Below are 115,343 nucleotides of genomic sequence, written 5' to 3' on the forward strand. Positions count from 1 at the left end.
TCGGAAAGGGCTTGGCGCCCCAGCTCGGCTGGCCGCCGCGACAGCGGGGCGTGACCCAGATCTGAAAGAGCGTCGTCGTCTCTTCTTCCAGATTATATTCGGCATGGCGGATGCCGGTGCCCGCGCTCATCACCTGGACGTCGCCGGCCTCGGTCCGGCCCCTGTTCCCCAGGCTGTCCTGATGGGTGATCGCGCCCTTGCGGACATAGGTGATGATCTCCATGTCCGCATGCGGATGCGGCGGAAAGCCGGAGCGGGGGCCGATCTCATCATCGTTCCAGACCCGGATCGCGCCCCAGTTCATGCGGGCGGGATCATGATAGTCCGCAAAGGAAAAATGGTGCCGCGCGTTCAGCCAGCCATGGTCGGCATGACCGAGGGACGCGAAGGGGCGGCGTTCGATGCGGCTCCCGACTGTCGTGCTCATATTCAGGCCTTTCGATTGCGTTGCCGGAAGGTTCCGGCTTGCTTTCCGCCAATCTAGCGATCAGGATCGTTTCTTGAATAAGCAGCATTGAAACGGATTGTTTCCTTATGCGTCTTCCCGATTTCGAGGCATGGGCGATGTTCGCCGCCGTGGTCGAGCATCGCAGCTTCACCGACGCGGCCAAGGCGCTGAGCGTTTCCAAGGCCACCGTGTCCAAGGCGGTGACGCGGCTGGAGCAGCATCTGGATACCAGCCTGTTCAGCCGCACCAGCCGCCGCCTGGCCCTTACCGAAAGCGGCAAGCGGCTGGCCGAGCATGCGGCGCGCATCCTGTCGGAAGGGCAGGCGGCGGAGGAAGCGGCGAGGGACGAAACGGCCGAACTTTCCGGCACGGTCCGGCTGGGCGCGCCGATGACCTTCGGCCTGCTTCGCGTCGCGCCGCTGGTCGCCGAATTCACGAAGCAGAACCCGCAGGTGGACATCGACCTCCACCTGTCCGATGCGCGCATCGACCTGGTGGAAATGGGCCTGGATGCGACCATCCGCATTGCCGACATGCCGGACAGCTCGCTCCGCGCCCGGCGCCTGGCCGACGTCAAGCTGCATGTCGTGGCGTCGCCCGCCTATCTGGCGGAAAGGGGACGCCCCACCCATCCGTCCGACCTCGGCAGCCATGATTGCCTCTGCTATTCCAATACCCCGACGCCCGACGTCTGGCGCTTTTCCGGCCCCGGCCAGCAGAATGTCGTGGTGCAGGTGCGCGCCCGGCTGACGGTCAACAGCGGAGAGGCGATGCTGCCCGCGCTGCGCACCGGCGTCGGCATTGCCCGGCTGCCCGATTTCATTGTCGGGGACGCGCTTGCATCGGGCGAACTGGAGGAGATTCTGGTCGATTGGCGGCCGCCGCCATTCGGCATCCACCTGGTCACGCCGCCATCGCGTCTGCGGCCGGCCCGGGTGGACGCCGTGCTCGATTTCCTTACCCGCCATCATGGCTGTTGAGGACTCGTTCCACAGGTGAATCCATCTTGACTCCATCTGAATCATTTCGGCTGCAAAATGTTGAAAACAGATTCAAAATCCCACGACTCGCGGATTCCTGCCGGTTAGCGAAAAATTAACCTTTGTCCTTCAGAAGTTTTTTGGTTAATGAATTGGAGCGGCCGTCGTTCTCTGGGGGTGAACGGGACTGCTACGCAAAGGGGCTTCACATGCGCGTGCTGCTAATCGAAGACGAACCGACAACCGCGAAGGCGATCGAGCTGATGCTCACGACGGAGGGGTTCAACGTCTATACGACCGACCTTGGCGAAGAGGGTCTCGACCTCGGCAAGCTCTATGACTACGACATCATCTGCCTGGACCTGAACCTGCCGGACATGCATGGCTATGACGTGCTCAAGAAGCTCCGCGCGGCGAAGGTGCAGACGCCGGTGCTGATCCTGTCCGGCGTGGCGGAAATGGACAGCAAGGTCCGCTCCTTCGGCTTCGGCGCCGACGATTATGTGACCAAGCCGTTCCACCGCGAGGAACTGATCGCCCGCATCCATGCGGTCGTGCGCCGGTCCAAGGGCCATTCGCAGTCGGTCATCCGCACTGGAAAGCTGGCGGTCAACCTGGACGCCAAGACGGTGGAGGTGGACGGCAACCGCGTCCACCTGACCGGCAAGGAATATGCGATGCTGGAGCTGCTTTCGCTCCGCAAGGGCACGACGCTGACCAAGGAAATGTTCCTGAACCACCTTTATGGCGGCATGGACGAGCCCGAACTCAAGATCATCGACGTCTTCATCTGCAAGCTGCGCAAGAAGCTGGCGCTGGCCTGCGGCGGGGAGAATTACATCGAAACCGTCTGGGGCCGCGGCTATGTGCTGCGCGATCCGGACGAGGCGGAGGAATTCGCGACCAAAGTCGCCTGATCCGAGCCATTGCGACAGGAAGAAAAGGCTGGCGATCCCGACAGGATCGGCGGCCTTTTTCATTTTTGCGCCTCTACGGGACGGGCTCCTGGAGCGTTTCCCAGGCAGATGGAATCATCTGCTGACTCGGAAAACGCGACAAAACAAAAACTTAGATCAGTCGGGCCGATGCAATCGGATAGGAATCCGCTCTGGAGCGCGCTGCGTTAAATTGGACGCAGCAAATGAACGTCGCGCAATCCAAACGGCCGAATGCGGATCGCCTGCTCAGGGCAGAAGCGAAATCACCGCCATTCATTGTTGGTGTCCGGCCCCTGTAACCGCGTCCGGAATCCGGGCCGCTTCGTCTCCGCCGATGGCCGGAACGCCTCGGGCACCTGATACCCCTCAGCCGGGCGATCGGCGGGGGCGCGACTTTTCACCACCTCCGGATTGATCTGCGCCTCCAGATGCACGCCGAAGCTCTGTCCCTTCCGCCATGCGATCTTTCCCTGCGCCGGTCGGCAGTCGGGCAGGAGGATGACGACGCTTTCCCCCACGGCAAGGTCGAACTCGCACCGCCCGCCAAGACCCATTTCCGACACGTCGCGAACGAGGATGTCGATCTCGCCATAATCCGGATGACGCATGCGCGCCTTCAGCAGCCGACGCTGGCGGTCATGCAGCCGCTTGGAGGCGAAATCGGAATCCGAAACGGACATTCAGTCCCGTATCTCTTCAATATCTGGTGCCGCGACGCACCTATGGCGACCCTTGGCTCCATTCGGCACTGCCGGCCGGACCCATATGAAATGACGGTGTAGACATTCAGGCGCGCCATGAAAAGCGCCATCATCTTAAACCATTTATATCAAAGGCTTTTAGCGTTTCGTTCAGAAAGAGGGAAGGCCGGCGGCCCGATAAGGGTCGCCGGCCTTCGATCAGGCGGTGAGGCGGCAATGCGGCTGAAAGCCGGTCGGGGATATGTCGCCTCCGGGCGAGGTCAGTTGGCCGCCTGATCCGAAGCGGCCGAGCTGGCCGAACCCGAAGCCTGTCCGCTGCCCGAAAGCTGTCCGGAAGCATCGACGGACCCCAGGCCGCTCGCGCCGTTCGCCGCACCGTTGGCCGCGCCCGCGGCGCTGCCGGCGGCATTGCCTGCTGCCGAATGTGTCCGGCTCACGGCGTTGGCGGCGCGGTCCCGCGCTGCTCCTGCGGTGGCGCTGGCGCGGTCCTTGGTTTCGGCGACGGTTCCAGCGGCCCGGTCCCGCGCCGCGCCGGCCGTGTTGCCGGCCTGGTCGCGCAGGCCGCCCACGGCATTGCGCACATCGCCTGTCCCCAGCGTGTCGGCCGTCAGGCTGCCGCCTGCCGATCCGCTGGCGGAGCCCGAAGCGCTGCCGCTGCGGCTCTTGCCATGGCGGCTGACCGATCCGGAGGCGGAACCGCTGCCGCTGCCATGGCCCGAACCGCTGGCGCCGACACGGCCATTCTCCAGGTCGATGCTGCGGTCGAGGCCGACGCCGCCCGATCCGCCGAGCGTGCCGCCCAACGATCCGCCCGCGCCACCCAGCGCGCCGCCCAGGCCACCGCCCAGCATGCCGCCGCCACCGCCGCCCAGCAACTGGGCAGAGGCGGGCGCGGCCGTCAGGGCGGCAAGAGCGGCGGTTGCAATCAGGAACTTGACTTTCATCGATCGTCTCCTTGTTCGTTGTCGATCCGATGACAGGACAACGCGACGGCGATCGGATTTAATCCCAAAATGTCGGAAAAAACTTCAAATCATTGAAAATCAATCATTATTTCTGCAAGTACCGCAAATGATGCTAAGGCCGGAGCCCCGCTTCGCCTCCGCCCGCAGGGCCGCCACGCTGCCCTTGGCGAACAGCCGTCCCGCCACCAGCGGCGCAGCGAAGGATGTACCGCGGACCTTACCCTTGCCGCCGTCGGCCCGGGCCGCATTCATGTCCGCCCCCGGTGCGGCGAAATCCACATGACGGGCCCGCCCCGCCTCGGGCAGGACGCGGCCCCGCCCGTCAATGCCGGTGACGGCGATCACCCCGGCATAGGATGCCGGATAGGCCGGCGGCGCGGCCGGCCCGTCATTGCCGACCGCCGCGACCACGGACACGCCACGTTCCCGCGCCAGTCGGATGGCGCCGGCCAGCAGGGGATTGTCCGGGCCCACCAGGCTCACCGTCACGACATCGGCCCCGCGCGCCGCCATCCAGCCAAGCGCACGCGCCATGGCGAAGGCGCTGCCGCCCGCCGGGTCGTCGCCATAGACATCGGCCACCAGCAGGGGCGCGCCGGGCGCTGCGCCCCTTATACTGCCCGTCCCGCTGATGAGGGAGGCGACCGCCGTCCCGTGCGCGCTGGCGCGGGGAGCCCCTCGGGCGAAACCCCGCTGTTCGATCGGGCCGGTCAGGCTGGGGTGCCGGGCCACCCCGCCGTCGATCAGCCCCGCCGCCTTGCCCCCAACCGACGCGGTTTCCACAAGCGCGGCGGCGGCAAGACCCATGGAAGCGCCGCTGGGGAAATAGAGATTGTCGGCACTGGCCTGCGCTTCCGGGGCGAGGGACCGGACCTGCTTCAACGCACGCGACAGGCTGCGGCCCTGCGGCACGGTCAGGCGGGTCACGGCAAGGTCCAGCCCCTCTATGGCGGCATCTTCCACGCCATAGCCGGCGGAACGCAGCGCGGCGATGCTTTCCGGCCGCGCCCCGGTCAGCAATATGACGCCGCGCCGCGCCGGTTCGCGCCGGTCGTCCAGTTCCACCGAATCGGCATGCCGCCGCACCAGATCGTCGATCCGCGCCGCCCGCGCCGCCAACAGCCGGTCGGCCAGCCGGGCAGGCGGCAGCCGGTCAAGCCCGGCCTGGTCGAGCGTTCCTTCCACCCGATCCATCACATGCGGCACGATGCCGCCTGCCTGGCCGCTCACCTGACCCAGGGTGCTGCCCGGCGAAGGCAGCAACTGCGCCTGCGCGCCCGGTGCGGTCAGAAGCAGGCCGGCAACGATCCATCGACGCGCGAATTTCATCTCGACCTCTCCACCGCCGGCACTTCCACCATCAGACTGCCTTCCGGTCCTTTCGCTCTCAAAATGATTCATTGCGAAAAAATTTCCGATACAAGATCCATGCTCAGGGATGAAACGTGCGGCGGCAGCCGTTTCATCCTTCAGGAAGCTGAATGGAGACCGGATGTCGTTCGAAAGCGATCTGTTGGCGATCCTGCCCCGGCTGCGGCGCTTCGCCGCCAGCCTGTCGCGGGATCGCGCCGATGCGGACGATCTCTGCCAGGCGGCGTTGGAAAAGGCGCTCCGGGCACGCGATCAATGGCAGCCGGGGACGAGACTGGATAGCTGGATGTATCGGATCATGCGCAATCTGTGGATCGACGAGGGCCGCTCCCGGCAGCGCGCCGCCCGCACCTTCGCGCCGGAGGAGGCGGGCGAGCATGTCGGCCATGCGGGCGACCGCGATGTGGAGGCGCATGTCATGCTGTCCGATGTCGACCGCGCGATGCAAAGCCTGCCCGACGAGCAGCGGGAGGCTATCGCGCTCGTGCTGGTGGAGGGGCTGTCCTACCGGGAAGCGGCGGAGGTGCTGGACATTCCGATGGGCACGCTGACCTCGCGGCTGGTGCGCGGGCGCGGCGCTTTGATCGAACTGCTGGGGGAAGCGGCATGACGGACATGGACGAAGCCATGCTGATCGCCTTTGTCGACGGCGAACTGGACGAGGTGAACCGGCGGCGCGTCGAACGTGCCGTGGCGGAAGACCCGGCGCTGGCTGCGCGGCTCGACATGCATGTTCGCCTGCGGGAGCGGTTGGCCGGCCATTATGCGCCCATCGAAGCCGAGCCTGTGCCGGCCGCGATGCGGACCTTGTTGCAGGAGGATGCGAAGGTCGTCCCGTTCCCCCGTCCGGTCCAGGCGCGCCGGCGCGCCTGGGTCATGGGCGGCGCCATCGCCGCGAGCCTGCTGCTGGGGCTTGGCGTCGGGCATTTTTCCGGCGGGAGCGACGGTCCGATTTCAATAGAGCGGGGCACGATGGTCGCACAGGGCGAGTTGGCGTCGGCGCTCGAAACCCAGCTCGCTTCCGCGCAGGAGGAAGCGCCGATCCGCATCGGCCTCAGCTTCCGGCGCAAGGGCGGCGGATGGTGCCGCAGCTTCGAAGGGCAGGCCCTGTCGGGCGTCGCCTGCCGCGAGGGGCAAGGCTGGCAGGTGCAGCAGCTCGTGCCGGGCGCGGGACGGGAAGGGGCTTATCGGCAGGCATCCTCGGGCGATGCGCGTCTTATGGCGACTGTCGATGCCTTGATGGACGGCTCTCCCCTCGATGCCGCGCAGGAGAAGGCGGCGAAGGACAGGCGGTGGCAATAGGATAGCGGCTGAAGGAAGGGTGGTATCGGACACCCGCTTTATCCCTCTCCCTTGAGGGAGAGGGCTGCGCAGACTTGGCAGCTTGCTGCCTTAGTCGTAGCTGGGTGAGGGGGTCGCGATCCAGGGGATCGCGCGGGCAGCAGGCCCGCTTTCCCCTTACCAATCAACCCAGCCCCCTTCGCCCCCAAAGCTTCCTGTCCTTCTTCCTCAAGGGAGGAGGAAGGTCTTAAAATGGCCAAAGCCAGCCCAATGGCACAGCAGGAACAGGCTAACGCATCCCCATGGCCGCTTCGCTCAGAACTCGAAATTCAACCGCCCATAATAAAATCCGCCGCTGGTCCCATAGGGCGAATATTGGTTGTAAAGGGAAAAGCCGTTGCCCTGTAGCGAAGTGGGCAGCTTGTCGGGATAGCTGTTGAACAGATTGTTCGCCCCGGCCGTCAGTTTGATGCCCTTGCGCAGTTCCATCCCCAGTTCCAGGTCGAAGATGACCTTGGGATCGATTTCCGCATCCAGGGAAGGCGTGGTCGGATGGACCATCGTCACCTTGCCGTAGCGCGTGGCGCGCAGGTTCAGGCTGGCAGGCCCCTTGGTCCAGAGGATGTTGGCGATGAACTTGTCGCGCGGCGTGCCCTTGGTGAAGTCGCCCTGTTTCGACCGGCCGATCAGCACCAGCTGGGAATTGGCCAGTACCGGCGGCACGGCATCGACATGGGTGAAGACGGTCTTGTTGAAATTGGCCGACAGGCTGAACAGCGCATTGCCCCAGTCGCCCAGGGCCGCCCGCCAGGTGCTGACCACGTCCAGCCCCCGCGTCCGGGTGTCGGCGGCGTTGGAGAAGTAGAAGCCGCCCGCCGAGGATGTGATGCCCGCCGCCGCCAGTACGCTGCGCACGAGCGGGCCCTGCAGGGTTTCGGACAGCAGGATGCGGTCCCTGATCTTGATCTGATAGGCGTCGACCGTGATGTTGAGGCGCGGTGTCGGCGTGAGGACGATGCCGGCCGAAAGGTTTCTGGACTTTTCCGGCTTCAGGGCCGTGGCGCCAAGCGCGACGGCCGCGGCGGAATCGACCGGCAGTGCGGATACGGGCAGCAACACGCCGCCGACATTGATCGTGCTGGCGGAGGAATAATGCTGCTGTTGCAGGGTCGGCGCGCGGAAGCCGGTGCTGGCCGTGCCGCGCAGCGCCAGGCCGCGCACCGGCTCGATCCGCACCGACGCCTTGCCGGTGTCGGTGGTGCCGAAGTCGGAATAATCCTCATGCCGCCCGGCCAGCGCGACCTCGAACCCCTCCACGACCTGCTGTTCCAGGTTCAGATAGGCGCTCCAATTGTCGCGGCTCCATTTCCCGGCGGAGGAGAGGGGGAAACCCGTAACCCCCTGCGACCCGGATGTCCGCAGCACACCGGCATTGGGGCCGGTGGTCGACCGGTATCCGCCGTCGATATAGGAAACGGGGTCGCCCGCACCGATGGCATAGCCGTTCCAGCGATATTCCGCGCCCAGCGCCACCAGCAACGGTTCGGCCAGCCCCAGATCGACCGTCTTCTGAAGGTCGAGATTGGTGGTCCACTCCTTCGACGTGACGGCGCCGATATACATGTCGGTCGGGCTGGCCGGACCGAGCGAGGCGTTGATGACCGAGCTTTCCCGATATTTCACCCAGTTGCGGGAAAAGCTGCTGGACAGATCGTAATGGAATGTGTCGGACAGGTCGCCGCGCAGCCCCGCCGCAGTCTGGAAGTCCTCGTCATAGATGTGGAGATGCGGGCTGTAGCCATTGGGGAACAGTTCGGGGATGTTGTTCGGCGCGTCGGGGAAGCGATAGGTCAGCCAGGCGTCGCTATGCCGGCGCGACGCCGTGCCGAACAGGTAAAGTTCGACCTGATCGCTCACCGGCAGCGACAGGTCATAGGCGAAGTTGATGCCCGACACCTGCGGCTGCCCGCCCCGGTTCACGTCGCGATCGACGGTCGCCTCACGCGGGTCGAGCACACCCGTGGCCGATGAATAGAGCTGTCCCACCCGCGCATAGAACTGGCCCGGATTGGGCGCGCTGCGATAGGTGCGGCCCTGAAGGAAGGCGTCCAGCGTGAAATGGACATGGCCACCGTCCCCGATGCCGAAGCCCTTGCTGATCTGGAACCGGCCCTGTTCGCCGCCGCCGTCCGCCGTGGCCCCGCCCAGGAAGGACGCGCTGCCGCTGGCATCGTTCTTCAGCAGGATGTTGACCACGCCTGCGATCGCGTCGGACCCATATTGCGCCGACGCCCCGTCGCGCAGCACCTCGATCCGCTCGATGGCGGAGGAGGGGATAAGGTCCAGGTCGGGCGGCGACTGGCCGTTCTGGGTCGTGCCGTTGATGAACAGGGTCGCCGTATTGTGGCGCCGCTTGCCGTTCACCAGCACCAGCAACTGGTCGCCCGCAAGGCCGCGCAGCGACAGCGTCTTGACGGCGAAGCTGGCGCCCGCGCCGCTGTTCGACACGTTGATCGACGGCACCAGCGTGCCCAGCAGGTCGCGCACCGATTGCTTGCCGCTCGCCTCCAGGTCCTTGGCGCTCAGCACGTCGATGGGCGCCAGGCTCTCCGCGACGGTGCGCGTGGTCTGGCGGGTTCCCGTGACGATGATCGGGGCCGAGGCATCGTCCCCATCGGCGGGCGCCATGGCGACCGGGGCCGCCGACGCCCCCGCCACGCCGACCTGCGCAAGCTGGACCGCCAGCGGACTGCGATGGGCGACGGTGCGGTTGGCCGGCACGGCGAGGGCGACGACGCCGACGCCCGCTTCGCTATGCTTGAGCGCGGTTCCGGCCAGCAGCCGTTCCAGCGCGTCTTCGGTCGACAGCCAGCCCTGCACGCGCCGGCTGCGGATCGACGCGACCTCGTCATAGGGGAAGAGGATGCGCACGCCCGACTGGGTCGAAAGCTGGCGCAGGGCGCTGCTCAGCGGCTGCGGGGCGATGTCGAACTTGTGCCGCTGCGACAGGGTGGCGTCCATTTTCGAGGAGGCCATCAGCTCCGTGGGCAAAACAAGGCATGTGGCGAGGGCGAACCCCGCCAGTGCATGGCGAATGCGCATCGATTGTTCCCCTGTTGCAGACGGCTTTTGCCGTTCCGACATCTTCCAACGAAGAAAAGGTCCCGACCCGCCATCCATTCCGGAGCGGCGGACAGGAACGATCGGATGCGACCGATAAAGGATCAGGAAATCAGCGGGAAATGAGATTATCTTATCATAATATTACAAATGGCGCTCAGCCCGGATCAGGCGCTGGTCCGCAGAAACCAGCGCCGGTCCTTTTCCAACCCGATCGCGGTCAATCGGCCGCTGCGGAAAGCGCCGGTGTCGATGCCGATCCTGTTGGGCTGCACATCCACATCCTCGCTGATGCTGTGGCCATGGACGATCATCTTGCCGAAATGTCGCCCATGGTTCAGGAAATCGCCCCTGATCCACCGCAGATCGGCAGGAATCTGGGCATCAAGCGCAACGCGAGGCCGCACCCCCGCATGGACGAAGAGATAGTCGCCAAGCGGCAGCATATCGGCAAAGTCGTCCAGGAAATCGACATGATCGCGGGGCACATGGGCCAGCATCCACTGCGCCATCGCCTCGTCGCTCATAAGCGCGCTGTCCTCCGCCCGCAGGCCGTAGCTGGCCAGCGTCTCCACCCCCCCATATCGGCGGAAGAGGCGCGCCGCCTGCGCCTTTCCGCGGGCGGCTGCGATGAACATCTCCTCATGGTTGCCCTTGAGGAAGCGGATGTCGCCGGTCGAGCGCGCCAGGCCCATCGCCCTTTCCACCACCTGCCGCGACTGCGGGCCCCGGTCGACCAGATCGCCCAGCAGGACCAGCAGCCGGGGCAGGGGATCGCGCTCCGCCTCGTCCAGAGCGATCCGGTCCAGCAATTGGGCGAAAAGGTCGTCGCGGCCGTGAATGTCGCCTATGGCATAGACGCGCCTGTCGCCGCCCACGCTGGGGGAGGGCGCATCGTCCCGCGCCTTCCGCCTGCGGAACGGCATCAGCATGGCGGGCTTGCCTCACACATCATGCCGCCACTGTCGCACAGCGTTACAGGCGCGGCAATGTGACGCCCTGCTGCCCCATATATTTGCCCGCGCGGTCGGCATAGCTGGTCTCGCACGGCTCGTTGCCCTTAAGGAACAGGAACTGGCACGCGCCCTCATTGGCGTAGATCTTGGCGGGCAGCGGCGTGGTGTTGGAAAATTCCAGCGTCACATGCCCTTCCCAGCCCGGCTCCAGCGGCGTCACGTTCACGATGATGCCGCAACGCGCATAGGTGGACTTGCCAAGGCAGATCACCAGCACGTCGCGGGGCACCCGGAAATATTCGACCGTCCGCGCCAGCGCGAAGCTGTTGGGCGGGATGATGCAGACATCGGTCTTGCGGTCGACGAAGCTGTTGGCGGCGAAATCCTTGGGGTCGACCACGGCGCTGTCGACATTGGTGAAGATCTTGAATTCGTCCGCCACCCGCGCGTCATAGCCGTAGGAGGAGAGGCCATAGCTGATGCAGCCGTCGCGCCGCTGGCTTTCCACGAACGGCTCGATCATGCCGCTGGTCCGGGCCTGTTCGCGAATCCACTTATCCGACAATATCGACATGGCTGTTCAGCTCTTTCTGGGGGTGATGCCCAAATCGGCGGGGCCGAAGGCATGGGGCAGGAGTTCGGCGACGCGATGTTCGGCCAGCGCGTCTCCTTCCGGCGCCGCGCAGTAAATGGCAAGCGTGCGCCCGGCCATCTGCTCGGCTTCGTTCATGATCTGGCGACACCGGCCGCAGGGGGTGACGATGGCGTCTCCCGATACGGAGCCGTCCGGCCCCATGGCGCCGCCCACGACCGCGATCGCTTCCACATCGGCAAGGCGGCCCTGCGCGTTGGCCGCCGCCAGCGCCACCGTTTCGGCGCAGAGCGACAGGCCGTAGCTCGCATTCTCGAAATTGCAGCCGGTCACGATCTGCCCGTCGGTCAGCCGCACCGCCGCGCCCACGGCGAAGCGGCTGTAGGGCGCGTGCGCATGGCGCATCGCCGTCCGCGCCGCCCCGATCAGCTTTTCCGTCGCATTCATCGCGCCATCACATCCCATCGCACCGGTCCGTCGATGCCGTCGATATGCCGCATATCATTGGCTGTCCACATCACCCATTTGCGCTTCTCGCGATCGGGCGCGAAGAAATTGCGGTCCAGCCATAAGGTCCGGTTGATCCCCGATGCAATGGCATATTGCGCGTCGAAATCGTCGCTGACGTTGAGCAGGACCGGCGTGCCCGCATGACTCTCGATCAGGTTGATCAGCGTATTCAGTTCCGACAGCACCGCGTCCTGCCCCGGCCGCGCCCGGCAGCCCGGCTCGAACGCCAGCCTGATCACCGGCGGCAGCGCGGCATTGTCCCGCGGAACCATGGTCATGAAGCCTGTCGCCTGTTCCGAAGCCCTGGCGCACAGGCTGAAATCCAGCGCCGCGCCATAGCGCAGCCCCGCCGCCCGCGCGCCTGCCCAGTTCGCCTCGAAGGCCGGATCGCGCAAGCGCCCGCCGCGCGAGGCGCGGATATAGGCGAAATCCGCCCCCTGCGCCGCCAGCGTGCCCCAGTCGATGGAGCCATTGTCCGACGATACCGACACGCCCTGGGTCGGAAACGCCTCCCGATCCGGCGCCCATTCGCGCGCATAGAGCCATCCGCCCAGGGCCATCAGGCCCAGGACGGCAAGAAACAAGCAAAAACGGGCCATGAAATGGCCGGCACTGATGATACGGATGCCCCTTACCCCTTGATGTGCAGGACGCAGATCAGCGTGAACAGGCGACGGGCCGTATCGAAATCGACCTTGATCTTGCCGTCCAGCCGCTCGATCAGCGTCTCGGCGGCGGCATTGTGGATGCCCCGGCGTGCCATGTCCACCGTTTCGATCTGCTGTGGCGATGCGTTGCTGATCGCCTGGTAATAGCTGTCGCAGATCGCGAAATAGTCCCGGATCGGGCGGCGGAACCGGCCCAGGCTCAGGATGATCGCCTCCAGCGGATCGCCATTTTCCCGACGTATCTCTATGACCAGCCGGCCTTCCTCGACACGCAGGTGCACCTTGTAGGGGCCGGCATAGCCGTCCTCATGGCTGCGCTGCGGCTCGAAATAATTGTCCTCCAGCAGGTCGAAGATGGCGATGCGCCGTTCCTGCTCCACATCGGCATTGCGCCAGAGGATCGTCCGCTCGTCGAGCGTGATATCGATGATGCGCGGATCGGCCATGGACGCTATGGTCAGTGCGGCGACACGCGCCGAAAAGCAAGGGGGACTCTTGTCCACAGCTTTTCCGAATGCTTTCAACGTTCCGCCTTGCAAGGGCGGTTGCTCGGCGCGATGAGGGGGCAATGGTCGAACTCGTGCAAATCACCCCCGCCGCAGAAGCCGGCATCACCGAACTCCCCCGCAATGTGGAGGCGGAGGCCGCCCTGCTGGGCGCGCTGATGATCGACAACCGCATTGCCGAGGATGTGCAGCTCAAGCTCAAGCCGGAGCATTTCTTCGAGCCCCTGCACGGCCGCATCTACGAATCCGTGATGAAGCTGGTCGAGCGCGACATGGTCGCCAACCCGGTGACGCTGAAACCGATGCTGGAGCAGGACCCGGCGCTCAAGGAACTGGGCGGCGTCGGCTATCTGGCGCAACTGACGGGCAATGGCGCGGCGCTGCTGGGCGCCCGCGACTTCGCCACGCAGATCTACGACCTTGCCTTGCTGCGGCAGCTTGTCCATGTCGGCCGCGAACTCGTTGAAAACGCTCTGGATACCAGCGAGGACGTAAACCCTCGCGAACAGATCGAGCAGGCCGAGGTCGCGCTTTACAAGGTGTCGGAGGGGGAGGGGGAGACCGGGTCGGTCAAGAGCTTCGCCACGGCCACCACCATGGCGGTCCAGATCGCGGAGCGCGCGCTCAACAGCGGCGGGCATGTTTCGGGCATCACCACCGGCATCAACAGCCTGAACGAAAAGATCGGCGGCATGCACAATTCGGACCTCATGATCCTCGCGGGTCGTCCGGGCATGGGCAAGACGTCGCTGGCGACCAACATCGCCTATAATGCCGCCTCGCGCTGGCTGCGCGACAATGCCGACGGCATTCCGCCGGAAAAGAATATGGGCGCGAAGACCGCCTTCTTCAGCCTGGAAATGTCCGCCGACCAGCTCGCCACCCGCGTTCTGGCCGAACAGTCGGGCATCAGCGGCGAAGCGCTGCGCATGGGCAAGATCAGCCGCGCCGATTTCCAGAACCTCTCCCGTGCGGCGCGGGAATTGCAGGAACTGCCGCTGTTCATCGACGACACGCCGGGCCTGACCATCGCCGCGCTGCGCACCCGCGCCCGCCGGTTGAAGCGGCGGCATGACATCGGCTTCGTCGTGGTCGACTATCTCCAACTGCTCCAGGGCACCGGAAAGGGCGACAATCGCGTCAACGAGATTTCGGAAATTTCCCGTGGTCTGAAGACCTTGGCGAAGGAACTTAACTGCCCGGTTCTGGCCTTGTCCCAGCTCAGCCGCGCCGTCGAACAGCGCGAGGACAAGCGGCCCCAGCTATCGGACCTTCGTGAATCGGGCTCTATCGAACAGGACGCGGACATGGTCTGGTTCGTCTTCCGCGAGGATTATTATGTCGCCGCGAAGGAGCCGGGGAACAAGGAAAGCCCCGAACATCTGGAATGGGCGCAGGAAATGGAGCGCATCTACGGCTTGGCCGAGGTGATCGTGGCCAAGCAGCGCCATGGTTCGACCGGGCGCATCCGCATGAAGTTCGACGCGAAGATCACCCGCTTCTCCGACCTGGCGGAGGGCAGCTATCTGGAGGATTACGAATAGAGCCAGGGGCCTTTCACAAGCCGCAGCGTGCTAAAAATATGTGACCGCCGGAAGTTCGGAAAACCGCCATTTGCAGCCCGCCATTGGCTGCATCCCCACACATACTAGCCCGAAACAAAAGCCTGGAACACCAGCGCCAGCCCCACCAGGCTGACGAGATAGGCAATGGTCCGCACCATGGGAATGCCCATGCCGTACAGCGGCAGGTAAACCGCCCGCGCCCCCAGCCAGAGCCACCCGCCAAGGGCTGTCGTTCCGCTGGTTTTCCCCGCGATCACCACGCCCAGAAGCACGATGATCGCGATCGGATAGGTTTCGAGGAAATTCGCCTGCGCCCGCACCAGCCGCCCGCCGACGGGATCGAGCGGCGGCAATTCCTCATCCCGCGCGCCCATGTTCCATTTGGTGCCATATTGCCGCGTCTTGATATGCGCCGCCGCGAAGATGTGGACCAGCAGCAGCACGCAACTCCACGCCAATATCTTCAGCTCGACGGCCATATCTCGTCCTCCGCTCAGTCTGTCATGACCGCCGACCATATCGCGCCCGCATGGTCCGCGCCATAAGTCTCGATTGCAGTAGGCGGCGGATTGGCCGCCCGCGCCCATCATCGGGGCCATAGGCCCTCTTTTCGCAACGGGAGGATTCGGAAGAGCGCAATATTCCCACGAGTCGGGATATTCTCGACGCAACCGCCTTTTCGGTCAGAACACCGGCTGGTTGGCCGGATCGTCCGGATCGGCCGCGGGGGAGGGGATCGGCGTCACCGGCGAGTGAATGCCGCACTCGACCTTGTCCCACCCGCGCCAGCGCCCGGCGCGGGGATCTTCGCCCGGCAGCACCTTGGACGTGCACGGTTCGCAACCGATGGACAGATAGCCCTGCGCCTCCAGCGGATGGCGCGGCAACTTCTCCGCCTCGAACCAGGCTTCCAGATCGTCCTTCGTCCAGTCGCCCAGCGGGTTGATCTTCAGCCGGCCGTCCTCGACCTCGAAACGGGGCAGGTTCTGCCGCGTCACCGACTGGAACGCCTTGCGTCCGGAAATCCACGCATCCAGTCCATCCTTGGCGCGGTTCATCGGCTCGACCTTGCGGATTTCGCAGCAGCCGTCGGGGTCGTAGGACCAGCGCAGCCCCGTCTCGTCCTTCTTCGCCAGCACCTCCGCATCGGGCACGACCGCCCGGCTGTCGGTAAAGCCCAGCGTGCTGATCAGCGTTTCGCGATAATCCAGCGTCTCGCGGAACATCTTGAGCGTGTCGACGAAGATCACTGGCACGGTCCTGTCCGCCTTGGCCACCAGCGACAGCAGCACCGCGCTTTCCGTACCGAAGGAGGAGACGACGGCGACATTGCCCGCCAGCCCCTCGGCAAAGACGGTCTTGAGCATCGACAGCGTGTCGACGCCCTCGAAGCGCGCGTTGAGCGCATCCGCATCCGCCTGGGTAAAGGCGGGGCGGGCGTCGATCACGTCGAGCTGGCGGGCAGGTTCAGCCATTTATAGTCTCCGGGTGCCGTTTCGCCCAGATGGGGCGGCGGCCATCGATCGTCTTCTGATAGACGTCGTCATAACGATGGAGCGCGCGCTCCACGGCGGCATCGTCCAGCGCCTTGTCGGGCCGGAAGCTGTCGAAGCCGCAGCGGCGCATCGCGACGATCTGGTCCACCAGCACATCGCCCACGGCGCGCAGTTCGCCCTGATAGCCGGCCTCGCGCAATATCCGCGCCGCCGAATAGCCGCGTCCGTCGCCGAAAGCCGGGAAGTTCACCTCCACCAGCGACAGCCTTTCCAGATGGGGCAGCAACTCGCGGGCATCCTCGCCCGCTTCGATCCGGACGGCGGTCGAATTGGACTGGCCGGTGAAGGATTCGACCGTGACCGCCGGTTCCTGGCCGGTTTCGCCTTCGCGGAAGGACAGGAACTCAACCATAGATCGCCTCCTTGAAGGGCTTCATGCCAAGACGGCGATAGGTGTCGAGGAAGCGTTCGCCCTCCTCCCGCTGTTCGAGATAGAGGTTGGTGACCTTCTCGATCGCGTCGACCACGCCGTCCTCCGAAAAGCCGGGGCCGGTGATCTGTCCGACGCTCGCATCCTCCGCGCCCGACCCGCCGAGCGAAAGCTGGAAATTCTCCACGCCCTTCCGGTCCACGCCCAGCACGCCGATATGGCCGGCATGATGATGGCCGCAGGCATTGATGCAGCCGGAAATCTTGACCTTCAGCTCGCCCAGTTCCTTCTGCCGGTCGGCCGCGGCGAACCGTTCCGACAGCTTCTGCGCCAGCGGGATGGAGCGGGCATTGGCGAGGCTGCAATAATCCAGGCCCGGACAGGCGATGATGTCGGTGATCAGGTCCAGATTGGCCTCGGCAAGGCCAGCCTCGTCCAGCTTCTGCCAGATGGCATGGAGGTCCGCCTTCTTCACATGCGGCAGGACCAGATTCTGCGCATGGGTGACGCGCAGCTCGTCGAGCGAATATTGTTCGGCCAGGTCCGCAACCAGCGCGATCTGCTCCGCCGAGGCATCGCCCGGAATGCCGCCGCGCGGCTTCAGGCTGATGTTGACGATGGCATAGCCCGGCTGCTTGTGCGCCGCGACCTGACGGTCCACCCAAAGGGCGAAGGCCGGATCGCTGCGGTCGATGCTGTCCTCAAGGCCCGTTTCATAGGCGGGGCCGGCGAAATAGGCGCGGATTCGGTCCAGTTCCTCGGTCGGCGGGTTGAGGCCCAGCGTCCGCATATGGGCGAACTCCTCCTCGACCTGCCGCTTATATTCCTCGACGCCCAGTTCATGGACCAGGATCTTGATCCGCGCCTTGTACTTGTTGTCGCGCCGGCCATAGCGATTATAGACGCGCAGGCACGCCTCCAGATAAGAGATGATCTCATCTTCGGGCACGAAGTCCCTGATAAGCGGCGCAACCATGGGCGTGCGACCCATGCCGCCGCCGGCATAGACTTCCGCGCCTGTCCGGCCGTCGCGCGACACCAGCTTCAGGCCGATGTCGTGCAGGCGCATGGCGGAACGGTCATCCTCGCTCGCGATCACCGCGATCTTGAACTTGCGCGGCAGATAGGTGAATTCGGGATGGAAGGTCGACCATTGGCGCAACAGTTCCGCCCAGGGACGCGGGTCGGCCACTTCGTCCGCCGAAACCCCGGCATATTGGTCGGACGAGATATTGCGGATGCAATTGCCGCTGGTCTGGATGGCATGCATCTCGACCGTCGCCAGTTCGGCAAGGATGTCCGGCGCATCGGCCAGCTTGATCCAGTTATATTGCAGGTTCTGGCGCGTGGTGAAGTGGCCATAGCCCCTGTCATATTTCGCCGCGATCTCGCCCAGCTTGCGCATCTGCCGGCCGCTCAGCGTGCCATAGGGAATGGCGACGCGCAGCATATAGGCGTGCAACTGGAGATAGAGGCCGTTCATCAGCCGCAGCGGCTTGAACTGGTCCTCCGTCAGTTGTCCGGCCAAGCGGCGCTGGGTCTGGTCGCGAAACTCCTCGACGCGGGCGTCGACGATGGACTGGTCGTAGCTGTCGTAACGATACATGGTTCAGATCACCCAGTTGCCGGCATCGGCGTCATTCGGTTTCAGCGTCAGGTCGGGGCGCACCGTCGGTCCCAGGGCGCGGATGCGGTCCTTGATATGCGCGGGGCGCACGCCTTCTTCGGTCACGGTCGCATCGATCACATAGGCGCCCACGACCCGCAGTGCGGCTTCCTCCGCCCGGGCCAGATCCTCGCCCTTGTCGCCCACGTCGACGGAATCGCCGACCTGCCGCGACCAGCCGTCGCCCGCCCACCAGATCACGTCCCCGGTGCCGAGGTCATTGCCGGTCAAAATCTTCACTTGTCAGTCTCCGCCCCAAATGTCTCCTGCGCGGCCCAGCCGGCCAGCACATCCTGCGCCAGCGCATAGGCCGCAACCTCCCCGACCACAATCAGGGCAGGGCTTTTCACCTTCTCCCGCGCGACCATCTCGCCCAGATCGGCAAGCAGGGTGCGCAGCGTCCGCATGTCGGCGCGCGTGCCGTTTTCCAGCACGGCCACGGGAATGGCCGGCGACACGCCGTCGGCCATCAGCTTGTCGGCAATGTCCGTCGCCGTCGCCACGCCCATATAGATGACGAGCGTGCGTCCCGCGCCCGCCAGCCCGGACCAGTCCTGATCGGTCAGCCCCTTGCATTGCCCGGCCACGAAGCTGACCGCGCTTGCCGCGTCGCGATGGGTGAGGGGCAGTTGCGCCTGCGCGGCGCAGCCGATGGCGGCGCTGATCCCCGGCACGACCTCCACCGGCACCCCGGCGGCGCGGCAGGCTTCCATTTCTTCGCCGCCACGGCCGAAGATGAAGGGATCGCCGCCCTTCAGCCGCACGACCCTGCGCCCGGCGAGCGCCAGTTCGACCAGCAGGGCATTGATCCCGTCCTGCGGCACCGAATGACGGCTGCGCTGCTTGGCGACAGAGATCAGTTCGGCCCGTGGGGAGGCGAGCGCCAGGATCTCGCCGGAAACCAGCCCGTCATGCACGATCACCTCGGCCTCGCCGATCAGCCGCGCGGCGCGCAGCGTCAGGAGTTCCGGGTCGCCCGGACCGGCGCCGACAAGGGTGACAGTGGCAATGGGAGTTTCAGCCATGTTGGGCAGATGGCGAAAACAGCCCGCGGTTTCAATTCAGAATGCGTTGGCCAGGGCGAAGGAAAATTTGGGGAGGATCGATTTGATCCTGTCGCCCCGTCGCTCTGCTGCCAGACCACCCGGCCGCTCAATCGCCCATCAGGCTGGTGTCGACGTCCTTCAGGCCAATGCCGATGGATGCGCGCGGCTGCTCGATCTCCACCGACACGACCGGATAGGCGCAATAATCAGCCGCATAATAGGCGCTGGGCCGATGATTGCCGGAAATGCCCACCCCGCCGAAGGGCGCGGAGGAGGATGCCCCATTGGTCGGCCGGTTCCAGTTGACGATGCCCGCCCGGATATTGGCCCAGAACTGGTTATATTGTTCCGGCGATCCCCCGATCAGCGCGGCGGAAAGGCCATAGCGCGTATTGTTCGCCTCCCGGATCGCGGATTCGAAATCCGGCACCCGGACAACCTGCAACAGGGGGCCGAACAGCTCGACGTCGGGCCGCTCCGCCATGGCGGTCACGTCGATGATCGCCGGCGTCACGAAGGGCAGCCCCTTGGTCGTGCGGACCATGTGCTTGATGGGCTTGCCGCCGTTGCTCATCAGATAGAGGAAGCTCTCCGTCAGATGATCCGCCGCCTGATTGTCGATCACCGGCCCCATGAAAGGCGCGGGGTCCGCATGGGGATGGTCGACGATCAGCCGGTCCGCCAGCCTCTTGACCTCTCCGACCAGCGTGTCGGCCAGCTCCTCCCTGACGATCAGCCGGCTCGCGGCCGTGCAGCGCTGCCCGCTCGACAGGAAGGCCGACTGGACGATCAGCGTCGCGGCGCTGGCGATGTCGGCCGTATCCCAGGCGACGATCGGGTTGTTCCCGCCCATTTCCAGCGCCAGTATCTTGCCGGGATTGGCCGCGAACTGCCGGTTGATCGCGATGCCCGTCTGCGCCGACCCGGTGAAGAGAATGCCCCCCACATCGGGATGGGCGGCCAGCGCCTTGCCCTCGTCGGGTCCGCCCAGCACCAGCCGGACGGCATCCTCCGGTACGCCCGCCTCATGGTAGAAACGCACCAGCATCTCGCCCACGGCCGGCGTCTTTTCCGACGGCTTGAAGACGACGGCATTGCCGGCCAGCAACGCGGGAACGATATGCCCATTCGGCAGATGCGCCGGGAAATTATACGGCCCCAGCACCGCCATGACGCCATGCGGCTTGTGCCGCACGGACTGACGCGCGCCCATCGCCGCTTCAAGCCGTCTCTGCCCGGTGCGTTCGGAAAAGGCGGCGACGGAAATGTCGACCTTGTTCATCACCGCCGTCACTTCGGTCCGCGCATCCCACAGGGGCTTGCCGGTTTCGCGGGCGATCAGGTCGGCCAGCGCTTCCTCATTGGCGCGCACGACATTGACGAAGCGGCGCAGCGTTTCGATGCGGTAGGCGATGGGCTGGGCGGCCCATTTCGGCCAGGCGGCACAGGCGCGGGCGACCTCCGCCTCCACGTCGCTGGCAGTCCCCTGCCACAAAAGAGCACCAGTGGCGGGTTCGAACGAAGTCAGCGCGGCGGACATGGCACCGATATGGAGGATAATGGGGCGTTAGGGAAGGGGCGGCAAACGGCTCCCTCCTCCCTCGGGGAGGGGGAAGCGGGCGTGGCGAGCGGAAGGGCAAGCCGACGTAACGGAAAGCCCGTCCGCCCCGCCAGCGGAGGAGAATTCAGGGCACATCAGGGGCGCCGCCCAATGCATCGCCCATGCGCCGGATCGCCGCCACCTTCGCATGCAGCGGCGTCCAATCGTCCCGCTCGGCAATCCCGCTCCAGATCGCCTCCACCTCATCGATATGCATGGAGCAGGGCGCCGGATCGGCCCAATAGGCATGATCCTGGGGCCCGCTCGCCTCGAACCCGGCGATGGCCTCGCGAAATCCCGCCCATTCCTCCCCGGCATAAGGCCCGCCGTCGCGGGGATCGCCGCCGCGCCAGTCCTGGAAGAAGCGATCGATCGGCCTTTGCGTCGCGATCATGCCGCGCACCGCCGCTTCGATCATGGTGGAGGCGTCGTCCGTCGGCGCGACGCCCAACCGCCAGCAGAAGCGCCGCGCCATCGCCTCGGCATAGAGCGCCGGAAAGCGCTCCAGCTGCTCGATCAGCGGTTCGGCCTCCACCAGGGGACGCAGCGACACGGCGAGCTGCGCCACGTCCCAGTGGATCGCTTCCGCCTGCCGTCCGAAGGCATAGAGCCCGGCATGGTCGAAATAGGCGGCGGTGAACCCCTCTTCCCAAAGCGGCGTGAACCGCCAGGGTCCATAGTCGAAGCTCTCGCCCGTCACATTGATGTTGTCGCTGTTGAGCACGCCATGGACGAAGCCCGCCACCATGTAGCTCGCGGCCAGATCGGCCGTTCGCTCCACCACCCGGCCCAGCAGTTGCGCGGGAGGATTGTCGCCCGGCTCCTCGCCGTAGAGCTTCGTCAGCGCATAGTCGACGAGCCGCTCCAGCAGCGCCTTGTCGTCGAAATAGGCCGCCCGCTGGAAAGACCCGATGCGGATATGCGAGTGGCTGAGCCGCACCATCACCGCCGCGCGGGTGGGGGAAGGTTCGTCGTTGCGCTCCAGCGCCTCGCCCGTCTCGATGATGGAAAAGGTCCTGGAGGTGTTGACGCCCAGCGCCTCGAGCATCTCCGTCGCCAATATCTCCCGCACGCCGCCCTTCAGCGTCAGCCTGCCGTCCCCGAAGCGGCTATAGGGCGTCCGGCCGGAACCCTTGGTGCCCAGGTCGAGCAACCGGCCGGCCCCGTCCCGAAGCTGCGCGAACAGGAAACCGCGGCCGTCCCCGATGTCGGGATTGTACACGCGGAACTGATGCCCATGATAGCTTAGCGCCAGTGGCTGGGGCAGCGATCCCTCCAGCGGCTCGAACCGGCCGAAATGCGCCAGCCATTCCTCATCGCTCAGGTCGCCCAGGCCCACGGCCTTCGCCCAACGGTCATTGCGGAAACGCAGGATGGTCCGGGGAAAGTCGGCCGCCGCGACGGGATCGGCAAAATCGGGCTGCAGCGCGGCGATTTCGTTCGCGGGGCTGAATTTGGCGGGTTGCAGGGCAGGGCGCATGCGGCGATATGGGGGATGCAGGGTGGAAGGATCAAGCAGCTTGAGCAGCTATAGCGACGGATACTGGTGGTCCCCCGATGGGCTGAGGCTCCATTATCGCGATTATGCTGGCGGCGAAGATGGCCGCCCTCCCTTGCTCTGCCTGCCGGGCCTGACCCGCAACGCCCGCGATTTCGAACCGTTGGCGGCGCGCCTCGCCGGGCCATGGCGCCTCATCTGTCCCGACTTGCGCGGCCGCGCCGAAAGCGCGCAGGCGAAGGACCCGATGACCTATGTCCCGCTCACCTATCTGCAGGACATCAGCCGCCTGCTGGCGGATCTGGCCATCACCCGCTTCGTCGCCATCGGCACGTCGCTGGGCGGCATCATCACCATGCTGATCGCGGCGACCCATCGCGAATGGCTGGCCGGAGCGCTGCTCAACGATGTCGGGCCGACGCTGGAGGAGGCGGGGCTGGCGCGCATCCGCACCTATGTCGGCATCGGCCAGTCGCATCCAAGCTGGGTGCACGCCGCCCGCGCGCTGGAGGAATCCAATGGCGACGTCTATCCCGGCTATGGCCTCGACCAATGGCTGGCCATGGCCAAGCGCCTCTACCGCCTCAACAGCGCGGGGCGCGTCGTGCTCGACTATGACATGCGCATAGCGGAGCCGCTGCGGGTCGCGGGCAGCGAGGCGAGCGTCGACATGTGGCCGGTCATGCAGGCCTTTCGCGGAATTCCGACGCTGGTGCTGCGCGGCGAGCGCTCCGACCTGCTCTCCGCGGCCACCGCCGCCCGCATGGTGGAGGACATCGGTCCCGGCGCGGAGTGCGCGGTCATCTCCAATGTCGGTCACGCTCCCGTGCTCGACGAGCCTGAATCCGCCGCCGCCATCGATCGGCTGCTGGCGCGGGTCCTGAATGGCTGAAGCGGCTTGAGCGGCATGGAGCGTTTCGCCGCGGGCCGGCCTCGGCAGATCGACGGGCCGCCCCGGCTGCTGCATGTCCACGGCAGCTTCTCGCTTGGCGGGAAGGAGGCGCGGGCCGTGCGCCTGATGAACCTTTGGGGCGACCGCGCCCGTCACAGCATCGTTAGCGCCGCGCCCCAACTGATGAGCGCGCGGGACGCCATCGACCCCGCCACGCCGGTCGATTTCCCCCAGCCTCCTCCACTCGCCGGCAGGCCGGGCCTCGGGCGTTTCCGGGCGATTGCGGCCTTCCTGTCGGACTACGACCTCATCCTCAGCTATAATTGGGGAGCGATGGATGCGGTGATGGCGCGGCGCATCCATGGCGGTCCGCCGCTGATCCATCATGAGGACGGCTTCAACGCGGATGAGGCGGGCGGCCTCAAGCCGCAGCGCAACCTCTATCGCCGCCTGGCGCTTCAGCGCGCCCATGCGCTGGTCGTCCCGTCCGTCCGGCTCGACGGCATCGCCCGCGAGGTGTGGCGTCAGCCGCCGCGAAAGGTCCACCTGATCCGCAACGGCATAGACACGGCGCGCTATGCCCTGCCGCCTGTGCCGGATGCCATTCCAGCCCTCGACCGCACGGCCGGCAAGCTGATGGTGGGGACGGTGGCGGGCCTGCGCCCGGTCAAGAACATCCGCCGCCTCGTCCGCGCCGTCGCGCCGCATCGCGACCGGCTGCAACTGGTGGTGGTGGGGGAGGGGCCGGAACGCGACGCCATAGCGGCGGAAGCCAGGGACCACGGACTGGCCGACATCTGCATGGCCGGATTCCTGCCTGAACCCTGGCGCTTCATGGGCCTGCTCGACATCTTCGCTTTGTCTTCCGACAGCGAGCAGTTCCCGATCTCGCTGGTGGAAGCGATGGCGGCGGGCCTGCCCGTCGCATCGACCGATGTGGGGGACGTCGCTGCCATGGTCGCGCCCGAAAACCGGCCGTTCGTCGTCCCGGGCGAAGCAGCCCTGTCCTCGGCGCTGGGCGCGCTCGCCGGCGATCCCGGTCTGCGGCAAAGGCTTGGCGAGGCGAACCGCCAACGCGCCTGCCGCGATTTCACCGAAGCCGCCATGGTGGACGCCTATGCCGGCCTTTACGGTCAGGCACTATCCAGCCCCCATATTTTGCGGTAGGGCGCGCCCAAATATTCGTCATCCGACCGTAAAGCTGCTATAGGGCGGCGTTCAGGTGGTCGGGGGCCACGGGATTTTTGCGCGGGAGATTGCGTTGTTCAAGGGGTTGAAGCCCATCGTTTACGGCGGCCGGGAAGTCTGGCCATTGGTCGAAGGCGGCAAGGGGGTAGCCGTTTCCAACCATGCCAGTTCCGGCGCCTGGGCGGCGGCCGGCGGCATCGGCACGGTGTCGGCGGTCAATGCGGACAGCTATGACAGCTTCGGCAACGTCATTCCCCAGATTTATCATGGCCGCACCCGCCGCGACCGCCATGAGGAACTGATCGCCTATGCGATAGACGGCGCGGTCGAACAGGTGAAGCGGGCCTTCGAAATCGCCGGTGGCAAGGGCGCGATCAACATCAACGTGCTCTGGGAAATGGGCGGTGCGCAGCGCGTCCTCCACGGTGTCCTGGAAAAGACGAAGGGAATGGTCGCGGGCGTGACCTGCGGCGCGGGCATGCCCTACAAGCTGTCGGAGATCGCCGCCTCCTACGGCGTCAACTATCTGCCCATCGTCAGTTCCGGCCGCGCCTTCCGGGCCCTGTGGAAGCGCGCCTATTCCAAGGCATCGGAATGGCTGGCGGCAGTGGTCTATGAGGACCCGTGGCTGGCGGGCGGCCATAACGGCCTGTCCAACGCCGAAGATCCCAAGGTGCCGCAGGACCCCTATCCCCGCGTCCGCGACCTGCGCGCCACCATGCGGGAGGGGGGCATTTCCGACGATGTGCCCATCGTCATGGCAGGCGGCGTCTGGGCGCTCAAGGACTGGAACGATTGGATCGACAATCCGGAACTGGGCGCGATCATGTTCCAGTTCGGCACCCGTCCGCTGCTGACGCAGGAAAGCCCGATCCCGCAGGCGTGGAAGGAACGGCTGATGCAACTGGAGCCGGGCGACGTGCTGCTCCACCGCTTCTCGCCGACCGGCTTCTACAGTTCGGCCGTCCGCAATCCCTTCCTGCGCTCCCTGGAAGCCCGATCGGAACGGCAGATTCCGTTCAGCACCGAACAGGCCGGCGACCATACGCATCAACTCGACGCCGGCGTGAAGGGCAAGAATTTCTGGGTGACGCGCGGCGACCTTCTGCGCGCCCGCGAATGGGTGGGGCAGGGCTTCACCTCCGCGCTCAAGACGCCGGACAATACGCTCGTCTTCGTGACGGAGGAGGAAAAGGCCGAAATCCGCAAGGACCAGACCGATTGCATGGGCTGCCTCAGCCAGTGCGCCTTTTCAAGCTGGATGGACAGCGAGACCAATTCGACCGGCCGCCTGGCCGATCCGCGCAGCTTCTGCATCCAGAAATCGCTGCAGGAGGCCGTTCATGGCGGCGACCTCGACAAGAATCTGCTCTTCGCGGGCCATGGCGCCTACAAGTTCAAGCAGGACCCCTTCTATTCGAACGGGTTCGTGCCGACCGTGAAGCAACTTGTCGACCGCATCCTGACCGGCGACTGATGGCGGACATTCAGGGATTGGCGGTGCTGCACTACGACACGCCGCATTTTGAGGTCGTGCGTCCGGGACAGTTCGTCCTTTGCGCGGTTTCCGGCGCACGCATCGATCTGGAAGACCTCAAATATTGGAGCGCGGAGTTTCAGGAGGCCTATAGGGGACCGGAGGAAGCGACCCGTTCCTTCCTGAAGCATCGCGGCGCGGATTTTCGGTAAAGTCCTGAATTCAGGCGGATTGCTGGAATTTTATCGGGACTGGCCACGGCCCGGGCCTTTTGCATGACGCCGGTTCAAGCCTCTGCTTTTTCCATCCGGCGCTTTTATGTCTCCGCCTGCCGCACTTATCCTATTCCTTTGTCCCCGCTGATGGTTTATCCTTCATGAACGAAGCGACGGAGATCGCTCGACCAAGGAAGGATGTAAGCGATGTCGCGGATCGACATTTTTGGTGATCGCCTCTGTGTTGTGACGAGCCTGCTGATCGTGGGCTGGTTCCTTTATAATGTGGCGTTCTGACGGGCGTCCCACCTCGTTCCGGACGGCTCGCTTCCACCCGCAGGACGGATTCTGCGTCCCCCATATCGTGAAACCTGTGGTCTCGCCGTCTTAAGCAAAGCTTTCTTCCATCTCTCTACAAATTGAGTAGATATATTGCCGAGCGCAACGCTCCGCGGCTTTTGAAGGATGTCAGCTTGCTCCGCGTCACCAACGGCTAAAGCGCACGGTACTGAAGCGACGACGCAAGGTTTCGTGTTCCTCCTCGACAGGAGAAGACGATGACCCAGAATGCCACTCGTGCCCGCCGGCAACGCCGTTTCGGCTCCAGCCCGCAAATCCACATCCCCCACTCCTCCTGGACGCGTCCCGAACGCGCGTCCGAAACCGCGACGCCGGTCAAACCCGACGAGTTCTGGAGCCGCCTGGGGCTTTAAACCCAGGCGCTCGCGAAAAGGGGGGTGGGCCGCCGGGACCGTGGTTTAGGGGCCCCCGCCGCCTTTCGCCATGAGCCGCCTTCTCAATTCCCGCCGTCCAGCAGCCGCCGTGCGATCACCTGCGCCTGGATTTCCCCGGCGCCCTCGAAGATGTTCAGGATGCGCGCATCCGCGAGCAGGCGGCTCACCTGATATTCGGTCGCAAAGCCGTTGCCGCCATGGATCTGCAACGCATTGTCCGCCGCCGCCCAGGCGACGCGGGCGCCGATCAGCTTGGCCATGCCGGCCTCCAGGTCGCAGCGCTTCCCCTCATCCTTGCGGCGCGCGGCGAAATAGGTGAGCTGGCGCGCGCCCATGATCTCCGCCGCCATCATCGCCAGCTTGTTGGCGACACGGGGGAAGTCGAAGATCGGGCGGCCGAACTGCTTGCGGTCGAGCGCATAGGAAAGGCCGATGTCGAGCGCGGCCTGCGCCACGCCGATGGCGCGGGCGGCCGTCTGGATTCGCGCGGATTCGAATGTCGCCATGAGCTGCTTGAAGCCCTGCCCCTCAATGCCCCCCAGCAGGTTCTGGGCGGGCACGCGGAAATCGTCGAAGCCGATCTCATATTCCTTCATGCCGCGATAGCCGATCACCTCGATCTCGCCGCCGCTCATGCCCGGCGTGGGGAAGGGATCGGCCACCGTGCCGCGCTGCTTGGGCGCGATCAGCATGGAAAGGCCGCTGTAATTCTTCGTGCCGGGATCGGTGCGGACCAGCAGCGTCATCACGTCCGCGCGGGCGGCGTGGGTGATCCAGGTCTTGTTGCCGTTCACCCGATATTCGCCATCGGCCAGCGCCGCGCGAGTGCGCAGCGAACCCAGGTCCGAGCCGGTGTCGGGCTCCGTGAAGACGGCGGTCGGTAGGATCGATGCATTGGCGATCTGCGGCAGCCAATGGGCCTTCTGCCCGTCGGTGCCGCCGGTCAGGATCAGTTCCGCCGCGATTTCGGATCGGGTGGCGAGCGACCCCACGCCGATCCATCCGCGCGACAGTTCCTCCGACACGACGCACATGGCGGTCTTGCCCATGCCCAGCCCGCCGAACGCTTCCGGAATGGTCATGCCGAACACGCCCATTGCGCCCAGTTCCTCGACCAGGGGCAGGGGGATCAACTCGTCCTTCAGATGCCAGTCATGGGCGAAGGGCGCGACCTTCTCGTTCGAAAAGGCGAAGAACTGCTCGCGCACCATGTCGAACATTTCGTCCAGCCCGCAATTTTCCAGCGTGGCATGACCCCGCCGGGCAATGAGGTGGCGGGCGATGGCCGATTTCACCGCCTGCCCGCCGCCCTCACGGACAAGGGTGCGGAAAGCAGGCGCGTCGAGCGTCGACAGGTCGTCGGTCAGGTCGGTGGCGCGGATCACCTCGCCCTGGTTCATGGAAATGCCGCCCAGCATCTGCGCGCCATATTCCGCGAAGAGGAGTTGGGCGAGCAGCGCCTCGACCTCCCCGAACGCGCCCTGCGCGTCGAGATGGGCGGCCCAGTTGGCGACCTCCCGCATCATCTCCGCATAGGAGGCGAACCAGCCGAAGCCGTGGACGACATGCTGCTCCACATCGGCCAGCACGCGGTCGACCTGTCCCTTGTCGTTGGCGATGCGCGCCTTCACCTGCGGTTGGACGGCGGCGACGAAGGCCTGTGCGGCATCCGCCGCGCCCGAAAGCAGCGCGGGGAGGTCGGGAAGGACCAGCACCGTCTTTTCCAGTTCCACCGCCGCGCTCATCCTTCGCCGGCCTGCTTCTTGTTGGCCGTCGCCATCGCCTTGGCGTCCAGCCCGCCGACGAGATTGCCGGTCATCAGCTGGTTATGCGCATGGGCCAGGTGGTGCATGTGGAACACGCCGTCCATCGCCTGCCGCTTGCCGCGCAGGTCTTCCACGAAGTTGAACGCCTGCTTGGTAAGCGCCATTCCGAAGCGGTCATGCTGGGCGATTTCGGCGGCGATCTTCGCGACTTCCTCACGCAGCGTCTCGCGCGGGAAAATCTCGTTCACCATGCCGAACTGATAGGCGCGCTGGGCCGGCATGCGGCGGCCGAGCAGCAGCAGTTCGCGGGCGACGCGCGGCGGCAGTTCGAAGGCATGGGCGAAATATTCGACCCCCGGCTGGGCCATGCGCTGCACCGGGTCTTGGAAGAAGGCGTCCTCCGACGCGACGATCAGGTCGCAGACCCACGCCAGCATCAGCCCGCCCGCGATGCAGGCGCCCTGCACCATGGCGATCATCGGCTTGGGAATTTCCTGCCAGCGGCGGCAGAGGCCGAGATAGCCGTCCTGCTCCAGCACATATTGCCGCTCCGCGCCGCCCTTGTTGAGGTGATCCCACCAAAGGGTCGCGCGGAACCGGGGCATGTTGCTGTCCTTCTCCGGCGTGCCGATGTCGTGGCCGGCGGAAAAATGCTTGCCTTCGCCGCCCAGCACGATGACCTTCACTTCGTCATCCTCGACCGCGCGCTTGAACGCATTGTCGAGCTGCCCAAGCAGCCGGTAATTCTGCGCATTGCTATATTGCGGGCGGTTCAGCATCACCCATGCGACGCCGTCCTCGACCCTGTAGGTCACATATTCAGGCTGCACTTCCTCGGACATGGTCGCTCTCCTCAGCGCGGCGGCATGCGCAGGCCGCCGTCCAGCCGCACATATTCGCCGTTCCAATAGTCATTCTCGATCATCGCCAACGCCATGGCGGCAAATTCTTCCGGCTTGCCGAAGCGCTTGGGGAAGGGGACCGTGGCCGACAGCGCGTCGCGCACCTTGTCGCTCGCCCGCGCCATCAGCGGCGTGTCGAAAATGCCGGGCAGGATCGCGTTGACGCGGATGCCCTCGCCCATCAGGTCGCGGGCCATCGGCAGGGTGAGGCTGACGATGCCGCCCTTCGACGCGCTATAGGCCGCCTGGCCGATCTGGCCGTCCACCGCCGCCGCGCTGGATGTGTTGATGATCACGCCCCGCGCATTGTCCTCCAGCGGCTCCAGCGTCAGCATCCCCGCCGCCGACTTGGCGCAGCAGCGGAAGGTGCCGATCAGGTTGATCTGGACGATCCGTTCGAATTGGTCGGTGGGGAAGGCCTTGATCGCGCCGGTTTCGCGGTCGCGCGAGGCGGTCTTGACGACATTGCCGGTGCCCGCGCAATTGACGATGATCCGTTCCTGCCCATGGGCGGCGCGGGCCTGTTCGAATCCCGCATCGACCGATGCTTCGTCGGTGACGTCGACCTTGCAGAAGGTGCCGCCGATTTCGGCCGCGACCCTGTTCCCCGTCTCCTCGTTGAAGTCGAACAGGGCGACCTTCACCCCCCTGGCGGTGAGCGCGCGGGCGGTCGCTTCGCCCAGCCCGGATGCGCCGCCCGTCACGATGGCGGCAACGCTGTTGTCGAGTTTCATGCTTCTGTTCCCTCCTGGGCAGGGCGCTGGGCGATCGCACCTTCGGCGGCCAGCGAATCGAGCGCCGCATCGTCGAGGCCGAGCCACTGGCCCAATATCTCGCGGCTATGTTCGCCCACGCGGGGCGGGCAATATCGGTAGTCGGCGGGCGTGGCGGACAGCTTGCCCGGATAGGCGACGGTCGGAATCTCCACCCCATCCTCTTCCCGGCGGAAGCGGTGGACGGTCTGCCGCGCCGCAATGAAAGGGTCTTCGAACACGTCCCTGATCGTATTGACCGGCCCGGCGGGCACGCCCGCCGCGACGAAGCGCGCCATCAGCGCGTCGCGGGGGAAGGGGCGGACGATCTCCTGCACCTTCGCCTCGATTTCCTCGCGGTTGATCAGCCGCTGGGCGCTGGTGGCGAAGCGCGGATCGGTGCCGAGTTCCGAATGGCCCATTTCCGTGCAGAAGGCGCGGAACTGCCGGTCGTTGCCGATGGCGATGATCATCACCCCGTCCGCCACCTCGAACGTCTTGTAGGGCACGACGGTCGGATGGCGGTTGCCCAGACGCCCGGGCACCACATTGCCGACGAGCCAGTTCATGCCCTGATTGGCGAGCATCGCGATCTGGGTGTCGAGCAGCGACACGTCGATCTGCTGCCCTTCGCCGGTTCGTTCGGCATGGCGCAACGCCATCAGGATGGAGACGGTGGCGAACATGCCGGTCGACAGGTCCGCCATGGCGACGCCGGCGCGCAGCGGGCCGCCATCCTCTTCCCCCGTGATGCTCATGAAGCCGCCCATGCCCTGCGCCACGAAGTCGTAGCCGCCACGATCGGCATAGGGGCCGGTCTGACCGAAGCCGGTGATGGAGCAATAGACGAGGCGAGGGTTCACGCCACGAAGGCTCTCATAATCGAGGCCGTATTTCTTCAGGCCGCCGACCTTGAAATTCTCGACCACTATGTCGGCCTGCGCGGCGAGCTTGCGGATGAGGTCCGCGCCCTGCGGCGTCGCAAGGTTGATCGCGGCGGAACGCTTGTTGCGGTTGCAGGACAGATAATAGGCGCTGGTGCCGATCTCCGGCTCGCCATCCGCGCCGGTCAGATAGGGCGGCCCCCAGGCGCGGGTGTCGTCGCCATGGCCGGGCAGCTCGATCTTGATCACATCCGCGCCGAAATCGGCCAGGATCTGCGTCGACCAGGGGCCGGCGAGGACCCGCGAAAGGTCCAGCACCTTCACCCCTTCGAGAGCGCGGGCGTTCATGCCTGCGCTCCCGTCATCATCCTGTCGTCGGAAAATCGCATCCGCTCCTGTCCCTGAAGTTCTGCTGCATCGCTTGACTCAACAGATAGCGGGACAGGGCGGCTAGCGCAATGATTTTTGCACTATAGGATAGTTTTCAGATCATTTCTTGCCCGCCGTGGCGAGATAGGCGATCAGATTGGCGCGATCCGCGGGGTTGGGCAGGCCCGCGAAGATCATCTTGCTGCCCGGCACCTTCGCCGTCGGCTTGGCCAGGAAGGCGTCGAGCGACTTTGCGTCCCAACGGATCTTGGCGTTCTTCATCGCCGCCGAATAGGCGAAACCCGGAACCGTGCCGGACGTCCGGCCCACCACGCCGGCCAGCGAAGGGCCCAGCCGGTTGACCCCCGGATCGACCGTGTGGCACGCCATGCAGCGGGCGAAAACCGCCTTGCCCTTGGCGGCGTCGCCCGCCTGGGCGAGTGCGGGGCTCGCAATCAGCGTGGCAGCGGCAAGCGCGACGAATTTCGAAATCATCAGTTATCCTCTTCCCTTCATGACCGGCTGGAATCTATACCAGTGTGCACAAATAACAAATAGCAGCCTGAGTCTGAACAGGAATTGAAGATCGGGCCGGAAGAAGGACATGCGATGGAGGGTGGTGGAGAGGCCATGCGGCGCTTCGGGCCGCTGGGAATGGTCCTGGCCCTGCTGGTGAACCTGATGTTCGCGCTCAACGTGATCGCGATGAAGGTGGTGGTGGACGCCACCGCGCCGCTGCTGTCGGTGGCGCTGCGCATGGGGGTGGTGTTCCTGCTGTGCGCGCCCGCGATCCGGTCGCTGCCCGGGCGGACGGGCTGGCTGGCGCTCTACGGGTTCCTGAACGGCGGCCTGTTCCTGCTGCTGCTGAACATCGCGCTGTTCATGGCCACCAATGTCGGCGCCCTGGCCATTGCGGGGCAGCTCAGCGTGCCTTTCTCCCTGCTGCTGGGCGCGCTGCTGCTGGGGGAGAAGCTCAACGCGCGCAAGGTCGCGGGGGTCATGCTGGCCTTTGCCGGAGTCGCGGCGCTGGTTTTCGATCCGCACATCCTGACCGAAGTGCCTGCCGTGCTGGTGATGGCGAGCGCGGCGATGACCTGGGGCGGCGCCACGCTGGTGCAGCGCAGACTGGCGGGCGTCAGCGTGATGAACGGCCAGGCCTGGAATGGCCTGATGGGCGCCCTGACCCTCGCTCCCTTCGCGCTGATGTTCGAACGGCCGGCCATCGCCGGCCTGGCGCACGTCGGATGGGTGCCGGCGGCCTGGTTCGCCTTCAGCTGCCTTGGGTCGACGATCATCGGGCAGGGAACGCTGGCCTGGCTGCTCCAGCGCTATCCGATCTCGACGATCATGCCGTTGATGCTGGCGGCGCCGGTGATGTCGACGGTGTTCGCCTCGCTTTATTTCGGAACCCCCATCACCGCCGTGATGATCGGCGGCGGGACGCTGGCGCTGGCCGGCGTGACGATCATCGCCCTGTCGCCGGACCGCAAGGCGAGGGGCTGAGCTTCACGTCGCGGATCGGGTTGGAAAGCGATGTTTCCACGGACCTTACAACCCACCGGAAAGTCTCTCACCCATTCGAGGCATATGCCGGCAACAACAAAAAGCCGCCCGGTGAGGGGCGGCTTTCCTGTTTCGTCCGGAAAGGAAAACTCAGGCTTCTTCGGCCGGAGCTTCTTCGGCTTCCACGGCGATTTCGCCGGGTTCCGCATTCGGATCGTAGTCTTCGGTGAAGCCGCTTTCGTCCTTTTCGAACAGATCGGCCATCACATCGACGCCCTGCGACTGAAGTTCGGCTTCTTCCGGCGAGCGGGCGACGTTCACCGTGACGGTGACGGCCACTTCCGGGTGCAGCGCGACCTTGACGTCGAAAACGCCGAGCGTCTTGATCGGGCGCTCCAGAACCACCATCGCCTTGGTGACGTTGGTGACGCCATCGGCGTGCAGCGCTTCGACGACGTCACGGACGGCGACCGAACCATAGAGGTGGCCGGCGTTCGACGACTGGCGGATCAGGACGATCTGCTTGCCGTTCACGCCTTCGGCAGCCTTTTCGGCGTCCGAGCGGCGAGCGGCGTTGTCGGCCTCGATCTTCGCGCGGTTCGCTTCGAAGACCTTCTTGTTGGCGGCGTTCGAACGCAGCGCCTTCTTGTTGGGCAGCAGGTAGTTACGCGCGTAACCGTCCTTCACGGTGACGACGTCGCCGATGGCGCCCAGCTTCTCGATGCGTTCAAGGAGAATGATTTCCATGGGTCTTTCTCCCTTACTTCACGATATAGGGCAGCAGGCCCAGATGACGGGCGCGCTTGATGGCCTGGGCCAGCTCGCGCTGCTTCTTGGCGGACACCGCGGTGATGCGGCTGGGGACGATCTTGCCGCGTTCGGACACGAAGCCCTGCAGCAGACGGACGTCCTTGTAATCGATCTTCGGCGCATCCTTGGCGGCGAAGGGGCAGCTCTTGCGGCGGCGGAAAAACGGGCGTGCCATGGTTCAGATCTCCTTATTCGCCGGCGGCTTCTTCGCGCTCGCGGCGCGGGCCGCGATCGCCCCCACGATCATTGCGGTCGCCACGATCGCCGCGCGGACCGCGCTCGGCGCGTTCCTGCTTGCGCATCATGACCGACGGGCCGGTCTCCAGCTCATCGACCTTGATGGTCATGTAGCGGATGATGTCTTCGTTGATCTGGGTCTGGCGCTCCAGTTCCGCGACGACGCCGGCCGGGGCGTCGATGTTCAGCATCACATAATGCGCCTTGCGGTTCTTGGCGATCTTGTAGGCCAGCGAGCGCAGGCCCCAGGTCTCGACCTTGGTCACCTTGCCCTGCATATCCTCGACGATCTTGGTGGCGGTTTCCGCCAGAGCGTCCACCTGCGCCTGTGCCAGATCCTGGCGCGCAAGGAACACATGCTCGTAAAGAGCCATGGGTATTGCCTCATCTGTTGGCCGATCGCTGACGCCCACCCCATGTGGAACGCCCCTCCGGCTGTCGTCTCAAGCATTGATTCGCGCGACCGCGAGTCACCCCGGGTCGTGCGAAGCGGCGCCTATGACGGAAATGCGCGGGAAAGGCAAGGGCGGATCGGCGCAGCAGGGGCACGCAATTTTACCGTTCGGGATGAGCTTGTCGAAGCCCTTTTCTTCTTTAATCTCGGTTGCAAGGATTGACGGGCGGGGCTTCGGCAGGTTCAGCCCGAACGGAGGGGGGTATCTTATGGCGGTCGGAATAGCGGCCCTGTCGCTGATATTGCTGATGGTCGCGGCCTATCGGGGGATGAGCGTCATCGTGATGGCGCCGCTGCTGGCGATGCTGGCCGTGTTCCTGACCGATCCCGCCGCCGTGCCAGCGGTCTTTTCCGGCGTTTTCATGGAAAGGGTGGGAAGCTTCCTGAAGCTTTATTTCCCGGTGTTCCTGCTCGGCGCGCTGTTCGGCAAGCTGATAGAGGTTTCCGGCTTCTCGCGCGCGATCGTGACCGCCGTGATCGGGCTGGTGGGGGCAGGCCAGGCGATCCCCGCGATCATGCTGGTGTCGGCGCTGCTGACCTATGGCGGCGTTTCGGTGTTCGTGGCGGTGTTCGCCGTCTATCCCTTCGCCGCGGAGATGTTCCGGCAGGGCGACATTCCCAAGCGGCTGATACCCGCGACCATCGGTCTTGGCGCCATCACCTTCACCATGGATGCGATGCCGGGAACGCCGCAGATCCAGAACATCATCCCGACCAGCTTCTTCGGCACGACCGCCTGGGCGGCCCCGGTGCTGGGGCTGGCAGGATCGGTCTGCATCATGGGGCTGGGCCTCACCTATCTGGGCTGGCGCAGGCGCGCGATGCAGGCGGCGGGGGAGGGCTATGGCGCGCCGGAGAACCTGGTGAACGAGCCGGAAGCCGCGGACCGGGGCGATCGGACCGTGCATCCGCTGATCGCCCTGCTGCCGCTGCTGGTGGTGGGATTGGGCAATCTGGCGCTGACCATGCTGATCCCGCGCCTTGTGGCGGGGGAGGAAGTGGCCGTGTCGCTGGCCGGCCTGACCGATCCCGTCGTGGTGAAGGTGGCTCAGGTCGCCGCGCTCTGGGCGGTGGAGGGCGCCTTGCTGCTGGGCATAGGGACGATCCTGCTCTTCGCCTTCCCGCAAGTGGCGCGGCGCTTTGCCGATGGGTCGAAGGCGGCCGTGGGCGGCGCGCTGCTGGCGGGGATGAATACGGCGGTCGAATATGGCTTCGGCGCGGTGATCGCCGCGCTGCCGGGTTTCCTGGCGGTGAAGGAAGCGCTGAAGGCCGTGCCCGATCCACTGATCAATGAGGCGATTACCGTGACGTCGCTTGCCGGGATCACCGGCTCGGCTTCGGGTGGGCTGTCGATCGCCCTTGCCGCCATGGCGGAACAGTTCGCGGCGACGGGCGATGCGGCGGGCATCCCGCGCGAGGTGCTGCACCGGGTGGCCTCCATGGCGAGCGGGGGGATGGACAGCCTGCCGCACAATGGCGCGATCATCACCTTGCTGGCGGTGACGGGCCTGACGCACCGGCAGGCCTATAGGGATATTTTCGCCCTGACGCTGATCAAGACCTTCACCGTCTTCGTGGTGATCGCGGTCTATTATCTGACGGGGCTGGTATAGGACGCCCCGGAGCGCGGCTCCGGGGCGTCTCGGCCTTAGCGGATCGCGCCGGTGACGACCGATGCGATGATGCCGCTGGCGATGGCGACCAACAGCGCGTCATTGCCCGAACGAACCCAATGATAGCCGCGCGGCGGGGTGCGCAGGCGATAGCCGCGATAATTGTCGATCACGCGATAGTTGCTCGCATGGCGGCGATCGAAACGCTGGCCCTTGGCCCAGCGGCGATGATTGTCCTTGCGGATCACCGTGGTCTTGGTGACGGTGCGGCCATGGGGGCCATGCTTCACCACCTGATGCACTTCCCGCTGCGGCGCGGCCTGGGCCTGGCTGACGACCATGGGGCTTGCGATCATGGTGGTGGCGGTCAGCGCCGCGAGAAACTTCCTGAACATGGACTTGCTCCTTCTTCTTCGATCTTGCCGCCGGCTGTCCGGCGTTGAAGCAGAAGTAGGACGCATTTGTCGCAGGCTTGTGCCATCGGTCAGCAAAGAATGTCGGAAATTGTAACAGATGCGGAATTAGTCTGAATATCGGTTCATAATTCCTGTTTTTCCAGTGATTTGCATGAATGTCCGTTCAGCTTTTCGAAGAAGGCGTATTTCCATTTTCCGCCTGAGCCATGGCATGGAAGGCTTCGGGGCTTCGTTCCGGAGCGCGCTGCGTCAGGTGGATCGGACGCAGGCCGCACGCTCCAGGTTTCTGTCGCCACATCTGCTTTATCGCCAGCCGGCGCCCCCTTTCGCGCACAATAGTCGATAGAAGGCGCGGATGAGGTCAGTCGGAAAGCGGCGTTGCCGTCACGACCATGCGCTGGAGCAGGATCGGACGGTCCTTGCCCTCCAGCACGGGTGCGGGCTGGGGACCGGGGACGCCGCCCCAAGGGCCGACGCCCAGGCCGAACAGCAGGGCGCAGGCCGACAGGCCCAGAATGGCGGTCTTGATCATGATCTCCCTTTCGCAATGCCCCGCGGGCGTCATGGGGGAGCGATAGGCGGCGCTTGTCGCAGGACTGTGCCGGCAGCCGGAGAAATTGTGAGAAAATGTAACGGGCAGGGGGAATTGAATGTTTCCCGCGAAGGCGGGAGCCCGGTCCAAGACCCGGAACCGGCGCCCTGCCTGCGCCATGAACAAGCCATGGCCTATTCGTGGCGCAGGGCGTCTATCGGGTTGAGCGCGGCGGCGCGGCGGGCCGGAAAATAGCCGAAGACGACACCGATCGCGGCCGAGAAGAGGAAGGCGATCAGATTCACCTTCACATCGAAGATGAAGGGCACCTGCATCAGCGGAGCGATCGCGACCGAGGCGATCAGCGCCAGGAACAGGCCGATCAGCCCGCCCAGGCAGGACAGCACGATGGCTTCGACCAGAAACTGCATCAGCACTTCGCGGGCGACCGCGCCGATGGCGAGGCGGATGCCGATCTCGCGGGTGCGCTCCGTCACCGACACCAGCATGATGTTCATGATGCCGATGCCCCCTACCAGCAGGGAAATCGCCGCCACCGCCGCCACGATCTGCGTCAATATGGTGGTGGTGCCGGTCAGCGTGTCGCTGATCTGCTTGGTGTCGAAGACGTTGAAATTATCTTCCGCGCCCGGCTTCACCTTGCGGCGTTCGCGCATCAGCTCCTCCAGGCTGGTCTGGACCGTGCTGGTGTCATAGGCGTCGTCCACCGCGACCATGATCTGGCTGATGTCGCGGTCGCCGGTGAAGCGGCGCTGGACGAACTTGATCGGCATGACCACCACATCGTCCTGATCCCCGAAGCCGCCCTGGCCCCGCGTCGCGAGCGCGCCGATCACCTGGCAGGATACGCCCTTGATGCGTATGCGCTTGCCGATGGGGTCATTGCTCTGGAACAGGTTGGTGCGCACCGTATTGCCGATGATGCAGACGGGTTTTCCCGCTTCCTCCTCCTCCGGCATGAAAAGGCGGCCGGTGTCGGCCTTCCAGCTTTGCACCTCGAAATAGGCGGCGGTGGTGCCATAGACGGTGGTGGACCAGTTGCTGCCTTCATAGATGGCGGTGCCGCTCGACTGCACCATCGGCGCGACCGCGCGGACGCCGGTAAGCTGGTTCTCGATGGCGGTCAGGTCGGCGGGCTTGAAGTCGGGCGGGCGCGGTCCGCCACCGCCCCGGCCGAACCCCTGGCCGGGACGAAGTTGCAGCACATTGGCGCCCAGCGAGCTGATCTGTTCGCGCACGGCGGCGGTCGCGCCATTGCCCAGCGTGACCATGGTGACGACCGCCGCCACGCCGATGATGATGCCCAGCGTGGTGAGGAAGCTGCGCAGCTTGTGCCGGTTGATCGCGCGAAAGGCGAGGATGACGGTGGTGCCCAGCATCTTCAGCGCGCGCCTTCGTTCATTTCCGTCATCCCCGCGGAGGAGGGAATGACGGGGTAAAATATCGCCATCACGCCGTCACTCCCTGCTCGACCCGCTCCGCCAACCCATCCTTGAAATGCACGATGGTCCGCGCGAAGGCCGCCATGTCCGGCTCATGCGTCACCATCAGCACGGTGATGCCGCCATTGCGGTTGAGGTCGGTCAGCAGTTCCATGATCTCCACCGATCTTTCGGAATCGAGGTTGCCGGTCGGCTCGTCCGCCAGCAGCACGTCGGGCTGGGTCACGATGGCGCGGGCGATGGCGACGCGCTGCTGCTGCCCGCCGGACAGTTCGGCGGGCGTATGATCCCACCAGTCCTTCAGGCCCACCTTGTCGAGCGCCGCCATGCCCGCCTCATATCGGGTCTTCTTGTCCTCGCCGCGATAGAGCAGGGGCAGTTCGACATTCTCCAGCGCCGTGGTGCGGGACAGCAGGTTGAACCCCTGGAACACGAAGCCCAGATAGCGGCGGCGCAGCAGGGCGCGCTGGTCGCGGTCGAGCGTTTCGACATGACGGCCCTTGAACAGGAACTCCCCGCCGGAGGGCACGTCGAGGCAGCCCAATATGTTCATCGTCGTCGACTTGCCGGAGCCCGAAGGCCCCATGACCGCCACGAAATCGCCTTGCGCAATGTCGAGGTCGATGCCCTTCAGCGCCTGAAAGGCTGTCGGGCCGGAGCCATAGACCTTGGTGACGCCGCGAAGGGAGATGATCGGATCGGCGGCCATGCGCGTCAGGTTCCGCTCTGCCGGCCGGTGCCGCGCGGCTCGCCGCCCTGGCCCTTCGGCGCCGATGGCGCGACCGGCGCGGTTTCGGCCTTCCCGTCGCCCGAATTGCCGAGCTTGCCGACAGTGGCCGGGCTGCCGTCGGTGGACCGGCCGCCTTCCGTCCGGCGGTTGCGGTCGCGCGGCCCGCCGCCCTGCGAACCGCCATCGGCCTGATCCTCCGCCGGCGCCTGCTGGCCCGCCGCAAGCTGCCCGGTGATGACGCGCATGCCCGGTTTCAGGTCGCCGCCCGTGATGACCGTGCGCGCGCCGTCGCTGGCGCCGACGGTCACCTGCACGGCCTTGGGATTGCCGTCCTCGCCCACGACATAGACGGTCTGGCTGCTGCCGATGCCGAAACTGACCTGGCGGCTCGCGCCGCCGCGCCGGAACCTGCGGGGGCCGGGGACGATCTGGCTGGTGATGCCGCCGCCCTGGTTGCCCGCGCTGGGCTTGAAGCGAAGCGCGCTGTTGGGGACCAGCAGCACGTCATGCAGTTCCTGCGTCACGATGTCGGCGGTCGCGGTCATGCCGGGGCGCAATATCTCGTCCTTGTTGTCCACCGACAGCACCGCCGTATAGGCGACGACGGTGCCCGTCGTGCTGCTGGCCGCGCTGCCGCCCGACGAGGAGGAGGAGCTGCTGCTGCTGGCGCTGTTGGAGCCCACATTGACCCGCGTCACCCGCGCCGGAAAGGTGCGGCCGGGGAAGGCGTCGACGGAGAAATTGGCGCTCTGGCCCTCCTTCACCTGTCCCACATCCGCCTCGTCGACGGAAACCTCGACCTCCATCTGGGTCAGGTCTTCCGCAATGGTGAAGAGCACCGGCGCGTTGAGCGAGGCGGCGACGGTCTGGCCCGGCTCTATGTCGCGGGACAGGACGACGCCGGTCACGGGCGAGACGATCTGGGCGATGGAAAGATTGGTCTGCGCCGTGGAAAGCTGCGCCTGGGAAACGCGAACCTGCGCCTGTGCGGAGCGGAGGTTGGCGAGGGCGGAACTATAGTCGGCCCGGGCGGCGTCCAGTTCCGTCCTGGCGGGAACGCGCCCGCCGGAAAGCTTGAACACGTTGAGCTGGCGGTCGAGCGTCGCCCTGGCCAGCGCCGCCTGCGCTTCCGCCTGCGCCACGCTGGCCTGCGAGGAGGAAAGCTGCGCGCGGTTCTGGTTGATCGTATCCACCAGCCGCCGGGTGTCGAGTTCGGCCAGCTTCTGCCCCCTGGTCACGCGGTCGTTCACATCGACATAGACCGCCGTGATCTTGCCCGACTGTTCGGAACCGACATCGACCTGATTGATGGGCTTCAGATTGCCGGTGGCGGACACGGAGACGGTAAGGTCGCCCTTGCGCACTTCCCGCGTCGCATAAGTGGGCTTGTCGTCGCCCGAAAAGCAGCGCGCAAGCAGCAGGATGAGGATCAGCAGGGCGACGCCCACCGCGCCCCGGACCACCCATTTGCGCCACGGTTTTTCCGGCCGCGCGCCAAGAAAGTCGTTGATGTCCTGATCGCTGGTCACATCATTGCTCGTCTTTTTGCTCATGAGGGGGGACGGCCTTCCATATTCTGCCAGCCGCCGCCCAGCGCATTGTAAAGCTGGGCCAAGCCAAGGACCTCGTCGGATTGCGCGCCGGCAAGGCTGTTGCGCGCGTTCAAAAGCGAATTCTCGCTCTGGGAAAGCGTCTGGAAATCGATCAGGCCCGCCTGATACTGGCTGCGCGCCAGTATCGCGGCATTGTTCGACGCTTCATAGGCGGTCGCGAACTCCGTCTTGCGGGCGCGGGCGCTCGACAGCGACGCCATGGCATTCTCCACATCCTCCAGCGCGGACAGCACCGCCTGCTTGTAGGCGGCGAAGGCGGCGTCGGTGGCCGCCCGTTGCGAACGGACCTGCGAGGCGAGGCGTCCGCCGTCGAAGATGACCTGCGCCACATTGGCGAATAAGCCGCCGGTGACCAGGCTGAACAGGTCTTTGAAACTGTTGGACGTGGTGCCGATATTGCCGCTGATGCCAAGGGAAGGATAAAGCTGCGCCTGCGCCACGCCGATGCGCGCCGTCGCGGCGGCCAGCGCCCGTTCGGCCGAGCGCACGTCCGGCCGCTGGCGCAGCGTGTCGGCGGGAATGCCGGTGGCGATCTGCGCGGGCGCGGCGGGAATCGGCGCCGGCGTTTCAAGGCTCCGGGTCGCTTCGCCGGGCGCCTGCCCCGTCAGCACGGCGATACGGTTGAGGCTGCCCCGAAGGCTCGCCTCAAGCTGCGGGACGGTGGCGTTGGTCTGCGCCAGTTGCGCCCGCGCCTGCTCCGCGTCGATCGAGGAGACGAGGCCTGCCTGAAGCCGCCAGTTGGCGATGTTGTAATTGTCCTGCTGGATCGCCTGCGTCTCCCGCGCGACGCGCAACTGCTCCTGCGCCAGACGCGCCTGCACATAGTTGGTGACGAGTTCGGAGACGATCGTCGCCCGCACATTGGCCAGGTCATAGCCGGATGCGGCAAGATCGGCCCGCGCGGCCTCCGCCGAACGGGACAGTTCACCGAACAGGTCGACCTGCCAGCTTGCATTGGCGCCGACGGAATAGCTGCTCGACCAGTTGGAGCCGCCGCCGCCGATCGGATTGCCGCTGGGGTCCAGCCGGCCGCCCGCATCCCGGCTGCTGTAGTTGCGCCCGCCGCTGGCCGATCCGTTCACCTGCGGCAGGAAGGCGGCCCTTGCCTGCCGCAGCGACTCCCGCGCCTGGCGCAGACGCGCCTGCGCCTGAACGATGTCCAGATTATGGGCGATCGCCCGGTCGATCAGGCCGCTCAGCGCCGGATCGTCGAGCCGCGTCCACCAGGTGCCAAGCTCCGCTTCGTCGAGCGGAGCGCCGCCGCCCTGGCTATAGGCCGCCGGCACGCCGAGCGCTGCGGGGGCAGGGGCGCGATAATCGGGACCGGCTGCGCAGCCCGACAGGACCAGCGCGGTTCCCGTGATCCATCCAAAGCGATATCGCACCTTTTCCTTATACTCCGTCATCGTTAAAGGCGGTCCTCCAACGAGAACTGCCGAAATGGGCCGGGCGCCTCAACGGCATTTGTGTCTCAAAGTGTAACGACTTTGAAAAATTGCGCTTTTGCAGGGGCGCGCATGTCAGAAGGTGGATGATGAGGGCATTTCTTTTTCCAGGGCAGGGCAGCCAGTCGGTCGGCATGGGCAAGGCGCTGGCCGATGCGAGCCCGGCCGCGAGGGAGCTGTTTCAGGAGGTCGATGACGCCCTGTCGCAGCATTTGTTCCGCATCATGGTGGAGGGGCCGGAAAGCGACCTGACGCTGACGGAAAACGCCCAGCCCGCGATCATGGCCAATGCGCTGGCGACCCTGCGCGTGATGCAGAAGGAAGGCGGCTTTTCGCTGGCGGAGAAGGGCGATTATGTCGCCGGTCACTCGCTGGGCGAATATAGCGCGCTGTGCGCGGCGGAGGCATTCGACATCGGCACGACGGCGAAGCTGCTGAAGCTGCGCGGCCAGGCGATGCAGGCGGCGGTGCCGGTGGGCGAGGGCGCGATGGCTGCCCTGCTCGGGGCCGACATCGAAAAGGCGCAGGCATTGGCGGAGGCGGCTGCCGAGGGTGAGGTCTGCACCGTCGCCAATGACAATGATCCGACGCAGGTGGTGATTTCCGGCCATCGCGGCGCGATCGAGCGCGCCGTCGCGCTGGTGAAGGACCATGGCATCAAGCGCGGCGTCCTGCTGCCGGTTTCCGCGCCCTTCCACTGCCCGCTGATGCAGCCCGCGGCGGAGGCGATGGAGGATGCCCTGGGCAAGGCGGCGATCAACACGCCGCTGCTGCCGGTCTATGCCAATGTGCTGGCAAGCGCGATCGCCGATCCGGACGAGATCAGGCTGCGGCTGGTCGAGCAGGTGACGGGCCGCGTGCGCTGGCGCGAATCCGTCGCCGCCATGTGGGATGCGGGCGTCACCGAATTCGTCGAACTGGGCGGCAAGGTGCTGGGTCCGATGGTGAAGCGCATCGCTCCCGACGCCACCGTGCGCAGCGTCGTGACGATGGACGATATCGAGGCCGCGCTGGGCGCGCTGTGAGCGGCGGCATGAGCAGCGCTCCCGTCCTGACCAGCCGTGACGGAGCCGTCCTGACGGTCACGCTCGACATGCCGGACCGGCGCAACCCGATCTCCGATCCGGCGATGGTCGACGCCCTATGCGCGGTGTTCGAGCAGGCGGATCGCGACCTGTCGGTGCGGGTGGCGATCCTGACCGGGGCGGGCAGCGCCTTTTCATCGGGGGGCGACCTCAATGCGATGCGCCCCGATGCGGGCGGCCTGCGCGCGGGACTGCCGGCGCAGACGCGGCGCAACTACCGGGCGGGAATCCAGCGGCTGCCGCTGCTGTTCCAGGCGCTCGAACTGCCGGTGATCGCGGCGGTCAACGGCCCGGCCATCGGCGCGGGCTGCGACCTGACGCTGATGTGCGATGTCAGGATCGCGGCGCAATCCGCAAAATTCGCGGAATCCTTCGTCAAGCTGGGCATCGTTTCCGGCGATGGCGGCGCGTGGCTGCTGCCGCGCATCGTCGGCTTCTCCAAGGCGACCGAACTGGCGCTGACCGGTGAGACCATCGACGCGGAAGAGGCGCTGCGGATCGGGCTGGTGAGCGAGGTGGTGCCGGACGCCGACCTGCTGGCGGCGGCGCGCAGGGTGGCGGACAGGATCGCCGCCAATCCGCCCCATGCCACGCGGATGACCAAGCGGCTGCTGCGCGCGGCGCAGACGGCGGAATTGAACCAGATCATGGAAATGGCGGGCGCGATGCAGGCGCTGGCCCATGCGACGGGGGATCATGACGAGGCGATCGACGCCTTTTTCGAGCGCCGGACGCCGAACTTCAAGGGAGATTAGAATGTTCGATCTGACAGGCATGACCGCGCTGGTGACGGGCGCTTCGGGGGGCATCGGCTCCGCCATTGCGAAGGCCCTCGCCGCGCAGGGCGCCACGCTCGCCCTTTCGGGCAGCAATGAGGAGAAGCTGAAGGCCTTCGCCGCGGAACTGGGCGGTGATCACAAGACGCTCGTCTGCAACCTCGGCGACCCGGCGGCGGTCGACGCGCTGGTGGGCCAAGCGGTGGAAGCGCTGGGCGGCAAGCTCGACATCCTCGTCAACAATGCCGGCATCACCCGCGACAACCTGATCCTGCGCATGAAGGACGAGGAATGGTCGGACGTGATCGCCGTCAATCTGGAGGCCGCCTTCCGCCTGGCCCGCGCAGCCGCCAAGCCGATGATGAAGGCGCGTTTCGGCCGCATCGTGTCCATCACCTCGGTCGTGGGCGTCACCGGCAATCCGGGACAGGCCAATTATGCCGCGTCCAAGGCCGGCATCATCGGCATGTCCAAGTCGCTGGGACAGGAACTGGCGAGCCGGGGCATCACCGTGAACTGCGTCGCGCCGGGCTTCATCCGTTCGGCCATGACCGACGCGCTGAACGATGCGCAGAAAGGCGCGATCCTCGCCAGGATTCCGGCGGGCGATCTGGGCGCGGGGGAGGACATCGGCGCGGCCGTGGTCTATCTCGCCAGCAAGGAAGCGGGTTACGTCACCGGCCAGACGCTGCACGTCAATGGCGGCATGGCGATGATCTGAGGGGGAAGGATCGGTCGGTCCCAAAGTCCCACGCTGCGGCTTTATTCCATCGCGCCCGAAAATTTTGGGCATTTGCAAAAGGGCAACCTTGTGCCATCGGGGCTGAGGAGTCGAATGCAGGTGGGGCGATGCCATCCGATTGTTTCTTGCCTCTTGCCTCTCGTTGGGCTTGCCTCTAGGGCATGCCTTAACAAATATTCAGAACCATCAACGATACCCAGTAAGAAGGACCACTCATGAGTGAGACCGCGGATCGCGTAAAGAAAATCGTCGTCGAGCATCTGGGCGTCGAAGCCGAAAAGGTGACCGAGGATGCGAGCTTCATCGACGATCTGGGCGCTGACAGCCTGGACATCGTTGAGCTCGTGATGGCGTTCGAGGAAGAATTCGGCGTCGAAATCCCCGACGATGCGGCCGAGAAGATCGCCACCGTCAAGGATGCCATCGATTATATCGACAGCAAGCAGTAAGAGCGTTCGGCGGCCTGCCCGGCATCGGGTGGCCGCTGCGTTTACAAAAGGGAATGGCTCCTCCTGTCCGGCAAAACCGGGTCTTGGGGAGCCTTTTCGTATCTGGTCCCGTTCACAATCGCCTTTCCAATGGCTAGATGGGCGGCGTTGAGCCAAAGACTATTTTTCGGAGCAAGCATATGCGTCGTGTTGTCGTCACCGGCCTTGGCATGGTCAGCCCGCTTGGCGGGGATGTGGAAACGACCTGGAAGAACATCATCGCGTCGAAGTCCGGCGCGGCGACGATCACGCGCTTCGACGCCAGCGAATATAAGTGCCGCATCGCCTGCGAAGTGAAGCCGGCGGATCATGAATATGGCTATGATGCCGGGCTGGACGTGGATCACAAGATCCAGCGGCAGGTCGACCCGTTCATCGTCTACGGCATTTCCGCCGCCAGCCAGGCGCTGCGCGACGCGGGCCTGGACAATATGAGCGAGGAGGAGCGGCTGCGCGCCGGTTGTTCCATCGGTTCGGGCATTGGCGGCCTGCCGGGTATCGAAAGCGAATCGCTGGTGCTGGCGAACCGGGGGCCGGGCCGGGTCAGCCCGCACTTCGTCCACGGCCGCCTCATCAACCTGATCTCGGGCCAGGTGTCGATCAAATATGGCCTGATGGGCCCCAATCATGCCGTCGTCACGGCCTGCTCGACCGGTGCGCATTCGATCGGCGACGCTGCCCGCATGATCGCGCTGGACGATGCCGACGTGATGCTGGCGGGCGGCGCGGAAAGCGCGATCTGCCCGATCGGCATCGCCGGTTTCGCCCAGGCCCGCGCGCTTTCCACCGCCTTCAACGACACGCCGGAAAAGGCTTCGCGGCCCTATGACGTCAACCGCGACGGCTTCGTCATGGGCGAAGGCGCGGGCGTGGTCGTGCTGGAGGAATATGAGCGGGCCAAGGCGCGCGGCGCGAAAATCTACGCCGAAGTCGTCGGCTATGGCCTGTCGGGCGACGCCTATCACGTCACCGCCCCCCATCCGGAGGGCAATGGTGCCTATCGTTCCATGGAAATGGCGCTCAGGAAATCCGGCCTCGGCCTTGGCGATATCGACTATGTGAACGCGCACGGCACGTCGACGCCTTTGGGCGACGAGCTGGAACTGGGCGCGGTGAAGCGGCTGTTCGGGGAACATCTGGGCACCATGTCGATGAGCTCGACCAAGTCGGCCATCGGCCATCTGCTGGGCGGCGCGGGCGCGGTGGAGAGCATCTTCTGCATCCTGGCGCTACGCGACCAGATCGTGCCGCCGACGCTGAACCTCGACGAGCCGAGCGAAAGCTGCAAGGGCGTCGACCTCGTCCCGCATGTTGCCAAGGAACGCAAGGTGCGCGCGGTGCTGAACAATTCGTTCGGCTTCGGCGGCACCAACGCCTCGCTCATCATGAAGGCGGTCTGAGACATCGGCGATGCGACGGCTTGGCTTGGGCATAGTGCTGATCGGCCTGGCCGTCGCGGCGTTCGTCGCTTTCCGCTTCGTCTATGGCTGGACCGAGGCAGGCCCGGCGACGAAGGACATCGCCATCGTCGTGCCCGAAGGCTCGACCATCGCGGACACCGCCATTCTCCTGAAGCAGAAGGGGGCGGTGCGCTCCGCCGACGCCTTCCTGACGCGGGCCAAGGTCTTCGGCCGCGGCAAGTCGATCAAGGCGGGCGAATTCCTGATTCCCAAGGGCGCCAGCAATTCCGATATTTTCCGCATCCTCCAGGGCGGCAGGACGCTGACCCGGCTGATCACCATACCGGAGGGCATGCCCTCTATCCTGGTCCATGAACGGCTGATGGCGAATGAGGAACTGACGGGCGAGATTCCGGTGCCGGAGGAAGGCAGCGTTCTGCCCGACAGCTATGCCTTCGACAAGGGCGAGAGCCGGGCGGCGGTGCTGAAGCGCATGCAGGGTGCGATGAGCAAGGCGCTGGCGAAGATGTGGGCGGAACGGGCGCCCAACACGGTCGCAAAAACGCCCGGGGAAGCCGTCATCCTCGCCAGCATCGTCGAAAAGGAAACGGCCGTGCCTGCCGAGCGGCCGACCGTCGCCGGGGTTTACGGCAATCGCCTGAAGGCGCGCATGATGCTCCAGGCCGATCCGACGATCATCTATCCGATCACCCGGGGCAAGCCCTTGGGCCGGCGGATCAGGAAGTCCGAAATCGCCGCGGTCAACGACTATAACACCTATGCGATGACCGGTCTGCCCAAGGGGCCGATCGCCAATCCGGGACGCCTGTCGATCCTCGCGGTGCTGCACCCGGCGGAGACGAAGGCGCTCTACTTCGTCGCGGACGGGAAGGGCGGCCATATCTTCGCGGACACGCTGCAAGAGCATAATGACAATGTGCGCAAATGGTTCGAAATCCGGCGCGCCAGGGGTGAGCTTTGAAGTAAGCTGACCGATGGCGCGCTTGGGTGGGGAGCGGATGTTCCCCCTCCCGCAAGCCGGAGGGGGTTAAGGGGTGGGCTGGCGCAACATCCGCGTTGTTTTGCAACGGCCAAGTCAGAAGCTCGCTCCGCTCGCGCCCACCCCTAACCCCTTCCGTTTACGGGAGGGGAATGTCTTGGGATGGCCATAGCCCGCCGCCACTCACCGCAACAACCCTACTGCCCAAACCCCGACTCGCGCGCCAGCGCCACCGCTTCCCGCGCAGCGGCGAGCAACGCGCCGCTCTTCGCCTCGCACTCCCGCTGCTCATATTCCGCCGTCGAATCCGCGACGATGCCCGCGCCCGCCTGCACATGCATAACGCCGTCCTTGAGCACGGCGGTGCGCAGCACGATGCAGCTATCCATATTGCCGTCCGGCCCAAAATAGCCGACGCCCCCGGCATAGGCCCCGCGCGTTTCCGGCTCCAGTTCCGCGATGATCTCGCAGGCGCGCACCTTGGGCGCTCCCGACACGGTCCCCGCGGGAAAGCCCGCGAACAAGGCGTCCAGCGCGTCCCGGTCCGGCGCCAGCCGTCCCACCACGTTCGACACGATATGCATCACATGGCTGTAGAATTCGACGCTGTAGCTGTCCGTCACGGTGACGGTGCCGGCCGCCGCGACCCGCCCCACATCGTTGCGCCCCAGGTCCAGAAGCATCAGATGCTCCGCCCGCTCCTTGGGGTCGGCCAGCAGGCTTTCGCGGTTGGCGGCGTCCTCGACGGCATTCCTGCCGCGGGGCCGGGTGCCGGCGATGGGCCTGATCGTGACCTCGCCGTCCCGCGCCCGGACCAGGATTTCCGGACTCGACCCGATCAGCGCAAAGCCGGGCAGGTCGAGATAATAAAGGAAGGGCGAAGGATTGATCCGCCGCAATGCCCGGTAAAGCGCAATCGGCGGCAGCGTGAACGGGCTGGTGAAGCGCTGCGCCAGCACCACCTGAAAAATGTCGCCCGCAACGATATAGTCCTTCGCCTTTTCGACCATCGCGGCATAGCGGCCCGGCTCCAGCACCGGCGTCACGGCGACTTCGGCAATCCCGGCGGGAGCGGCCTGCGCGGGGAGGGGAGCCGCCAGCCGGGCGGCAACGGCGTCGATCCGTTCCAGCGCCTGCTCGACGGCGCGGTCGGCATCGGCAAAGCTTCCCTTCCACACCGGCGCGACCAGGAACAGTGCATCGGCCAGCCGGTCGAACACCAATATCACCGTCGGCCGCACGAACAGCATGTCCGGCAGCGCAATCGCATTTTCGGGCGGACGCGGCAGCTTCTCGACCAGCCCGACCGTCTCATAACCGAAATAGCCGACCAGGCAGGCCAGCGCAGCGGGCAGCGCCGGATCAAGCTCAGCCCGGCATTCCGCCACCAGCGCCCGCAACGCGTCCAGCGCGTCGGCGCCTTCCGGCACGAAGGCCTCCCGATCGGTCGCCCATTGCCGGTTGATCTCCGCCGCATGGCCCTGCGCCCGGAAGACGAGGTCGGGGGCGAGCCCGATCAGGCTGTGGCGGCCTCGCACCGCGCCGCCCTCGACCGATTCCAGCAGGAAATCGCCGCGATCGGGCTCGAACAATTTCAGCGCGGCGGAAATCGGCGTGTCCGTGTCGGCGATCTGACGCCGCCACACCAGCGCGGATTGCCCCGCCGCCAATGCCTTGCGCGCGCTCTCGATGCCGTCCATCCCCGCCGGTCTCCCCGCAACCACCTTACTGACCGCCACTATTGGCGTTGGCGAGCGCGCGCTGCACGCCGGCCACCGCATTGGCGTTCCGCCTGACGCCCAGCTCCTTCTCGACCGCCCGCTCGAACTGCTGGCCATATTCCTGGCCGACCACTTCGCTCAGCTGGTCGCGGACCTGATTCACCAGCGCCTTGTCGCTGCCTGCGTCGCCGCGCTTGATGCCGTTCAACTGCACCACGAAATAGCCGCGATCCTGCCCGGCGGGCAGCGTCTTCACGCTGTTGGTCGCCATGGTGAACAGCATCGCCACCTCGGCGGGCGGACGCTGGCCGTCGCGCATGATGTCGGCGCGGCGGCCGCCCACCACCTGCGGCTTGGGCAGGGCGACGCCGGCGGCGGCGACCGCCTCGTCCAGCTTCATGCCCTTGGCGACCTTGGCGCGGATCTGCTCGGCCAATGCCTTGGCCTTCTCATTGCCCTGCGCCAGCTTGTACTGCATCGCGACCAGCGGCTTCACCTTGGCGAGCGGCGGCGGCGCGGCGGCCTGTATGTCGCCGGGCGCGGTCAGGGCATAGCGCTTGTCGGCAACGATCGGGACCAGTTGCGCATCGTCGTCCTGGCTCATGCCGAAGACAGGGGCGAGCAGCGGCTTCACATCCGCCGGCACCTGATAGGCCACATCCTCCACCTGCTTGCCGGAGGAGACGAGGAACGGCGTCGTTTCCAGCTTCAGGCCATTGTCCTTCACCACTTCCTCGAAGCTGCCGCCATTGGCGATCTGATCCTCGATCTTGCCGGTGAAGTCATTGAGCAGCCGCTTCTCCTTCTGCGCGCGCAGCGTGGTGACGATCTCGTCCCGCACCGCCGCCAGCGCGCGGGCCGGGGTCGTGCTGACCGCCGTGACCCGCAGCAGCACCCAGCCCAGCGATCCACGCAGCGGCCCCACCAGCTCGCCCTGTTTCGCGGCAAAACCGGCCTTGGCGACGGCGGCGGACGCGGCGGAGGCCAGCGCCTCCCGGCTCTGGTCCTTCAGTTCGGAGACGGAGAGGCCGGCCGATTGCGCTGCGCCGGCGAGCGACTTGCCGCCCTTCACCTGATCCGCGATCGCCTTGGCGCCCGCCTCGGTCGGCAGGATCAACTGCTCGAAGCTGCGGCTCTCCTTCGCGGCGTAGGCGGCCTTGTTCTGGTTATAATAGCCGGCGATCTCCGCATCGGTCGGCTGCGCGGCCTGGGCGAAGCGTTCGGCGTCGATCACGGCATAGCGGATGCGGCGCTGTTCCGGAATCGTATAGCGCGCGGCATTCTTCCTGTAGAAATCGCCGAGTTGCGCGTCGGTCGGGTCGGCAATGTCCTTGAACGCGGTCGCGGGAACGAGGGCGATGGTGCCCTGGCGCGCCTCCAGCAGCAGCGAGGCATAGGGCAGCACCATGGAGTCGGTCAGCTTCACGCCCAGCCCCAGCGGGGCCAGCATCTGCCGCTCCAGTATCTCACGGCTGATGTCGTCGCGCAGCGCCTGTTCGGTGATCCGCTCGCGCAGCAGCAACTGCCGGAAATTCTCCTGGCTGAAATTGCCGGCCGCATCCTGGAAGGCGGGGATCTGCGCGATCTGGGCATCGACCAGCCGCTTGGAGATGTGGACCTTCTGGTCGCTCGCATATTCCTTCAGCGTCATCGACGCGACAAGCTGGTCATAGACCTGCGCCGCGCCGCCCTGCGCCAGGAAGTCGCCGATCTGCAATCCCGGATTGGACCTGCGCGCATTTTCGAACACGCGCTGCACCCGGTCCTGCAATTCGGTCATGGTGAGGCGCGATCCGCCCGCCTTGGCGGCGGTCTCGCCGCCGCCAAGGGACGATCCGAACTTGCCGCTCGTAATGTCCCCCATGATGAAGGCGGCCGCGATGATCCCCAGGAAGATCAGGGCCGCAAAGGCGCCGAATTTGGAGCGGATGAAACGGCGAAAGACTGAAAGCATGGAGGAAAGTCCGTAAAAGCGGCTTTGATGGCGGCCCGCTTTAAGGGCGGATCGTCGCGCGGGCAAGGGGCGCTGGGGTGCCAAGGCTGGACAAATGGCCGCACGCCGTTCATCGGCTCGGCCAACCCGGCGGCGCGGATTGGAGAGCCGTGCCGCAGGGGACCGTGCAGCAATAACCATAAGGGGAAAGATCGATGAGCAGGCGAAAGCTGGTTGTCGGCAACTGGAAGATGAACGGCCTGCGCGCCCAGCTGGGCGAGGTGGAGGCGATCGGCGGCCTGGCCCGCGACTATCCGGCGGTGGAAGTCGGGCTGTGCCTGCCCGCGACGCTGATTTCGCCGGCGGACGGCGTGAAGGGCGCGATCTTCATCGGCGCGCAGGACTGCCATATGAAGGAAAGCGGCGCGCATACCGGCTGTCTGTCCGCGGCCATGCTGGCGGAAGCCGGGGCGAGCTGGACCATCGTCGGCCATAGCGAGCGGCGGCAGGACCAGGGCGAAACCGACGCGGACGTCGCGGCGAAGGCGCTGGCGGCGCGGGCGGCGGGGCTGAAGGTCATCCTCTGCGTGGGCGAAAGCCTCGACGTGCGCGATGCCGGCAATGCGGAAGCGGTGGTCGCGGCCCAGTTGCTGGCGTCCCTGCCGGACGGGGCGGCGGCGGACTGGCTGGCCATCGCCTATGAACCGATCTGGGCCATCGGCACGGGCCGGATCCCCACCATGGAAGCGGTCGCCGCGATGCACGCCGCCCTGCGCGCCGCGCTGGCGAGCCGGATCGGGGTCGAGGCGGAGGGGATGCGAATACTCTACGGCGGATCGATGAACGGCGACAATGCGGCGGAGCTTCTGGCACTGGCCGATGTCGACGGCGGCCTGATCGGCGGCGCGAGCCTCACGGCGGCGAAATTCGGCCCGGTGATCGCGGCAGCGGCCTGATCGCCAATAAACAAGCCCCTCCCGCTTGCGGGAGGGGGAGAGAGGACAGGGGCGGTTGCCCCCGCGCCCCATCATCGCTATGTGCGCGGCAACCCACCCTTTACCGGACAGATATTCGTCTCATGTTCACCTTCATCCTCGTCGTGCAGGCCATCGTCGCTGCCCTGCTGGTCACCGTCATCCTGATGCAGAAGTCGGAAGGCGGCGGCCTGGGCGTCGGCGGCAGCCCGGCGGGGTTCATGTCGGCGCGCGGCGCGGCGGATTTCCTGACCCGGTCGACCACGGTCCTCGCCGGCATCTTCGTGACGCTGTCGGTCGTGCTTGCGGTGATCGCCTCGGTCCAGCACCGGCCGAGCGACATCGACACCTCGCTGGTGAAGCAGGCGCCCCCCCAGGCTCCCGCATCCGCTCCGGCCCCGGCGACCGGCAACGATCCGCTGGCCGGCGCTGCGGGCGCGGCGGGCGGCAACGCCGCCAACGGCGCGGTCCCGCTCGCCAACTAGGCGGCCTGACCTCCCCATTTCGCTTTTTTCGCACGCGCGATGATTCGCGCGCTTGCCCAACTCGTTTGTAAAAGGCTAAGCCTCTCCTCCCATGGCGCGGTATATTTTCATCACCGGCGGCGTGGTCTCCTCGCTTGGCAAGGGCCTGATGGCCGCTTCGCTCGCAGCACTGCTGCAGGCGCGAGGTTTCCGTGTGCGTATCCGGAAATTCGATCCCTATCTCAACGTCGATCCGGGCACGATGAGCCCGTATCAGCATGGCGAGGTCTATGTGACCGACGACGGGGCGGAAACCGACCTCGACCTCGGTCATTATGAGCGCTTCACCGGCGTTTCGGCGCGGCAGTCGGACAATGTGACGCAGGGCCGGGTCTATCAGACCATCATCCAGCGGGAACGGCGCGGCGACTATCTGGGCGCGACGGTGCAGGTGATCCCGCACGTCACCGACGAGATCAAGGCCTTCGCCCTCGCCGAATCCGACGACCTCGATTTCGTGCTGTGCGAGATCGGCGGCACGGTGGGCGACATCGAATCGCTCCCCTTCATGGAGGCGATCCGCCAGCTCCACAACGATCTGGGGCGCAACCGCTCCATCTTCGTCCATGTGACGCTGGTCCCCTATATCGCGGCGGCGGGCGAGCTGAAGACCAAGCCGACCCAGCATAGCGTGCGCGAACTGACCTCGCTGGGCATCCAGCCCGACATATTGCTCTGCCGCTGCGAACATCCGCTGCCGGAAAGCGAGCGGCGCAAGATCGCCCTGTTCTGCAACGTCCGCCCCGAAGCGGTCATCCCGGCCCTCGACGCCAGCAGCATCTATGCCGTCCCGACGCAATATCATGCGGAGGGGCTGGACGACGAAGTGCTGCGCGCCTTCGGCATCGAAAACGCGCCCGCGCCCACGCTCGACCGCTGGCACGACATCATGGACCGCCAGCAGAATCCGGAAGGCGAAGTCACCATCGGCGTGGTCGGCAAATATGTCGGCCTGCCCGATGCCTATAAGTCGCTCTATGAAGCGCTGACCCATGGCGGCTTCGCCAACCGGGTGAAGGTCAACATCAAATGGCTGGACGCCGAACTGTTCGAGGAAGAGGGCGCGGACATCGCCGCCCGCCTTGAACCGATGCACGGCATCCTCGTTCCGGGCGGCTTCGGCGTGCGCGGGTCCGAAGGCAAGATCGCCTCGGTCAAATTCGCCCGCGAACGCAATGTGCCGTTTTTCGGCATCTGCCTCGGTATGCAGATGGCCTGCATAGAAGGCGCGCGGAACACGGCGGGCATCGCCAACGCCTCCACCACCGAATTCGGCGAAACCAGCGAGCCGGTGGTCGGCCTCATCACCGAATGGATGAGCAAGGAAGGCCTGCAGAAGCGCACCGCCGAAACCGACCTTGGCGGCACCATGCGGCTGGGCGCCTATCCGGCGAAGCTCACCGGCAACAGCGTCGTCGCGGGCATCTACAACGCCACCGACATCAGCGAACGGCACCGCCACCGCTATGAGGTCAATGCCGGCTATCGCGAACCGCTGGAAAAGGGCGGCCTGATCTTCTCGGGCATGTCGCCGGACGGCACGCTGCCGGAAATCGTCGAGCGGCCCGACCACCCCTGGTTCGTCGGCGTGCAGTTCCATCCGGAACTCAAGTCCAAACCCTTCGACCCGCACCCGCTCTTCGCCAGCTTCATCGAAGCGGCGGTGAAGCAGAGCCGGCTGGTGTAAGAGGAACGGGGCCGCAAGGCCCCGTTTTTCGTTCAGGCGGCAGGCGTCAGCTTCAGCAACCGCCCCTGCAACCCTTGCCCGCCGTCCTCCAGCAGCCAGAGCGCCCCGTCCGGCCCTTGCTCGACCTCCCGGATGCGCGCGCCCATGTCCCACTGGTCGGCCTTGGAGGCCTTCTCCCCCTCCAGCTTCACCCGCACCAGCGCCTCGCTCGACAGCCCGCCGATGAACAGCGAATCCTTCCATTGCGGAAACAGGTCGCCCGAATAATAGACAAGCCCGGCCGGGGAGATCACCGGATTCCACCAGACTTTAGGCGCCTCAAACCCGTCGCCCGCCTTGTGATCGGGAATGTCCCGCCCGTCATAATGGCTGCCGTTGGAGGCGAGGGGATAACCATAATTCAATCCCGGCTTGATCAGATTGACCTCATCCCCGCCCTTGGGGCCCATTTCCTGCTCCCACAGCCGCCCGTCCTTGTCGAAGGCGATCCCCAGCAGATTGCGATGCCCATAGGACCAGACCGCCGGATGGAACCCCTTCGCCGCCAGCGGATTGCCCGCGGCCGGCGTGCCGTCCAGATTAAGCCGCAACACTTTCCCCAAAGTCGACTTCGGGTCCTGCGCCGGATCGAATTTCTGCCGCTCGCCATTGGTGAAGAACAGATGTTTCCCGTCCGGCGAGAAGGCGATTCGCCCCGAATAATGGCCATTGCCATCCACATATTGGCTGGCGCGGAAGATCACCTTCACGCCGTCCAGCTTCGTCGTCCCGTCGCTCGCCTGATTGAAAACCCCCGTGGCCAGCGCCACGCCCTTGCCGCCCGGGCCCGCCTCTGAGAAACTGAAATAGACCGTTCCGCTCCGTGCAAAGTCCGGTGCCGGCACCACGTCCATCAGCGCGCCCTGGCCCGCGCTGTCGACCGGCGGAATGCCCGCGACCGGGATTTTCGTCCCGTTCTTCGGATCGAACAGGATCATCTCGCCCGCCTTCTCCGTCACCAGCATCCGGCCATCGGGCAGGAAGGTCATGGCCCAGGGCGCATCGAAATCAGCGATCACGGAAGTCCTGAACGGCTTCGCCGCCGACGCGGCGCTGTTCTGCCCCACGGCATCGTCCGCCGAACAGGCGATCAGGGCCAGCGGCAGGGCGGTGAGGGCAAGATGGCGCATATCGTCTCCTCTCGGCTGAATCGCGGAATTGATGACGCTACCAGAATGCGCATCAAATGCCTCGCGACAAATGAGTTGCAGCTTTGCGGCATCCCGCCTATATCGCCCCTGCTTCCTTACATCGTCAAACATGTCGGGGTCGCGGGCGGATCGCCTGCGGCGAGGGGAAGCCGCAATTTTGTTTTTTTGGAGATCCCATGGCGGACATCGCCGAACTGACGGCCCTGATCGAACCGGAGGTGAAGGCCCTGGGCTTCGACCTCGTGCGCATCAGGCTGTTCGGCTCGGGTGACGAGCATACGCTTCAGATCATGGCCGAGCGCCCTGAAACGAAGCAGCTTGTCATAGAGGATTGCGCCACCATCTCGCGCCGCCTCTCGGACGTGCTGGATGAAGCTGACCCGATAGAGGAGGCCTATCGCCTGGAGGTCAGCTCTCCGGGCATCGACCGTCCGCTGACCCGCCTCGCCGATTTCCTGGAATGGGCCGGGCATGAGGCGAAAATCCAGGCTACGGAGGCCGTGGCCGGGCGCAAGAGCTTCCGGGGCGTGCTCAAGGGCATTGAGGGCGACGACATCCTGTTCCAGGATGCCAAGGCCGGCGATGTCGTCATCCCTTTCGCGCTGGTCGGGGATGCCAAGCTGATACTGACCGACGCGCTGATTGCTGCTAGTATGCCGCTCTCCTCCGATGGGGCGGACGAGTTCGAAACCGAGGAATAAGGGTTTACGTCCATGGCCAACGCCATTTCCGCCAACAAGGCCGAACTGCTCGCCATCGCGAACAGCGTCGCCAGCGAAAAGATGATCGACAAGGCGATCGTCATCGAGGCGATGGAAGACGCGATCCAGCGCGCCGCACGCGCTCGCTACGGCGCCGAAAACGACATCCGCGCCAAGCTGGACCCGGACACCGGCGACCTTCGCCTCTGGAGAGTCGTCGAGGTGGTCGAGCAGGTCGACGACTATTTCAAGCAGGTGGACCTGAAGCAGGCGGCCAAGCTCAAGAAGGACGCCGTGATCGGCGACTTCATCGTCGATCCGCTGCCGCCCATCGACCTCGGCCGCATCGACGCCCAGTCGGCCAAGCAGGTGATCTTCCAGAAGGTCCGCGATGCCGAGCGCGAGCGCCAGCATGAGGAATTCAAGGACCGCGTGGGTGAGATCATCACCGGCGTCGTCAAGTCGGTCGAATTCGGCCATGTCGTGGTGAACCTGGGCCGCGCCGAGGGCGTCATCCGCCGCGACCAGCAGATTCCCCGCGAAGTCGTCCGCGTCGGCGACCGCATCCGTTCGGTCATCCTGAACGTGCGCCGCGAAAATCGCGGGCCGCAGATTTTCCTCAGCCGCGCGCACCCCGAATTCATGAAGAAGCTGTTCGCGCAGGAAGTGCCCGAAATCTACGATGGCGTGATCGAGATCAAGGCCGCCGCCCGCGATCCGGGCTCCCGCGCCAAGATCGGCGTCATCAGCCGCGATTCGAGCATCGACCCGGTCGGCGCCTGCGTCGGCATGAAGGGCAGCCGCGTGCAGGCCGTCGTGCAGGAAATGCAGGGCGAGAAGATCGACATCATCCCCTGGTCGGAAGATACCGCGACCTTCGTCGTCAACGCGCTCCAGCCCGCGCAGGTCGCCCGCGTCGTCATCGATGAAGAGGAAGAGCGGATCGAAGTCGTCGTTCCCGACGATCAGCTTTCGCTCGCCATCGGCCGCCGCGGCCAGAATGTCCGTCTCGCCAGCCAGTTGACCGGCAAGGCCATCGACATCATGACCGAAGCGGACGCGTCGGAGAAGCGCCAGAAGGAATTCGTCGCCCGCTCCGAAATGTTCCAGAACGAACTGGACGTGGACGAAACCCTCTCGCAGCTTCTGGTGGCCGAAGGCTTTGGCGAGCTGGAGGAAGTGGCCTATGTCGGCATCGACGAACTGGCCGCGATCGAGGGCTTCGACGAGGAACTGGCGCAGGAACTGCAAAGCCGCGCCCAGGAAGCGCTGGATCGCCGCGAAGCCGCCGCGCGTGAAGAGCGCCAGGCGCTGGGCGTCGAGGATGCGCTGGCCGACATGCCGCACCTCACCGAAGCCATGCTGGTGACTTTGGGCAAGGCGGGCATCAAGACGCTCGACGATCTGGCCGACCTCGCCACCGACGAACTGGTCGCCCGGAAGCGCGTCGACCAGCGCCGCCGCCGCGAGAACAAGGAAGAGGACAAGGGCGGGATTCTCGCCGAATACGGCCTCAGCGAAGAGCAGGGCAATGAGATCATCATGGCCGCCCGCGCCCACTGGTTCGAAGGCGAGGAAGCGTAAGAACAGATGCCCTTCGTCGACATCCGTCTGGCCGGAAACGCCACCCGCGAGCAGAAGGCGGCCATCGTCGCCGACGTCACCCGGTCGCTCGTCGAGCGGCTGGGCAAGGCGCCTGCCGCCGTGCAGGTGGTGATTTCCGAAATCCCGACGGAAAATTACGGCGCAGGCGGCCAGCTCATCGCCGACCGCGACGCGCCCAAGCCCATAGGGGAGGACGCCCATGCCGCGGTCACTTCCCGATGAGAGGCTGAGTCCCAACATCGCAGCGTCAGGGATGTGCTCCTGCGAAAGCAGGAGCCCAGTTCTGCCCTGGCATGCTCCCGACAGCGTGGAACTGGATTCCTGCCTGCGCAGGAATGCGGCCCATTATTGGGAGGCGCGCCCATGACCGAACGCAAATGCATATTGTCGGGCGACCGCGCCGACCCGGACATGCTGGTCCGGCTCGCCTGCGGCCCGAATGGCGAAATCCTGCCCGACATCCGCGCCAAGGCGCCCGGCCGGGGCGCGTGGATCGGTGTGCCACGCGCCGAACTCGAACAGGCGCTGGCAAAGGGCAAGCTCAAGGGCGCGCTCGCCCGCGCCTTCAAGACCGGCGACCTGCAAATCCCCGACGCGCTGCCCGCCCTGATCGAGGAGGGCTTGCGCAAGGCCCTGCTCGACCGTCTGGGGCTGGAGGCGAGGGCGTCGATGGTCCTCACCGGCTCGGAAAAGATCGACGTCGCCTGCCGCAAGGGTCAGGTGAAGCTGCTGCTCCACGCCGCCGACGCGGCGGCCGACGGCAACCGCAAGCTCGACCAGGCCTTCCGCGTCGGGCAGGATGCCGAAGGCACGGATTTGGCGGGCATCGTCTTGCCTGTGGACCGACACGCCCTATCTATGGCAATGGGGCGGGACAATGTCGTCCATATCGCGGTGACCGACTCGCGTGCGGCGTCACGTCTGCGCGGCGCCATAGGCCGCTTGGAAAGCTATCTGGGTTGCGCTAACGGAGCGCCGGTGCATGGGGAGCAGGACTCCGCAGGGGCACTGGGCGCCTGAGGTAGCATTGGAATGAAGGCGCCGACGGGCCTTGCCGGTCGGGTTGATGTGAAGGGTATAGTTCAGTCGTATGAGTGACAGCAAGGAAGACAAGCCGGTTCTGGGCCGCAAGCCGCTGGGGATCAAGCGCACGGTCGAGTCCGGTCAGGTGCAGCAGCAGTTCAGCCATGGCCGCAAGAATACGGTCGTGGTCGAGGTGAAGCGGCGCCGCATCCTGGGCAAGCCGGGTGAAGCCGGACACGCTGCGCCTGAACCGCAGGCCGATCCCACGCCCGTGGCCGCCGCTCCGCAGGCCCCCGCGCCCCAGCAGCCGCAGGCCCGCGCGCCGCAGCCGGCTCCCGCGCGTCCGGCCCCGCCGCAGAGCCTGATGTCGCGTCAGGAATTGCAAGCGAAGCTGCTGCGCGAGGCGGAGGAAGCGCGCATGACCGCGCTGGAGGAAGCGCGCCGCCGCGAAGACGCCCAGCGCCTCGCCGCGAGCGAGGAGGAAAAGCGCCGCGCCGAGGAAAACCGCCTGGCTGCCGAGGCTGCCGAGGCCGAAGCCGCGCGCCGGACCGAAGTCGAGGCCGGGCCGGCGGAGGAAACCGCCAGGGCGCCCGTCGAGGAGCCTGCGCCGGCCGCCGCCGATGCCCCGGCCGAAGCTGCGCCCGCGGCCGCCGAGCCGAAGCCCGCCACCTCCGCCACCGTGCCGCCGCCGCGCCGCTTTACGCCGGTTGCGCCGGTCAAGCGCCCGGAACCGGCCAAGCCCGACCGCGCCAAGCGCGGCGACGACAATCGCCGCCAGGCCGGCAAGCTTACCGTCACCCGCGCCTTGTCGGATGACGACAGCGCCCGCGCCCGCAGCCTCGCCGCGCTCAAGCGCGCCCGCGAGAAGGAACGGCGCGCCCATTATTCGGGCGGCGCCCAGCAGCGGGAAAAGCAGTCGCGCGACGTGGTGGTGCCCGAAAGCATCACCGTTCAGGAACTTGCCAACCGCATGGCCGAAAAGGGCGCGGACCTGGTGAAGGCCCTGTTCAAGATGGGCACCGCCGTCACGCTCAACCAGGCAATCGACCAGGATACGGCCGAACTGCTGGTCGAGGAATTCGGCCACCGCATCCAGCGCGTGTCCGACGCCGACGTCGAGATCGGCATGGAAGGCGAGGTCGACGCGCCCGAAACGCTCAAGGCCCGTCCGCCGGTCGTGACCATCATGGGCCATGTCGATCACGGCAAGACCTCGCTGCTCGACGCGCTGCGCGGCACCAATGTCGTATCGGGCGAAAGCGGCGGCATCACCCAGCATATCGGCGCCTATCAGATCAGGACCAAGGGCGGCGACCTCGTCACCTTCCTTGACACGCCGGGTCACGAGGCCTTCTCGGAAATGCGCGCGCGCGGCGCCAATGTCACCGACATCGTCATCCTGGTGGTGGCGGCGGACGACGGCCTGATGCCGCAGACCATCGAGGCCATCAACCATACCAAGGCCGCCGGCGTGCCGATGATCGTCGCGATCAACAAGGTCGATAAGCCCGAAGCCAATCCCCAGCGCGTGCGTGAGCGCCTGCTGGAGCATGAGGTGATCGTCGAGGACATGGGCGGCGAAACCCAGGATGTCGAAGTCTCCGCGCTCAAGAAGACGGGCCTCGACGAACTGCTCGACAAGATCATGCTTCAGGCCGAACTGCTCGAACTCACCGCCAATCCCGATCGCGCCGCCGAAGGCAATGTGATCGAGGCGCAGCTCGACAAGGGCCGTGGCGCGGTCGCCACCGTGCTGGTGCGCAAGGGCACGCTGAAGATCGGCGACACCTTCGTCATCGGTTCGGAAAGCGGCAAGGTCCGCGCGATGATCAACGACAAGGGCCAGCAGGTGAAGACCGCCGGCCCCTCGACCCCGGTCGAGGTGCTGGGCCTGTCCGGCGTGCCGATGGCGGGCGACCAGCTCACCGTCGTCGAGAACGAGGCCCGCGCCCGCGAAGTCGCCGCCTATCGTCAGGAACAGGCGACCAAGAAGCGCACCACCGCCGCGCCCACCAGCTTCGAACATATGTTCTCGGCGCTCAACACCAAGGTCATCGAATATCCGGTGGTGGTGAAGGGCGACGTGCAGGGTTCGGTGGAAGCGATCGTCTCGTCGCTGAACCGCATTTCGACCGACGAGATCAAGGTCCGCATCCTGCATTCGGGCGTCGGCGCGATCACCGAAAGCGACGTCACGCTGGCCGCCGCCAGCCGCGCGCCGCTGATCGGCTTCAACGTCCGCCCCAATGCCAAGGCGCGCCAGTTGGCGGAGCGCGAGAAGATCTCGCTGCGCTATTATGACGTGATCTACGACCTGCTGGAGGAAGTTCGCGGCGAAATGGCCGGCCAGCTCGCGCCGGAACGCATCGAAACCATCGTCGGCCGGGCCGAGGTGCTTCAGGTCTTCCCGGCGGGCAAGAAGGACAAGGCGGCCGGTCTGCTCGTCCTCGACGGCATCATCCGCAAGGGTCTGGCCGCGCGCCTCACCCGCGACGATGTCATCGTATCGCGCACCCATATCGCCTCGCTCCGCCGCTTCAAGGACGACGTCTCCGAAGTCCGCGCAGGCATGGAATGCGGCGCGGTGCTCCAGGACACCAACGACATCAAGCCCGGCGACACGCTGGAACTGTTCGAGGTCGAGGAACGCGCCCGCACGCTGTGATCCATGTCCCCCCTCCCGCAGGCGGGAGGGGGCTAGGGGGTGGGCTCGCCCTCTCCTGAACTGCAATGGCCGATGGGGAGAGCCCACCCCCGGCCCCTCCCGCTTGCGGGAGGGGAGGATATAATGCCCGCTCCCAATGAAGGCTCCTCTGTCCGCCTCCTCCGCGTGGGCGAACAGGTGCGCCATGTCCTGTCCGACATTCTCCAGCGCGGCGACGTGCATGACGACGTCCTCGCCAGCCATGTGGTGAGCGTCACCGAAGTCCGCATGTCTCCCGACCTGCGCCATGCGACCGTCTTCATCAAGTCGCTGCTCGGCCAGGATGAGGAAGCCGTGCTGAAGGCGCTGCGCACCAACACCGCCTATCTCCAGCGGGAGGTCGCGACCCGTATCCGCCTCAAATATGCGGCGAAGCTCAAATTCCTCGCGGACGAGAGCTTCGATGAGGGCACCCATATCGACAGGCTGCTCCGCGATCCCAAGGTCGCCCGCGATCTGGAGCAGCCCGAGGGCGAGGACGAATAGGCAATATGCTCCGGCCTTGGCAGGAGCACGCTGTACTCGGCCAGGCATCGTCCCCCATCGACGCGACGGCGCAGCCCGGCTAACAGCGTCTCTCCCGCAGGCAAGGCAAGGGGCAGGGCAGATGAAAAGAACCGGCATAGTCGCGATCGCGCTTTTGGCCCTGGCCATACCCGCCGCAGCCAGGGAAGCGCCGGTCCACCCCGCCGTCGTCAGCGACCCCGCGCCCGACGCGGCCTACCCCGCCGGCATGAGCGCCTTCACCATCCCCTCGGAGGACGGCCTGCTCAACGCCGTCCTTTACACCGCCGCCGGTCCGGGTCTTCACCCGACGCTGCTCCTCCTCCACGGCTTCCCCGGCAATGAGCAAAATCTCGACCTGGCCCAGGCCGCCCGCCGCGCCGGGTGGCATGTCCTCACGCTCCACTATCGCGGCTCCTGGGGCAGCCCCGGCAGCTTCTCCTTCACCCACGCCTCGGAAGACGCCTGGAACGCCCTGCAATATCTCCAGCAATCCGCGACCGTCGCCAGATATCGCATCGACACCAGCGCCCTCGTCGTCGCGGGCCACAGCATGGGCGGTTTCATGGCCGCCGATGTCGCCGCCGCCGAACCCCATGTCGCCGGCCTGTTCCTGATCGACCCCTGGGACCCGGCCGAAACCGTCACGACCCTCTCCACCCCCCAGGGCGAGGTCGCCTGGAGGGCCGAAGTCGCCAGCGACCTGCCACCCCTGCAAGGCGCCACCTATGACAGCCTCACCGCCGAAATCCGCACCAACAGCGAGAAATTCGACCTTGGCCGCAAGCTGGTGGGCTATGGTCGCCGCCCGCTCACCATCATCGGCGCGGAACGCGGCATCGGCGCCATGGCGCGCAAGGTGACGGCAGACGCGCAATCGGCCAATCCCGACACGCGCCTGGCGGTCTGGCCGACCGACCACAGCTTTTCCGACAGGCGCATCGCCCTGGCCGACGCGCTCGTCCGCTTCCTCAAGCAGATCGCCCCCATGGCGCGCTGACCGATGGCCAAGCTCTATTTCTACTACAGCTCGATGAACGCAGGCAAATCGACGACCCTGCTCCAATCCAGCTTCAACTATCGCGAACGCGGCATGGAAACCATGTTGTGGACCGCCGCCGTGGATGACCGCTACGGGAAGGGGCGCCACGGAAAGGGACGCATCGTCTCCCGCATCGGGCTGGACGCGCAGGCCGATCTGTTCGACCCCGCCACCGATCTCTTCGCCGCCATCGCTGCCCGACAGGCACGGACGCCGCTCTCCTGCGTGCTGATCGACGAGGCGCAATTTCTGAACGAGGAACAGGTCTGGCAGGTCGCCGCCGTCTGCGACCGGCTGAACATTCCAGTGCTGTGCTACGGCATCCGCACCGACTTCCAGGGCAAGTTGTTCGAGGGCAGCGCCGCGCTGCTCGGCCTGGCCGACACGCTGACGGAGATCAAGACGATCTGCGAATGCGGGCGGAAGGCGACCATGAACCTGCGCGTCGATGCGGAGGGGCGCCCCATCCGTGAGGGCGAGCAGACGGAAATCGGCGGCAATGACCGCTATGTCGCGCTTTGCCGCCGCCATTTCGTGGAACGCCGCTCCGGCTGCTGACCGCCGCACATGCCGCGACGGCCCGGAAAGGGCTGACAACAGGCGACAGGAGGGCTAGAGCGCCGCCATGCACGGCTGGATCATCCTCGACAAGCCCTTGGGGCTAGGCTCCACCCAGGCGGTGAGCGCGGTGAAGCGCGCCCTGCGCCAGAGTGGCGCGGGCAAGTGGAAGGTGGGCCATGGCGGCACGCTCGACCCGCTGGCGACCGGCGTGCTGCCGATAGCGGTGGGGGAAGCGACCAAGCTCGCCGGACGGATGCTGGACAGCGACAAGATCTACGATTTCACCATAGGTTTCGGCCTCCAGACCGACACGCTGGACCTTGAGGGCCGGGAAATCGCCACCAGCCTGCATCGCCCCACGCTGGCGGAGGTGCAGGCGGTCCTGCCCCGCTTCACCGGCCCGATCGAGCAGGCGCCGCCCGCCTACAGCGCGATCCTGATCGACGGCCGGCGCGCCTACGACCTTGCCCGCAAGGGGGAGGAGGTCGAGATGAAGACCCGCGCCATCACCATCCACAACCTCGCCATATCCCCGCCCCAGGGGCCAGCGAAGCCTGGAGAAGGGGAGGGCGGCGCGGAGATCGGCGAAATCACCCTGCGCGCCCATGTTTCGAAGGGCACCTATATCCGTTCCCTCGCCCGCGACATCGCGCGCGCGCTCGGCACTGTCGGTCATGTCACCATGCTGCGCCGCATCAAGGCCGGCCCCTTCACCCTGCAATCCGCGATTTCGCTGGACAAATTGGACGAAGCTGCTAGGGGCGGCGACATCGCGCAGCTCATGCTGCCGTTGACGGCGGGGCTGGACGACATCCCGGCTCTCGCAGTCTCTCCCGACGATGCGCTCGCTCTCCGACAGGGGAAGGTGCTCGTGGGGAAACCGCATACCGGCCTGATGCTGGCGATGGAGGGCGAAACGCCCGTCGCGCTGGTCGAAGCCAGTGGCCCGGAGGTCCGGGTGGTGCGCGGCTTTAATCTCTAGTCACAGAAAGGAAGCCGATGTCGATCACTGCAGAGCGCAAGGAAGCGCTGATCAAGGAACATGCCCGCGCCGAGGGCGACACCGGTTCGCCGGAAGTCCAGGTTGCGATCCTCTCGGAGCGTATCGCCAACCTGACCGAGCATTTCAAGGGTCATCACAAGGATAACCACAGCCGTCGCGGCCTGCTGATGCTGGTCAACAAGCGCCGTTCGCTGCTGGATTACCTCAAGAAGAAGGATGGGGCCCGGTACACCGACCTCATCGCCAAGCTGGGCCTGCGCAAGTAAGTCTGCTAAAGAAGGAACGGCCCCCATGTCGGGGCCGTTTCCGATTCTGACAACATGGCGCTGGGCAATCCGGCATGGCGTCATGATCCGGGGGACATCCCCCACACCGTTCGCCCTGAGCTTGTCGAAGGGCACTCCTTCTTTTGAAGGGAAGGATTGGGCTTCGACAAGCTCAGCCCGAACGGAGGAGAGATAGGCTCTCCATCCATGGACCATCCGGTCCGAAACAGGCCCCGCCCGGCAATAGGGCCGCGCGGGCGAAGGAAAAAACCAATGTTCGATGTAAAGAAGGTATCAATCGAGCTGGGCGGCAAGACCCTCACGCTCGAAACCGGCCGCATTGCGCGTCAGGCCGACGCCGCCGTGCTGGCGACCTATGGCGAAACCGTGGTGCTGTGCGCCGTGACCGCCGCCAAGTCGGTGAAGGAAGGACAGGACTTCTTCCCGCTGACCGTCCATTATCAGGAAAAATATTCGGCCGCCGGTCGCATTCCGGGCGGCTTCTTCAAGCGTGAACGCGGCGCCACGGAAAAGGAAACGCTGGTTTCCCGCCTGATCGACCGCCCGGTCCGCCCGCTCTTCCCCGAAGGTTTCTACAATGAAATCAACGTCATCGCTCAGGTCCTGAGCTTCGACGGCGAAAGCGAGCCCGACATTGTGGCGATGATCGCCGCTTCGGCCGCGCTGACCCTGTCGGGCGTTCCCTTCCTGGGCCCGATCGGCGCCGCCCGCGTCGGCTACAAGGATGGCGAATATCAGCTGAACCCGTCGCTGGACGAAGTGAAGACCGGCGAACTCGACCTGGTCGTCGCCGCCACCGGCAACGCGGTGATGATGGTCGAATCCGAAGCGAAGGAGCTTTCGGAAGACGTCATGCTCGGCGCCGTCCTCTTCGCCCATGAAGCGTCGAAGAAGGTCGTCAACGCGATCATCGACCTTGCCGAAAAGGCCGCGAAGGACCCGTGGGACGTCGCCAAGGGCGACGACCTCGATGACCTCAAGAAGAAGCTCAAGAAGCTGATCGGCAAGGACATCACGGCCGCCTACAAGCTGACCGACAAGTCGGCCCGCTCGAACGCGCTCAATGAAGCCCGCGCCAAGGCGAAGGCGTTCTTCACCGAGGAAGGCCTCGACGCCCAGACCGTCATGGCCGGCATCAAGCTGACCAAGAAGCTGGAAGCCGAAATCGTTCGCGGCGCCATCCTGAAGGACGGCAAGCGCATCGACGGCCGCACCACCACGCAGATCCGCCCGATCGAGGCGATGGTGGGCTTCCTGCCGCGCACCCATGGTTCGGCGCTGTTCACCCGTGGCGAAACGCAGTCGATCTGCACCACGACGCTGGGCACCAAGGACGCGGAGCAGATGATCGACGGCCTGACCGGCGTTCATTATGAAAGCTTCATGCTCCACTATAACTTCCCGCCCTATTCGGTCGGTGAAGTCGGCCGCTTCGGCGCGCCGGGCCGTCGCGAAGTCGGCCATGGCAAGCTGGCATGGCGGGCCCTGCACCCGGTCCTGCCGAGCAAGGAAGAATTCCCCTACACCATCCGCGTGCTGAGCGACATCACCGAGTCCAACGGCTCGTCCTCGATGGCGACGGTCTGCGGCGGTTCGCTGTCCATGATGGACGCGGGCGTTCCGCTGAAGCGTCCGGTGTCGGGCATCGCCATGGGCCTGATCCTGGAAGGCTCCAAATTCGCTGTCCTCAGCGACATTCTGGGCGACGAGGATCACCTTGGCGACATGGACTTCAAGGTGGCGGGCACGGAAGCGGGCATCACCACCATGCAGATGGACATCAAGGTCGCCGGCATCACGCAGGAAATCTTCGAAGTCGCGCTGCGTCAGGCGAAGGAAGGCCGCGCCCATATCCTGGGTGAAATGAGCAAGGCCCTGTCCTCGACCCGCACCGAACTGTCGGCTCATGCCCCGCGCATCGAAACGATCCAGATCGACAAGGCGAAGATCCGCGACGTCATCGGCACCGGCGGCAAGGTCATCCGCGAGATCGTCGCGGAAACCGGCGCCAAGGTCGACATCGACGACGAGGGCATCATCAAGATCAGCTCGTCCGACATCGCCCAGATCGAAGCCGCCAAGAAGTGGATTCTCGGCATTGTCGAGGAAGCGGAAGTCGGCAAGATCTACACCGGCAAGGTCGTCAACATCGTCGACTTCGGCGCCTTCGTGAACTTCATGGGGGGCAAGGACGGTCTCGTCCACGTCTCCGAAATGAAGAATGAGCGCGTCGAAAAGCCGACCGACGTCGTGTCGGAAGGGCAGGAAGTGAAGGTCAAGGTTCTCGAAATCGACCCGCGCGGCAAGGTTCGCCTGTCCATGCGCGTCGTCGATCAGGAAACCGGAGAGGAACTGGAAGACACCCGTCCGCCCCGCGAACCCAGGGGGGATCGAGGTGGCGACCGTGAAGGCGGCCGTGGCGACCGCAATCGCCGTGATCGTGGCGGTGACCGTGGCGGCCGCGGCGGCGATCGCGGCCCGCGCCGCGACCGCGGTCCGCGCGGCGAAGGCAAGGGCGGCGATGACGACGGCTCCAACGCCGGTCTGCCCGACTTCCTGACCCAGGACTGATCCGGTTCGTCGGACTCGGGAAAAAGAAAGGGCGTCCGGCTTGCCGGGCGCCCTTTTTTGACAGGATCTGAATGTTTCCTGATCTCCATCAATTGGCGGGCGTGGAAGTTATGTTACGGTAACGACCAGGGCGCAGGGGGATTTATGCAGCGCAGGAACGAAAGATTCGTCGAGCGTCTGCCGCTTGTTCTGCGACGGCCCTGGCATGCCTATTTGCTGGCCACCATCTTCTGCCTCACCGCCTTGGCCATTCGCACCATGGCGGAAAGCGCCATGCCCATTGGCTACCCCTTCGTATCCTTCTTCCCCGCCGTCATCCTGTCCTCCTTCCTCTTCGGGGTGCGGCCGGGCATCTATGCGGGCGTGCTTTGCGGGCTGTTGTCCTGGTATTTCTTCATCCCGCCGCGCATGGGCTTCGCACTGCATCCGGGCGTGCTGCTGGCGCTCGGCTTCTACAGCGCGGTGGTGGTCGTGGACATCGCGCTGATCCATCTGATGCAGAAGGCGAATTTCAACCTGGCGATCGAGCGCGAACGCAGCCGCGTGCTGGCGGAAAACCGCGAATTGCTGTTCCACGAACTCCAGCACCGCGTCTCCAACAATCTTCAGGTCGTCGCCGCCATGCTTTCGCTCCACCGGCGCCATGTCGATCATGACCTGGCCCGCCGCGCGCTGGACGATGCCTCCGCCCGGCTGGCGCTGGTCGGCCGCATCAGCCGCGCCCTCTACAATCCGTCGGGGGAGGGGCAGAATATCCGCGCCTTCCTGACGACATTGACCGCCGACGTGCTGGAGGCCAGCGGCCGCGACAACATCGCCCTGACCGTCGACGCGCCCGACGCCCTGACGCTGGAGCCCGACATCGCCGTGTCGATGGCGCTGATCGTGACCGAAGCGGTCAGCAACGCCATCGAACATGGCCTGCCGCATCGCGGCGGCAGCATCCATGTCGGCCTGGACGTCAGCGACGGCACGATCAGCCTCAACGTCACGGACGACGGAAAGGGATTGTCGCCCGATTTCGATCCCGGTTTCAGCCAGAGCCTGGGCCTCCGGATTTCCAATGCCCTTGCCGGCCAGTTGAACGGCCGCTTCTCGCTCATGCCCTCGGCGACGGGCGGCGCGACCGCACGGCTCGACCTGCCTGTTCGCGCATAGCGACCGGCACGCACATTCTGCCGCTTGGCGAGGCGCATTCGCTCCGCTATGACCCGGCCATGCTGACGAAAACCATGACGCGCATCGGCGCGGCTACCGCACCGCTTCTGCTTGCCGCCCTGCTCTCGGGCTGCGCGACGTCGAAGAACAAGGCCGACACCCAATATGTCGCCCGCGACGTGTCGACGCTCTACAATGCGGGCAAATACCGCCTGGACCGCGGCCAGTACAAGCTCGCCGCCGCCCTGTTCGACGAGGTGGAGCGCCAGCATCCCTATTCGCCCTGGGCGCGCCGGGCGCAGCTCATGTCCGCGTTCAGCTATTACATGAATCAGGACTATCCGGAATCGATCGGCGCGGCCCAACGCTTCCTGTCGATCCACACCGGCAACAAGGACGCGCCCTACGCTTATTATCTGATCGCGCTCTGCTATTATGAACAGATTGCCGACGTCACCCGCGACCAGAAGATCACGCAACAGGCGCTGGATGCGCTGGGCGAGCTGATCCGCCGCTATCCCGACACCCGCTATGCCGCCGACGCCCGGCTGAAGATCGACCTCGTCAACGATCACCTCGCCGGCAAGGAGATGGAGATCGGCCGCTTCTACCAGCGCCGTGGCCAATGGCTCGCCGCCACGCTGCGCTTCCGCACGGTGATCGACAAATATCAGACGACCACCCACACTCCGGAAGCGCTGGAGCGTCTGGTGGAAAGCTATCTCTCGCTCGGCATCCCCGCCGAAGCGCAGAAGGCCGCCGCCGTGCTGGGCAAGAATTATCCGGGTTCGAAATGGTATGAGCGCAGCTACAAGCTGATGCGCGAACACCCCAATAAAGCATGATCTGGTCCCCCTCCCGCAAGCGGAGGGGTTAGGGGTGGGCTGCGAGCGAAGCGAGCGTTCCGCCCCAGCGTTGAAAGAAGCGCCGCTGGCGCGGTGCACCCACCCCGGCCCCTCCCGCCTGCGGGAGGGGGGAGTCGCTCGCCTTTGCTGACTGCCCTGTCCATCCGCAACGTCGTGCTGATAGAGGCGCTGGACCTGGATTTCGGGTCGGGCCTGGGCGTGCTGACCGGCGAGACCGGCGCGGGCAAGTCGATCCTGCTCGATTCGCTGGGCCTCGCGCTGGGCGCCCGCGCCGACAGCGGCCTCGTCCGGACGGGAGAGGCGCAGGCCAGCGTCACCGCGACGTTCGAGGCACCCCGCACCGATCACCGCGCGACGAACCTGCTGGCCGAAAACGGCATCGACATCGAACCGGGCGAACCGCTCATCGTCCGCCGCACGGTCAAGGCCGACGGCGGCAGCCGCGCCTTCGTCAACGACCAGGCCTGCTCGGCGGCGCTGCTGCGCGATCTTGGCAGCGCTCTGGTCGAAATCCACGGCCAGCATGACGATCGCGGCCTGCTCAACCCGCGTGGCCATCGCGCCCTGCTCGACGCCTATGGCCGCTGCGACACGGGCGCGGTCGCCTACGCCTATCACGCCTGGCGCGCCGCCGCTGACCGCCTCGCGGAAAGCCGCGCCAGCGTCGAAAACGCCGCCCGCGACCGCGATTACCTGACCCATGCGGTGGAGGAACTCACCCGCTTCGCCCCCGAACCCGGCGAGGAAGCCACGCTGGCCGAAGAGCGCGCCACCATGCAGAAGGGCGCGCGCCTCTCCGACGACCTTTCCGCCGTCACCGAATGCTTCACCGGCTCCGACGGCGGGCTCGCCCAGTTGCGGCAGGCCGCCCGCCGCCTCGACCGCATCGTCAGCGAATATGAACCGCTGGCCGAAGTCCTCGCCGCCCTCGACCGCGCCGTGATCGAGGCGAGCGAAGCCGAAGACCGCCTCAACGAAGCCGCCGAAGCGCTCAGCTTCGACCCCGCCCGTCTCGACGCCATAGAGACCCGCCTGTTCGACCTGCGCGGCCTCGCCCGCAAGCATCAGGTCCAACCCGACGATCTCGCCGCCCTGCGCGACGAGATGGCCGCGAAACTGGCCGCGATCGAGGGCGGAGAAGACCATCTCGCCGCCCTCGAAGCCGATGTGAAGGCCAGGGCCGCCGCCTATCGCACCGCCGCCCAGGCCCTCTCCGCCGAACGCCAGATGGCCGCCGGAAAGCTCGACGCCGCCGTCGCCGCCGAACTCGCCCCGCTCAAGCTGGATGCCGCCCGCTTCCGCACCGTCGTCGCGCCGCAGGAGGAGGGGCAATGGGGCGCCCACGGCATGGACCGGGTGGAATTCGAAATCTCCACCAACCCCGGCGCGCCCTTCGCGCCGCTGGTCAAGATCGCATCGGGCGGCGAACTCTCCCGCTTCATCCTCGCGCTCAAGGTCGCGCTGGCGGAGCAGGGCGGCGCGGACACCCTGATCTTCGACGAGATCGACCGCGGGGTAGGGGGCGCCGTCGCCTCGGCCATCGGGGAACGCCTGTCCCGCCTGTCGCAAACCAACCAGATATTGGTCGTCACCCACAGCCCCCAGGTCGCGGCGCGCGGTGCAGGCCATATGCTGATCGCGAAGTCGAGCGACGGCACCGTCACCCGCACCGGCGTCCACGCGCTGAGCGACGGCGAACGCCGCGAAGAAATCGCCCGCATGCTCTCCGGCGCCGAAATCACGGCGGAGGCAAGGGCCCAGGCCGAACGCTTGTTGGAAAAGCTATAAGCCGGCTTTCGACCAATCCAAGACATTCCCCTCCCGTAAACGGGAGGGGTTAGGGGTGGGCGCGAGCGTAGCGAGCTTCTGACTTAGCCGTTGCAAAACAGCGCAGATGCCGCGCCAGCCCACCCCCTAACCCCCTCCCGCCTGCAGAGGGGGAATGTCCGCTACCCACCCAACTCCGTCATTCCCGCGAAGGCGGGAACCCATCTCCTGACCTCGCCTCAAGTACAGCGGTGGGGAGATGGATCGCCGCCTGCGCAGGAATGACGATAGAGAGTTGATGGCTGTCGAGCCGCCCATAACCGCTACCCGCATCGCGATGCTGGCGCTAAAGAGAGGCGCATGACCGACCCCACGCAAATGACCGAAGCCGAAGCCGCCAACCGCCTGATGCGCCTCGCACGCGAAATTGCGCGTCATAACCGGCTCTATCACGATCAGGACGAGCCGGAGATCGCGGACGCGGACTATGACGCGCTGGTCCGCGAGAATAACGCGCTGGAGGCCGCCTTCCCGCACCTCATCCGCAGCGATTCCCCCAATGCCCAGGTCGGCGCCGCGCCCACCTCCGCGCTCAGGAAGGTCCAGCACGCCGTCCGCATGATGAGCCTCGACAACGGCTTCGCGGACGAGGACATTGCCGAATTCATCGCCCGCGTCCGCCGCTTCCTCGCGCTCCCCGAAGACGCCCCTGTCGCCCTCACCGCCGAGCCCAAGATCGACGGCCTGTCCTGCTCGCTCCGCTATGAGAAGGGCGAACTGGTCCTCGCCGCCACGCGCGGCGACGGCACGACGGGGGAAGACGTCACCGCCAATGTCCGCACCATCCCCGACATCCCGCAGCGCCTGACCGGGCAAGCCATCCCCGACTTGTTCGAGGTGCGGGGCGAAGTCTATATGGCCAAGGCCGATTTCGTGGCCCTCAACGCGCGCCTCGCCGCCGAAGCCGACGACCCGGAAAAGGCCCGCCAGTTCGCCAACCCCCGCAACGCCGCCGCCGGTTCGCTGCGCCAGAAGGACGCCGCCGTCACCGCCAGCCGCCCCCTGCGCTTCCTCGCCCATGGCTGGGGAGAGGTCAGCGCCGTCCCCGCCGAAACCCAGCTCGGCGTCATGCAGGCTATCGCAGGCTGGGGGCTGCCCGTCTCCGACCGCCTGACCTGCGTCGACACGCTGGAAGCCCTCATCGCCCATTATCGCGCCATCGAAGCCGCCCGCGCCGACCTGCCCTTCGACATCGATGGCGTCGTCTACAAGGTCGACCGGCTCGACTGGCAGCAACGCCTCGGCTTCGTCGCCAAGGCTCCGCGCTGGGCCATAGCCCATAAATTCCCCGCCGAACGCGCCCAGACCACGCTCGAAGCCATCGACATCCAGGTCGGCCGCACCGGCAAGCTGACCCCGGTCGGCCGCCTGACCCCCGTCACCGTCGGCGGCGTCGTCGTCTCCAACGTCACCCTCCACAATGCCGATGAGATCGAGCGGCTGGGCGTCCGCCCCGGCGACCGCATCGTCGTGCAGCGCGCCGGCGACGTCATCCCGCAGGTGGTCGACAACCTCACCCGCGATGAACCGCGCACCCCCTTCGCTTTCCCCGATCATTGCCCCGTCTGCCATTCGGAAGCCGTGCGCGAGGAGGGGGAGGTCGACATTCGCTGCACCGGCGGCCTCATCTGCCCCGCCCAGCGTTTCGAACGGCTGCGTCATTTCGTCAGCCGCGCCGCGCTCGACATCGAAGGGCTGGGCGAAAAGAGCATCCAGGAATTTCTCGACCTGGGCTGGATCGCGGAGCCGGCCGACATCTTCCGCCTGAAATCGCAGCGCGCCGACCTGCTCGGCCGGGAGGGGTGGAAGGAAAAGTCCGTCGACAATCTCCTCGCCGCCATAGAGGCCAAGCGCCAGCCGGATGCCGCCCGCCTGCTTTTCGGCCTGGGCATCCGTCATATCGGCGCGGTGACCGCCCGCGACCTGCTCAGGCGCTATACGACGCTGGAGGGGATCAGCGCGCTCGCTGCCGGCATCATCGCGCTGCGCGACGCCGCCGCCCCTGCGGAGGGGGAGGAGGAATCCCGCTTCCGCAACCGCCTCGACAAGGCGATAGCCGAATATATAGGGGTCGAAAATGTGGGATCGGCGGTCGGCCACGCCTTGGCCGATTTCTTCCACGAGCCGCATAATGTGGACGTCTGGAACGACCTGCTGCGGGAAGTCTCCCCGCCCGACTATCTGGTCGAAACCACCGCCAGCGCGGTCACGGGCAAGACGGTGGTGTTCACCGGCAAGCTCGAAACGATGAGCCGCGACGAGGCCAAGGCGCAGGCCGAACGACTGGGCGCCAAGGCCGCCGGTTCGGTCAGCGCCAGGACCGACCTGGTGGTAGCCGGTCCCGGCGCGGGCTCGAAGCTCAAACAGGCCGCGGCGCTGGGTATCGATGTGATCGACGAAGCCGCATGGGCCGAAATCGTCAAGGCCGCCGGATAGGTCAGGCGGACGACCGGGCAACAGGGACATTGACCGCTTCCCCTCCCCTTCAGGGGAGGGGACCGAGGGGTGGGGGCATGCCCCACGCGCAACTTCGCCTGCTGGACGCTCCCGCACCCGATCCTTCAAACGAGGCGCGGTTCGAACCTGAAAAAGGGAGCGGCCAATGACCGTAACTCTTCAGAGCGCGCTGCGTTGATCGGGAGCACGTCGCGCGCTCCGGGCTTCTGTCACCGCATCGTCCCAATCGGAAGACCGGTTCCCATCCTCAACCCGCCCCCTCCAGCTTGTCCTGCGTCCGCGTATCGAAATCGCTGGCGTCATGCCGCTCCCGAAGCTGCTCCTCCAGCGGCCCGTTCGCCTTGTTGACCATCCGCCCGCGCTTCACCGCAGGCCGCGCGTCGATCTGCTTCGCCCAGCGCAGCACATTCGCATAGCTCTGCACATCAAGGAACTCCGCCGCATCATAGGCCCGGCCCAGCGCGACCCCGCCATACCAGGGCCAGATCGCCATGTCCGCGATCGTATATTCATCCCCGGCAATATATTCATGCCCCGCCAGTTGCCGGTCCAGCACGTCCAACTGCCGCTTCGCCTCCATCGTATAGCGGTTGATCGCATATTCGAACTTCTCCGGCGCATAGGCGAAGAAATGGCCGAAACCTCCGCCCAGCAGCGGCGCGCTGCCCATCTGCCAGAACAGCCAGTTGAGCGTCTCGGTCCGCCTGGCCGGATCGGTCGGCAGGAAAGCGCCGAATTTCTCGGCCAGATAGATCAGGATCGATCCGGATTCGAACACCCGCCGGGGCGGCGAGGCGCCATGGTCCATCAGCGCCGGGATCTTGCTGTTGGGATTGACCGACACGAAGCCGCTGCCGAACTGGTCGCCCTCGTTGATCCGGATCAGCCAGGCGTCATATTCGGCGTCCTTGCCCGCCGCCAACAGCTCCTCCAGCATGATCGTCACCTTCTGCCCATTGGGCGTGGCGAGCGAATAGAGCTGGAGCGGGTGCCTGCCGACCGGCAATTCCTTCTCATGGGTCGGCCCGGCGACCGGCCGGTTGATATTGGCGAAGGCGCCGCCGCTTTCCTTGTCCCAGGTCCAGACGCGCGGCGGAATATAGGCTGTGTCGGTCATGCAGGCGTCTCCTTCGAAGGCGGGAACGGGATGGGGCGGGCAGGGACCCGCCGCTCCGGGCTAGGTAAGGATCGACCCTCTCCGGTGCAAACCCCGCATGCTCAAAAAAGGCGGCGCGGCGGCCCCGGCTGCATTGGTCGCATTTTTTGCACGTGGAAGGCATTTCGTCGCTGCCCCGGCTGTCTCTGCCGGCAGGAAAGGCCTATAGCCGCCCGCGTCATCATGTCTTTCGCGCTGCGGTCGCGGGCGGCGGGACGAAAAAAATTTGCACGGGGCTCTTGATCGTCCGGCCTTCCCGTCCATATGAAACGGCGCTGGCACTCCCCGACAGGGAGTGCTAACAGATACGGGTTCATCGGGGAGAAGGAGCCGGAGTCGCGTGGCGATTCCACCCCCCTCCCATTCAACGTCGTAAAGAGGGAAAGGCAATCAACATGGCATTTCGTCCGTTGCATGACCGCGTTCTCGTTCGCCGCGTAGAGGCGGAAGAGAAGACTGCCGGCGGCATCATCATCCCCGACACCGCCAAGGAAAAGCCGCAGGAAGGCGAAATCGTCGCCGTCGGCACCGGCAGCAAGTCGGAAGACGGCAAGGTCACTCCGCTGGACGTCAAGGCCGGCGACCGCATCCTGTTCGGCAAGTGGTCGGGCACCGAGGTCAAGGTCGACGGTGAAGACCTGCTGATCATGAAGGAATCGGACATTCTCGGCGTCGTCGCGTAAAGCGGCGAAGCTGACGGTCATTCCTATTTTTGGCGGATTTTCGTGCCTGTAACGGTGTGAACTTCGCAAGATTTGCAATTCTCAAAGAGAGGTAGAAGATCATGGCAGCGAAGGACGTAAAGTTTTCGCGTGACGCTCGTGAGCGCATCCTGCGCGGCGTCGACATCCTGGCCGACGCGGTCAAGGTGACCCTGGGCCCCAAGGGCCGCAACGTCGTCATCGACAAGAGCTTTGGCGCGCCCCGCATCACCAAGGACGGTGTTTCGGTCGCCAAGGAAATCGAACTGAAGGACAAGTTCGAGAATATGGGCGCCCAGATGGTCCGCGAAGTCGCTTCGAAGACCAACGACATCGCCGGTGACGGCACCACCACCGCGACCGTCCTCGCCCAGGCGATCGTTCGCGAAGGCATGAAGTCGGTGGCCGCCGGCATGAACCCGATGGACCTGAAGCGCGGCATCGACCTCGCCGTCGCCAAGGTGGTCGAGGACATCAAGGCCCGCTCGAAGCCGGTTGCCGGTTCGAACGAAGTCGCCCAGGTCGGCATCATCTCGGCCAATGGCGACCGTGAAGTCGGTGAGAAGATCGCCGAAGCCATGGACCGCGTCGGCAAGGAAGGCGTGATCACCGTCGAGGAAGCCAAGGGCCTCGATTTCGAACTGGACGTCGTCGAAGGCATGCAGTTCGACCGCGGCTACCTGTCGCCCTACTTCATCACCAACCCGGAAAAGATGCAGGTCGAACTGGCTGACCCCTACATCCTGATCCACGAAAAGAAGCTGTCGAACCTGCAGTCGATCCTGCCGATCCTCGAAGCCGTGGTGCAGTCGGGCCGTCCGCTCCTCATCATCGCGGAAGACATCGAAGGCGAAGCGCTGGCGACCCTGGTCGTCAACAAGCTGCGCGGCGGCCTGAAGGTCGCTGCGGTCAAGGCTCCGGGCTTCGGCGACCGCCGCAAGGCCATGCTGGAAGACATCGCCGTCCTGACCAAGGGCGAAGTCATCTCCGAAGACCTCGGCATCAAGCTTGAGAACGTGACCCTCGGCATGCTCGGCACCGCCAAGCGCGTCACCATCGACAAGGACAACACCACAATCGTCGATGGCGCCGGCGACGGCGAAGCGATCAAGGGCCGCACCGAGCAGATCCGCGCTCAGATCGAGACCACCACGTCCGACTATGACCGCGAAAAGCTGCAGGAGCGTCTGGCGAAGCTGGCTGGCGGCGTGGCCGTCATCAAGGTCGGCGGCGCGACCGAAGTCGAGGTGAAGGAGCGCAAGGACCGCGTCGACGACGCGCTGCACGCGACCCGCGCAGCCGTTGAAGAAGGCATCGTCCCCGGTGGCGGCACGGCCCTGCTGTACGCGACCAAGGCCCTCAAGGACCTCAAGGGCGCCAATGACGACCAGACCCGCGGCATCGACATCATCCGCAAGGCCATCGAAGCGCCGCTGCGCCAGATCGCCAGCAATGCGGGCGTCGACGGCGCTGTCGTCGCCGGCAACCTGCTGCGCGAAAATGACGAGACCAAGGGCTTCAACGCCGCGACCGACACCTATGAGAACCTCGTCGCCGCTGGCGTGATCGACCCGACCAAGGTCGTCCGCGCCGCGCTGCAGGACGCCGCTTCGGTGGCCGGCCTGCTGATCACGACCGAGGCGACCATTGCCGAACTGCCCTCCGACGACAAGGCGCCGATGGGCATGCCCGGCGGCGGCATGGGCGGCATGGGCGGCATGGACTTCTAATACCGCGTTGCGGGCGGGTCCTTGGCTCGCCCGCGATGTTGGGAGTCCAAATCCGGAAAAAACGGAAAAGGCCGATGGAGCGATCCACCGGCCTTTTCCTGTCTTCGATCGTCAGGTTCCTCACTTAAGCGGGAGCGTCCGGCCCCATTTGCCTGGCGCTTGCCTTAGATCAAATTCAGATTCTTCAGATATGTGCGCACCACATTGCGAGTGATGCCCAATGCTTCGGCGGTCTTGATCTGATTTCCATGGCATTGATGAAAGGCCTCCGTTATCATGAAGGCCACCAGCCGGTCGAGCAGATGATCGTGCCCGCCATTCAGCAGCCGAGCGACGAAGGGCCTTGCCGCCTCTTCCAGCGCCGCGGGGTCGGCGGTCGGATCGATCAATTCGCTGAGGTTGCCAAGACCGAGATCGGCGGGCTGGATGCGCCCGCCCTCGCAGATCAGAGCGGCGCGATGGATCGCATTTTCCAACTCGCGAATATTGCCGGGCCAACCATGGCGGAACAACGCCTCCTCGGCCGCCGCGCTCAGTTCCAGCCGGTTCACGCCTGCCTTTGCACCATAGATTTCAAGGAAATGGCGCGCCAGGGGAAGAATATCGGCTCTGCGCTCCCGCAGTGGCAGAAGGGGTATGGATACGACCTGCAGGCGATAGAAAAGATCTGAACGGAAACGACCCTCGCTGACCGCCTGCTGCAATTCGACATTGGTCGCTGCGATGACGCGGACATTGAGCGGCACGGCCTTGCGCGAGCCCAGCCGAACGACTTCGCGTTCCTGCAATACCCGCAAGAGCTTCACCTGCAGGGGCAGGGAGAGGTCGCCCAGTTCGTCCAGGAACAACGTCCCGCCATTGGCCGCCTCGAACCATCCCGCCCGCGCTACATTGGCGCCGGTGAAAGCGCCCTTTTCATAACCGAACAATTCGCCTTCGATCAGCGATTCGGAAAAGGCGCCGCAATTGACCGCGACGAAAGGCGTATGCGCTCGGTCGCTGAGGCTGTGCACATAGCGCGCGACCAGCTCCTTGCCGGTGCCGGTCTCCCCCATGATGAGGACATTGGCGTCGCTTGGGGCGACCCGTTCGATCAGCGGCAGCAGGGCGCGGGATCGTGGATCGTTGAAGATCAGCGCCCGGGCGCGAGGTCCCACGGCATGATGCCGAGCGCAATCATAGGCCAGCAGCGGACGGCCATCGTCGTTCTTGGCCGATACCAGACCCACTTCGGCCCGGTCTGCGGCGCGGCTGTGCGAACTGTTCCTCATAGCGTCTCCATCCCTGGCAGACATCAGGATAGCAGGTAATTGTCTTCTGAATTAGTAGAAAATAAAGTTTGGAGCCTAGCTGAGCTTTCAGTGAGACGGCCGGAGAGGGGTGGCCAGTTCCGCGCGCCGCTTCATGACGCTGCGCAAGGGTTCCGCGCAGATCCAGCCATCGACATCCACAGGCGCTTCCAGAAATCCATGCAGCCACAGGAAATGCGCCTGAATCTTCAACATCTCCACGCGTTCATCCGACAGGTCGGGATGCAGGGCGCGATGGAAATTGTTGCGATAGGCCGCCTCTACGCCCTCCATGCCGGACAAGGTTTCCTGGGCAAGGATGGCGTTGAGGTCGGATGGATGGGCAGCCGCCCAATCGGCGGCACGCAAGCTCTGTTCCAGGAAGCGCTCGACCAGCGCCGGATGATGATCGATCATATGTTGGTGGACGACGATGGGGCGCGGCGTCCCGTTGTTCACCCGGGCGAGGCGGCTGGGATAGGCGTCGAGATCGATGCCTATCTCCAGCCCCAGGCGCTGCGCGGCTTCCGCGCCGGCCGCGCCCTTCACATAGACGGCGTCGACCCGGCCCGCGGCCAGCCACTCTAGGCCCAGCCAGAGGCGGCGCATCCCTTCGACGCTCGCCTGTTCGACGGGCGGGGCGGGGATTTCGATCAACTGCACGTCTTCCAGCGCAAGGCCGCCCAAAGCGAGAGCGCTCTTGATACCGTGCAGCGCCATGCCGCGGGCGATGCTCTCGCCATGGGTACGGCCATAGCCGGGCAGGGCGAATCGGAGCCCTTCAAGATCGGCAGGGTCCATGACGCCGACATCGGGCCTGACCATGATCGCCTGCCGCTCGTCGATCCAGGTCAGCCCGATCACTCGCGTCGGCGCACCCAACGCCCGCGCCGCCAGCGCCTGTATATTGCCCCCCTCGCGAAACAGATGGCGCGCCTGGTTTTCCGGATCGCTCGCGACCAGATTGAGGCCGAGTTCCTGAACCCGTCTGACGCTGATGCCGTCCTGTGCGAACGCCTCGGCCATCCAGCCTTTGGCGCAGGCCACGCCGGACGCTGCCGGTACCGGGCAGCGCGTCACCCAGACGCTGTCCAGAGGCGCGACCTTATTTGCCATTCCTGTTTCTCCAACTGTAGGCCGGCTTCCCGACACCGACATAGGAATATATCCGTCGCAAGGCTCGTGCCAAAAGCCGCGATGCGGATGCGGAACGGTTCCGGGGCTCATCGCCGCTTCATTTCGCGCAATCGCGCGGTTGCCGCTGCGGCAAAATCACCAGCGCGCAATCGCTGCTGCCTGGGCCGGCCCGCACGAGACCGCCGGATTATCCGGTTGGCACATGACGTGCATCGGATGGGGGCAGAGCCTTCAACGGAGCCTGCATAGTGGCCAATCAGAATAGCGCGTCTTTTCTTTCCCGCCTTCGTCAATGGCTGACCGCCGCCATGGCGCTGCTGGGCTCTGCCCTGCTTGCAGGCTGCGGCGGGTCCGGCGGCGGAGACGGCGAGGTGGTCAAGACCCTGACCATCGCGTCCATCGCCTATCCCTATCAGGGCAAGCAGGTGTTCAACGGCCTGAACGGCGTCGTCATCCAGCAGGGCTGGCTGAAGGAGCAACTGGCGAAGAAGGGGGTCGAGCTGGTCTTCACCCCGGTCTCTACCGCCGTGGGCGGGCCGCTCATCAATGAAGGCTTTTCCGGCAAGCGGATCGACTTCGCCTCCTATGGCGATTTCCCCGCCGCGATCGCCGTCGCTGGCGGCGTGCCGCTGAAGATCGTGGCGCCGGTGGGGCAGGGGCAGGACGTCTATATCGTCGCGCGCAAGGGGCTGGCCGCGAAAAGCCTGGCCGACCTCAAGGGCAAGCGGATCGCGCTCCATCGCGGACGGCCATGGGAACTGCCCTTTTCCAAGCTGGTCGACAGCAGCGGCCTGAAGCTGGATGACTTCAAGATCGTCAACATCAACCCGTCGGCTACGCCCGCCGCGCTGGAATCCGGCAGCGTCGACGCCGCCGTGCTGCTGTCCGACGGGTTGTTGGTCGAGCAGAAGGGCATTGGCCATGTGATCTGGTCGACCAGGGATGCGCCCGCCGACTGGAAGATGCGCGCCGAACTGTTCGGCCGGGCGGACTTTGTCGACGCGCATCCGGACCTGACCCAGTTGGTGGTGGACGCCTTCGTCCGCGCCGCCGCATGGTCCTCCGACGAAGCGAACAAGGCCGAAGTCATCCGCAAGGCCGCGCGCGGCGCCCTGCCGGAAGACATTGTGGCGAAGGATTATGCCAATAGCGGCATCCCCTGGCGGGAGCGTTTCTCGCCGGTCTTCAATCCGGCGGTGCTGGCGCATTACCGTTCGGTCGCGGATTATGCGCTGGAACGCGGCCTGATCCGTAAGAAAGTGGATGCCGACGCGCTGATCGATGAACGTTTCGTCGACAAGGCGCTCAAGGATTTGAAGCTGGAGCAGTTCTGGGCGCATGATGGCGGGGGGCAGGGCTGATGGCTTTTCCCCAAGGCAAGGCCGTCGCCGCGGCCTGGGCCGCGCCGGTCGCGCTGCTGGCGCTCTGGCAGGTCGCCTGCCTCAGCGGCCTGTTCCCGCCGCAAGTGCTGGTGCCGCCCAGCGTCGTCGCCCAGGCGCTGGCCGACATGGCCGCATCCGGCGAGTTGCAGCGGCATGTCGGGGACAGCCTCTATCGGCTGCTGGTTGGCTTCGCCATCGGCGCGGGCGCGGGCATGGTCTTCGGCGCGGCGCTGGCACTGTCGCGGCTGGTCGAAGCCGTCCTGTCGCCGCTTTTCCTGACGCTCTGGCAGGTGCCTGTCATCGCCTTCGTGCCGCTGATGGTCATGTTCCTGGGGATCGATGAGCCCTTCAAGATCGCGGTCGTCGCCATCGCCGCCTTCTTCCCGATGGCGCTCGCGACCTTCGACGGCATCAGGGGCGTGCCGCGCAACTGGTTCGACGTCGCGAAAGTCTATCGCCTGAGCCTGCTCCAGTTGATCCGCCGCATCCTGCTGCCCGCCACCGTGCCCGCCGTGCTCACCGGCCTGCGCATTTCGCTGACCCGCGCCTGGGTCGTGCTGGTGGCGGCGGAGCTGCTCGCGGCGGACAGCGGCATCGGCCAGATGATGGAGATGGGGCGGCAATTGTTCCAGATCGACGTCGTGCTGGCGGGCGTGGTCGTCAGCGGTCTCATCGGCTTTCTGCTCGATCGCGGCGCCCGCTGGGTCGAAAGCCGCGCCACCCGCTGGAGGACGGCATGAAGGATCAACTCGCCCGCTGGCCTGTCCGGCTCGTCATCGGCCTTGTCGCGCCGCTGCTCCTCATACTCCTGTGGCAGTGGCAGGCGAGCGCCCATTCGGTGACTTTCGCGCCGCCCGTTGCCGTCGCCTCCGCGCTGGCTGAACTGCTGCGCAATGGCGACCTGCTGCGCGACACGCTGGCCACGCTGCAACGCGCCTTCACCGGCCTTGCCATCGGCGCGCCGCTGGGCGTGGCGGCGGGCATCGCCATGGGCATATGGAAGCCGGTCGACCGGCTGCTGGGGCCGCTGCTTCACGCGCTGCGGCAGGTGCCGATGATCGGTTGGCTACCCCTGATCGGCCTCTGGTTCGGCGTGGGGGAGGGAACGGAACTGATCGTCGTCAGCATGTCGGCCTTCTTCCCCTCCATGCTCAACAGCCATGCCGGCGTCGCGCAGGTCGAGCGTCGCTATCTGGAGGTCGGCGGCATCTACCGCTTCACCACGCTCCAGCGCATCCGTTTCATCCTGCTGCCCGCCGCCATGCCGCTGGTGCTGACCGGCATCACCCAGGCGCTGGCCTTCGCCTGGATCTCCACCATCGGCACCGAATTGCTGACGGGCGCGGGATCGGGGCTGGGCGTCGCCATGCAGACCGCACAGGTCCAGCAGCGGCTCGACATCATGCTGGTGGTGATCGGCGTCACCGCCGCGCTCGGCTTCCTCATCAACCAGTTGTTCCGCCGCCTGCGCCAGTCCCTGCTGCGCTGGCAACCCGCTCAATCATGATCCGGAGAAACGGCATGAACCCCCATCCCCATGCCCGCGAAGACCTTGCCCAAGCGGCCGCAAGCCGGGGCGCGCTGACCGTCAGCGGTCTCGACAAGAGCTTCGACATCGGCGGCAAGCCCCGCAAGATACTGGACGGCATCAACCTGAACGTCCGCCCCGGCGAGTTCGTCAGCATCGTCGGCGCGTCGGGCTGCGGCAAGTCGACGCTGCTGCGCCTGATCGCGGGCCTCGACACCCATTATAGCGGCGAGCTGCGGCTGGACGGCGACCGCATCGCCACGACCAGCCTGGATCGGGGTATCGTGTTTCAGGACCACCGGCTCTTCCCCTGGATGACGCTGGAGCAGAATGTCGAACTGGCCCTGCTCAACACCGATACGCCGAAATCGCGCCGGGCGCAGATCGTGGCCGATCATATCGCATTGGTGAACCTGAAGGGCTTCGAAAAAGCCTATCCCCACCAGCTTTCCGGCGGCATGGCGCAGCGCGCCGCCATCGCCCGCGCCCTGGTGACGGAGCCCAAGCTGCTGCTGCTCGACGAGCCTCTGGGGGCGCTCGACGCGCTGACCCGCGTCCATGTGCAGAATGAACTGCAGCGCATCTGGATGGCGCAGCGCTCGACCATGGTGATGGTGACGCATGATGTGGAGGAGGCGCTCTATCTGGGCGACCGGGTGATCGTGATGTCGCCCAATCCCGGCCGCATCCGCCGCATCGTGGAGGTCGACCTGCCCCACCCCCGCGACCGCCGCGCTCCGCTGCTGCATCGGCTGAAGGACGAGATATTGGCCGAACTCACATCCGGCGCGGACGCCGCCGAAAGCGCCGACAATCTCGTCCATTTGCCCAGCCGGGAGGCGCGCTGATGAGCCGTGCCGCCGATCATCCCGTCGATTCCCTGTTCACAGACCGCTGGTCGCCGCGCAGCTTCACCGGAGAAGCGGTGCCGGATGCCGTGCTGCGCAGCGCCTTCGAAGCAGCTCGCTGGGCGCCCTCCGCGATGAACGCGCAGCCCTGGCGTTTCCTCGTCGCGCGACCGGGCGATCAATGGTGGGAGGCCTATCTTGCCTTCCTGATGCCGCGCAACCGCCTCTGGGCGGCGAAGGCGTCGGCGCTGGTGCTGATCCTGTCGGCGCGGGAACTGGAACGACGCGGCGAATGGGTCGCCAATGGCTCGCACAGTTTCGATGCGGGCGCGGCCTGGGCCAATTTCGCGCATCAGGCGCTGCTGCTGGGATGGCATACCCATGGCATTGGCGGCTTCGACCGGGAAGCGGCGCGGCAAGGGCTGAACATCCCGCAGGATTTCGCCATCGAAGCCGTCATCGCGCTCGGCCGCAAGGGCGATCTGGCAGGCCTGGACGCCGAATTCCATGGCGCCGAAGCCCCCAATGGCCGCCGCCCGCTCGATGAAACCGTCTTTGCCGGAACGCTCGAACAGCCGGCCTTTGTCAGGGAAAGGGACGTCGCATGACGCTCAACATCCACTGGCGGCTCGATCCCGCCGCCGATCCGCAACGTTCCGAGCCGGGCGCATGGCGACCCCTGCCTGCGCTGGCGCGGGACCGCCGGACGAGCACGCAGAACCGCTTCGACTATTATGTCCAGATTGCGCAGGCCGCCGCGCAGACGGCCTTTGACGGGCTGTTCGTGCGTCACCGCATTGCCGCCGACGAAAGCCGCATCATCGCCGCCATCGTCGCCCGTGCCGCGCCGCGCCTGAATGTCGTGCCAGAATTTCCCGCTTCGGTCGGATCGGCGGTCTATGCCGCCAAGCAGGCGACGACCTTCCAGCGTGCAACGCATGGCCGCCTCGGCTGGGCGATCGCGCCCGATGCCGAAGCGACCGATCGTCTGGCCGAAGCGGATTCCGTTAAGGATGGCGACCTTTCGCAAAGGCTGGAGGAATTTCTGACCGTGGCGCGCGGCGTGCACGAGCAGCGCCCGTTCAGCTACAAGGGCGCGCATTTCGAGGTCGAGAATGGCGGCTTCGACGCGCCGCTCAACCGGGTGCCTTTTCCGCGCATCTACTTGCAAGGCGAGGGGGAGGAGGCGCTGGCGCTTTCCGCCCGTCATGCCGACGTCCATCTGTTCCAGCCCGCCACAGCAGATGCGCTGGCCAATGATATTGTCCGGCTGGACGCGCTGGCGGACGGCCGTCATGTCGAGGCCGGGCTGATCCAGCCACTACTGGTGCGCGAGGACCGGGAGAGTGCCGAGCGCGACGCGCAACGCCTGCCGCTCGCTCCGGGCACGCTGATCGCCAGCTATGACGAAGCTGCCGAGCGGCTTGCGGGCTTTGCAGCATCCGGGATCACGCAACTGGTGCTGGAGGCAGTTCCCTCGCTGGAGGAAGCCTATCGCATTGGCCAGCATCTTCTGCCTCGCCTGCGCGCCCTCACCGGCGTCGCGCAACAGGCCGCCTGAGGAGACCGTCCCCATGTCCATCGACTTTTACTGGCGCCTGCCGACCCATGGCTGTCACAACAGCATCCAGACCAGCGGCTATGAGCGCGGCGACTGGTCGCCCCTCAAGCCCGGCAATATCGCCCCCGGCCTGGACCGCGACGGAAGCGCTGACGATTTCACCTATATCGACCATCTGGCGGCCATCGCGCAGGCGGCCGAGAGTGTCGGCTTTCAGGGCGGGTTGATCCCGTCCTTCCCCAATACCGACGATCCGTGGGTTATCTCCTCGCTGCTGGCGCGGGAGACGAAAAGTTTCCGCTTCATGATCGCCTTCCAGCCCGGCTTCGGCAATCCGGTACACACGGCGCGCATGGCCGCCAGCCTGCAACGCGCGACTGGCGGGCGGTTGTTGTTCAACATCATCACCGGCGGCGGCGGCCCGGCCCAGCTCTGGTGGGGCGACAGCTTCGCCCATGACGACCGTTATGGACGCACCAGCGAATTTCTCGACATCTTCAAGGGCGTCTGGGAGTCCTCCCACTTCTCCTATGACGGGCGTTTCTACCAGTTGCGCGACGGCGGCCTCGCGCCGGTCCTTCAGGGCGAGGAATTTCCGGAGATCTGGTTCTCCGGATCGTCCGACGCGGCGCTCCAGACCGCGGCGCGCCATGCGGACTATTACCTTTCCTGGCTGGAGCCGTTCGACCAGCTTGGCGACAAGTTCGCCCGCGTCAAGGAACGCACGGCGGCACTGGGCGGAGAGCAGAAATGCGCGGTGCGCGTCGATCTGGTCGCCCGCGCGACAGAGGAGGAAGCCTGGGCCGACATCGCCAAGGGCTTCGACAATGTGAGCGAGGAAACCCGCCAGCGCTGGCGCGGGCAGGCGACGGACTCCGTGGGCGCCGCCCGTCAGGCCGCGCTCCGCCCGACCGATGCGCGGCGCTATGACGAGCTGATCGTCGCGCCCAATCTCTGGGGCGGCTTCAATCTGCTGCGCGGCGGCCCCGCATTGGGGATCGTCGGCAGCTATGAGCAATGCGCGGCCCGTCTGGACGAGCTGATCGCGCGGGGAACCGACGCCTTCATCCTGGCTGGCACGCCGCATCTGGAGGAAGCCTATCGCGTGGGCGAGGAAGTGCTGCCGCTGCTCGGCCGCCAGGTTCCGGCCTTGCTGGCCGCTGCGGAATAGCCGATGGAATAGAGGCACCATGCTCCTGCCTTCGCAAGAGTTCGGGAAGCAAAAAGGGCGCCGGGAAATCCTCCCGGCGCCCTTTTCTTTTGACGAAAGGCCGGGGACCGCCCCGGCCTCCCCCTCATCGGAAGCGGAACAGCGCCGCCACGCCCGCCGTACGCGGATCGGCCCAGGCAACCGTATCGCCGGTCACGCCCTGCGCCGCATTGGCGGCGGGCAGCGAGTGGTTCAGATAGCGCACGTCGAACAGATTGTTAACGAAGCCCGTCACGCTCAGCTTCTCGTCCGGCGTCGTGTAGGTGGCGCGGATATTGGTCAGCGTATAGGGCTTCTGCGCCAGATAATAGCGGTTCACCGTGTCCTGCGGCGTCACATAATAATATTGCCGCGACTGGTAGCGTGCATCCGCCGCCAGTTCCAGCGTGCCCAGCTCCGCCAGCGGGAAGCGATAGGAGCCGCCGACATTCAGCGTCACCTTGGGCGAACGGACGAAGCGCGCACCCGCCAGGCTGGTCGTGCTATTCTGAACGATGAAGCGCGTATATTCGGTGTCAAGCAGGCCCAGCGCCGCGTTGAACTTCAGCCCCTCGACCGGCGCCAGCGCCAGTTCGAACTCCGCGCCGTCGACCTTCGCCTTCGCCGCATTCTGGAGGTAGGAGACTGTCGCGCCGCCGACGGCGCCCGGATTGGGGCCGACGACATTCACCTGCACATCCTTATAGTCATAATGGAAGGCGGTGGCGTTGAAGGTCAGCAGCCCGTCGAACCAGCTCGATTTGTAGCCGATCTCATAGGCATCCAGCTTCTCCGGCCGCACCGCCGTTAGCGCGACAGCCAAAGTCGCCGCGGAATTGAAGCCACCCGACTTCACCCCATGCGAGAATTTCGCGTAGATCAGATTGTCGCGGTCGATGTTCCAGGACGGTGTCACATCATAGGTGAAGGCGTCCCATGTGCGCTTGAGATCATTGCTGAAGGTGCCCGCGCCGCCGATGCTGCCGGTATAGCTGTTCCACCACTGCGCATAGTTGCTCCAGGTGAAAACCGCGCCCGGCGTCGTCGCGGCTGGGGATGCCCGGCGGTCGAAGTCCAGCGTCTTCGTCTCCCGCGTCCAGCGCCCGCCCAACGTCAGCTTGAGCGCGTCGGTGAAGCGGAAGGTCGTGCTGCCGAACACCGCGCCGCTTTCGGCCTTGTGCCGATAGGCCGTGTTGCTGAAGGCGAGGGCAGGGCCCGTGGGCGTGATCGCCTGAGCCGGCACCGCGTTCTGCGGCAGGGTGGCGGAGAAGGCGTTCGACCGGATCTTCTCGTTGAAATAGAAGGCGCCGACGATCCAGCTTAGCCGGTCCTCGCCGGAGGAAGCCAGCCGCAATTCCTGCGTCCACTGGCTGGAGCGCGCCTGGGTATAGCTGCGCGAGATTTCCAGCGGCGTATAGTCGGTGTCGCCCGCGCCGCGCGTGGTGAACCGCTCATAGCCCGCGATCCAGGTCAGCGCCGCGTTGCCCAGGTCCCAGTCGACATGCAGCGACCCGCCGAACTGCTTGTTGCGGCTATATTCGGGCGCGTTGGTGCTGATGTCGTTGATGTCGGTCGACGGCGCATAGCCGTTGCGGACCACGCCGCTGGGAAGGTAGCTGGCCGTCGTCCAATAGGTGCCGTTCGTGTCGTAATCGCGATAATGGACGCTGAGCAGCGCCTGCAGATTGTCGGTCGGCTTGGCCAACAACTGGCCGCGGATCACATTGTCCTTGATCTCGTTCGACTTGTTGCCGGTATAGAGATTGTCGAACCGCCCGCCGCGATCGTCGAAGCGGAAGGACACGCGCGCCGCCAGCTTGTCGTCGACCAAAGTCGTGCCGATGCCGCCTTCCGCGATCTTGTTGTCGAAGCTGCCATATTCCAGCTTCACATAATTGTCGTCCTGGCCATTCAGCGAGGGACGCTTGGAGATGATGTTGACCGCGCCCCCGGTGGTGTTCTTGCCCCAGAGCGTGCCCTGCGGGCCGCGCAGCACTTCCACCCGCTCCAGGTCGAACAGCGGCAGGCCGGTGGCGCTGCTGTTGCTGATATAGACGTCGTCCAGATAGAAGCCGACCGGATTGGCGAGATCGAGCTGCTGCTGGCCGGCGCCGACGCCGCGAATCCACCAGCGCGGGCGGCCATGCTGCTGCGTGCCGGCGGAGGCGTTGGGAACATAGTTCAGCACCTCATTGGCGGAACGGCCGAGGCCGCCGACGCTGAACAGATCCTTGTCGAAGGCGGTGACGGCCACCGGGACGTCCTGCAACCGTTCCTCGCGGCGCTGGGCCGTGACGACGATGCCTGCTCCGGCGTCCGCATCCGCCACTTCGGCCGGGACGGCGGGCGTTTCTTCGGCATGGGCGCCGGTCACATATGCCGCTGCAAGCAAGGCCAGGGCACTTGCGCCAAGGGCATGGCGGAACCGTGGTGAAAGACTGATTGTGGACAAGGAGATTCCCCCATTGGTTGAAACATGTCCGCATTGCGCGGATCGGACGGGGGAACCGAAGCAAAGCCTATGCCACTTTCATAAGGCAATGATTTTAAATGAGATTATTTCTTACTCGTTCAATGGATGGTTGAAATCGCGCAGCGGAACAGGCCATGCTGCTATCTCCGCAGCAGCATGGCCGGTGCTCAGACGAGAAGGATATAGGCGGCCCCGATGCCCGCGCAGGCGCCCAGGACGGGCAGCACGCCGATCTTGAACCGGAACACCGCAATCACCGCGCCCACGGACAGCAGCACGGCGGGAATATTGACGCTGGACAGCACGGGCAGGTCGATCCCGCCAATCCGCTGGATCTGCCGGAAGAGCGTATGAATGGCGAACCAGATGGCGAGGTTCAGGATTACGCCCACCACGGCCGCCGTGATCGCCGTCAGCGCCGCCGACAGCGCCGGGTTGCCGCGCAGACGTTCGATGAAGGGCGCGCCGGCGAAGATCCACAGGAAGCAGGGAACGAACGTCACCCAGGTGGTGAGGATCGCGCCCAGCGTCGCGGCAACCAGCGGGTGCAGCATGCCGGAGTCCCGAAACGCTGCCAGGAAACCCACGAACTGCGTCACCATGATCAGCGGCCCCGGCGTCGTTTCCGCCATGCCCAGCCCATCCAGCATTTCGCCGGGTTGGAGCCAGCCGAAGGTGCCGACCGCCTCCTGCGCGACATAGGCGAGTACGGCATAGGCGCCGCCGAAGGTGACGACCGCCATCTGGCTGAAGAAACTGGCGATATGGGTGAATATATTATCCGGCCCCAGCGTCAGGAACAGGGCCAGCACCGGCCCCAGCCACAGCAGCAGAAACAGCGCCGAGATACGCAGCGACCAGCCGAGATGGGGGCGGGCGTGGTCGGGCAATTGCTCGCCCAGCGCCGTGTCGCGATCATGGATGACATGGCCGCCCGCCGGGCCATGACCGCCCCCACCCTGAAACACCGCCAGACCGCTGCGTCCTCCGATGAAGCCGATGAGGCCCGCCGCCAGTACGATCAGCGGGAACGGCGCGCCCAGGAAGAAGATCGCCACGAACGCCGCGGCGGCGATCCCGCGCATCGCATCATTCTTCAATGCCCGCGATCCGACCCGGACCACCGCCTGCATCACGATGGCCAGCACCGCCGCCTTCAGGCCGAAGAACAGCCCTTCGATGATCGGCACATGGCCCAGCAACACATAGATGTAACTAAGGCCCAATATGGCGAGAAAACCCGGCAGCACGAACAATATGCCCGCGATCATCCCGCCCTTCGTCTTGTGCAGGAGCCAGCCGATATAGATGGCGAGCTGCTGCGCCTCCGGCCCCGGCAGCAACATGCAATAGTTGAGCGCATGGAGGAACCGCTCTTCCCCGATCCAGCGCTTTTCCTCGACCAATAGCCGGTGCATCACGGCGATCTGTCCCGCCGGTCCGCCGAAGCTGAGCGCCGCGATCCGCGCCCACAGGCGCGTCGCTTCGCCCAAGGAAATGCCGTGATGCCCGTCGTAAGACGGGACCGCAGGGGTGGAGGATGCGCTTGCCGTCATCGATCCGTCCTTCTGTTGCTGAAAAAGGCATGGAACTGGTTGAGCGCATCGCTCGCCATGGCGATGCGCTGGAGGTCGTCGTCGGTGGAGGCGCAGACGCCGGACAATATGGCGCCCAGACCCGGGGTTTCGGGGCGTGCGAACCTGCCGTCCGCGATGTCGAGGTCATGGATGATCTCACCGATTGCGACCAGGGCCGGGTCGTCCAGAAGGCCTGCGCGCAGCAGCAAGGTTTCGAAGCTGCACCGGTCGCCTTCATGGGTGAATTCGGCGTCGGCCATGTCGAAGCGCAATTCACCCTCCGCCGGATCGTAACGGCGGCTGTCGACGAATTTGAAGCGGGCCTCCGGGTCGATGAAGCGGCGGATCAGCCATGCGCAGGCGATGCGATCGACATGGACGCCGCTGCGCGTCACCCAGGTCCGGTTGGTAAGATCGGTCGCTTCGGTTGCGGCGGCCGGATCGGTGCGGCTGACGTCCGGATGCTGGTAGCGTTGCCGATCCAGTTCCGCGAGCGCAGCTTCGGCCTGCTGCCGCCCCGGCGCGCCGAAGAAGTCGAGCCGCCCGACATCCTCCAGCCGCTTCTGCAGCCGGGCGATGTCCGTTCCGCTGGCGGGCCCTGTTTCCAGCAGGCGGCGGGCGGCCTGGGCAATCTCCTCATAATCCGTGCGCCGCGCTGCATCGAACAGGGCGCGGACGTCGCCGTCGGACAGGCCGGCCAGCAATCGCGCTTCGATCAGCGTCGCTTCGCCGCCATTATCGACGATCTCCGCCATAAGGCTGTTGAAGGCAGCGGCGCTTTCCCCCGAACAAGGAAGCACATGGACTGCATTTTTGAGCGGCACCGCGCCGATGGCTTGAAGGCGGCGCCAGATCTTCACCCGCAGATAAGGCGGCTTGGCGGGAAGTTGATGCAGCAATGCGAGCCATGGGGTGGCGTCGGTAATGGTCATGATGCATATGTATCAATAAAGATGATTCGAAGAAACAGGAATATCAATGATCCGGACTTCACCCTTGGCGATGGCAAGCGCGGCGGCAATCGCCTTCGTCGGAGCGCGGCCTGCTCATGCGCAGGATGACGGTCTTGCCTTGAGCGGCAGCGTGCGCCTGCGGGTCGAGGAGATTGAGGGGCAGGCCCGCGCAGGGTTCGACCGCAAGGACAGCCTGTTCAACATCCGCACGCAGCTCATGGCCGAATACCGTTCGGGCGCGTTCAGGGCTGGGGCGGAGCTGTTCGACAGCAGGGCCTATGGCGCCGACGCGGGCACGCCGATCTCCACCAATGAAATCAATGCGATGGAGCTCGTTCAGGCCTATGTCGCGGGGGACATCGATGAACCGCTGGGCAAGGGCAGCAAGCTTGGCCTGATGGCCGGGCGATTCATGTTGAACCTGGGTTCCCGTCGGCTCGTCGCTGCGGACGATTATCGCAACACCACCAATGGCTATACCGGCCTGCGGGCCGACCTGACCGCGCCGCGCGGTGTGAAGGCGGTCTTCATCTATACCCTGCCGCAGCAGCGGCGGCCGGACGATGCGGAGGGTGTCCGCAACAAGCGGGTGAGGTTCGATCATGAGGGCTTCGATCTGGTGCTGTGGGGCGGCATCGTCAGCAAGGCCAAGGCGATCGGCCCGGCCATGGCGGAACTCACCTATTTCCATCTGGGCGAACGGGACGAACCGGGGCGGCCGACGCGGGACAGGTCGCTCGACACATTCGGTGGACGCATCATCAGCGAACCGGAAACGGGACGGTTCGACTATGAGGTCGAGGCCTTTTACCAGACGGGCAGCGTCAGCGCGTCTCTCGCGCCCGGCGCAGTACGCCAGTCCGTCGCCGCCAGCTTCCTGCACGTCGATGCCGGCTACAGCTTCAGCGGACCCTGGAAGCCCCGCCTGTCGCTGGAATTCGACCGGGCGAGCGGAGATAGGCGGGGAGGGCGTCAGGGCCGATTCGACACGCTGTTCGGCATGCGCCGGGCGGACCTTGCCCCGGCGGGTCTGTACAATGCCCTGGCGCGGACCAATATCGTGACGCCCGGCATCAGGCTGGAGGCGACACCCGACAAGCGGTGGGACTGGTTCGCGACCTATCGCGCCTTGTGGCTGGCGTCGCGGACGGATGCCTTTTCCTCCACGGGGGTGCGGGACGCCAGCGGTCGGTCGGGCAGCTTCGCGGGCCATCAGGTGGAAGGGCGGGTCCGCCACTGGATCGTTCCGTCGCGGCTGCGGTTCGAATTCGACGGGCTGCTGCTGGCCAAGGGGCGGTTCCTGCGGGACGCGCCCAATGCGACGGCAGGGAAGTGGACGCGCTATACCTCCTTCAACCTGACCGCGAGTTTTTAGGCTCCGGCTTTTGGCAGCATGTGCTGAAGCATGCTTTGCCTCCATTCCCGCGGACAGGTTGCATCTTTTAAAGGATTGCCCGCCCGGTCAGGCTGACGGCGGCCGCCACCAGTGCGGCGAAGAGTGGCAGGGCCGCCCTGACGCCGCCATGGCCCCAGCCAATGACCATGGTCATCATTGCCTTGGCAAGGGTGTTGGCAAGGACGGCACTTCCCAGGATCAGCCCTGCGACATGATCGTCGAGCAGGTCGGGCGGCAGCCCGGCCATGGTCATGACCGCCGCGTCGACGTCCGATATGCCGGTCAGCGTCAGCACGACCGCCATGCCCTGCTGTCCGAAATGCACCAGCGCCCACCGGGCGGCGAGCGACAATCCCGCCACCAGCGCCGCCAGCATCAGCGCCGGCCCGAAGCCGAGCGGGTTGGAAAGCCCCATGCCGTTTCCCGTCCCGCCATGCCGACGCCAGGCCACCAGCGCGAAAGCCACGGCGACAAGCGTTGCGGGCGCCATGGTCAGGGCCAGCGTGGGCAGCGCGCGCGGAATGAGGACGAGTGCCACCAGTTGGACGCGCACGAACATGACGATGGAAGCCACCGCTATGCCGGCCGACAACAGGGACCGCGCGCCCGGCTCGTCGCGCAGCCGGCGAGCATAGTCGGCGGTCACCGCCGTGGAGGAGACGATGGCCCCCGTCAGCGCCACCAGCAATATGCCCCGGTCTTGGCCGAAGCGGCGCGACACCGCATAGCCCGCGAAGGACAGGCCCATCACGAACACGACGACCATCCAGATGTTCCGGGGGTTCCAGGCGTCATAGGGGCCATAGGCGGCATCGGGCAGCAGCGGCAGGATGATCAGCGCGACCAGCAGGAAGCGCGAGACGCTTTCTATCTCGCTCTCGTCCATGCCCCGCAGCATGGCGTGCATCGATTGCCTTGCGCTTAATATCGCGAAGGTCGCCGCGCCGATGGCCAAACCCAGCGCAGGCGCGATCCGCGTGGCGCAGAAACTTGCGCCGAAGGTCAGCAGCCCGGCGAGCGTTGTGGTGGCAGACAGATGCTCCTGATCGGCGCTGCGCGAATAGCCGACGGTCAATATGGCCGCGACTCCCATGCCCAGCGTGGCCGCGACGATGTCGGGCGCCAATCCTCCCATTCCGCCCAGCAAGCCGATCAGGCCGAAGGTCCGAAATCCCGCCACCCGGCGGCCCTTGCCGAGTTCCCGCTGGGTCCAGCCGCGCTCAAGCCCCACGAGCAATCCGATGGCGATGGAGGCGATCATCGCCAGATAGGGCTGGCCGATGTCGGGCATGCGTCAGGCGATCCGGGGTGGAACGATCACCGCCGCGCCTTTCACCCTGCCGGTCCGCAGGCGGTGGAGCGCTTCGCCCGCATCGTCCAGCGGAAAGCTTTCCGTCACGATGCGCAGGTCGGTCCGGCCTGCCATTTCGAAGAAGGAGATGCCGTCCTCCCGCGTCAGATTGGCGACGGAGAGCAGCATCCTCTCTTCCCACAGATCCGCATAGGGGAAGGCGGGGATGTCGCTCATATGGATGCCCGCGCACACGACCCTGCCGCCCTTGCGAACGGCCCGCAGTGCGAGGGGCACCAGATCGCCCACGGGTGCGAAGATCAGGGCGGCGTCAAGGGGCGCCGGCGGAAGCTGCGACGAGCCGCCCGCCCAGGCGCAGCCAAGCGACCGCGCGAAAGCCTGTCCTTCCTCATCGCCATCCCGGGTGAAGGCGTGGACGGTGCGTCCTTGCGCCTGCGCGACCTGCCCCAGGATATGCGCCGCCGCGCCGAAGCCATAGAGCCCGATGGTCGGCGCATCGCCCGCAAGCCGCAACGCGCGCCAGCCGATCAGGCCGGCGCAGAGCAGTGGGGCGGCCTCCACATCGGAAAAGCGGTCCGGCAGGACGAAGCAGTAGCGGGCATCCGCGATCGCATGGGTGGCATAGCCGCCATCCCGGGTCGCCCCGGTGAACAGGGGCGCGTCGCAGAGATTTTCCCGGTCCGTCCGGCAATAGGCGCATTGGCCGCATGTATGCCCCAGCCAGGGAATGCCCACCCGCTGGCCAGGGGCGAAGCCGTCCACCTGCGGCCCGACGACGGCGACGCGGCCGACGATCTCATGTCCCGCTATGATCGGATAATGGGCCGGGATCTCACCGTCCAGCACATGCAGGTCGGTCCGGCACACGCCGCAGGCGGTAACTTCGACCAGCAGTTCCCCAATATCCGGTTCGGGCACGGCGCGGGTGATTTTACGCAGCGGTCGGCCTGGGGCGTCGATCTGCATCGCGACCATCTGTTGCATGGAAAGCCTCCCTTGCGCCTTCTTCGTCACCCATAGATCATATCATGACCGAAGGAGTCCGTAGTTATCCTGATGGACGCGCAGGCGCCGCCCGTCGAGATTTCTGCCGATCCAGCCATGGCGTCTACAGTCGTGGGGCGCGGCATCGTCGCGCAAGGTCAAGGGAACGGGATCTGATGTCTGCTGTCGAACCGGATCGGAAGAACATCGTGCCGCAAACGGACGCGCCGGCCATCGTCTGGACCTGTCCCATGCATCCGGAAGTGCGGCGGGACCATCCCGGCGCCTGCCCGCTCTGCGGCATGGCGCTGGAGCCTGAAGTTCCCGTTGCCCAGGCAGGCGACGGCGCCGAACTGACCGACATGACCCGCCGTTTTCGCATCAGCCTGCTGCTGGCCATTCCGGTGTTCGTGCTCGAAATGGGCGGGCACCTCTTTCCGCCGCTCCATCACCTGGTGTCCGACCGCCTTTCCATCTGGTTGCAGCTCCTGCTTGCCACGCCGGTGGTGCTGTGGGGCGGCCGGCCCTTTTTCGAAAAGGGATGGCAGTCGCTGCGGACGCGCGAGCTCAACATGTTCACGCTGATCGCGATGGGCACTGGCGTGGCATGGGCCTATAGCATGGTGGGGGCGCTGGCGCCGGGCCTGTTTCCCGAGGCCTTCCGGGAGAAGGGGACCGTTCCGGTCTATTTCGAAGCGGCAGCGGTGATCACCGTGCTGGTGCTGCTTGGTCAATGCCTGGAATTGCGGGCGCGGGAGCGTACTTCCGGTGCGATCAGGGCGCTGCTCGACCTGGCGCCGAAGACAGCCAGGCGTCTGCGCGAGGACGGCAGCGACGAGGAGATGGCGGTGGATCGGGTCACGCCCGGCGACCGGCTGCGCATCCGCCCTGGTGAGAAGGTGCCGGTCGACGCCCTGGTCGAGGAAGGCAGTTCCGCCATCGATGAATCCATGGTGACCGGCGAATCCATGCCCGTCACCAAGACTGCCGGTGACCATGTGATCGGCGGCACGCTCAACCGCAGCGGCCAGCTTGTCGTCCGGGCGGAGAAGGTCGGTCGGGACACCATGCTCGCCCGCATCGTGCGGATGGTCGCGGATGCACAGCGATCCCGCGCGCCGATCCAGCGCCTGGCGGACCAGGTGGCAGGATGGTTCGTCCCTGCCGTGCTGTTGATCGCTGCGGTCGCCTTTGTCGCCTGGGCGATCTGGGGGCCGGAGCCGCGCTTCGCCCATGGCCTGATCGTCGCGGTGGCCGTGCTGATCATCGCCTGCCCCTGCGCCCTTGGACTCGCCACGCCCATGTCGATCATGGTGGGCATCGGTCGCGGCGCGGGGCTTGGCGTGCTGATCAAGAATGCCGAAGCGTTGGAACGGATGGAAAAGGTCGACATGCTGGTCGTCGACAAGACCGGCACACTTACGGAGGGCAAGCCGTCGCTCACCGGCGTCGTCGCAGCTCCGGGCTTTGAAGAGGATGCGTTGCTTCGGCTCGCCGCCGGGGTGGAGCGAGCGTCCGAGCACCCCCTGGCGCAGGCGATCGTCATTGCCGCGGAGGCGCGGGGATTGGCGCCGCCGCAGGTGGAACAGTTCGATTCCCCCACGGGCAAGGGAGCGGTCGGCATGGTCGAGGGCAAGCGGATATTGCTCGGCAATGCCCGCTTCCTCGAAGAATATGGCGTTTCGGCGGAAGCATTGGCCGGGCAGGCCGATGCCCTGCGCCATGATGGCGCGACCGCCATTTTCATCGGCGTCGACGGGACCGTCGCGGGCATCTTCGCGATTGCCGACGCGGTGAAGCGGACGACGGCGGAGGCGCTGGCTGCGCTGCGGGGGAAGGGCGTCGCCGTCGTGATGCTGACCGGCGACAATCGCACCACGGCGCAGGCGGTCGCCCGGCGGCTGGGGATCGATCAGGTCGAGGCAGAGGTTCTGCCGGACCAGAAAAGCGCCGTGGTCGCCCGGCTCAGGAGCGAGGGCCATGTCGTCGCGATGGCGGGGGACGGCGTGAACGATGCTCCGGCACTGGCGGCCGCCGATGTCGGGATCGCCATGGGGTCGGGCACCGATGTCGCGATCGAAAGCGCCGGAGTGACGCTGCTTCAGGGTGACCTTACCGGCATAGTCCGCGCACGGGCGCTCAGTCAGACGACCATGTCGAACATCCGTCAGAACCTGTTCTTCGCCTTCATCTACAACGCCGCTGGCGTGCCGATTGCCGCAGGTCTGCTCTATCCTCTGTTCGGCCTCCTGCTGTCCCCTGTGATCGCGGCTGCGGCTATGGCTCTGTCGTCGGTCAGCGTCGTCGGCAATGCGCTGCGCCTGAACAGGGTGAGGCTCTAGAAGGGGCTGGACGCATTTTCCCGCGCAAGGCGGGATGTGACGGACAGCAGCGCATGAAAATTCGTTGCGGAATGAGAATTACTCATTTGTCCCTGGCGGATTTTCACCATCATTTCGTTTCACAAGAAAACTGAGAGATCGGCTGGGCGCAGCGATGCGTCCGGCCTGTCCGTCATGTGGAGAGATGTCGCACTGCGCCCCGTGGCGCGGTGCATGCCTGATCGGCCCATAACTGCCCAAAAAGGGCCGAAAGGGAGCCATTTATGCAAAAGTTCTTGTCCGTCCGTCGTGCCGCATTGCTGCTTTCCTGTTGCGTCGGTCTTGTCTCACCCCATGCCTGGGCGCAGGAGCCCGATGCGGATGACGATGCCGGCACCATCACCGTCACCGGCCGCCGCATTTCCCAGTCGTCGGAAGCGATCGGTGAGGATAAGGTGAGCAATGTGGTGGCGGTCACGCGCGAGGCCTTGCTGTCGGCGCCCTCCGGTATTTCGGGCCTGAAGATGCTTGAGCAACTGCCCGGCTTCAACGTTCAGACCGACGGCGCGCTCGGCCTCTACGAGTTCGGCAACAGCGTCCAGACCCGTGCCTTCAACCTCGATCAGATCGGTTTCGTGGTGGACGGCATTCCCACGGGACGCAGCGATGCCTTCGGCGGAAGCCCGGTTTTCCGCTATGTCGACAATGAGAATCTGGGCGTTGTGGAAGCCGCCATCGGCGCAGGCGACGTCGGCTTGCCCAGCTATTCGACATTGGGCCCTGTCGTCCAATATAACAGCATCGCGCCGCAGGACGAGATGGGCCTGTTCGTTTCCCAAAGCTTCGGCGACTTCGACATGAAGCGCACCTTCATCCGCGCGAGCACTGGGCGGGTGGGACCGTTCAAGGCCTATGTCAGCCGCACGAAGCTGAACAGCGACCTGTGGCGCGGCCCCGGATCGGTCGACCGCGAACATTGGGAGGCGCAGGTCCATGCCGACCTCGGCGGCGATAGCTGGGCGCGGTTCAAATTCGTGTCGAACGACTTCTTCGACTATGACTCGCCTACCATTTCGCGGGGCCAATATAATTGCGTAACGCGCAACGCGCTGGGACAGTGCGGAAGGGATTACGCCTATATCGAAAATGTGCCGAATACGACGACAGGTTTCGGGCCGACGGCGTCCGGCATCTATTATTCTAATAGCGCATATACCGCCGTGTATAATCTTGCCATCAACGTTCGTAAGGACAAGCTTTATGGTGCGACATTCCACGCCGGTATAGCTGATGGCGTCTGGGCCGAATCGACTCTCTATTGGGAAGACAAGGACGGTTACGGTGTATCGCCGGATGCTTATGGCAGCACGACTCGAGGGACAACCGGAGCCCTGCTCAACAGCTATTTGCGCTATCGCTATCAGGCCGACGCTGGCCTGCCCGTCACCGCACCGAAGGGCGTGCAATATGGGCTCTCGGGCGTGGGCGGGGATCGCTATGGCATCACCAGCAAGCTGCATTGGGAAATCGGCAGCAATGCGGTGGAAGCGGGAATCTGGGCTGAAACGGATAAATATCACCGTACCCAGGCCCGCTATAACACGGTCGATGGCGCTCCTGACAGTGCACCCAATCTGAACGAGCTGGTTTATCTGCGCCGGAACTACCGATCCAAGCGCGACATCTTGCAAGTATTCCTAAAGGACACACTGAAGGTCGCCGACGAACGACTGATCATCGATCTCGGCTTTAAGGGGCTGGTGATGGACTATGTCCAGCGCGGCTATAGGGACTTTGACGATTATTATCGCACCACCGGAACGGGTCTCAACACCCGGGGCATTGCGGGATGGGGACCACAGGCCAACACCGCTCATTACAAGGATCTGTTCTTGCCCACGGCGGGCTTGCTCTACAAAATTGACGGCCGGACGCAGGTCTTCGCCTCCTATGCCGAAAATATGGCGCTGCCCAAAGGCATGGACGACATCTATTCGGTGACCCGCCCCAATACATCAGCCTTGGTGCCGCAACCCGAGCCCGAACGATCGAAGAATATGGAACTGGGTATACGTACCAACCAGGGACAGGTTTATGCGTCGTTGGCGGCCTTCTACACAAAGTTCGACAACCGTATTCAGTCGATCACCAGCTTCGTGCCCGGCGGCGGCCAATCGACTGAGACCTTCTTCCAGAATGTTGGTCGGGTGCGTTCCTAGGGTTGAGACTCAATCACAGCCAGAAGGCCACGGCGGCTGCGAGGCTTACGGCTGACAGGAAGTTTCTGGCGAGCTTGTCGTAGCGGGTTGCGATACGGCGAAAATCCTTGAGGCGGCAGAACATGGCCTCGACCCTCCAACGGTCCTTGTAACGGCGTTCGTCATACTGGATCGGGCGCTTGCGGTTGCGTCGACCGGGGATCACGGGGATTGTGCCCTGTTCGCGCAAGGCGGCCCGGATGCGGTTGGCGTCGTAGCCCCGGTCGGCGATCACCCGCTTCATGCCGATGGTCTCGCCAATCAGTAGGTCTGCGCCCTTCACATCCGACGTGTTGCCGGGCGTCAGGACGAGGCGGAGTGGTCGCCCGAGGACATCGACGAGCGCGTGGATCTTCGTTGTCCTGCCGCCACGCGAAATGCCAATGGCATTGGCCCGCGCCCCCCTTTTGCACCACCGGCAGAGCGGTGGGCCTTGATGTAGCTGCTGTCGATCTGGCCAGTCTCCGCGATCCAGCCTTCCTCGGTCAGCGCCGCCAGGATACGGGTCCAGATGCCCCGGCGGCTCCACCGGTTCCAGCGATTGTAGACCGTCGTCGAAGGGCCGTATTCAGAAGGGCAATCCGCCCAGCGGCCACCGCACTTGAGCATGTGAATGATGCCCGAGATCACCCTGCGATCATCGACCCTTCGCGCTCCGGGCTGGTTCTTCGGCAAGTGCGGCTCAATCGCTGTCCACGCTTCATCCGACAACCAGAACAACGAACGCGACATTCCAAACAGCCTCCAGCTTCAGCGGAGACCCCCTGAATCAAAGTGAACGCAGATTTTCAATAGGCTGATTGGGTTTGGACCCTATGGTGTGGAATTTGCCGGCACTTACAAACCGGCCTTCCTAGACGGGTTGGCCTATGGCAATCTGAACGTCACCTATAATAATGCCAAGTTCAAGGATGACATCATCGGTTCCACTGTCATCCCGATTGCGGGCAAGTTTCTGCCCGACAGCGCCAAATGGATCGTCAGCGGTGGCTTGACAGTGGAGCCGGCAAGCTGGTTGGTGGCTAATTTCTCAGGCAAATATACCAGCAAGCGCTGGTCGACATTCGTTAATACTCCGGGATCGAGCGTGCCGGGCTATACCGTGTTCAGCGCCTATGTCGATATTGGCGACGGGTTCAGCGTTGGACCGCTCAAAAGCGTCAAGGCGCGATTCAACGTCGACAATATTTTCGACAAGGATACACTATCCTATATCTCGCCGTCGGTGCAGGGTGATGGCAACTTCCGGCCATTGTCTCCACGCACCTTCCAGTTCACCATTTCGGGCGAGATTTGATGCGGAAAAGGATGATGGCGGGGGCGGCGCTGGTGGCGCTGCTCCCCATTGCAGTGCAGGCGCAGGAGGTGCCGAAGAAGGTCTATCAGCTTCACCAGAAAATGCTGACGCTCGACAGTCATCTCGATACGCCTGCCTCGCTCGACCTGCCGGGCTGGTCCATCGAGGAGGAGCATGGGGTCCATAGCGACTATACCCAGGTCGACCTGCCGCGCATGAAGAAGGGCGGCCTCGACGGCGGTTTCTGGGCGATCTACACGCCGCAGGGACCGTTGACGGAGGAAGGGTTCCGCAAATCGCGCGACTTCGCGCTGCTGCGCGGGGTCTCGATCCGCGAGATGGTCGCGGCGGACCCGGCGAATTTCACGCTGGCGCTGGAGGCCAAGGATGCCGCGCCTATTGCGGCGTCCGGCAAGCGGGTCGTCTTCATGTCCATCGAAAACGCCTACCCGCTGGGCGAGGACGTGTCGCTGCTCAAGACCTTCTACGACATGGGCGTTCGCGTGTCGGGCTTCGCTCATTTCGCGCATAACCAGTTCGCGGACAGTTCGACCGATCCGTCGAAGAAGCCGCGCTATGGCGGCCTCAGCCCGCTGGGCAAGGAACTGCTGAAGGAGATGAACCGCCTCGGCATCGTCCCGGATGCGTCGCACAGCAGCGATCAGGTGCTGGACGATCTGCTGGCGCTTTCCACCTCGCCGGTGCTGCTGACCCATTCCGGGTGCAAGGCGATTTACGACCATCCGCGCAACATCGACGATGAACATCTGAAGGCGCTGGCCGCAAAGGGCGGGGTGATCCAGATGAACGCCTATGGCGCCTATCTGCGCGCATCCAAGCCCAACCCGCAGCGGCAGGAAGCGCTGAAGGCGCTGTTCGGCCAGTTGCGCGAGGATGCCAAGCTGTCGCCCGAAAAGCGCGCCGAACTGCTGGCGAAGCGGCAGGAGATCGACCGGCTCTATCCGGAAACGGACCGGGCGACCTTCGACGATTTCATGGCGCACATGCTCCATGCGTTGAAAGTGGTGGGGCCGGACCATGTCGGTATCGGGCTGGACTGGGATGGCGGCGGCGGCGTCGTCGGGCTGGAGGATGTGGTCGATCTGCCCCGGATCACCGCCGCCCTGCTCAAGGCGGGCTATAGCGAGGCGGACGTCCAGAAGATCTGGTCCGGCAATGTCCTGAGGGTGCTCGCCGCGGCCGAAGCAGCCAAGGCGCCCTAGGCCCTGTCTGCATTCACCGTATCCATATCATGGCGCATGCGAGATGGACGAAGCCCATGAAGGCAGAGACGGTTTTCTCGCAGCGCAGGGCGATCCTTCGGAAGCGCTTGAGTTTGTTGAAGAAGCATTCGACCTGATGGCGCTCCTTGTAGAGCCTCCAGTCGATGGCAGGGGCGATAGCGCGGCTGGGATTGGCCTTGATCTGCGCGCTTGCGCCAAGGTCATCGGCAATGAAGGCGCGTAGCGGATCGGCATCGTAGGCAGCATCGGCGATGACGTGGCCGACGCCTTCCAGCCCGGACAGAAGCGTCTGGGCCTGCGGGCAATCGCCATATTGCCCTGGTGTCGGACATATCCGAAGCGGCAGACCAATTGCATCGACGGCGGCGTGCAACTTGGTCGTCAGGCCGCCGCGCGAACGACCGATGGCGGCACTTTCAGCCCCCCTCACATGATGTTTCTCCGGTCAACAGGTGCGTTTGCATTTTTTGCGGCCATTCGATCATCGATGATATCCAGCTGAGCCAGGTCACGAGTACCGGCGGACATGCTGCGCCTGTACAACCTCACATCCGGTCGCCGTTCGGAACGGCTGCACCACAATCCCTCGTTCGGGGCTAGGCTCAGGAGAACGGGACCATTCTTTTCCTTCGGCTGATGAGGCCATGGGGGGCTTCGGTCCGTTCGCCTGGATCCATCGGGGCTGATCAGGCCCCGGGGATTAGATTACACGGAGTTGTTGATCAGACCTTCGTCATGACTGCACCCTCGATCACAACACCGCTCACTGCGTACTTCCAGAAAGCCACGAGGAGCTTGCGTGCCAGTGCGATGATGGCGACCTTCTTGCCGCGCCCTCCGTTGCTCCTCACACGTTCCTGAAACCACCGCGACAGGGCCGAGTCCGGCTGGTAGCGCAACCACAGCCATGCCGCCTGAACCATCGTCGTGCGTAAGCGCGGATTGCCGGATTTCGAGACGCCCTGCTCGCGATCGATCGAGCCGCTGCGCCACGGCGAGGGCGCGAGCCCGGCATAGGCCGCGATCTGGCGCCGGTTGTCGAAGTGTCGGAACAGCCCTTCGCTGGCGAGGACGTTCGCAAACTCCGGGCCTATGCCCTTGAGCGTGGCAAGCATCGCCTGCGGCGATGTCTCTGACATGTGGTCACGCTCGGCCTCAACGCATTTGATCTGTTCGGTGAGCAACTCGAGACGGTCGAGCTCACGATTGAGCTGCGCCTTGAGATGCGAGGGCAATAGCTTGCCGTCGACCGTCCGCAGCTCTTCCAGGCGTTCACGTCGATCCCGTCGGTTCGGTTCATAACCCCGAATGCCGACACCGAAGAGAAGGCCTTTGATGCGGTTCATGTGCAGCGTGCGTTCCTTGACTAGCGCCTTACGTTCTCGCCCGATCCGCCGACGGTCCTCCTCCTCGATTGTTGGCACGCGAACCATCGAACACACCCTTGGCTCACCGCGCATCCACGCCATCAGGGTACAAACCAGCGTCTCGCCATCGATCCTGTCGGTCTTTGCCCGCCGGTGCCGGCGCGAGACCGCAATCGAAGCGGCGTCGACCACATGGCTGGTGATCCAATCTTCCGACGCCAGAGCGCGATGAATCCAAAAGCCATCAAGCCCCGCTTCCTGAATAGCGATCACCGGATAGCGCTGACCCTCGCGGGCCTGTGCCTTATCACGCAGGGCATCAAGGCACGCGAGCAGCGCTGGCATATCGCCGCCCGGCACCGAGTGTCGGGACATCTTCTCACTACCCGGCGATAGAGAAGTCACCAGCCATGTCGATTTCGAGAGTTCCAGCGAGACGAAAATTGCGCCAAGATCAACACGGATGGCGGCAGGCGGCGAGATGGGGTCTGCTGACATGGCAAATCCTTTCAGAGTGGTTGGTAGCAAACCGACTCTGAGCTCCCTCAGGCCGCTATCCAACTCTCATCATGGGATCTTTTGCGCCGCTTGCATCGGCGTGGACCTTCAAGATCGTGCTGTCGATCATCACATATTCGAAGTCCGGCGTGTCGGCCATGGCATGGAAAAGCCCCTCCCATACCCCGTTGCGTGACCACCGGCGGAAGCGCGCATGAACCGCCGTCCATTTGCCGAATATATCCGGTAGATCGCGCCAATGCGCCGCGTTGCCCGCCATCCACAGGATCGCATCGACAAACAGTCGATTATCAACGCCGCTCCGTCCAGGCGTCCCGGCACGACCCGGAAGATACCCCTCGATCCGGTTCCATTGCTCGTCCGTCAGCACCCGTCTGCTCAAAGATCGTCTCCTTCAACGACCTTGAATCAGAACTCTCATAAAATGGGAATCCCATGAATGCAGACAGAGCCTAGAGCTAATGGACATTCAGAAGATGACGAGCCGAAAATGGTGGTTTTTCGTGACCCGGAGCGCAGCCTACTCAAAGTAGGTGAGCACCGGAAGCACGGAAAAGCGTCCTTTGCAGGCCGTCAGGGCTGAATGTCGATTGGCTCTAAGGCATTGCCGCAACAGGGGCAGCTCTGACGGCCGCCCCTGTCGTGCATCGATCATGCCGGCGCAGAGCGATGGATCGCAAGATTGCGATCACCTGTCGTCGGCCCTGAGGACATAGCCGTTCGCTGTTTTGTCGGCAGGGGTCTGAAGCTGGGCTGCCCTGGATGCCGTCACGGCGCCCACGAAGACATATCCGATGCCGCGGGCCGAACGCAGCGGCAGGGACCGCCCGGTTTCGCGCTCGACCTTGGTGCGCAGCTTGGAGATCAGGACGTCCAGCGCCCGCATGTTTCCGGCGCTTCTGCGGGCATGAAGATGTTGCGCGAGCTGTTCGCGCGGCTGCTCGATGCCGGGATTGTGCATCAGCCGGCTGAGCACGGCGAATTCGGACGTCGACAGGTTTATGCCTTCGTCACTGGGGGCGATGAGGCGCCAGTGCACATGGTCGAGAGTCCAACTGTCATTTTCCTCATCCACACGGGGCGGATGCCGTCCGGCTGCCGCGAAACGCGACATGTTGCGGAGGATGGCCAGCAGTTCGGCCATGTCGAGCGGTTTGGCCAGGACGTGATCGGCTCCCAGTGACAGGGCGAGAAGACGATCGTCCCTGGCCGTCCGCTCGGAAAGAAGGATGATGCCCACCGGCGCCGCGGCGCGGAGAGATTGTATGAGCGAGAGCGTCCGGCTCCAGCCGTCATGATCGTCGACGATCGCCACGTCCACGGAGGCCGCCGCCATCTGCGGCAAGATGCGGTCGCCGGTCATGTGATGCGACAGCGCGATCGAATGCGCTTCCAATTCCTCGCCGAGCAGTTCGGCCAAAGTCGTGTCCTGGGTGAAGCTGGCCACGCTCATGAGTGTTTCTCTGGATGGAGTGCTGCATGCCTCCTCCCCGGCTAGAGTGAACGCGCGATGGTCGAAGCGCTTGTTCACGCGAAACTCCCTCCAAACTCCTTTTGGGCATCATGACGGCAAAACCGCCATGCTGCCCGATTTGTGATTTTGCATTGTTTTACAGCAAGTTTTGTCTTTCGCCTACGGGAAAAACCGCCACTCATTCCGCCTTGGCGGAACTGTTGCGAGATGTGCGATTTTGGCTCCGCCACATTTTTGCCGGGTCCTTGCGCTGGCGGACATGCGGGTTTTCAAGTGCAACATTGCCGACGGCTACAATCCGAATTGCCGTAAATCCAAGATAAAATCACCATTACCTGCGCATCTTGCAAAACCTATAGTAAATAAATTGGAAAAGTTGTTATAATATTTCAATATAGATTTTATATAAATAAAAAACGAACATATATAATGTAATATCTTGAATATAACGCAAAAAAATAAACATATGATCGATTTTGTAAATAATTAATAACAGTAAGTAACACTAAGTAACATTAAAAGTTTTTGCTAAACTGCTATGGAACTTTCTATTGTCTTTGGAATTCGACCTTTTCTGCAAGGGAGGTAGTCCATGGACAAGCGCATCGACATCACCGTTCGTCAGACGGGTGCAACCCAAACTCACGTCGTTCAGCAACAAAATGCCGTGATCCAGGCTCAGGGCGGCTCAGCGATCAAGGTGACGGCTGCGCGCAGCGAGGTGACCGCGATGCAGCGTGAAGGGGACGATCTGATCCTGCATTTTGCCGACGGTACGGCGGTCCGGCTGGAGGGTTATTTCAATTGTCCGCCGGGAGACATTGCCGACCTTATTTTCATCGAACCAGGCAATGGGCAGCAGTGGCTGACCGATCTGGGCAGCGAAGCCTGTTATCTGCCCACCGACACGACCACCGAAGCCCTGAGCTATTCCTTCGCCCCTGCAGGCGCTGCGGGGGGTCTGAGCGGCGGCCTGCTGGCGGGATTGGGAGCGGTGGCAGCCGGCATCGGCGTCGCGGCTGCCGCTGGCGGTGGTGGCGGCGGGGGTGGGTCGGATGGCGGGACGGCTGTGGATAGCACGCCCCCGGCAGCGCCGACCGTGGCGCCGACAAATGGCCGTAGCTTGTCGGGCTCTGCGGAAGCGGGTTCGACGGTGCGCATTGACGTCAATGGCGACGGCTCGGTCGATGCGACGGCCACCGCTGACAATGCCGGCCGGTGGAGCTATACGCCGGCCACGCCCATCGGCGATGGCGTGACGGTGCGGGTTACGGCAGTGGATGCGGCGGGCAATGCGTCGCCATCGACCAGCGTGACGGTGGACGCGGCCGCTCCGCCGGCGCCGGTGATCAATCCCAGCAACGGCACGGCGCTCGGCGGTACGGCTGAGGCAGGGGCCACGATCGGGCTGGATCTGGATGGCGACGGCGACGTCGATGCGACGACCACGGCCGATGCGTCCGGTAACTGGAACTATACGCCTTCGACGCCGATTCCAGATGGGACGACGGTGACGGCCGTTGCGACCGATGCGGTGGGAAACAGCTCCGCGCCTGCCAGCATCGACATTGACGCCGTGCCCCCCGCCGCTCCGCTCGTCGATCCGAGCAACGGGACCGAATTGACCGGAACGGCGGAGCCCGGCGCGACTGTCGGCATCGATAGCGATGGCGACGGCACTATCGACACGACGGTTCCTGTCGATGACCAAGGCAATTGGAGCCATGTGCCGGCGACACCCATTGCCGACGGCACGACGGTGGAGGTCGTTGCGACCGATCCGTCCGGCAACACATCGTCCCCTGCGACGGTCGTGGTCGACGCCACTGCGCCTGCGATCCCCGTGGTGGGCACTGTAGTCGACGATGCCGGCACGACGACCGGCCCTGTCGCCAATGGGGGCAGCACGGATGATACGACGCCGACGCTGTCGGGAAGCGGAGTAGAGGCGAACGCCATCGTCTCTGTCTATGACGGCGGCGCCTTGCTTGGGACAGTCGTTGCGGACACCTCCGGCAACTGGAACTTCACGCCCACCACGCCATTGTTGGAAGGGACGCACAGCTTCACCGTCACGGCGACGGATGGGACGGGCAATGTCAGCGCGGCGTCCGCTGCCTATGTCCTGACCGTCGACACCAGCGCCCCGGCTGCGCCGCTGCTCGCGCCTACCGACGGGACGACGGTTTCGGGCTCGGCGGAGGCCGGGGCAACGATCGATCTCGACACGGATGGCGACGGCCTGTCCGATGCGACGGCGGTCGCGGATGCATCGGGTGACTGGAGCATCACCTTGGCTTCGCCGCTGGCGAACGGTACGGTGATCAGCGCCATCGCCACGGATGCGGCTGGCAACAGCTCCACGCCCGATACGGTGACTGTCGATACCGGACTCGACACTACGCCCCCCGCCATTCCGACCATCGGCGCCGTAGCCGACGATGTCGGCCCGATCCTTGGCGCTGTCGCCAATGGCGGCAGCACGGATGACATGACGCCAACGCTGTCCGGAACCGGCGCCGAAGCGAATGCCATCGTCTCCGTTTACGACGGCGGCACGCTGCTCGGCACGGCCGCGGTGGACGGTTCGGGCAACTGGAACTTCACCCCCACCGCGCCGCTGGGTGAGGGAACGCATAGCCTGACCGTCACAGCAACCGACGCGGCGGGCAATGTCAGCGCGGCATCGGCCGCCTATGTCCTGACCGTCGATACCAGTGCTCCAGCAACGCCTGTGCTTGCCCCGACCGACGGCACGACAATATCGGGCACTGCGGAGGCTGGAGCGACCATCGCTCTGGATACCGACGGTGACGGCATATCCGACGAGACGACGACGGTGGACGCATCGGGCGATTGGAGCATTACGCTGGCATCGCCGCTCGCAAATGGAACGGTGGTGACCGCCATCGCTACCGATGCGGCAGGCAACAGCTCCACCCCCGATACGGTGACCGTCGATACAGGTCTGGATACGACTCCTCCAGCCATTCCCGGAATTGGCGGCGTAGCCGATGATGTCGGCGCGATCCTGGGCCCCATCGCCAATGGCGGCAGCACGGATGACACGGTTCCGACCCTCTCGGGAACGGGCGTGGAGGCGAATGCCATTGTCTCCGTCTACGACGGCAGCACCTTGCTGGGTACGACGAGCGCGGACGGTTCGGGCAACTGGAGCTTCGCGCCCACCGCGCCGCTGGGCGAGGGGACGCACAGCTTCACCGTCACGGCGACCGACGCGGCAGGCAATGTCAGCGCGGCGTCTGCCGCCTATGTGCTGACCGTCGACACCAGCGCTCCGGCCGCGCCGATTCTGGCTCCGTCCGACGGAACCACGCTATCGGGTATCGCGGAAGCCGGCGCGATCATCGACCTCGACACCGATGGCGATGGCGTGTTCGATGAGACCACGACCGCGGACCCCTCGGGCGATTGGAGCATCACCCTGGCTTCCCCACTGGCGAATGGAACGGTCGTCAACGCGATTGCGACCGATGCCGCGGGCAATAGCTCGCTTGCCGGTGCAGTGACCGTCAATACCGGCCTCGACACCACGCCGCCTGCGGTGCCGTCGATAGCGGCGGTGGCCGACGATGCGGGGTCGATCCTCGGCCCTGTCGCCAATGGCGGGATCACGGACGATGCGACGCCTACCCTATCGGGACTCGGGGTCGAGGCGAATGCCATTATTTCGGTCTATGACGGCAGCACCCTGCTCGGCACGGCGACGGCGGACGCTTTGGGCAATTGGAGCTTCACGCCGACCACGCCGCTGGGTGCGGGTTCGCACAGCTTCACCGTCACGGCCACGGATGCGGCGGGGAATGAGAGCGCGGCTTCAGCGGCCTATGCCTTGACCGTCGATACCGTCGCCTCCATTCCGACGATCACCGGCATGACCGACAATGCGGGTTCGGTCCTTGGCGGCGTGATCTCGGGCGGAACGACTGACGACACCACGCCCACTCTCTCCGGAACCGGCGCAGAGGCGAACGCAAGCATCTCGATCTACGACGGCAATATCCTGCTGGGTACGGCGACGGCGGATGCTTCGGGCAATTGGAGCTTCACGCCGACCACGCCGCTGGGCGAGGGCTTGCACAGCTTCACCGCCACCGCGACCGATGCGGCGGGCAATGTCAGCCTCGCTTCGGCGGCCTATGCGGTCACGATAGACCTGACCGTGCCGCCCGTGCCGACGATCACCGGGGCCAGCGACAATGCCGGTTCGATCCTAGGCGGCGTGATTTCCGGTGGGTCGACCGACGACACGACGCCGACCCTTTCCGGAACCGGTGCGGAAGCGAACGGGACCGTTTCGGTCTATGACGGCAGCACCCTGCTCGGCACGGCGACTGCGGACGCTTCGGGCAACTGGAATTTCACGCCCACCGCTCCGCTGGGCGAGGGGCCGCACAGCTTCACCGCCGTTGGCGTCGACGCAGCAGGCAATGCCAGCATTGCCTCGGCGCCTTATGCGCTGACGATAGACCTCACCATCCCGGCCGCGCCGACGATTACCGGCGTCAGCGACAATGTGGGCTCGGTGCTGGGCGCGGTGGCTCTGGGAGGGGCGACGGACGACACGACGCCGACCATTTCGGGAACAGGCGCGGAGGCGAACGCCAACGTCTCCGTCTATGATGGCGGCACGCTGCTGGGCACCGCAACGGCGGACGTTTCGGGCAACTGGAATTTCACGCCGACAACGCCCTTGGGCAATGGACCGCACAGCTTCACCGCTGTCGTGACGGATGCCGTGGGCAATACGGGCCTGGCGTCGGCGCCCTATGCCATAGCCATCGATACTGTCGCCCCGACCGCCACGGTCGCGATCACGGCCCTGCGCGACGACACGCAGGTGGTGGGCGACTGGGCCACCGACGATACGTCCCCGACCATCATAGGCACGTTGAGCGCACCGCTGGCCGGCGGGGAGCGGGTCGAGGTCAGCCTGGATGGCGGCGCCACCTGGACGCAGGCGGCGACCAGCGGCACCAGCTGGTCCTACGGTCCCGGCACGCTCGGCGCCGGCGCCCATGTGGTGGACGTGCGCGTCGTGGATGCGGTCGGCAATGTGGGCTCCACGGCCGCCCAGCCGATCACCATCACGAACGTCAACGACGCGCCCATCGTCCTGGCGTCGGACAGCAGCCTGCTGGGGCTTGTCAGTGCGGAAGCCCTGGGCCTGCTCGACATCGGCAGCCAGGCCTTCGTGGCGATCGATCCGGAGAACAGCCTGCAAAGCGTCGTGCTGGACTTTACGCCCCTGCTGACCGTCGGCACGCAGGTCTTCACCGTGTCGCAGGATCTGGCGACCGAACTCGGCCTTGCGGTCAACGTCAACAACCAGTTCGTGACCGTGCTGGGGACGCCCGTCTCCACCATCTCCTCGACCATGACGATAACGGCGCTGGATGGCGGGCCGATCGACAATATGGCCATCAACGAATTGCTGAGGGCGGTGCATTTCAGTTCACCGCTTGGTCTCAACGTGAACCTGCTGTCAGGCATCAGCATCACGGCGACCGATACGGCCGGCGCGTCGCGGACGGACAATGCGGCCAGTCTGCTCGACGCCAATCTGCTCAACACCCTGCTTGGCGGCAGCAGCGATCCGACCATTTTGGAGGGCACGGCCGGCGTCAACATATTGACCGGCACCGCCGCCAATGAACATCTCTACGGCTATGGCGGCGCCGATATTCTCCAGGGCGGCGGCGGCAACGACATATTGCGCGGCGGCGCCGGCGCCGACACATTGGACGGCGGCACCGGGAACGACATATTGCTGTTCGACGCGGCCGATACGCTGATCGACGGCGGAGCGGGCGCTGATGCGCTGCTCGTCCGCGGCGACAGCAGCGTGTCGCTGAACCTCGATGCGGCGACCAATATCCGCAATATGGAAAGGATCGACCTGGGCGTGGGCGATACCGGACACAGCCTCACCTTGACGGAGGCCGGCATCATCCAGGCGACGGATGCGAACCGGCAACTCATCATCACGGGCGAGAATAACGACAGCGTGACCATGACCGGCGCGGTCCATGTCGGCCAGGCGCTGGTCGATAACCACGCCTATGAGCAATATAGTCTGGGAACCACGACCGTGCTCATCGAAGATCCCGTGCTGGTGGTGGTTTGATGCCGTCACCTGCCAGAGGGCAGGGGCGGGAGAGGGGCCGCTGATGCGGAAGCGGAAAGGGATTTTCCCGCCCTTGGCCGGGAAGATTCTCATGTTCCTTGGCTTTGTCCTGGCGGAAGCGCTCCATGCCGGTGCCGGTTCCGCCGCGCCCCCCGATCCCGTCGCCGATCCCCCTCCAGCCCATGGCAGCAGGATCGGCCTTGCCGACGCGGTCGGGCTGACGCTTGCCCGCCATCCCGATCTCGCCCGCGCCCGCGCCACATTGGCCCGGGGGCGGGCCGATCTGGGGGCGGCGCGCAGCCTGTGGACGCCGCAGCTTTCCTATCAGGCCAATCTGGGGCCCAATATGCTGTCGGGCAAAAGCGGCTCCGGCCTCAACGACAATATGGCGGGGCCCAGCCTGACGCTCAACCAGCTTGCCTGGGACTTCGGCCGGACGAAGGGAGAGATCGGCTATGCCCGTTCGACCGAGAAGCAGCGCCGGTTCGAACTGGAATCGGCGGCCGACCAGTTGGCGGAGACAGGCGCGCTCGCCTATCTCGAAGTGAAGCGGTTCGAACTGCTGCAACTCGAAACCGCAAAGCATGTCCAGTCGCTGGAGCATCTCCAGATGCTGATCCAGTTGCGGGTGGATGCCGGGCTTTCCGATCGTTCCGACCTGTTGCTGGCCGATGTGCGGGTGGAAAGCGCCCGCGGCGACCAGATCCAGGCCGGATCGTCGCTGACGGCGGCCAAGGTGACGCTGGCCAATCTCATCGGCGTCATGCCGGAGGCCTATGACGATCCGGCGCAGGCGATCGAACGGTTCGCGCCCCATGACGGGGAGCCTGATTTCGCCACATTGCCTGCCGTGGCCGCTGCCGAACAGGCCGAACAGGCGGCATCGGCGCGGGTAGGGCAGGCGCGGGCCGAGCGCTTCCCGCGCCTTGGCATCCAGCTTGGCTACAGCCGTAACAATTATACCTACAACAACAGGGACGACGCCTTTTCCGCCATGGTGACGGTGACCGGCGACCTGGTTCGCCGGTCCAACCGTTATGCCGTGAAGGCGGCCGAGGAGGACCGTCGCGCCGCGCAGGCGACGAAGGAGTCGACGATCCTCGACATCCGCGGCCGCGCCCTTGCCGCGCGGGAACAGATCAGGGGCGGTTATCTGCGCATCCGGGCCTATCGCCGCCAGGAACAGCAGGCCGTCGATGCCAGCGCGATCTTCCTGGAGGAATATAAGCTCGGCAAGCGCAGCCTCACTGAACTGCTGAATGCCGAACTGGAAATCTACCGCGCGGCGAGCGCCAGGATCGCGGCGGAATACGACATATTGGGTGCGCGGGTCCAATATGAGAATGTCTTCGGCCAGCTTCGGCAATCGCTTGGCCTGCCCTCCAGCATGACACAGGACGATGGCGATGGCTGATCGGGAAATCGGCGCAGGACGCAATTGGATCGCGGCCATCGTCGCGCTTGCCGGCCTGAAAGGGATAGGGTTGACGGAGGCGGAACTGACCGGCCGGCTGGCATGGTCCGGCCATGAGGGCGACCCGCGCGATGAATTGCGGCAGGCGGCCCGGCTGTCCGGAATCCAGCTCGACCTGATCGATGTCCGGCCTGACGAGGTGCCGGACATGATGCTGCCGGCCCTGTTCGAAATGCGCGAAGGGGTGGTTGCCGTCCTCCACCGGCGCGGCGCCGACAGCGTCCTGTTTTCGGTACCTGGATTGTCGGGCCAGACCATGCTCGAAATCCCGCGCGCCGAATTTGCGGAGAAGGCGACGGGCCGCGCCGGTCTGGTGGAGGCGCTTTCGACCAGGGCGCGTGATGCCCGTATCGACGCCTTCCTTCGCAAAAGCAGGCGGTCCTGGTTCTGGGACACGGTGCTCAGCGACCGGCGCGGCTATGGGGAGATCGTGCTCGCCTCGCTTTTCGGCAATCTGCTGACCTTCGGCACGTCGCTCTTCGCCATGCAGGTATGGGACCGCGTCATTCCCGCCCGGTCGATCCCCACGCTTTGGGTGCTTGCGCTGGGGACGCTGATGGCGCTGCTGCTCGAACTGCTGCTGCGCACCTCCCGGGTGGTGGTGGTGGACCGGATCGGACGGCGGGCCGACCTTGCGATCTCCTCCAGGATATTCGCCCGCGCGCTCGACATCCGCAACGATGCGCGGCCCAAGTCGACCGGCGCCTTCATCGCCCAGTTGCGCGACATAGAGCAGATACGGGAACTGCTGACCTCCACCACCGTGTCCGCGCTGGTCGACCTGCCCTTCATCATCCTCTTCCTGGCGCTGTTCACCATGCTGGCGGGGCCGCTGACCTTCGTGCTGGTTGCGGCGCTCATCCTCATCGTCTTGCCGGGGCTTCTCCTGCAAATTCCCCTTGGGCGGCTGGCGAAGGAGGGCATGCGGGAAGCCGCGCTGCGCAACGCCATGCTCGTGGAATCCATAGAGCGCATCGACGAGATCAAGACCGCGCAGGCCGAGCCCCGCTTCCAGTCCCTATGGGAACGGTTCACCGTGACCGGCGCCCGCGTCGGGGCGGAGCAGCGCTTCTTCGCCGCCCTGTTTTCCAACTGGTCCCAGACCCTGCAGCAGCTTGCCTATACGGCGGTGGTCGTCGCCGGGGCCTATCGGGTGATGGACGGCGACATGACCATGGGCGCGCTCATCGCCTGTTCCATCCTCACCAGCCGCGCGCTGGTGCTGTTCGTGCCGCTGGGGCAGGTCTTCACCCGCTGGCAGAGTGCGAAGGTCGCCATCGGCGCGCTCAACGACATTATGGAAAAGCCAGTGGATCACGATCCCGAAGCGGGGCTCCTCCGCCGCACCCTGTTGCGCGGCAATTATGAGATCGAAAATCTCCTCTATGCCTATGACGCGGAATCGCCGGCGGTATTGAGGATCGACCGGCTCTCGATCCGGCAGGGGGAACGGATCGCCCTGCTGGGCAAGATCGGCGCGGGCAAGTCGACATTGCTTCGCCAGCTTTCGGGGCTGGCGCGACCGACCTCCGGCAAGCTGTTGCTCGACGGCACGAGCATGGCGCTGATCAACCCGGCCGACATTCGCAGGGAAACGGGCTATCTGGGGCAGGGCGCGCAACTGTTCCTGGGCACCATACGCGAGAACCTGCTGGTCGGCGCTCCCCATGCCAGCGACGAGGATATAGTGGCGGCGCTGGCCGTCACGGGTGGCCTGCCGCTCGTCCAGAACCAGTCTCAGGGTCTCGACCTCCTGTTGCAGGAGGGCGGCGCAGGCCTTTCGGGCGGCCAGCGCCAAACGCTGCTGCTTGCCCGCACCTTGCTGCGCAAGGGCAATATCCTGCTGCTGGACGAGCCATCCGCG

98 protein-coding genes and 3 pseudogenes (2 of these 101 cut by a window edge) are annotated in these 115,343 nt (G+C 65.3%); 53 read left to right on the forward strand and 48 right to left on the reverse strand.

Features of this window, described 5'->3' with window-relative positions; translation table 11 throughout:
• Positions 1-427, reverse strand: the 5' portion of a protein-coding gene (locus EGM87_RS02150; protein WP_044661876.1) for a pirin family protein. The gene continues 293 nt to the left of window position 1, outside the view; the window shows 427 of its 720 coding nt (coding positions 1-427); its start codon is at positions 425-427; its stop codon lies off the left edge, out of view.
• Positions 428-534: 107 nt separating this feature from the next.
• On the opposite strand from EGM87_RS02150, the gene EGM87_RS02155 reads away from it, so the two are divergent.
• Positions 535-1,428 carry a LysR family transcriptional regulator gene (locus tag EGM87_RS02155; RefSeq protein ID WP_044661877.1) on the forward strand — a complete coding sequence of 298 codons (894 nt, stop codon included), beginning with the start codon at positions 535-537 and terminating at the stop codon, positions 1,426-1,428.
• Between the two features lie 209 nt (positions 1,429-1,637).
• Positions 1,638-2,345: a response regulator transcription factor CtrA gene (gene ctrA / locus EGM87_RS02160; protein WP_025549663.1), complete on the forward strand. Its 708-nt coding sequence runs from the start codon at positions 1,638-1,640 to the stop codon at positions 2,343-2,345.
• Between the two features lie 284 nt (positions 2,346-2,629).
• On the opposite strand, the gene EGM87_RS02165 is transcribed toward ctrA, so the two are convergent.
• The 3 genes from EGM87_RS02165 to EGM87_RS02175 form a co-directional block, all read right to left on the reverse strand.
• Complete coding sequence (locus EGM87_RS02165; protein ID WP_137709188.1) at positions 2,630-3,046, reverse strand: hypothetical protein; 417 nt, start codon at positions 3,044-3,046, stop codon at positions 2,630-2,632.
• Between the two features lie 281 nt (positions 3,047-3,327).
• Complete coding sequence (locus tag EGM87_RS02170) at positions 3,328-4,011, reverse strand: hypothetical protein (protein WP_137709187.1); 684 nt, start codon at positions 4,009-4,011, stop codon at positions 3,328-3,330.
• A gap of 99 nt (positions 4,012-4,110) precedes the next feature.
• Positions 4,111-5,433: a S8 family serine peptidase gene (locus EGM87_RS02175; protein ID WP_137709186.1), complete on the reverse strand. Its 1,323-nt coding sequence runs from the start codon at positions 5,431-5,433 to the stop codon at positions 4,111-4,113.
• A 91-nt stretch (positions 5,434-5,524) separates the two neighbouring features.
• Here EGM87_RS02175 and EGM87_RS02180 point away from each other — a divergent pair, with 91 nt between their 5' ends.
• Positions 5,525-6,013 (forward strand): RNA polymerase sigma factor, encoded by a 489-nt coding sequence (locus EGM87_RS02180; protein ID WP_044663090.1) that lies wholly within the window; start codon positions 5,525-5,527, stop codon positions 6,011-6,013.
• Positions 6,010-6,705, forward strand: coding sequence for an anti-sigma factor family protein (locus EGM87_RS02185; RefSeq protein WP_137709185.1), 696 nt, complete (start codon positions 6,010-6,012; stop codon positions 6,703-6,705). The genes EGM87_RS02180 and EGM87_RS02185 overlap by 4 nt, the downstream gene beginning before the upstream one ends.
• A 294-nt stretch (positions 6,706-6,999) precedes the next feature.
• Here EGM87_RS02185 and EGM87_RS02190 read toward each other — a convergent pair whose 3' ends face one another.
• The 6 genes from EGM87_RS02190 to EGM87_RS02215 form a co-directional block, all read right to left on the reverse strand.
• Entirely contained in the window at positions 7,000-9,786 is a 2,787-nt protein-coding gene (locus tag EGM87_RS02190) for a TonB-dependent receptor plug domain-containing protein (protein ID WP_137709184.1), read from the reverse strand.
• Between the two features lie 185 nt (positions 9,787-9,971).
• Positions 9,972-10,736 carry a metallophosphoesterase gene (locus tag EGM87_RS02195; RefSeq protein ID WP_137709183.1) on the reverse strand — a complete coding sequence of 255 codons (765 nt, stop codon included), beginning with the start codon at positions 10,734-10,736 and terminating at the stop codon, positions 9,972-9,974.
• 43 nt (positions 10,737-10,779) lie between these two features.
• On the reverse strand, positions 10,780-11,334 hold the full coding sequence (gene dcd / locus EGM87_RS02200; RefSeq protein ID WP_044661884.1) for a dCTP deaminase: 555 nt from the start codon (positions 11,332-11,334) through the stop codon (positions 10,780-10,782).
• A 6-nt stretch (positions 11,335-11,340) separates the two neighbouring features.
• Positions 11,341-11,799 carry a cytidine deaminase gene (locus tag EGM87_RS02205; protein ID WP_044661885.1) on the reverse strand — a complete coding sequence of 153 codons (459 nt, stop codon included), beginning with the start codon at positions 11,797-11,799 and terminating at the stop codon, positions 11,341-11,343.
• Positions 11,796-12,461 carry a glycoside hydrolase family 25 protein gene (locus EGM87_RS02210; RefSeq protein WP_025549401.1) on the reverse strand — a complete coding sequence of 222 codons (666 nt, stop codon included), beginning with the start codon at positions 12,459-12,461 and terminating at the stop codon, positions 11,796-11,798. The genes EGM87_RS02205 and EGM87_RS02210 overlap by 4 nt, the downstream gene beginning before the upstream one ends.
• 32 nt (positions 12,462-12,493) lie before the next feature.
• Positions 12,494-12,976, reverse strand: a complete 483-nt coding sequence (locus tag EGM87_RS02215) for a UPF0262 family protein (protein WP_025549400.1) — start codon at positions 12,974-12,976, stop codon at positions 12,494-12,496.
• Between the two features lie 122 nt (positions 12,977-13,098).
• Between EGM87_RS02215 and EGM87_RS02220 the strand changes: the two genes are divergently transcribed.
• Positions 13,099-14,580, forward strand: coding sequence for a replicative DNA helicase (locus EGM87_RS02220; RefSeq protein WP_025549399.1), 1,482 nt, complete (start codon positions 13,099-13,101; stop codon positions 14,578-14,580).
• A 104-nt stretch (positions 14,581-14,684) separates the two neighbouring features.
• Here EGM87_RS02220 and EGM87_RS02225 read toward each other — a convergent pair whose 3' ends face one another.
• The 8 genes from EGM87_RS02225 to EGM87_RS02260 form a co-directional block, all read right to left on the reverse strand.
• On the reverse strand, positions 14,685-15,080 hold the full coding sequence (locus EGM87_RS02225) for an MAPEG family protein (RefSeq protein WP_025549398.1): 396 nt from the start codon (positions 15,078-15,080) through the stop codon (positions 14,685-14,687).
• 204 nt (positions 15,081-15,284) lie between these two features.
• Positions 15,285-16,076, reverse strand: a complete 792-nt coding sequence (locus tag EGM87_RS02230) for a phosphoadenylyl-sulfate reductase (RefSeq protein ID WP_025549397.1) — start codon at positions 16,074-16,076, stop codon at positions 15,285-15,287.
• Entirely contained in the window at positions 16,069-16,509 is a 441-nt protein-coding gene (locus tag EGM87_RS02235) for a DUF934 domain-containing protein (protein WP_137709182.1), read from the reverse strand. The genes EGM87_RS02230 and EGM87_RS02235 overlap by 8 nt, the downstream gene beginning before the upstream one ends.
• Complete coding sequence (locus tag EGM87_RS02240) at positions 16,502-18,133, reverse strand: nitrite/sulfite reductase (RefSeq protein WP_137709181.1); 1,632 nt, start codon at positions 18,131-18,133, stop codon at positions 16,502-16,504. The genes EGM87_RS02235 and EGM87_RS02240 overlap by 8 nt, the downstream gene beginning before the upstream one ends.
• Positions 18,134-18,136: 3 nt before the next feature.
• Entirely contained in the window at positions 18,137-18,433 is a 297-nt protein-coding gene (locus EGM87_RS02245; RefSeq protein WP_025549394.1) for a DUF2849 domain-containing protein, read from the reverse strand.
• A complete protein-coding gene (gene cobA / locus EGM87_RS02250; protein ID WP_025549393.1) occupies positions 18,430-19,218 on the reverse strand; it encodes a uroporphyrinogen-III C-methyltransferase in 789 nt (262 codons plus the stop codon). The genes EGM87_RS02245 and cobA overlap by 4 nt, the downstream gene beginning before the upstream one ends.
• A 127-nt stretch (positions 19,219-19,345) precedes the next feature.
• On the reverse strand, positions 19,346-20,779 hold the full coding sequence (gene astD / locus EGM87_RS02255) for a succinylglutamate-semialdehyde dehydrogenase (RefSeq protein ID WP_137709180.1): 1,434 nt from the start codon (positions 20,777-20,779) through the stop codon (positions 19,346-19,348).
• A 145-nt stretch (positions 20,780-20,924) separates the two neighbouring features.
• Positions 20,925-22,319, reverse strand: coding sequence for a protein adenylyltransferase SelO (locus tag EGM87_RS02260; RefSeq protein ID WP_137709179.1), 1,395 nt, complete (start codon positions 22,317-22,319; stop codon positions 20,925-20,927).
• Between the two features lie 40 nt (positions 22,320-22,359).
• Here EGM87_RS02260 and EGM87_RS02265 point away from each other — a divergent pair, with 40 nt between their 5' ends.
• The 5 genes from EGM87_RS02265 (at position 22,360) to EGM87_RS02285 (ending at position 26,822) form a co-directional block, all read left to right on the forward strand.
• On the forward strand, positions 22,360-23,229 hold the full coding sequence (locus EGM87_RS02265; RefSeq protein ID WP_137709178.1) for an alpha/beta fold hydrolase: 870 nt from the start codon (positions 22,360-22,362) through the stop codon (positions 23,227-23,229).
• A gap of 15 nt (positions 23,230-23,244) precedes the next feature.
• Positions 23,245-24,396: a glycosyltransferase family 4 protein gene (locus tag EGM87_RS02270; protein ID WP_137709177.1), complete on the forward strand. Its 1,152-nt coding sequence runs from the start codon at positions 23,245-23,247 to the stop codon at positions 24,394-24,396.
• A 94-nt stretch (positions 24,397-24,490) separates the two neighbouring features.
• Positions 24,491-25,894 carry an NAD(P)H-dependent flavin oxidoreductase gene (locus EGM87_RS02275; protein WP_025549388.1) on the forward strand — a complete coding sequence of 468 codons (1,404 nt, stop codon included), beginning with the start codon at positions 24,491-24,493 and terminating at the stop codon, positions 25,892-25,894.
• Positions 25,894-26,106, forward strand: coding sequence for a DUF2093 domain-containing protein (locus EGM87_RS02280; RefSeq protein ID WP_061936289.1), 213 nt, complete (start codon positions 25,894-25,896; stop codon positions 26,104-26,106). Before EGM87_RS02275 ends, EGM87_RS02280 begins: the two co-directional genes overlap by 1 nt.
• Positions 26,107-26,666: 560 nt before the next feature.
• Positions 26,667-26,822, forward strand: a complete 156-nt coding sequence (locus EGM87_RS02285; protein ID WP_167706572.1) for a hypothetical protein — start codon at positions 26,667-26,669, stop codon at positions 26,820-26,822.
• Between the two features lie 83 nt (positions 26,823-26,905).
• Here EGM87_RS02285 and EGM87_RS02290 read toward each other — a convergent pair whose 3' ends face one another.
• The 5 genes from EGM87_RS02290 to EGM87_RS02310 all read right to left on the reverse strand — a co-directional run bounded on the left by EGM87_RS02290 (position 26,906) and on the right by EGM87_RS02310 (position 32,011).
• Complete coding sequence (locus EGM87_RS02290) at positions 26,906-28,588, reverse strand: acyl-CoA dehydrogenase family protein (protein WP_044661896.1); 1,683 nt, start codon at positions 28,586-28,588, stop codon at positions 26,906-26,908.
• Entirely contained in the window at positions 28,585-29,451 is an 867-nt protein-coding gene (locus tag EGM87_RS02295) for an enoyl-CoA hydratase (RefSeq protein WP_137709176.1), read from the reverse strand. Before EGM87_RS02295 ends, EGM87_RS02290 begins: the two co-directional genes overlap by 4 nt.
• An 11-nt stretch (positions 29,452-29,462) precedes the next feature.
• Positions 29,463-30,245 (reverse strand): SDR family NAD(P)-dependent oxidoreductase, encoded by a 783-nt coding sequence (locus EGM87_RS02300; RefSeq protein ID WP_137709175.1) that lies wholly within the window; start codon positions 30,243-30,245, stop codon positions 29,463-29,465.
• Complete coding sequence (locus EGM87_RS02305; RefSeq protein ID WP_137709174.1) at positions 30,242-31,495, reverse strand: CaiB/BaiF CoA transferase family protein; 1,254 nt, start codon at positions 31,493-31,495, stop codon at positions 30,242-30,244. The genes EGM87_RS02300 and EGM87_RS02305 overlap by 4 nt, the downstream gene beginning before the upstream one ends.
• A 141-nt stretch (positions 31,496-31,636) precedes the next feature.
• Positions 31,637-32,011, reverse strand: a complete 375-nt coding sequence (locus EGM87_RS02310) for a c-type cytochrome (RefSeq protein WP_025549382.1) — start codon at positions 32,009-32,011, stop codon at positions 31,637-31,639.
• Between the two features lie 135 nt (positions 32,012-32,146).
• On the opposite strand from EGM87_RS02310, the gene EGM87_RS02315 reads away from it, so the two are divergent.
• Positions 32,147-33,019, forward strand: a complete 873-nt coding sequence (locus tag EGM87_RS02315; RefSeq protein WP_025549381.1) for a DMT family transporter — start codon at positions 32,147-32,149, stop codon at positions 33,017-33,019.
• 150 nt (positions 33,020-33,169) lie between these two features.
• On the opposite strand, the gene rplI is transcribed toward EGM87_RS02315, so the two are convergent.
• From rplI to rpsF, 3 genes are read right to left on the reverse strand one after another with little or no spacing between them, the layout of a single operon-like run.
• Positions 33,170-33,766, reverse strand: a complete 597-nt coding sequence (rplI, locus tag EGM87_RS02320) for a 50S ribosomal protein L9 (RefSeq protein WP_025549380.1) — start codon at positions 33,764-33,766, stop codon at positions 33,170-33,172.
• 13 nt (positions 33,767-33,779) lie between these two features.
• Positions 33,780-34,004, reverse strand: coding sequence for a 30S ribosomal protein S18 (rpsR, locus tag EGM87_RS02325; RefSeq protein WP_004212076.1), 225 nt, complete (start codon positions 34,002-34,004; stop codon positions 33,780-33,782).
• Positions 34,005-34,017: 13 nt separating this feature from the next.
• Positions 34,018-34,440 carry a 30S ribosomal protein S6 gene (gene rpsF / locus EGM87_RS02330; protein WP_025549379.1) on the reverse strand — a complete coding sequence of 141 codons (423 nt, stop codon included), beginning with the start codon at positions 34,438-34,440 and terminating at the stop codon, positions 34,018-34,020.
• Positions 34,441-34,729: 289 nt separating this feature from the next.
• On the opposite strand from rpsF, the gene EGM87_RS02335 reads away from it, so the two are divergent.
• The gene (locus tag EGM87_RS02335) at positions 34,730-36,133 is read left to right on the forward strand and encodes a GntP family permease (RefSeq protein ID WP_137709173.1); all 1,404 of its coding nucleotides are present in this window, start codon (positions 34,730-34,732) and stop codon (positions 36,131-36,133) included.
• A gap of 35 nt (positions 36,134-36,168) precedes the next feature.
• On the opposite strand, the gene EGM87_RS02340 is transcribed toward EGM87_RS02335, so the two are convergent.
• From EGM87_RS02340 to EGM87_RS02365, 6 genes are all read right to left on the reverse strand, one after another.
• Complete coding sequence (locus tag EGM87_RS02340; RefSeq protein WP_025549377.1) at positions 36,169-36,528, reverse strand: RcnB family protein; 360 nt, start codon at positions 36,526-36,528, stop codon at positions 36,169-36,171.
• A gap of 382 nt (positions 36,529-36,910) precedes the next feature.
• On the reverse strand, positions 36,911-37,081 hold the full coding sequence (locus EGM87_RS02345; RefSeq protein ID WP_171009972.1) for a hypothetical protein: 171 nt from the start codon (positions 37,079-37,081) through the stop codon (positions 36,911-36,913).
• A 194-nt stretch (positions 37,082-37,275) separates the two neighbouring features.
• Positions 37,276-38,481 carry an ABC transporter permease gene (locus EGM87_RS02350; protein ID WP_025549376.1) on the reverse strand — a complete coding sequence of 402 codons (1,206 nt, stop codon included), beginning with the start codon at positions 38,479-38,481 and terminating at the stop codon, positions 37,276-37,278.
• A 70-nt stretch (positions 38,482-38,551) separates the two neighbouring features.
• Positions 38,552-39,253, reverse strand: a complete 702-nt coding sequence (locus EGM87_RS02355) for an ABC transporter ATP-binding protein (protein WP_137709171.1) — start codon at positions 39,251-39,253, stop codon at positions 38,552-38,554.
• A 5-nt stretch (positions 39,254-39,258) separates the two neighbouring features.
• Positions 39,259-40,827, reverse strand: a complete 1,569-nt coding sequence (locus EGM87_RS02360) for an efflux RND transporter periplasmic adaptor subunit (RefSeq protein WP_137709170.1) — start codon at positions 40,825-40,827, stop codon at positions 39,259-39,261.
• On the reverse strand, positions 40,824-42,293 hold the full coding sequence (locus EGM87_RS02365) for an efflux transporter outer membrane subunit (RefSeq protein ID WP_137709169.1): 1,470 nt from the start codon (positions 42,291-42,293) through the stop codon (positions 40,824-40,826). The genes EGM87_RS02360 and EGM87_RS02365 overlap by 4 nt, the downstream gene beginning before the upstream one ends.
• Before the next feature lie 128 nt (positions 42,294-42,421).
• Here EGM87_RS02365 and fabD point away from each other — a divergent pair, with 128 nt between their 5' ends.
• From fabD to mltG, 6 genes are all read left to right on the forward strand, one after another.
• Positions 42,422-43,357 (forward strand): ACP S-malonyltransferase, encoded by a 936-nt coding sequence (fabD, locus tag EGM87_RS02370; RefSeq protein WP_025549372.1) that lies wholly within the window; start codon positions 42,422-42,424, stop codon positions 43,355-43,357.
• Between the two features lie 8 nt (positions 43,358-43,365).
• Positions 43,366-44,172, forward strand: a complete 807-nt coding sequence (locus EGM87_RS02375) for a crotonase/enoyl-CoA hydratase family protein (protein ID WP_137709168.1) — start codon at positions 43,366-43,368, stop codon at positions 44,170-44,172.
• Between the two features lies 1 nt (position 44,173).
• Positions 44,174-44,914, forward strand: coding sequence for a 3-oxoacyl-[acyl-carrier-protein] reductase (gene fabG / locus EGM87_RS02380; protein WP_025549370.1), 741 nt, complete (start codon positions 44,174-44,176; stop codon positions 44,912-44,914).
• Between the two features lie 236 nt (positions 44,915-45,150).
• Complete coding sequence (locus tag EGM87_RS02385; protein ID WP_007689016.1) at positions 45,151-45,384, forward strand: acyl carrier protein; 234 nt, start codon at positions 45,151-45,153, stop codon at positions 45,382-45,384.
• A gap of 179 nt (positions 45,385-45,563) precedes the next feature.
• Positions 45,564-46,823: a beta-ketoacyl-ACP synthase II gene (gene fabF, locus EGM87_RS02390; RefSeq protein WP_099185884.1), complete on the forward strand. Its 1,260-nt coding sequence runs from the start codon at positions 45,564-45,566 to the stop codon at positions 46,821-46,823.
• Positions 46,824-46,833: 10 nt separating this feature from the next.
• Complete coding sequence (gene mltG / locus EGM87_RS02395; RefSeq protein WP_025549368.1) at positions 46,834-47,805, forward strand: endolytic transglycosylase MltG; 972 nt, start codon at positions 46,834-46,836, stop codon at positions 47,803-47,805.
• A 215-nt stretch (positions 47,806-48,020) separates the two neighbouring features.
• Here the strand turns inward: mltG and trpE are convergent, their stop codons facing one another.
• Together trpE and EGM87_RS02405 are read right to left on the reverse strand one after the other, a co-directional pair.
• The gene (trpE, locus tag EGM87_RS02400; protein WP_025550383.1) at positions 48,021-49,523 is read right to left on the reverse strand and encodes an anthranilate synthase component I; all 1,503 of its coding nucleotides are present in this window, start codon (positions 49,521-49,523) and stop codon (positions 48,021-48,023) included.
• Between the two features lie 25 nt (positions 49,524-49,548).
• On the reverse strand, positions 49,549-51,498 hold the full coding sequence (locus tag EGM87_RS02405; protein ID WP_137709167.1) for a peptidylprolyl isomerase: 1,950 nt from the start codon (positions 51,496-51,498) through the stop codon (positions 49,549-49,551).
• 194 nt (positions 51,499-51,692) lie between these two features.
• Between EGM87_RS02405 and tpiA the strand changes: the two genes are divergently transcribed.
• The 3 genes from tpiA (at position 51,693) to pyrG (ending at position 54,662) form a co-directional block, all read left to right on the forward strand.
• Positions 51,693-52,433, forward strand: coding sequence for a triose-phosphate isomerase (tpiA, locus tag EGM87_RS02410; RefSeq protein WP_137709166.1), 741 nt, complete (start codon positions 51,693-51,695; stop codon positions 52,431-52,433).
• 122 nt (positions 52,434-52,555) lie between these two features.
• On the forward strand, positions 52,556-52,936 hold the full coding sequence (secG, locus tag EGM87_RS02415; RefSeq protein ID WP_061936325.1) for a preprotein translocase subunit SecG: 381 nt from the start codon (positions 52,556-52,558) through the stop codon (positions 52,934-52,936).
• Positions 52,937-53,027: 91 nt separating this feature from the next.
• A complete protein-coding gene (pyrG, locus tag EGM87_RS02420) occupies positions 53,028-54,662 on the forward strand; it encodes a CTP synthase (RefSeq protein ID WP_044661906.1) in 1,635 nt (544 codons plus the stop codon).
• A gap of 32 nt (positions 54,663-54,694) precedes the next feature.
• Here pyrG and EGM87_RS02425 read toward each other — a convergent pair whose 3' ends face one another.
• Entirely contained in the window at positions 54,695-55,831 is a 1,137-nt protein-coding gene (locus EGM87_RS02425) for a PQQ-dependent sugar dehydrogenase (RefSeq protein WP_137709165.1), read from the reverse strand.
• 197 nt (positions 55,832-56,028) lie between these two features.
• Between EGM87_RS02425 and rimP the strand changes: the two genes are divergently transcribed.
• The 15 genes from rimP to ligA all read left to right on the forward strand — a co-directional run bounded on the left by rimP (position 56,029) and on the right by ligA (position 74,140).
• On the forward strand, positions 56,029-56,553 hold the full coding sequence (gene rimP, locus EGM87_RS02430) for a ribosome maturation protein RimP (protein WP_044663095.1): 525 nt from the start codon (positions 56,029-56,031) through the stop codon (positions 56,551-56,553).
• 12 nt (positions 56,554-56,565) lie between these two features.
• On the forward strand, positions 56,566-58,137 hold the full coding sequence (nusA, locus tag EGM87_RS02435; protein ID WP_025550393.1) for a transcription termination factor NusA: 1,572 nt from the start codon (positions 56,566-56,568) through the stop codon (positions 58,135-58,137).
• A gap of 6 nt (positions 58,138-58,143) precedes the next feature.
• Positions 58,144-58,380 (forward strand): tautomerase family protein, encoded by a 237-nt coding sequence (locus tag EGM87_RS02440; RefSeq protein ID WP_061936334.1) that lies wholly within the window; start codon positions 58,144-58,146, stop codon positions 58,378-58,380.
• A gap of 141 nt (positions 58,381-58,521) precedes the next feature.
• The gene (locus EGM87_RS02445; protein ID WP_044661908.1) at positions 58,522-59,178 is read left to right on the forward strand and encodes a DUF448 domain-containing protein; all 657 of its coding nucleotides are present in this window, start codon (positions 58,522-58,524) and stop codon (positions 59,176-59,178) included.
• Between the two features lie 70 nt (positions 59,179-59,248).
• Positions 59,249-61,846, forward strand: a complete 2,598-nt coding sequence (gene infB, locus EGM87_RS02450) for a translation initiation factor IF-2 (RefSeq protein WP_044661909.1) — start codon at positions 59,249-59,251, stop codon at positions 61,844-61,846.
• 123 nt (positions 61,847-61,969) lie between these two features.
• The gene (gene rbfA, locus EGM87_RS02455; protein WP_061936344.1) at positions 61,970-62,371 is read left to right on the forward strand and encodes a 30S ribosome-binding factor RbfA; all 402 of its coding nucleotides are present in this window, start codon (positions 61,970-61,972) and stop codon (positions 62,369-62,371) included.
• Between the two features lie 121 nt (positions 62,372-62,492).
• Positions 62,493-63,389: an alpha/beta hydrolase family protein gene (locus tag EGM87_RS02460; protein ID WP_137709164.1), complete on the forward strand. Its 897-nt coding sequence runs from the start codon at positions 62,493-62,495 to the stop codon at positions 63,387-63,389.
• 3 nt (positions 63,390-63,392) lie between these two features.
• A complete protein-coding gene (locus EGM87_RS02465) occupies positions 63,393-63,989 on the forward strand; it encodes a thymidine kinase (RefSeq protein ID WP_137709163.1) in 597 nt (198 codons plus the stop codon).
• A 67-nt stretch (positions 63,990-64,056) separates the two neighbouring features.
• Entirely contained in the window at positions 64,057-64,974 is a 918-nt protein-coding gene (gene truB / locus EGM87_RS02470; protein WP_044661912.1) for a tRNA pseudouridine(55) synthase TruB, read from the forward strand.
• A 17-nt stretch (positions 64,975-64,991) separates the two neighbouring features.
• Entirely contained in the window at positions 64,992-65,261 is a 270-nt protein-coding gene (gene rpsO / locus EGM87_RS02475; protein ID WP_007689051.1) for a 30S ribosomal protein S15, read from the forward strand.
• A 273-nt stretch (positions 65,262-65,534) separates the two neighbouring features.
• Positions 65,535-67,853: a polyribonucleotide nucleotidyltransferase gene (gene pnp, locus EGM87_RS02480; RefSeq protein ID WP_137709162.1), complete on the forward strand. Its 2,319-nt coding sequence runs from the start codon at positions 65,535-65,537 to the stop codon at positions 67,851-67,853.
• A gap of 144 nt (positions 67,854-67,997) precedes the next feature.
• The gene (locus tag EGM87_RS02485; protein WP_137709161.1) at positions 67,998-69,011 is read left to right on the forward strand and encodes a sensor histidine kinase; all 1,014 of its coding nucleotides are present in this window, start codon (positions 67,998-68,000) and stop codon (positions 69,009-69,011) included.
• A 59-nt stretch (positions 69,012-69,070) separates the two neighbouring features.
• Positions 69,071-69,856 carry an outer membrane protein assembly factor BamD gene (locus EGM87_RS02490; RefSeq protein WP_044661915.1) on the forward strand — a complete coding sequence of 262 codons (786 nt, stop codon included), beginning with the start codon at positions 69,071-69,073 and terminating at the stop codon, positions 69,854-69,856.
• Positions 69,857-70,000: 144 nt separating this feature from the next.
• A complete protein-coding gene (gene recN, locus EGM87_RS02495; RefSeq protein ID WP_137709160.1) occupies positions 70,001-71,665 on the forward strand; it encodes a DNA repair protein RecN in 1,665 nt (554 codons plus the stop codon).
• A 339-nt stretch (positions 71,666-72,004) separates the two neighbouring features.
• Entirely contained in the window at positions 72,005-74,140 is a 2,136-nt protein-coding gene (ligA, locus tag EGM87_RS02500; protein WP_137709159.1) for an NAD-dependent DNA ligase LigA, read from the forward strand.
• 268 nt (positions 74,141-74,408) lie between these two features.
• Here ligA and yghU read toward each other — a convergent pair whose 3' ends face one another.
• Positions 74,409-75,278 (reverse strand): glutathione-dependent disulfide-bond oxidoreductase, encoded by an 870-nt coding sequence (yghU, locus tag EGM87_RS02505; RefSeq protein WP_137709158.1) that lies wholly within the window; start codon positions 75,276-75,278, stop codon positions 74,409-74,411.
• Positions 75,279-75,712: 434 nt separating this feature from the next.
• Between yghU and groES the strand changes: the two genes are divergently transcribed.
• Together groES and groL are read left to right on the forward strand one after the other, a co-directional pair.
• A complete protein-coding gene (groES, locus tag EGM87_RS02510) occupies positions 75,713-76,000 on the forward strand; it encodes a co-chaperone GroES (RefSeq protein WP_025549259.1) in 288 nt (95 codons plus the stop codon).
• A 101-nt stretch (positions 76,001-76,101) separates the two neighbouring features.
• Complete coding sequence (gene groL / locus EGM87_RS02515) at positions 76,102-77,748, forward strand: chaperonin GroEL (protein ID WP_025549258.1); 1,647 nt, start codon at positions 76,102-76,104, stop codon at positions 77,746-77,748.
• Between the two features lie 164 nt (positions 77,749-77,912).
• Here the strand turns inward: groL and EGM87_RS02520 are convergent, their stop codons facing one another.
• A complete protein-coding gene (locus EGM87_RS02520) occupies positions 77,913-79,019 on the reverse strand; it encodes a sigma-54 interaction domain-containing protein (protein ID WP_171009971.1) in 1,107 nt (368 codons plus the stop codon).
• An 87-nt stretch (positions 79,020-79,106) separates the two neighbouring features.
• Entirely contained in the window at positions 79,107-80,153 is a 1,047-nt protein-coding gene (locus tag EGM87_RS02525; RefSeq protein WP_044661918.1) for an ABC transporter substrate-binding protein, read from the reverse strand.
• Positions 80,154-80,422: 269 nt separating this feature from the next.
• Here EGM87_RS02525 and EGM87_RS02530 point away from each other — a divergent pair, with 269 nt between their 5' ends.
• From EGM87_RS02530 to EGM87_RS02560, 7 genes are read left to right on the forward strand one after another with little or no spacing between them, the layout of a single operon-like run.
• Positions 80,423-81,535 carry an ABC transporter substrate-binding protein gene (locus tag EGM87_RS02530; protein ID WP_253719112.1) on the forward strand — a complete coding sequence of 371 codons (1,113 nt, stop codon included), beginning with the start codon at positions 80,423-80,425 and terminating at the stop codon, positions 81,533-81,535.
• The gene (locus EGM87_RS02535) at positions 81,535-82,296 is read left to right on the forward strand and encodes an ABC transporter permease (protein ID WP_044661920.1); all 762 of its coding nucleotides are present in this window, start codon (positions 81,535-81,537) and stop codon (positions 82,294-82,296) included. The genes EGM87_RS02530 and EGM87_RS02535 overlap by 1 nt, the downstream gene beginning before the upstream one ends.
• Positions 82,293-83,063, forward strand: a complete 771-nt coding sequence (locus EGM87_RS02540; RefSeq protein ID WP_253719114.1) for an ABC transporter permease — start codon at positions 82,293-82,295, stop codon at positions 83,061-83,063. Before EGM87_RS02535 ends, EGM87_RS02540 begins: the two co-directional genes overlap by 4 nt.
• Before the next feature lie 14 nt (positions 83,064-83,077).
• A complete protein-coding gene (locus EGM87_RS02545; RefSeq protein WP_137709156.1) occupies positions 83,078-83,932 on the forward strand; it encodes an ABC transporter ATP-binding protein in 855 nt (284 codons plus the stop codon).
• Positions 83,932-84,540 (forward strand): nitroreductase family protein, encoded by a 609-nt coding sequence (locus EGM87_RS02550; RefSeq protein WP_137709155.1) that lies wholly within the window; start codon positions 83,932-83,934, stop codon positions 84,538-84,540. Before EGM87_RS02545 ends, EGM87_RS02550 begins: the two co-directional genes overlap by 1 nt.
• Positions 84,537-85,493: an LLM class flavin-dependent oxidoreductase gene (locus EGM87_RS02555; protein WP_137709154.1), complete on the forward strand. Its 957-nt coding sequence runs from the start codon at positions 84,537-84,539 to the stop codon at positions 85,491-85,493. The genes EGM87_RS02550 and EGM87_RS02555 overlap by 4 nt, the downstream gene beginning before the upstream one ends.
• A 13-nt stretch (positions 85,494-85,506) precedes the next feature.
• Entirely contained in the window at positions 85,507-86,664 is a 1,158-nt protein-coding gene (locus EGM87_RS02560; RefSeq protein WP_137709153.1) for an LLM class flavin-dependent oxidoreductase, read from the forward strand.
• Between the two features lie 124 nt (positions 86,665-86,788).
• Here EGM87_RS02560 and EGM87_RS02565 read toward each other — a convergent pair whose 3' ends face one another.
• The 3 genes from EGM87_RS02565 to EGM87_RS02575 all read right to left on the reverse strand — a co-directional run bounded on the left by EGM87_RS02565 (position 86,789) and on the right by EGM87_RS02575 (position 91,664).
• Entirely contained in the window at positions 86,789-89,056 is a 2,268-nt protein-coding gene (locus tag EGM87_RS02565; RefSeq protein WP_253719115.1) for a TonB-dependent receptor, read from the reverse strand.
• 266 nt (positions 89,057-89,322) lie between these two features.
• A complete protein-coding gene (chrA, locus tag EGM87_RS02570; protein WP_137709151.1) occupies positions 89,323-90,711 on the reverse strand; it encodes a chromate efflux transporter in 1,389 nt (462 codons plus the stop codon).
• Positions 90,708-91,664: a chromate resistance protein ChrB domain-containing protein gene (locus tag EGM87_RS02575; protein ID WP_137709150.1), complete on the reverse strand. Its 957-nt coding sequence runs from the start codon at positions 91,662-91,664 to the stop codon at positions 90,708-90,710. The genes chrA and EGM87_RS02575 overlap by 4 nt, the downstream gene beginning before the upstream one ends.
• 46 nt (positions 91,665-91,710) lie before the next feature.
• On the opposite strand from EGM87_RS02575, the gene EGM87_RS02580 reads away from it, so the two are divergent.
• Positions 91,711-93,060 carry an alginate export family protein gene (locus tag EGM87_RS02580; RefSeq protein WP_253719117.1) on the forward strand — a complete coding sequence of 450 codons (1,350 nt, stop codon included), beginning with the start codon at positions 91,711-91,713 and terminating at the stop codon, positions 93,058-93,060.
• Between the two features lie 67 nt (positions 93,061-93,127).
• Here the strand turns inward: EGM87_RS02580 and EGM87_RS02585 are convergent, their stop codons facing one another.
• Both EGM87_RS02585 and EGM87_RS02590 read right to left on the reverse strand, forming a co-directional pair.
• A complete protein-coding gene (locus EGM87_RS02585; RefSeq protein WP_137709149.1) occupies positions 93,128-94,372 on the reverse strand; it encodes an MgtC/SapB family protein in 1,245 nt (414 codons plus the stop codon).
• 3 nt (positions 94,373-94,375) lie between these two features.
• Positions 94,376-95,377 (reverse strand): zinc-dependent alcohol dehydrogenase family protein, encoded by a 1,002-nt coding sequence (locus EGM87_RS02590; protein WP_410483105.1) that lies wholly within the window; start codon positions 95,375-95,377, stop codon positions 94,376-94,378.
• A gap of 44 nt (positions 95,378-95,421) precedes the next feature.
• On the opposite strand from EGM87_RS02590, the gene EGM87_RS02595 reads away from it, so the two are divergent.
• Both EGM87_RS02595 and EGM87_RS02600 read left to right on the forward strand, forming a co-directional pair.
• Positions 95,422-97,719, forward strand: a complete 2,298-nt coding sequence (locus EGM87_RS02595) for a copper-transporting P-type ATPase (protein ID WP_410483106.1) — start codon at positions 95,422-95,424, stop codon at positions 97,717-97,719.
• A gap of 263 nt (positions 97,720-97,982) precedes the next feature.
• Positions 97,983-99,917, forward strand: a complete 1,935-nt coding sequence (locus tag EGM87_RS02600; protein ID WP_253719119.1) for a TonB-dependent receptor — start codon at positions 97,983-97,985, stop codon at positions 99,915-99,917.
• Positions 99,918-99,930: 13 nt separating this feature from the next.
• Here the strand turns inward: EGM87_RS02600 and EGM87_RS02605 are convergent.
• A protein-coding gene (locus EGM87_RS02605) for an IS5 family transposase (RefSeq protein ID WP_137708757.1) occupies positions 99,931-100,688 on the reverse strand; the annotation gives its coding sequence in 2 pieces (ribosomal slippage) (positions 99,931-100,355 and positions 100,355-100,688; 759 coding nt in all).
• 76 nt (positions 100,689-100,764) lie between these two features.
• Here EGM87_RS02605 and EGM87_RS02610 point away from each other — a divergent pair.
• Both EGM87_RS02610 and EGM87_RS02615 read left to right on the forward strand, forming a co-directional pair.
• A pseudogene (locus EGM87_RS02610) lies at positions 100,765-101,253 on the forward strand (TonB-dependent receptor); the annotation flags it as partial.
• Entirely contained in the window at positions 101,253-102,476 is a 1,224-nt protein-coding gene (locus EGM87_RS02615; RefSeq protein WP_044661932.1) for a dipeptidase, read from the forward strand. The pseudogene EGM87_RS02610 and the gene EGM87_RS02615, both read left to right, overlap by 1 nt.
• 13 nt (positions 102,477-102,489) lie before the next feature.
• Here the strand turns inward: EGM87_RS02615 and EGM87_RS02620 are convergent.
• The 4 genes and pseudogenes from EGM87_RS02620 to EGM87_RS02635 all read right to left on the reverse strand — a co-directional run.
• Positions 102,490-102,924: pseudogene (locus tag EGM87_RS02620) on the reverse strand (IS5 family transposase); the annotation flags it as partial.
• Between the two features lie 295 nt (positions 102,925-103,219).
• Positions 103,220-104,362, reverse strand: coding sequence for an IS110 family RNA-guided transposase (locus EGM87_RS02625; RefSeq protein ID WP_137709147.1), 1,143 nt, complete (start codon positions 104,360-104,362; stop codon positions 103,220-103,222).
• A 79-nt stretch (positions 104,363-104,441) separates the two neighbouring features.
• A pseudogene (locus EGM87_RS02630) lies at positions 104,442-104,765 on the reverse strand (IS5 family transposase); the annotation flags it as partial.
• A gap of 306 nt (positions 104,766-105,071) precedes the next feature.
• The gene (locus EGM87_RS02635; RefSeq protein ID WP_137709977.1) at positions 105,072-105,836 is read right to left on the reverse strand and encodes a response regulator transcription factor; all 765 of its coding nucleotides are present in this window, start codon (positions 105,834-105,836) and stop codon (positions 105,072-105,074) included.
• Positions 105,837-106,449: 613 nt separating this feature from the next.
• On the opposite strand from EGM87_RS02635, the gene EGM87_RS02640 reads away from it, so the two are divergent.
• The 3 genes from EGM87_RS02640 to EGM87_RS02650 all read left to right on the forward strand — a co-directional run.
• Positions 106,450-112,005 (forward strand): Ig-like domain-containing protein, encoded by a 5,556-nt coding sequence (locus EGM87_RS02640; RefSeq protein WP_137709976.1) that lies wholly within the window; start codon positions 106,450-106,452, stop codon positions 112,003-112,005.
• Between the two features lie 91 nt (positions 112,006-112,096).
• Complete coding sequence (locus EGM87_RS02645; RefSeq protein ID WP_137710002.1) at positions 112,097-113,419, forward strand: TolC family protein; 1,323 nt, start codon at positions 112,097-112,099, stop codon at positions 113,417-113,419.
• Positions 113,412-115,343, forward strand: partial view of an HlyD family type I secretion periplasmic adaptor subunit gene (locus tag EGM87_RS02650; RefSeq protein ID WP_253719120.1) — the 5' portion only. The gene runs 1,428 nt beyond the window's last position; only the first 1,932 of its 3,360 coding nucleotides appear in the window; the start codon lies at positions 113,412-113,414; its stop codon lies off the right edge, out of view. Before EGM87_RS02645 ends, EGM87_RS02650 begins: the two co-directional genes overlap by 8 nt.

The organism is Sphingobium sp. RSMS (assembly GCF_005406185.4).
Classification (GTDB): Bacteria; Pseudomonadota; Alphaproteobacteria; order Sphingomonadales; family Sphingomonadaceae; genus Sphingobium; species Sphingobium fuliginis.

Coding starts and splice junctions, on each gene's coding strand:
- EGM87_RS02155 (WP_044661877.1), top strand. CDS start 535: ATGCGTCTTCCCGATTTCGAGGCATGGGCGATGTTCGCCGCCGTGGTC.
- ctrA (WP_025549663.1), top strand. CDS start 1,638: ATGCGCGTGCTGCTAATCGAAGACGAACCGACAACCGCGAAGGCGATC.
- EGM87_RS02165 (WP_137709188.1), bottom strand. CDS start 3,046: ATGTCCGTTTCGGATTCCGATTTCGCCTCCAAGCGGCTGCATGACCGC.
- EGM87_RS02170 (WP_137709187.1), bottom strand. CDS start 4,011: ATGAAAGTCAAGTTCCTGATTGCAACCGCCGCTCTTGCCGCCCTGACG.
- EGM87_RS02175 (WP_137709186.1), bottom strand. CDS start 5,433: ATGAATCATTTTGAGAGCGAAAGGACCGGAAGGCAGTCTGATGGTGGA.
- EGM87_RS02180 (WP_044663090.1), top strand. CDS start 5,525: ATGTCGTTCGAAAGCGATCTGTTGGCGATCCTGCCCCGGCTGCGGCGC.
- EGM87_RS02185 (WP_137709185.1), top strand. CDS start 6,010: ATGACGGACATGGACGAAGCCATGCTGATCGCCTTTGTCGACGGCGAA.
- EGM87_RS02190 (WP_137709184.1), bottom strand. CDS start 9,786: ATGCGCATTCGCCATGCACTGGCGGGGTTCGCCCTCGCCACATGCCTT.
- EGM87_RS02195 (WP_137709183.1), bottom strand. CDS start 10,736: ATGCTGATGCCGTTCCGCAGGCGGAAGGCGCGGGACGATGCGCCCTCC.
- dcd (WP_044661884.1), bottom strand. CDS start 11,334: ATGTCGATATTGTCGGATAAGTGGATTCGCGAACAGGCCCGGACCAGC.
- EGM87_RS02205 (WP_044661885.1), bottom strand. CDS start 11,799: ATGAATGCGACGGAAAAGCTGATCGGGGCGGCGCGGACGGCGATGCGC.
- EGM87_RS02210 (WP_025549401.1), bottom strand. CDS start 12,461: ATGGCCCGTTTTTGCTTGTTTCTTGCCGTCCTGGGCCTGATGGCCCTG.
- EGM87_RS02215 (WP_025549400.1), bottom strand. CDS start 12,976: ATGGCCGATCCGCGCATCATCGATATCACGCTCGACGAGCGGACGATC.
- EGM87_RS02220 (WP_025549399.1), top strand. CDS start 13,099: ATGGTCGAACTCGTGCAAATCACCCCCGCCGCAGAAGCCGGCATCACC.
- EGM87_RS02225 (WP_025549398.1), bottom strand. CDS start 15,080: ATGGCCGTCGAGCTGAAGATATTGGCGTGGAGTTGCGTGCTGCTGCTG.
- EGM87_RS02230 (WP_025549397.1), bottom strand. CDS start 16,076: ATGGCTGAACCTGCCCGCCAGCTCGACGTGATCGACGCCCGCCCCGCC.
- EGM87_RS02235 (WP_137709182.1), bottom strand. CDS start 16,509: ATGGTTGAGTTCCTGTCCTTCCGCGAAGGCGAAACCGGCCAGGAACCG.
- EGM87_RS02240 (WP_137709181.1), bottom strand. CDS start 18,133: ATGTATCGTTACGACAGCTACGACCAGTCCATCGTCGACGCCCGCGTC.
- cobA (WP_025549393.1), bottom strand. CDS start 19,218: ATGGCTGAAACTCCCATTGCCACTGTCACCCTTGTCGGCGCCGGTCCG.
- astD (WP_137709180.1), bottom strand. CDS start 20,779: ATGTCCGCCGCGCTGACTTCGTTCGAACCCGCCACTGGTGCTCTTTTG.
- EGM87_RS02260 (WP_137709179.1), bottom strand. CDS start 22,319: ATGCGCCCTGCCCTGCAACCCGCCAAATTCAGCCCCGCGAACGAAATC.
- EGM87_RS02270 (WP_137709177.1), top strand. CDS start 23,245: ATGGAGCGTTTCGCCGCGGGCCGGCCTCGGCAGATCGACGGGCCGCCC.
- EGM87_RS02280 (WP_061936289.1), top strand. CDS start 25,894: ATGGCGGACATTCAGGGATTGGCGGTGCTGCACTACGACACGCCGCAT.
- EGM87_RS02285 (WP_167706572.1), top strand. CDS start 26,667: ATGACCCAGAATGCCACTCGTGCCCGCCGGCAACGCCGTTTCGGCTCC.
- EGM87_RS02290 (WP_044661896.1), bottom strand. CDS start 28,588: ATGAGCGCGGCGGTGGAACTGGAAAAGACGGTGCTGGTCCTTCCCGAC.
- EGM87_RS02295 (WP_137709176.1), bottom strand. CDS start 29,451: ATGTCCGAGGAAGTGCAGCCTGAATATGTGACCTACAGGGTCGAGGAC.
- EGM87_RS02300 (WP_137709175.1), bottom strand. CDS start 30,245: ATGAAACTCGACAACAGCGTTGCCGCCATCGTGACGGGCGGCGCATCC.
- EGM87_RS02305 (WP_137709174.1), bottom strand. CDS start 31,495: ATGAACGCCCGCGCTCTCGAAGGGGTGAAGGTGCTGGACCTTTCGCGG.
- EGM87_RS02310 (WP_025549382.1), bottom strand. CDS start 32,011: ATGATTTCGAAATTCGTCGCGCTTGCCGCTGCCACGCTGATTGCGAGC.
- EGM87_RS02315 (WP_025549381.1), top strand. CDS start 32,147: ATGCGGCGCTTCGGGCCGCTGGGAATGGTCCTGGCCCTGCTGGTGAAC.
- rplI (WP_025549380.1), bottom strand. CDS start 33,766: ATGGAAATCATTCTCCTTGAACGCATCGAGAAGCTGGGCGCCATCGGC.
- rpsR (WP_004212076.1), bottom strand. CDS start 34,004: ATGGCACGCCCGTTTTTCCGCCGCCGCAAGAGCTGCCCCTTCGCCGCC.
- rpsF (WP_025549379.1), bottom strand. CDS start 34,440: ATGGCTCTTTACGAGCATGTGTTCCTTGCGCGCCAGGATCTGGCACAG.
- EGM87_RS02335 (WP_137709173.1), top strand. CDS start 34,730: ATGGCGGTCGGAATAGCGGCCCTGTCGCTGATATTGCTGATGGTCGCG.
- EGM87_RS02340 (WP_025549377.1), bottom strand. CDS start 36,528: ATGTTCAGGAAGTTTCTCGCGGCGCTGACCGCCACCACCATGATCGCA.
- EGM87_RS02345 (WP_171009972.1), bottom strand. CDS start 37,081: ATGATCAAGACCGCCATTCTGGGCCTGTCGGCCTGCGCCCTGCTGTTC.
- EGM87_RS02350 (WP_025549376.1), bottom strand. CDS start 38,481: ATGCTGGGCACCACCGTCATCCTCGCCTTTCGCGCGATCAACCGGCAC.
- EGM87_RS02355 (WP_137709171.1), bottom strand. CDS start 39,253: ATGGCCGCCGATCCGATCATCTCCCTTCGCGGCGTCACCAAGGTCTAT.
- EGM87_RS02360 (WP_137709170.1), bottom strand. CDS start 40,827: ATGAGCAAAAAGACGAGCAATGATGTGACCAGCGATCAGGACATCAAC.
- EGM87_RS02365 (WP_137709169.1), bottom strand. CDS start 42,293: ATGACGGAGTATAAGGAAAAGGTGCGATATCGCTTTGGATGGATCACG.
- fabD (WP_025549372.1), top strand. CDS start 42,422: ATGAGGGCATTTCTTTTTCCAGGGCAGGGCAGCCAGTCGGTCGGCATG.
- EGM87_RS02375 (WP_137709168.1), top strand. CDS start 43,366: ATGAGCAGCGCTCCCGTCCTGACCAGCCGTGACGGAGCCGTCCTGACG.
- fabG (WP_025549370.1), top strand. CDS start 44,174: ATGTTCGATCTGACAGGCATGACCGCGCTGGTGACGGGCGCTTCGGGG.
- EGM87_RS02385 (WP_007689016.1), top strand. CDS start 45,151: ATGAGTGAGACCGCGGATCGCGTAAAGAAAATCGTCGTCGAGCATCTG.
- fabF (WP_099185884.1), top strand. CDS start 45,564: ATGCGTCGTGTTGTCGTCACCGGCCTTGGCATGGTCAGCCCGCTTGGC.
- mltG (WP_025549368.1), top strand. CDS start 46,834: ATGCGACGGCTTGGCTTGGGCATAGTGCTGATCGGCCTGGCCGTCGCG.
- trpE (WP_025550383.1), bottom strand. CDS start 49,523: ATGGACGGCATCGAGAGCGCGCGCAAGGCATTGGCGGCGGGGCAATCC.
- EGM87_RS02405 (WP_137709167.1), bottom strand. CDS start 51,498: ATGCTTTCAGTCTTTCGCCGTTTCATCCGCTCCAAATTCGGCGCCTTT.
- tpiA (WP_137709166.1), top strand. CDS start 51,693: ATGAGCAGGCGAAAGCTGGTTGTCGGCAACTGGAAGATGAACGGCCTG.
- secG (WP_061936325.1), top strand. CDS start 52,556: ATGTTCACCTTCATCCTCGTCGTGCAGGCCATCGTCGCTGCCCTGCTG.
- pyrG (WP_044661906.1), top strand. CDS start 53,028: ATGGCGCGGTATATTTTCATCACCGGCGGCGTGGTCTCCTCGCTTGGC.
- EGM87_RS02425 (WP_137709165.1), bottom strand. CDS start 55,831: ATGCGCCATCTTGCCCTCACCGCCCTGCCGCTGGCCCTGATCGCCTGT.
- rimP (WP_044663095.1), top strand. CDS start 56,029: ATGGCGGACATCGCCGAACTGACGGCCCTGATCGAACCGGAGGTGAAG.
- nusA (WP_025550393.1), top strand. CDS start 56,566: ATGGCCAACGCCATTTCCGCCAACAAGGCCGAACTGCTCGCCATCGCG.
- EGM87_RS02440 (WP_061936334.1), top strand. CDS start 58,144: ATGCCCTTCGTCGACATCCGTCTGGCCGGAAACGCCACCCGCGAGCAG.
- EGM87_RS02445 (WP_044661908.1), top strand. CDS start 58,522: ATGACCGAACGCAAATGCATATTGTCGGGCGACCGCGCCGACCCGGAC.
- infB (WP_044661909.1), top strand. CDS start 59,249: ATGAGTGACAGCAAGGAAGACAAGCCGGTTCTGGGCCGCAAGCCGCTG.
- rbfA (WP_061936344.1), top strand. CDS start 61,970: ATGCCCGCTCCCAATGAAGGCTCCTCTGTCCGCCTCCTCCGCGTGGGC.
- EGM87_RS02460 (WP_137709164.1), top strand. CDS start 62,493: ATGAAAAGAACCGGCATAGTCGCGATCGCGCTTTTGGCCCTGGCCATA.
- EGM87_RS02465 (WP_137709163.1), top strand. CDS start 63,393: ATGGCCAAGCTCTATTTCTACTACAGCTCGATGAACGCAGGCAAATCG.
- truB (WP_044661912.1), top strand. CDS start 64,057: ATGCACGGCTGGATCATCCTCGACAAGCCCTTGGGGCTAGGCTCCACC.
- rpsO (WP_007689051.1), top strand. CDS start 64,992: ATGTCGATCACTGCAGAGCGCAAGGAAGCGCTGATCAAGGAACATGCC.
- pnp (WP_137709162.1), top strand. CDS start 65,535: ATGTTCGATGTAAAGAAGGTATCAATCGAGCTGGGCGGCAAGACCCTC.
- EGM87_RS02485 (WP_137709161.1), top strand. CDS start 67,998: ATGCAGCGCAGGAACGAAAGATTCGTCGAGCGTCTGCCGCTTGTTCTG.
- EGM87_RS02490 (WP_044661915.1), top strand. CDS start 69,071: ATGCTGACGAAAACCATGACGCGCATCGGCGCGGCTACCGCACCGCTT.
- ligA (WP_137709159.1), top strand. CDS start 72,005: ATGACCGACCCCACGCAAATGACCGAAGCCGAAGCCGCCAACCGCCTG.
- yghU (WP_137709158.1), bottom strand. CDS start 75,278: ATGACCGACACAGCCTATATTCCGCCGCGCGTCTGGACCTGGGACAAG.
- groES (WP_025549259.1), top strand. CDS start 75,713: ATGGCATTTCGTCCGTTGCATGACCGCGTTCTCGTTCGCCGCGTAGAG.
- groL (WP_025549258.1), top strand. CDS start 76,102: ATGGCAGCGAAGGACGTAAAGTTTTCGCGTGACGCTCGTGAGCGCATC.
- EGM87_RS02520 (WP_171009971.1), bottom strand. CDS start 79,019: ATGAGGAACAGTTCGCACAGCCGCGCCGCAGACCGGGCCGAAGTGGGT.
- EGM87_RS02525 (WP_044661918.1), bottom strand. CDS start 80,153: ATGGCAAATAAGGTCGCGCCTCTGGACAGCGTCTGGGTGACGCGCTGC.
- EGM87_RS02535 (WP_044661920.1), top strand. CDS start 81,535: ATGGCTTTTCCCCAAGGCAAGGCCGTCGCCGCGGCCTGGGCCGCGCCG.
- EGM87_RS02540 (WP_253719114.1), top strand. CDS start 82,293: ATGAAGGATCAACTCGCCCGCTGGCCTGTCCGGCTCGTCATCGGCCTT.
- EGM87_RS02545 (WP_137709156.1), top strand. CDS start 83,078: ATGAACCCCCATCCCCATGCCCGCGAAGACCTTGCCCAAGCGGCCGCA.
- EGM87_RS02550 (WP_137709155.1), top strand. CDS start 83,932: ATGAGCCGTGCCGCCGATCATCCCGTCGATTCCCTGTTCACAGACCGC.
- EGM87_RS02555 (WP_137709154.1), top strand. CDS start 84,537: ATGACGCTCAACATCCACTGGCGGCTCGATCCCGCCGCCGATCCGCAA.
- EGM87_RS02560 (WP_137709153.1), top strand. CDS start 85,507: ATGTCCATCGACTTTTACTGGCGCCTGCCGACCCATGGCTGTCACAAC.
- chrA (WP_137709151.1), bottom strand. CDS start 90,711: ATGACGGCAAGCGCATCCTCCACCCCTGCGGTCCCGTCTTACGACGGG.
- EGM87_RS02575 (WP_137709150.1), bottom strand. CDS start 91,664: ATGACCATTACCGACGCCACCCCATGGCTCGCATTGCTGCATCAACTT.
- EGM87_RS02580 (WP_253719117.1), top strand. CDS start 91,711: ATGATCCGGACTTCACCCTTGGCGATGGCAAGCGCGGCGGCAATCGCC.
- EGM87_RS02585 (WP_137709149.1), bottom strand. CDS start 94,372: ATGCCCGACATCGGCCAGCCCTATCTGGCGATGATCGCCTCCATCGCC.
- EGM87_RS02590 (WP_410483105.1), bottom strand. CDS start 95,377: ATGCAACAGATGGTCGCGATGCAGATCGACGCCCCAGGCCGACCGCTG.
- EGM87_RS02595 (WP_410483106.1), top strand. CDS start 95,422: ATGACCGAAGGAGTCCGTAGTTATCCTGATGGACGCGCAGGCGCCGCC.
- EGM87_RS02600 (WP_253719119.1), top strand. CDS start 97,983: ATGCAAAAGTTCTTGTCCGTCCGTCGTGCCGCATTGCTGCTTTCCTGT.
- EGM87_RS02615 (WP_044661932.1), top strand. CDS start 101,253: ATGCGGAAAAGGATGATGGCGGGGGCGGCGCTGGTGGCGCTGCTCCCC.
- EGM87_RS02625 (WP_137709147.1), bottom strand. CDS start 104,362: ATGTCAGCAGACCCCATCTCGCCGCCTGCCGCCATCCGTGTTGATCTT.
- EGM87_RS02635 (WP_137709977.1), bottom strand. CDS start 105,836: ATGAGCGTGGCCAGCTTCACCCAGGACACGACTTTGGCCGAACTGCTC.
- EGM87_RS02640 (WP_137709976.1), top strand. CDS start 106,450: ATGGACAAGCGCATCGACATCACCGTTCGTCAGACGGGTGCAACCCAA.
- EGM87_RS02645 (WP_137710002.1), top strand. CDS start 112,097: ATGTTCCTTGGCTTTGTCCTGGCGGAAGCGCTCCATGCCGGTGCCGGT.